The sequence below is a fragment of the Paenibacillus sp. L3-i20 genome (assembly GCF_022180385.2).
Taxonomy (GTDB): Bacteria; Bacillota; Bacilli; order Paenibacillales; family Paenibacillaceae; genus Pristimantibacillus.
Genome location: NZ_BQME02000002.1, coordinates 692,058 through 807,400, shown reverse-complemented (window position 1 = coordinate 807,400; position 115,343 = coordinate 692,058). Strand labels below are relative to the sequence as shown.

At 40.3% G+C, this 115,343-nt stretch carries 102 protein-coding genes and 2 pseudogenes (2 of these 104 cut by a window edge); 25 read left to right on the top strand and 79 right to left on the bottom strand.

All coding sequences use genetic code 11. The features are described 5' to 3' along the window. Window positions 1-170, top strand: partial view of a serine hydrolase domain-containing protein gene (locus tag MFF31_RS17010; RefSeq protein ID WP_248565509.1) — the 3' end only. 778 nt of this gene lie to the left of the window's left edge; the window shows 170 of its 948 coding nt (coding positions 779-948); its start codon lies off the left edge, out of view; it ends in the stop codon at window positions 168-170. A 1,032-nt stretch (window positions 171-1,202) separates the two neighbouring features. On the opposite strand, the gene MFF31_RS17005 is transcribed toward MFF31_RS17010, so the two are convergent. From MFF31_RS17005 to MFF31_RS16960, 11 genes are all read right to left on the bottom strand, one after another. Continuing rightward, window positions 1,203-1,397, bottom strand: a complete 195-nt coding sequence (locus MFF31_RS17005; RefSeq protein ID WP_238189471.1) for a hypothetical protein — start codon at window positions 1,395-1,397, stop codon at window positions 1,203-1,205. A gap of 62 nt (window positions 1,398-1,459) precedes the next feature. After that, window positions 1,460-2,005, bottom strand: a complete 546-nt coding sequence (locus MFF31_RS17000; protein WP_238189469.1) for a GrpB family protein — start codon at window positions 2,003-2,005, stop codon at window positions 1,460-1,462. A gap of 181 nt (window positions 2,006-2,186) precedes the next feature. Continuing rightward, complete coding sequence (locus MFF31_RS16995) at window positions 2,187-2,324, bottom strand: VOC family protein (protein ID WP_238189467.1); 138 nt, start codon at window positions 2,322-2,324, stop codon at window positions 2,187-2,189. Between the two features lie 284 nt (window positions 2,325-2,608). Further along, the gene (locus MFF31_RS25455; protein ID WP_375541363.1) at window positions 2,609-2,767 is read right to left on the bottom strand and encodes a hypothetical protein; all 159 of its coding nucleotides are present in this window, start codon (window positions 2,765-2,767) and stop codon (window positions 2,609-2,611) included. A gap of 40 nt (window positions 2,768-2,807) precedes the next feature. Next, window positions 2,808-3,077 carry a cytochrome P450 gene (locus tag MFF31_RS16990; RefSeq protein ID WP_238189465.1) on the bottom strand — a complete coding sequence of 90 codons (270 nt, stop codon included), beginning with the start codon at window positions 3,075-3,077 and terminating at the stop codon, window positions 2,808-2,810. Between the two features lie 37 nt (window positions 3,078-3,114). Next, a complete protein-coding gene (locus tag MFF31_RS16985; RefSeq protein WP_238189464.1) occupies window positions 3,115-3,882 on the bottom strand; it encodes an ABC transporter permease in 768 nt (255 codons plus the stop codon). Continuing rightward, window positions 3,883-4,653: an ABC transporter ATP-binding protein gene (locus MFF31_RS16980; protein WP_282570504.1), complete on the bottom strand. Its 771-nt coding sequence runs from the start codon at window positions 4,651-4,653 to the stop codon at window positions 3,883-3,885. A gap of 13 nt (window positions 4,654-4,666) precedes the next feature. Then, a complete protein-coding gene (locus tag MFF31_RS16975; RefSeq protein WP_238189462.1) occupies window positions 4,667-5,533 on the bottom strand; it encodes a pentapeptide repeat-containing protein in 867 nt (288 codons plus the stop codon). Between the two features lie 14 nt (window positions 5,534-5,547). After that, window positions 5,548-5,877, bottom strand: coding sequence for a PadR family transcriptional regulator (locus MFF31_RS16970; protein WP_238189460.1), 330 nt, complete (start codon window positions 5,875-5,877; stop codon window positions 5,548-5,550). A gap of 210 nt (window positions 5,878-6,087) precedes the next feature. Beyond that, window positions 6,088-6,795: an FAD-dependent oxidoreductase gene (locus tag MFF31_RS16965; protein WP_238189458.1), complete on the bottom strand. Its 708-nt coding sequence runs from the start codon at window positions 6,793-6,795 to the stop codon at window positions 6,088-6,090. A 443-nt stretch (window positions 6,796-7,238) separates the two neighbouring features. Continuing rightward, window positions 7,239-7,868: a class I SAM-dependent methyltransferase gene (locus tag MFF31_RS16960; RefSeq protein WP_238189456.1), complete on the bottom strand. Its 630-nt coding sequence runs from the start codon at window positions 7,866-7,868 to the stop codon at window positions 7,239-7,241. Between the two features lie 409 nt (window positions 7,869-8,277). Between MFF31_RS16960 and MFF31_RS16955 the strand changes: the two genes are divergently transcribed. Beyond that, on the top strand, window positions 8,278-8,973 hold the full coding sequence (locus MFF31_RS16955; protein WP_238189455.1) for a metal-dependent hydrolase: 696 nt from the start codon (window positions 8,278-8,280) through the stop codon (window positions 8,971-8,973). A gap of 225 nt (window positions 8,974-9,198) precedes the next feature. Further along, entirely contained in the window at window positions 9,199-9,609 is a 411-nt protein-coding gene (locus MFF31_RS16950) for a hypothetical protein (RefSeq protein WP_238189453.1), read from the top strand. A gap of 179 nt (window positions 9,610-9,788) precedes the next feature. On the opposite strand, the gene MFF31_RS16945 is transcribed toward MFF31_RS16950, so the two are convergent. From MFF31_RS16945 to MFF31_RS16930, 4 genes are all read right to left on the bottom strand, one after another. Further along, entirely contained in the window at window positions 9,789-10,823 is a 1,035-nt protein-coding gene (locus MFF31_RS16945) for a phosphotransferase enzyme family protein (protein ID WP_238189451.1), read from the bottom strand. Window positions 10,824-11,175: 352 nt separating this feature from the next. Then, the gene (locus MFF31_RS16940) at window positions 11,176-11,658 is read right to left on the bottom strand and encodes a class I SAM-dependent methyltransferase (RefSeq protein ID WP_238189449.1); all 483 of its coding nucleotides are present in this window, start codon (window positions 11,656-11,658) and stop codon (window positions 11,176-11,178) included. Between the two features lie 179 nt (window positions 11,659-11,837). After that, the gene (locus MFF31_RS16935; RefSeq protein WP_238189447.1) at window positions 11,838-12,107 is read right to left on the bottom strand and encodes a hypothetical protein; all 270 of its coding nucleotides are present in this window, start codon (window positions 12,105-12,107) and stop codon (window positions 11,838-11,840) included. Between the two features lie 14 nt (window positions 12,108-12,121). Beyond that, a complete protein-coding gene (locus MFF31_RS16930) occupies window positions 12,122-12,304 on the bottom strand; it encodes a hypothetical protein (protein ID WP_238189446.1) in 183 nt (60 codons plus the stop codon). Window positions 12,305-12,554: 250 nt separating this feature from the next. On the opposite strand from MFF31_RS16930, the gene MFF31_RS16925 reads away from it, so the two are divergent. Further along, window positions 12,555-14,594 carry an acyltransferase family protein gene (locus MFF31_RS16925; RefSeq protein WP_238189444.1) on the top strand — a complete coding sequence of 680 codons (2,040 nt, stop codon included), beginning with the start codon at window positions 12,555-12,557 and terminating at the stop codon, window positions 14,592-14,594. Window positions 14,595-14,684: 90 nt separating this feature from the next. Here MFF31_RS16925 and MFF31_RS16920 read toward each other — a convergent pair whose 3' ends face one another. Then, window positions 14,685-15,209, bottom strand: a complete 525-nt coding sequence (locus tag MFF31_RS16920; RefSeq protein ID WP_238189442.1) for a GNAT family N-acetyltransferase — start codon at window positions 15,207-15,209, stop codon at window positions 14,685-14,687. Window positions 15,210-15,730: 521 nt separating this feature from the next. On the opposite strand from MFF31_RS16920, the gene MFF31_RS16915 reads away from it, so the two are divergent. Then, the gene (locus MFF31_RS16915; protein WP_248565508.1) at window positions 15,731-16,054 is read left to right on the top strand and encodes a hypothetical protein; all 324 of its coding nucleotides are present in this window, start codon (window positions 15,731-15,733) and stop codon (window positions 16,052-16,054) included. Window positions 16,055-16,228: 174 nt separating this feature from the next. On the opposite strand, the gene MFF31_RS16910 is transcribed toward MFF31_RS16915, so the two are convergent. Continuing rightward, window positions 16,229-17,641, bottom strand: coding sequence for a carboxypeptidase-like regulatory domain-containing protein (locus tag MFF31_RS16910; protein WP_238189440.1), 1,413 nt, complete (start codon window positions 17,639-17,641; stop codon window positions 16,229-16,231). 699 nt (window positions 17,642-18,340) lie between these two features. Between MFF31_RS16910 and MFF31_RS16905 the strand changes: the two genes are divergently transcribed. Next, a complete protein-coding gene (locus MFF31_RS16905) occupies window positions 18,341-18,715 on the top strand; it encodes a DUF3862 domain-containing protein (protein ID WP_238189438.1) in 375 nt (124 codons plus the stop codon). A gap of 338 nt (window positions 18,716-19,053) precedes the next feature. On the opposite strand, the gene helD is transcribed toward MFF31_RS16905, so the two are convergent. Continuing rightward, window positions 19,054-21,471, bottom strand: a complete 2,418-nt coding sequence (helD, locus tag MFF31_RS16900) for an RNA polymerase recycling motor HelD (RefSeq protein ID WP_238189437.1) — start codon at window positions 21,469-21,471, stop codon at window positions 19,054-19,056. Between the two features lie 292 nt (window positions 21,472-21,763). Between helD and MFF31_RS16895 the strand changes: the two genes are divergently transcribed. Further along, complete coding sequence (locus tag MFF31_RS16895; protein ID WP_238189435.1) at window positions 21,764-21,925, top strand: hypothetical protein; 162 nt, start codon at window positions 21,764-21,766, stop codon at window positions 21,923-21,925. 22 nt (window positions 21,926-21,947) lie between these two features. On the opposite strand, the gene MFF31_RS16890 is transcribed toward MFF31_RS16895, so the two are convergent. The 3 genes from MFF31_RS16890 to MFF31_RS16880 form a co-directional block, all read right to left on the bottom strand. Further along, entirely contained in the window at window positions 21,948-23,507 is a 1,560-nt protein-coding gene (locus MFF31_RS16890) for an IS1182 family transposase (RefSeq protein WP_238187063.1), read from the bottom strand. A 135-nt stretch (window positions 23,508-23,642) separates the two neighbouring features. Continuing rightward, entirely contained in the window at window positions 23,643-24,452 is an 810-nt protein-coding gene (locus MFF31_RS16885) for a hypothetical protein (protein ID WP_238189433.1), read from the bottom strand. After that, on the bottom strand, window positions 24,439-24,987 hold the full coding sequence (locus MFF31_RS16880) for an RNA polymerase sigma factor (protein ID WP_238189431.1): 549 nt from the start codon (window positions 24,985-24,987) through the stop codon (window positions 24,439-24,441). The genes MFF31_RS16885 and MFF31_RS16880 overlap by 14 nt, the downstream gene beginning before the upstream one ends. A 221-nt stretch (window positions 24,988-25,208) precedes the next feature. On the opposite strand from MFF31_RS16880, the gene MFF31_RS16875 reads away from it, so the two are divergent. Next, entirely contained in the window at window positions 25,209-26,396 is a 1,188-nt protein-coding gene (locus MFF31_RS16875) for an erythromycin esterase family protein (protein ID WP_238189429.1), read from the top strand. Window positions 26,397-26,456: 60 nt separating this feature from the next. Here the strand turns inward: MFF31_RS16875 and MFF31_RS16870 are convergent, their stop codons facing one another. The 11 genes from MFF31_RS16870 to MFF31_RS16820 form a co-directional block, all read right to left on the bottom strand. Next, on the bottom strand, window positions 26,457-27,641 hold the full coding sequence (locus MFF31_RS16870; RefSeq protein ID WP_238189428.1) for an aminotransferase class I/II-fold pyridoxal phosphate-dependent enzyme: 1,185 nt from the start codon (window positions 27,639-27,641) through the stop codon (window positions 26,457-26,459). Further along, window positions 27,634-28,572: a D-alanine--D-alanine ligase gene (locus MFF31_RS16865; RefSeq protein WP_238189426.1), complete on the bottom strand. Its 939-nt coding sequence runs from the start codon at window positions 28,570-28,572 to the stop codon at window positions 27,634-27,636. Before MFF31_RS16865 ends, MFF31_RS16870 begins: the two co-directional genes overlap by 8 nt. Window positions 28,573-28,606: 34 nt before the next feature. Then, window positions 28,607-30,091 (bottom strand): aminotransferase-like domain-containing protein, encoded by a 1,485-nt coding sequence (locus MFF31_RS16860; RefSeq protein WP_238192100.1) that lies wholly within the window; start codon window positions 30,089-30,091, stop codon window positions 28,607-28,609. A gap of 198 nt (window positions 30,092-30,289) precedes the next feature. Further along, window positions 30,290-30,604: an ArsR/SmtB family transcription factor gene (locus MFF31_RS16855; protein ID WP_248565507.1), complete on the bottom strand. Its 315-nt coding sequence runs from the start codon at window positions 30,602-30,604 to the stop codon at window positions 30,290-30,292. A 109-nt stretch (window positions 30,605-30,713) separates the two neighbouring features. Then, window positions 30,714-31,193, bottom strand: coding sequence for an SRPBCC family protein (locus tag MFF31_RS16850; RefSeq protein WP_238189422.1), 480 nt, complete (start codon window positions 31,191-31,193; stop codon window positions 30,714-30,716). 104 nt (window positions 31,194-31,297) lie between these two features. After that, the gene (locus MFF31_RS16845) at window positions 31,298-34,129 is read right to left on the bottom strand and encodes a hypothetical protein (RefSeq protein WP_238189420.1); all 2,832 of its coding nucleotides are present in this window, start codon (window positions 34,127-34,129) and stop codon (window positions 31,298-31,300) included. A 3-nt stretch (window positions 34,130-34,132) separates the two neighbouring features. Further along, window positions 34,133-35,752, bottom strand: a complete 1,620-nt coding sequence (locus MFF31_RS16840) for a hypothetical protein (protein WP_238189419.1) — start codon at window positions 35,750-35,752, stop codon at window positions 34,133-34,135. Next, window positions 35,745-37,256, bottom strand: a complete 1,512-nt coding sequence (locus tag MFF31_RS16835) for a hypothetical protein (protein ID WP_238189417.1) — start codon at window positions 37,254-37,256, stop codon at window positions 35,745-35,747. Before MFF31_RS16835 ends, MFF31_RS16840 begins: the two co-directional genes overlap by 8 nt. 177 nt (window positions 37,257-37,433) lie before the next feature. After that, a complete protein-coding gene (locus MFF31_RS16830; RefSeq protein WP_238189416.1) occupies window positions 37,434-39,983 on the bottom strand; it encodes a winged helix-turn-helix domain-containing protein in 2,550 nt (849 codons plus the stop codon). Window positions 39,984-40,026: 43 nt separating this feature from the next. Next, a complete protein-coding gene (locus MFF31_RS16825; RefSeq protein ID WP_375541325.1) occupies window positions 40,027-41,190 on the bottom strand; it encodes an NAD(P)/FAD-dependent oxidoreductase in 1,164 nt (387 codons plus the stop codon). Between the two features lie 613 nt (window positions 41,191-41,803). Then, window positions 41,804-43,831, bottom strand: a complete 2,028-nt coding sequence (locus MFF31_RS16820) for a M4 family metallopeptidase (protein ID WP_238189415.1) — start codon at window positions 43,829-43,831, stop codon at window positions 41,804-41,806. A gap of 527 nt (window positions 43,832-44,358) precedes the next feature. On the opposite strand from MFF31_RS16820, the gene MFF31_RS16815 reads away from it, so the two are divergent. From MFF31_RS16815 to MFF31_RS16795, 5 genes are all read left to right on the top strand, one after another. Next, on the top strand, window positions 44,359-45,501 hold the full coding sequence (locus MFF31_RS16815; protein WP_238189413.1) for a sensor histidine kinase: 1,143 nt from the start codon (window positions 44,359-44,361) through the stop codon (window positions 45,499-45,501). Further along, window positions 45,498-46,130 carry a response regulator gene (locus MFF31_RS16810; RefSeq protein WP_238189411.1) on the top strand — a complete coding sequence of 211 codons (633 nt, stop codon included), beginning with the start codon at window positions 45,498-45,500 and terminating at the stop codon, window positions 46,128-46,130. Before MFF31_RS16815 ends, MFF31_RS16810 begins: the two co-directional genes overlap by 4 nt. 138 nt (window positions 46,131-46,268) lie before the next feature. Beyond that, complete coding sequence (locus MFF31_RS16805; RefSeq protein ID WP_238192096.1) at window positions 46,269-47,201, top strand: ABC transporter ATP-binding protein; 933 nt, start codon at window positions 46,269-46,271, stop codon at window positions 47,199-47,201. 12 nt (window positions 47,202-47,213) lie between these two features. Beyond that, complete coding sequence (locus MFF31_RS16800; protein ID WP_238189409.1) at window positions 47,214-48,482, top strand: ABC transporter permease; 1,269 nt, start codon at window positions 47,214-47,216, stop codon at window positions 48,480-48,482. Next, complete coding sequence (locus tag MFF31_RS16795) at window positions 48,483-49,589, top strand: ABC transporter permease (RefSeq protein ID WP_238189408.1); 1,107 nt, start codon at window positions 48,483-48,485, stop codon at window positions 49,587-49,589. Window positions 49,590-49,850: 261 nt separating this feature from the next. On the opposite strand, the gene MFF31_RS16790 is transcribed toward MFF31_RS16795, so the two are convergent. The 10 genes from MFF31_RS16790 to nikA all read right to left on the bottom strand — a co-directional run bounded on the left by MFF31_RS16790 (window position 49,851) and on the right by nikA (window position 60,756). After that, window positions 49,851-50,096 (bottom strand): phosphotransferase, encoded by a 246-nt coding sequence (locus MFF31_RS16790; protein ID WP_238189406.1) that lies wholly within the window; start codon window positions 50,094-50,096, stop codon window positions 49,851-49,853. A gap of 544 nt (window positions 50,097-50,640) precedes the next feature. Continuing rightward, window positions 50,641-52,896, bottom strand: coding sequence for an ATP-binding cassette domain-containing protein (locus MFF31_RS16785; protein WP_238189405.1), 2,256 nt, complete (start codon window positions 52,894-52,896; stop codon window positions 50,641-50,643). Window positions 52,897-53,208: 312 nt separating this feature from the next. Beyond that, window positions 53,209-53,601 (bottom strand): SRPBCC family protein, encoded by a 393-nt coding sequence (locus MFF31_RS16780; RefSeq protein ID WP_238189403.1) that lies wholly within the window; start codon window positions 53,599-53,601, stop codon window positions 53,209-53,211. Beyond that, window positions 53,598-53,927, bottom strand: coding sequence for an ArsR/SmtB family transcription factor (locus tag MFF31_RS16775; RefSeq protein ID WP_238189401.1), 330 nt, complete (start codon window positions 53,925-53,927; stop codon window positions 53,598-53,600). Before MFF31_RS16775 ends, MFF31_RS16780 begins: the two co-directional genes overlap by 4 nt. 448 nt (window positions 53,928-54,375) lie before the next feature. Beyond that, window positions 54,376-55,626 carry a staphylopine family metallophore export MFS transporter CntE gene (gene cntE, locus MFF31_RS16770; protein WP_238189399.1) on the bottom strand — a complete coding sequence of 417 codons (1,251 nt, stop codon included), beginning with the start codon at window positions 55,624-55,626 and terminating at the stop codon, window positions 54,376-54,378. Continuing rightward, complete coding sequence (nikE, locus tag MFF31_RS16765; RefSeq protein WP_238192094.1) at window positions 55,623-56,456, bottom strand: nickel import ATP-binding protein NikE; 834 nt, start codon at window positions 56,454-56,456, stop codon at window positions 55,623-55,625. The genes cntE and nikE overlap by 4 nt, the downstream gene beginning before the upstream one ends. A gap of 15 nt (window positions 56,457-56,471) precedes the next feature. After that, window positions 56,472-57,320, bottom strand: coding sequence for an ABC transporter ATP-binding protein (locus tag MFF31_RS16760; protein WP_238192092.1), 849 nt, complete (start codon window positions 57,318-57,320; stop codon window positions 56,472-56,474). Between the two features lie 20 nt (window positions 57,321-57,340). Further along, window positions 57,341-58,165: a nickel ABC transporter permease subunit NikC gene (gene nikC, locus MFF31_RS16755; RefSeq protein WP_238192090.1), complete on the bottom strand. Its 825-nt coding sequence runs from the start codon at window positions 58,163-58,165 to the stop codon at window positions 57,341-57,343. Further along, window positions 58,165-59,109, bottom strand: a complete 945-nt coding sequence (gene nikB, locus MFF31_RS16750) for a nickel ABC transporter permease (protein ID WP_238189397.1) — start codon at window positions 59,107-59,109, stop codon at window positions 58,165-58,167. The genes nikC and nikB overlap by 1 nt, the downstream gene beginning before the upstream one ends. Before the next feature lie 24 nt (window positions 59,110-59,133). Then, window positions 59,134-60,756, bottom strand: a complete 1,623-nt coding sequence (nikA, locus tag MFF31_RS16745; RefSeq protein ID WP_238189395.1) for a nickel ABC transporter substrate-binding protein — start codon at window positions 60,754-60,756, stop codon at window positions 59,134-59,136. A 135-nt stretch (window positions 60,757-60,891) separates the two neighbouring features. On the opposite strand from nikA, the gene MFF31_RS16740 reads away from it, so the two are divergent. Then, window positions 60,892-62,550: a helix-turn-helix domain-containing protein gene (locus tag MFF31_RS16740; protein ID WP_238189393.1), complete on the top strand. Its 1,659-nt coding sequence runs from the start codon at window positions 60,892-60,894 to the stop codon at window positions 62,548-62,550. Between the two features lie 312 nt (window positions 62,551-62,862). Here MFF31_RS16740 and MFF31_RS16735 read toward each other — a convergent pair whose 3' ends face one another. The 4 genes from MFF31_RS16735 to MFF31_RS16720 form a co-directional block, all read right to left on the bottom strand. Further along, on the bottom strand, window positions 62,863-63,576 hold the full coding sequence (locus MFF31_RS16735) for a hypothetical protein (RefSeq protein WP_238189391.1): 714 nt from the start codon (window positions 63,574-63,576) through the stop codon (window positions 62,863-62,865). After that, complete coding sequence (locus MFF31_RS16730) at window positions 63,573-64,445, bottom strand: ABC transporter ATP-binding protein (RefSeq protein ID WP_238189389.1); 873 nt, start codon at window positions 64,443-64,445, stop codon at window positions 63,573-63,575. The genes MFF31_RS16735 and MFF31_RS16730 overlap by 4 nt, the downstream gene beginning before the upstream one ends. Then, a complete protein-coding gene (locus tag MFF31_RS16725) occupies window positions 64,442-64,810 on the bottom strand; it encodes a GntR family transcriptional regulator (RefSeq protein ID WP_238192088.1) in 369 nt (122 codons plus the stop codon). Before MFF31_RS16725 ends, MFF31_RS16730 begins: the two co-directional genes overlap by 4 nt. Before the next feature lie 468 nt (window positions 64,811-65,278). Then, window positions 65,279-68,761, bottom strand: a complete 3,483-nt coding sequence (locus tag MFF31_RS16720; protein ID WP_238189387.1) for an Ig-like domain-containing protein — start codon at window positions 68,759-68,761, stop codon at window positions 65,279-65,281. 242 nt (window positions 68,762-69,003) lie between these two features. Here MFF31_RS16720 and MFF31_RS16715 point away from each other — a divergent pair, with 242 nt between their 5' ends. Continuing rightward, window positions 69,004-69,864: an AraC family transcriptional regulator gene (locus MFF31_RS16715; protein ID WP_238189386.1), complete on the top strand. Its 861-nt coding sequence runs from the start codon at window positions 69,004-69,006 to the stop codon at window positions 69,862-69,864. 81 nt (window positions 69,865-69,945) lie between these two features. Here the strand turns inward: MFF31_RS16715 and MFF31_RS16710 are convergent, their stop codons facing one another. From MFF31_RS16710 to MFF31_RS16700, 3 genes are all read right to left on the bottom strand, one after another. Then, entirely contained in the window at window positions 69,946-71,487 is a 1,542-nt protein-coding gene (locus tag MFF31_RS16710) for a DUF5050 domain-containing protein (RefSeq protein WP_238189384.1), read from the bottom strand. Between the two features lie 223 nt (window positions 71,488-71,710). Then, on the bottom strand, window positions 71,711-72,676 hold the full coding sequence (locus MFF31_RS16705; RefSeq protein ID WP_238189382.1) for a hypothetical protein: 966 nt from the start codon (window positions 72,674-72,676) through the stop codon (window positions 71,711-71,713). 441 nt (window positions 72,677-73,117) lie between these two features. Further along, window positions 73,118-74,116, bottom strand: coding sequence for an LLM class flavin-dependent oxidoreductase (locus tag MFF31_RS16700; RefSeq protein ID WP_238189380.1), 999 nt, complete (start codon window positions 74,114-74,116; stop codon window positions 73,118-73,120). 252 nt (window positions 74,117-74,368) lie between these two features. On the opposite strand from MFF31_RS16700, the gene MFF31_RS16695 reads away from it, so the two are divergent. Beyond that, the gene (locus MFF31_RS16695; RefSeq protein WP_375541324.1) at window positions 74,369-74,866 is read left to right on the top strand and encodes a MarR family winged helix-turn-helix transcriptional regulator; all 498 of its coding nucleotides are present in this window, start codon (window positions 74,369-74,371) and stop codon (window positions 74,864-74,866) included. Between the two features lie 227 nt (window positions 74,867-75,093). Here MFF31_RS16695 and MFF31_RS16690 read toward each other — a convergent pair whose 3' ends face one another. The 4 genes from MFF31_RS16690 to MFF31_RS16675 form a co-directional block, all read right to left on the bottom strand. After that, a complete protein-coding gene (locus tag MFF31_RS16690) occupies window positions 75,094-75,822 on the bottom strand; it encodes a DUF3221 domain-containing protein (protein ID WP_238189378.1) in 729 nt (242 codons plus the stop codon). Between the two features lie 271 nt (window positions 75,823-76,093). After that, window positions 76,094-77,647, bottom strand: a complete 1,554-nt coding sequence (locus MFF31_RS16685; RefSeq protein ID WP_282570597.1) for a malate:quinone oxidoreductase — start codon at window positions 77,645-77,647, stop codon at window positions 76,094-76,096. A 276-nt stretch (window positions 77,648-77,923) separates the two neighbouring features. After that, window positions 77,924-78,946 carry a serine hydrolase domain-containing protein gene (locus MFF31_RS16680; protein ID WP_238192084.1) on the bottom strand — a complete coding sequence of 341 codons (1,023 nt, stop codon included), beginning with the start codon at window positions 78,944-78,946 and terminating at the stop codon, window positions 77,924-77,926. A gap of 70 nt (window positions 78,947-79,016) precedes the next feature. Continuing rightward, the gene (locus tag MFF31_RS16675; RefSeq protein WP_238189375.1) at window positions 79,017-79,841 is read right to left on the bottom strand and encodes a MerR family transcriptional regulator; all 825 of its coding nucleotides are present in this window, start codon (window positions 79,839-79,841) and stop codon (window positions 79,017-79,019) included. 248 nt (window positions 79,842-80,089) lie between these two features. On the opposite strand from MFF31_RS16675, the gene MFF31_RS16670 reads away from it, so the two are divergent. After that, window positions 80,090-80,503 (top strand): hypothetical protein, encoded by a 414-nt coding sequence (locus MFF31_RS16670; RefSeq protein ID WP_238189373.1) that lies wholly within the window; start codon window positions 80,090-80,092, stop codon window positions 80,501-80,503. A 236-nt stretch (window positions 80,504-80,739) separates the two neighbouring features. Here the strand turns inward: MFF31_RS16670 and MFF31_RS25545 are convergent, their stop codons facing one another. The 5 genes and pseudogenes from MFF31_RS25545 to MFF31_RS16655 form a co-directional block, all read right to left on the bottom strand. Beyond that, the gene (locus MFF31_RS25545; protein ID WP_483874650.1) at window positions 80,740-80,913 is read right to left on the bottom strand and encodes an alpha-helical endospore appendage domain-containing protein; all 174 of its coding nucleotides are present in this window, start codon (window positions 80,911-80,913) and stop codon (window positions 80,740-80,742) included. Next, window positions 80,910-80,984 (bottom strand): annotated as a pseudogene (locus MFF31_RS25450) (hypothetical protein); the annotation flags it as partial. The gene MFF31_RS25545 and the pseudogene MFF31_RS25450, both read right to left, overlap by 4 nt. 208 nt (window positions 80,985-81,192) lie before the next feature. After that, on the bottom strand, window positions 81,193-81,570 hold the full coding sequence (locus MFF31_RS16665; protein ID WP_238189371.1) for a VOC family protein: 378 nt from the start codon (window positions 81,568-81,570) through the stop codon (window positions 81,193-81,195). 79 nt (window positions 81,571-81,649) lie between these two features. Beyond that, window positions 81,650-82,171 carry an SRPBCC family protein gene (locus tag MFF31_RS16660; RefSeq protein ID WP_238189369.1) on the bottom strand — a complete coding sequence of 174 codons (522 nt, stop codon included), beginning with the start codon at window positions 82,169-82,171 and terminating at the stop codon, window positions 81,650-81,652. Window positions 82,172-82,224: 53 nt separating this feature from the next. Beyond that, a complete protein-coding gene (locus MFF31_RS16655; protein WP_238192082.1) occupies window positions 82,225-82,551 on the bottom strand; it encodes an ArsR/SmtB family transcription factor in 327 nt (108 codons plus the stop codon). Between the two features lie 238 nt (window positions 82,552-82,789). Between MFF31_RS16655 and MFF31_RS16650 the strand changes: the two genes are divergently transcribed. Next, window positions 82,790-84,001, top strand: coding sequence for an MFS transporter (locus MFF31_RS16650; protein WP_238189368.1), 1,212 nt, complete (start codon window positions 82,790-82,792; stop codon window positions 83,999-84,001). A gap of 158 nt (window positions 84,002-84,159) precedes the next feature. Here MFF31_RS16650 and MFF31_RS16645 read toward each other — a convergent pair whose 3' ends face one another. The 3 genes from MFF31_RS16645 to MFF31_RS16635 all read right to left on the bottom strand — a co-directional run bounded on the left by MFF31_RS16645 (window position 84,160) and on the right by MFF31_RS16635 (window position 85,549). Beyond that, the gene (locus tag MFF31_RS16645; RefSeq protein WP_238189366.1) at window positions 84,160-84,429 is read right to left on the bottom strand and encodes a hypothetical protein; all 270 of its coding nucleotides are present in this window, start codon (window positions 84,427-84,429) and stop codon (window positions 84,160-84,162) included. Between the two features lie 4 nt (window positions 84,430-84,433). Then, a complete protein-coding gene (locus MFF31_RS16640) occupies window positions 84,434-84,844 on the bottom strand; it encodes a MerR family transcriptional regulator (RefSeq protein ID WP_238189364.1) in 411 nt (136 codons plus the stop codon). A gap of 285 nt (window positions 84,845-85,129) precedes the next feature. Further along, the gene (locus MFF31_RS16635) at window positions 85,130-85,549 is read right to left on the bottom strand and encodes a hypothetical protein (protein WP_238189362.1); all 420 of its coding nucleotides are present in this window, start codon (window positions 85,547-85,549) and stop codon (window positions 85,130-85,132) included. A 219-nt stretch (window positions 85,550-85,768) separates the two neighbouring features. On the opposite strand from MFF31_RS16635, the gene MFF31_RS16625 reads away from it, so the two are divergent. After that, entirely contained in the window at window positions 85,769-86,458 is a 690-nt protein-coding gene (locus MFF31_RS16625) for a Crp/Fnr family transcriptional regulator (protein ID WP_238189361.1), read from the top strand. A gap of 130 nt (window positions 86,459-86,588) precedes the next feature. Here MFF31_RS16625 and MFF31_RS16620 read toward each other — a convergent pair whose 3' ends face one another. Continuing rightward, the gene (locus MFF31_RS16620) at window positions 86,589-87,143 is read right to left on the bottom strand and encodes an alpha/beta fold hydrolase (protein ID WP_238189358.1); all 555 of its coding nucleotides are present in this window, start codon (window positions 87,141-87,143) and stop codon (window positions 86,589-86,591) included. 18 nt (window positions 87,144-87,161) lie between these two features. Next, window positions 87,162-87,575, bottom strand: coding sequence for an Lrp/AsnC family transcriptional regulator (locus tag MFF31_RS16615; RefSeq protein WP_238189357.1), 414 nt, complete (start codon window positions 87,573-87,575; stop codon window positions 87,162-87,164). 136 nt (window positions 87,576-87,711) lie between these two features. Here MFF31_RS16615 and MFF31_RS16610 point away from each other — a divergent pair, with 136 nt between their 5' ends. Beyond that, a complete protein-coding gene (locus MFF31_RS16610; RefSeq protein WP_238189355.1) occupies window positions 87,712-88,161 on the top strand; it encodes a hypothetical protein in 450 nt (149 codons plus the stop codon). Between the two features lie 100 nt (window positions 88,162-88,261). On the opposite strand, the gene MFF31_RS16605 is transcribed toward MFF31_RS16610, so the two are convergent. Continuing rightward, window positions 88,262-89,020 carry a (S)-benzoin forming benzil reductase gene (locus MFF31_RS16605; RefSeq protein WP_238189353.1) on the bottom strand — a complete coding sequence of 253 codons (759 nt, stop codon included), beginning with the start codon at window positions 89,018-89,020 and terminating at the stop codon, window positions 88,262-88,264. Window positions 89,021-89,211: 191 nt separating this feature from the next. Between MFF31_RS16605 and MFF31_RS16600 the strand changes: the two genes are divergently transcribed. Beyond that, entirely contained in the window at window positions 89,212-90,285 is a 1,074-nt protein-coding gene (locus tag MFF31_RS16600; protein WP_238189351.1) for a copper resistance D family protein, read from the top strand. Window positions 90,286-90,320: 35 nt separating this feature from the next. Here MFF31_RS16600 and MFF31_RS16595 read toward each other — a convergent pair whose 3' ends face one another. The 3 genes from MFF31_RS16595 to MFF31_RS16585 form a co-directional block, all read right to left on the bottom strand. Beyond that, window positions 90,321-90,575 (bottom strand): hypothetical protein, encoded by a 255-nt coding sequence (locus MFF31_RS16595; protein WP_238189349.1) that lies wholly within the window; start codon window positions 90,573-90,575, stop codon window positions 90,321-90,323. A 179-nt stretch (window positions 90,576-90,754) separates the two neighbouring features. Then, window positions 90,755-91,498 (bottom strand): YheC/YheD family protein, encoded by a 744-nt coding sequence (locus tag MFF31_RS16590; protein ID WP_238189347.1) that lies wholly within the window; start codon window positions 91,496-91,498, stop codon window positions 90,755-90,757. A 129-nt stretch (window positions 91,499-91,627) separates the two neighbouring features. Further along, window positions 91,628-92,980, bottom strand: coding sequence for a lytic polysaccharide monooxygenase (locus tag MFF31_RS16585; RefSeq protein WP_238189345.1), 1,353 nt, complete (start codon window positions 92,978-92,980; stop codon window positions 91,628-91,630). Between the two features lie 712 nt (window positions 92,981-93,692). Here MFF31_RS16585 and MFF31_RS16580 point away from each other — a divergent pair. Next, complete coding sequence (locus tag MFF31_RS16580; RefSeq protein WP_238189343.1) at window positions 93,693-94,109, top strand: fibronectin type III domain-containing protein; 417 nt, start codon at window positions 93,693-93,695, stop codon at window positions 94,107-94,109. Between the two features lie 63 nt (window positions 94,110-94,172). Here the strand turns inward: MFF31_RS16580 and MFF31_RS16575 are convergent, their stop codons facing one another. The 4 genes from MFF31_RS16575 to MFF31_RS16555 form a co-directional block, all read right to left on the bottom strand. Further along, window positions 94,173-94,613 carry a CBS domain-containing protein gene (locus MFF31_RS16575; protein WP_238189342.1) on the bottom strand — a complete coding sequence of 147 codons (441 nt, stop codon included), beginning with the start codon at window positions 94,611-94,613 and terminating at the stop codon, window positions 94,173-94,175. Between the two features lie 118 nt (window positions 94,614-94,731). Beyond that, a complete protein-coding gene (locus tag MFF31_RS16570) occupies window positions 94,732-97,116 on the bottom strand; it encodes a polyprenyl synthetase family protein (protein ID WP_238189340.1) in 2,385 nt (794 codons plus the stop codon). A gap of 782 nt (window positions 97,117-97,898) precedes the next feature. Beyond that, window positions 97,899-102,047: a beta strand repeat-containing protein gene (locus MFF31_RS16560; RefSeq protein ID WP_238192080.1), complete on the bottom strand. Its 4,149-nt coding sequence runs from the start codon at window positions 102,045-102,047 to the stop codon at window positions 97,899-97,901. A gap of 166 nt (window positions 102,048-102,213) precedes the next feature. Further along, entirely contained in the window at window positions 102,214-103,038 is an 825-nt protein-coding gene (locus MFF31_RS16555; protein ID WP_238192277.1) for an alpha-helical endospore appendage domain-containing protein, read from the bottom strand. A 455-nt stretch (window positions 103,039-103,493) separates the two neighbouring features. On the opposite strand from MFF31_RS16555, the gene MFF31_RS16550 reads away from it, so the two are divergent. Beyond that, the gene (locus MFF31_RS16550; protein ID WP_238189338.1) at window positions 103,494-105,104 is read left to right on the top strand and encodes a discoidin domain-containing protein; all 1,611 of its coding nucleotides are present in this window, start codon (window positions 103,494-103,496) and stop codon (window positions 105,102-105,104) included. Window positions 105,105-105,461: 357 nt separating this feature from the next. Here the strand turns inward: MFF31_RS16550 and MFF31_RS16545 are convergent, their stop codons facing one another. The 3 genes from MFF31_RS16545 to MFF31_RS16535 form a co-directional block, all read right to left on the bottom strand. Next, complete coding sequence (locus MFF31_RS16545; RefSeq protein WP_238189337.1) at window positions 105,462-106,382, bottom strand: ABC transporter permease; 921 nt, start codon at window positions 106,380-106,382, stop codon at window positions 105,462-105,464. After that, entirely contained in the window at window positions 106,379-107,266 is an 888-nt protein-coding gene (locus MFF31_RS16540) for an ABC transporter permease subunit (RefSeq protein ID WP_238189335.1), read from the bottom strand. The genes MFF31_RS16545 and MFF31_RS16540 overlap by 4 nt, the downstream gene beginning before the upstream one ends. Window positions 107,267-107,408: 142 nt before the next feature. After that, the gene (locus MFF31_RS16535) at window positions 107,409-108,404 is read right to left on the bottom strand and encodes an aldo/keto reductase (RefSeq protein WP_238189334.1); all 996 of its coding nucleotides are present in this window, start codon (window positions 108,402-108,404) and stop codon (window positions 107,409-107,411) included. 152 nt (window positions 108,405-108,556) lie between these two features. Here MFF31_RS16535 and pdxR point away from each other — a divergent pair, with 152 nt between their 5' ends. Continuing rightward, window positions 108,557-109,945, top strand: a complete 1,389-nt coding sequence (gene pdxR / locus MFF31_RS16530; protein WP_248565506.1) for a MocR-like pyridoxine biosynthesis transcription factor PdxR — start codon at window positions 108,557-108,559, stop codon at window positions 109,943-109,945. A 53-nt stretch (window positions 109,946-109,998) separates the two neighbouring features. On the opposite strand, the gene MFF31_RS16525 is transcribed toward pdxR, so the two are convergent. Genes MFF31_RS16525 through MFF31_RS16510 form a run of 4 tightly spaced genes read right to left on the bottom strand, consistent with a single transcriptional unit; the run spans window position 109,999 to window position 114,412 of the window. Then, window positions 109,999-111,411: an ABC transporter substrate-binding protein gene (locus tag MFF31_RS16525; protein ID WP_238189330.1), complete on the bottom strand. Its 1,413-nt coding sequence runs from the start codon at window positions 111,409-111,411 to the stop codon at window positions 109,999-110,001. A gap of 37 nt (window positions 111,412-111,448) precedes the next feature. Then, the gene (locus tag MFF31_RS16520) at window positions 111,449-112,612 is read right to left on the bottom strand and encodes an efflux RND transporter periplasmic adaptor subunit (RefSeq protein ID WP_238189329.1); all 1,164 of its coding nucleotides are present in this window, start codon (window positions 112,610-112,612) and stop codon (window positions 111,449-111,451) included. Window positions 112,613-112,647: 35 nt separating this feature from the next. Then, complete coding sequence (locus tag MFF31_RS16515) at window positions 112,648-113,526, bottom strand: carbohydrate ABC transporter permease (protein WP_238189328.1); 879 nt, start codon at window positions 113,524-113,526, stop codon at window positions 112,648-112,650. A gap of 13 nt (window positions 113,527-113,539) precedes the next feature. Further along, on the bottom strand, window positions 113,540-114,412 hold the full coding sequence (locus MFF31_RS16510) for a carbohydrate ABC transporter permease (protein WP_238192078.1): 873 nt from the start codon (window positions 114,410-114,412) through the stop codon (window positions 113,540-113,542). A 168-nt stretch (window positions 114,413-114,580) separates the two neighbouring features. Between MFF31_RS16510 and MFF31_RS25445 the strand changes: the two are divergent. Beyond that, window positions 114,581-114,792 (top strand): annotated as a pseudogene (locus MFF31_RS25445) (IS3 family transposase); the annotation flags it as partial. On the opposite strand, the gene MFF31_RS16505 reads toward MFF31_RS25445, so the two are convergent. Then, window positions 114,789-115,343, bottom strand: partial view of a LysE family translocator gene (locus tag MFF31_RS16505; protein WP_238189327.1) — the 3' portion only. It continues 78 nt past the right edge of the window; the window shows 555 of its 633 coding nt (coding positions 79-633); its start codon lies off the right edge, out of view; the stop codon is at window positions 114,789-114,791. The pseudogene MFF31_RS25445 and the gene MFF31_RS16505 overlap by 4 nt on opposite strands.

Sequence of the window (115,343 nt, the reverse complement as noted above, 5' to 3'; positions counted from 1 at the left end):
CAATCTGGGGACATGGTGGCAACACTCCAGGTTTTGCAACGTTCACTGGTGGTACTCTTGGTGGTGATTATGTACAAACGGTTAATATAAATGTAATGCCCTCAGACATCAATACGTTAACGCTATCGAAAAGCATCGCTGAGCAACTAATTAAATCTTCATCTAAATAAATCACATAAATAGGTTGCTAATTTATTAAGAAGCTCTCCATAGAGGCGTTTTTATAGCAATTCCTTAGGCGTGATATGCTGATTTGGACGACAACCTCCGTTATCATATCGTGGCAGGTTTGAGACGTTTCGAGCTCCCTTGATCACTGTGAACGATCCATTCGGGCATTTGTTCAGTTGCTTCTTTTTTCGCCACATCAAATACCCCCAGAAATTGTTTAGATTATCCGGGGGTTTTTTCTAATGTCTATTTTAGAGGTGCGGTTGATTAAGGTAATGGTCATTATTTCACAGGTATTGATAGCTATTAATCAAAGAAAAAGCAATTTCTGCGTATGTATAAAATAAAGATATCTTTCTTTGCAACAAATAACCGTCTTTGGTGTTATATACATAAAAGTATTCTAAGCTACTATGGGGTTTATGATCGTGATCTTCATGTGATTGTGTGGAAACAGAGTCTTTGAGTGAAAAACCAGAAATACTAGGATAGAATTGCATTGGATTAATAGTCTGAGAGTCTGTAGGATACGTAGCATTTACATTGTTAACATCAAAATGCAAGTGATATCCTACGTTTCCTGTGTAGCCTGATGTAGCAATAGTAATATATTGACCAACGTGAGCCTGTATTTCCGAACCCGTCCGTAATTGTTACCAGTACCGTAAATGTATCTCTTAATTCAACTGCACGAGATAGAACTTTATCTTTTGACTTATCTTCTCTCAAAGAGAAATATAAATTATACAAACTAATATCCAAGTTATCATTCTGTTCCTCATAAGAGGTTAAGTCTGAAATAGAGGCGACATTGGAAACACTCGATAAAACGGATCGATATGCATAGTCATTCATCACCACGCTAAAACTATCGCGAACAATGCTTAGCTCATGCTTAAATTTTGTATCAATAGAGTTTTGTAAGTTTCGTGCTTTCGTATTCTCATCAACGTAATTTATTCACAAGATTATGAAGCCAATAACAAAAAACGAGATAACGAAAGCCCATTTTTGCAACCTGCAACACTCCTTTAATTATCGTACTCCATCTTGATCTTTGACTTTAGCTTAATAGATGTCTTCGTCATCCTAATGAGTGATAGATGTATGAAATCAAGACCAAATACTAATTTATCCAATTCATTAAAGCTTTCTTTAAATGATTCAATGTCCTTGTAGTCACTAATTAATTGATAGTTGTTCATATAAACCTCTTTCTTTTCCATTGTTCATTGCTTTCCAACGGTTTCAAAAGTAATCACTTGACCCCCACTAGATGGTTTGCAAATTATGAATTCAGAATGTTTATAATAAAGTTCTTTTTCGCTTCTGAATATGCTTCTCGATCATTTTTATATTGGTGTGACAAGGCCATTTTTAAAGTGGCATATTGCTCTACCAGATTTTTATCTTTTTTTAATTTATCACGAAATAACCGTTGCTGGTTCCAACGTTCTTCACCTTCACACATTAGATGTAAATGGGCTATTCTTTTGTCATTTTTGACCTTAACGAAAAATCTTCTCCACGGCCTAAGATCCAATTCAGGTGCAACATAATGCCAGTCATAGTCAGATAGTACTTCAATTATTTTGTCGATATCATCGAATGTTCTCAAGTTAGCCATTAGATCAATGATTGGTTTAGCAGGTAGACCACTAACAGAAGTACTGCCAATATGCTCTACTTCGATTATACCAAGTGGAGAAAGAAGATTAATTAATTGCTTGGATTCCTGTATTCCTATTTCAATCCATTCAGAGCTTGGAGATATTATTTCAACTTTCTCGTTTGCCCAGACTGGGTAATCTTTAGGATTAGTATGATCAGTCATAATATGCTCCTTTATTTATCCGTTTTTGTTTAATGTATGCCCAGGTTATATTTGTTTACTATGTTTTGCTTGTAATAATTATATAGCAATTTTACTCATTAAGCTAAAATGAGTACACTCATGCGCCTTCGCTTGGGTTATGTACCCCACATTATCATATTTCAAATGATTTCCCGTCTGATTACACACTTCCATTAAAATTAAATTTTTCCAATCTCCTTTCCGCTTGCAACTCAAGGCCAAAATAATGAAAAAACTCTTTAGCAGCAGAGAGATCATTTACGATTACACCCACATGAACTATTCTATTAATCTTCAAATTTCATACCTCCTTTTCTTGCTATCTAATAATTTTATTAAACAAAAAAAGAGGAAATTGGCTCATAAAATGAACTTCCATCCTCTATTTAAGTTACTTTAATTAATCGTGTTTAATACTTTTTTTTCATTAATAGCCCTAGCGGGAAGCATAGCGAGATTAAGAGGCGGGTGTAAACAATTAATGTTCTAAGGGATCCAAGAGAATTAGAAATCGGAGTCCTGCTCATAACAGGCGAATGCGGAATATATGCTCGAGCGTTAATCGATTTGTTAGATGACTACTTATATGAGGCTCATTGGGATACTAGGGATGTAACGTACTACAGCATTACAGTTATAAGCCAATTCATCTGGATCATTCGCCAATATTAATTCTGGAAATCGTCTAAGCAAAGTACTAAAGGCAACTTTTGCTTCCAATCTAGCAAGTGGCGCACCCAAGCAGTGATGAATATCTTTACCAAAGGCAAGATGATTGTTTTCATTTCTCGTATTCCCACTTCTCAAATCGATCTTCTAAATCCGGTTGATCTTGTGTAGGCTGTAGTCTTCGCACATCTCTAATTAACCGAGGATCTTTGAGAATAGCTGTTACATCCTCGTGGTGAATCGCAAGCCAGGCTGGCCCCATACCATAATAATCGTCTAAACGGAAACGCGGCTCTTGTTGTTCCGTAAGTTTTTTATAAAAGCGAGCAACATCCTTCATATTTTCTGACGAACTAAAATCTTCAGTTGTAATCTTTTGCATGTGATTTCCCCTTCCTTGGCTTTTTATTGTTTTAAGTTCACACTCGTTTCTTGTAAACCCTCAGCGCAAAGAAATAAGCTACAAGCAAAATCCCGATGCACCATGATAAAGCAACCCAAATGTCATTGCCCACTGGTTGCCCTGACAGTAGCGCACGAATGGCTTCCACGATAGCGGTTACCGGCTGATTTTCGGCAAAAGCTCGAACGACAGACGGCATAGTTTCGGTCGGCACAAACGCCGAGCTAATAAACGGTAGGAAGATAATCGGGTAGGAAAAGGCACTTGCACCATCCACGGATTTTGCGGACAGTCCGGCAATTACCGCGACCCAAGTTAACGCTAGAGTAAACAGCATGAGTATACCGCCTACTGCAAGCCATGGCAGTAATCCCGCCGATGAACGAAAGCCCATAATCAACGCTACTAAAATAATGACGACAACTGATATAGCATTAGATACGAGTGAAGTCAGTGCATGCCCCCACAATATGGTGGAACGTGAAATCGGCATGGAGTGAAACCGCTCGATTATTCCCCGTTGCACATCAAGGAACAGACGGTAAGACGTATAAGAAATTCCGCTTGCAATTGCAATCAGTAGGATGCCGGGTAATAAATAATTCACATAGTTATCTGTTCCAGTTTCAATAGCACCGCCGAATACATAAACGAACAACAACATAAAGGCGATCGGCATGATAGTGACTGTGACGATGGTGTCCATACTACGGGAAATATGGCGCATAGACCGTCCAAGCATAACGCCCATATCACTGAAAAAGTGTTTCTTTGTCGCTTCCATTTATTTTCTCTCCTTTTTCCCGACGATTGAGAGGAAGATTTCCTCTAATGAAGGCTGTTTTTCAACGTACTCCACCTCAGCGGGCGGGAATAGTTTTTTGAGCTCTGAAAGCGTTCCGTTCGCAATAATTTTGCCCTCGTGCAATATGGCAATTCGGTCGGCAAGTTGCTCAGCTTCCTCTAAATACTGCGTAGTCAGGAATATAGTCGTACCTCCATCGGAAAGCTCCTTGACGATTTTCCAAACTTCGATGCGAGACTCGGGGTCAAGCCCAGTAGTCGGCTCGTCGAGGAAAATGATCCCGGGATTTCCCACAAGGCTCAGAGCGATGTCAAGTCTGCGGCGCATGCCACCCGAATAAGTGGACGCCTTGCGGTTAGCGGCCTCTGTCAGGTCGAAGCGTTTAAGCATGTTATCCGCAACCTCACGCGGGTTATTGAGGTATCGCAATTTGGCAATCATGATCAAATTTTCCCGCCCGGTCAATATTTCGTCTACAGCGGCGAATTGCCCAGTTAGACTGATCGCTTGCCGCACATGATCGGGTTTGGATGCAACATCGAATCCGTTTACAGTGGCAGTTCCACTGTCTTGTTTGAGGAGCGTGGTGAGGATTTTGACAACCGTTGTTTTACCTGCCCCGTTGGAGCCGAGTAGGGCGAAAATACTGCCCTTCTCCACTTCGAAATCTACACCCTTAAGAACTTGAAGTTGCTTGTAAGATTTTTGTAGTCCGATGACTTGAATGGACTTGGTCTTCACAGTTTGCATTTGAATCCCCCTCTTAAATGACTGTAACTTTGGATACATCAGCATCTATCCCTTTGAGCAGAGCAAAGGTAAGTTTATCCATTTTTGCGCCATCAAAACAGATCGTTTTGATCGCGCGATAATACTTCTTCGACCAAGTAAACGGAGGCTGAAAGGATACGCTTCTAAGTGTAGCTCCCCTGAACGAAACATCTTGTATTCCCGCTTTTCCGAATTTAACACCAATAAAAGTTTGCCCGTCGAAACATTGTCCTGTAAGGTCTGAAATTTGGAAGTCAACGCCATCAAATAAACAACCTTCAAAAACGGTTTTTCTAAGATCGGTCATCGTAAACGATACATCGGTCATTTTTGTGCCTGTGAATTTGGCTCCTTCCAGCCCCGACTTGCTGAAATCGGTTCGTAGAAGGATTGTCTTATTGAAACTTGAATTTGCCAGATCAAGCGTTGAAAGGATACAATCCGTCAAATTTGCACCGTCAAAATTGGCTTCACGGACATCGCTGCCCTTAAACGAACTACCTGTCAAATCTGCCCCCGAAAAATCGGAACCGCGCAGCGTACTGCCTTTAAACTGTCCTTTATGAGCAGTAACGCCTGCAAAGTCGCTCATTGCCAGGTTGCTTGCATTAAAGTTTGTAAGCACTTGCCGCTCCAGCGATCGGGAGAGATTGGCCACTTCCAAAATCGTCTGTTCTATGTCGCCAATACTGTCAATGGTCAGCTTGAACGCTGCTTCATCAGTTTTGCCTTCGGCTCTCAGTTCACTATATCGCTCCTGCAAATCGGAGTGTAAGTCGGACTTTAATTCGGTGACGCTCTTCACCTCATCGTATGGCGTAAACACGCTGTTTAGATAATCCGTCAATTTCTGATTCATCTCATCAAATCTCCTTATAATAAATTTTCTAACACGAGTTTTGCATACTCCCAATTGCTTTTGTTGCGGTCGTAAGTCGTCTTACCTTTTTCGGTAATTTTAAAATATTTACGCCGTCCGCCTTGAGTTTCATCGCCCCAATACCACTCGATATCACCATCCACCTCTAGCCGTCGAACGCTGGAGTACATGGTGGCTTCCTTTAATTCATACTGACCACCCGAGCGCTCAGCAATCAACTTGACAATCTCATAGCCGTAGCGGTCAGCTTCAGACAAGAGCCGTAATATCATCGTATCGGTATGTCCTCGCAGCAGGTCAGATGTAATTTTGTTCTCGCTCATATAATCACCTCCGTATTTGTATAATACGACACACTACTGTGACTGTCAAGGTAGTGTTTCAACTATATTACTTTGTCAGAACTTTATGCCTTAGAAAGTTTAGAAAACCTAATTCGTTCGATGGCTAAAAATAAAAATAGGCCAACCAGTAACCTCTGGTTGACCTACCTATTATTACAATTCGTCCTTTTTGACAGCATTCATTCTTAACTAATACCCATAAAAGGCATCTTTTTTAATATTCCGTTTTGAAACATTATTACTCTGTAAATAGCTAGAAACAGAATCTACCAATGACTTTGGTCCTGCAATAAAATATTTTCCGTTGTTTTTATATAATGCGTTAAACTTATCAATTTCCCCTTGTAAATCATCTCTTGAATCTAGATAAGTTACACTTGTTGAAGTGTTTTTAGCTATTACTTCAAGTTCATCTTTGTAGAGATAAGACTTTTTGGCATCCAAATAGAGTAGTTTTATTTGTTTCTGCTCTCCTGCTCCATCTGCCTCTAATTGTTTTAGAATTGACCGAAACGGTGTTATGCCAATTCCACCTGCAATTAGAAGGGAAGGGCTGTTATCTTCCAGATTAAAAGAACCCACAGGCCCACTCATCTTAACTTTCATACCTTGTTTTAATTCTAATAATGCTTTCTTAAAATCACTGGGATCATCACTGATTCGTGTCGTTATTTTTACAATATTTTCTGTAGGAGCAGATGCCACACTGAATGGCTTTGTAGCATTTTTTATAGTCTTATGTGTAATGCTAAACAATCCATATTGCCCTGCTTTCCAGTTTAAATCTTTTTCTTTTTCAAATAGAAAAGAATATACATCTTCTGATTCTTTGTGGCTTTCTAAAAATAACAGCTCTCTCTTTTTGAATATTGAAAACATATCTTGAAAAAAACTCATTTCCCCATCTCCCTGTTTTAAGATTGCAAGCTGTACTCAACTGAAACAGCTCACATTTGCTATTTTCATTTCTTCTAAAGAGCGCAGTTTCTCCCTATAAAAAACTAAAACCATCGGTAATATCTTTAGATGTCGCTTTGCTTGTCATAGATAAAAACTACAGTCCTATCCTCATGCTTTATGTGAAACTTATCCGAGTCTCAATTTCTTAAACACGACCAACCCATGATTGGACACCATTTGGTGACATTTAAATTTTAGGTCACCATTTGGTGTCTTGTCAACAACATTTTTAAAATCCACATAAAATTGTAAACAAAAGGACGATCCAAAAAAAGATCAGGCATATGAACTAGCCCGATCTTTTTTTGTTTGCTCGTTCTAGAATTACTTTTGTTTATACTTGAATTACATAATAGTAGTATTGAAATATTCGAGTATCTCTATGCTTTTTTCTTACATTTTACAATCAGAAAATGTATTGAAGGTTTGTTTTTCATATTTTTATTTTGTTCATCAATTTCCGAAAGCTCAACCAATCCATATTTTTCAAAATCTCGTTTTATGGAATCAGAATCATAAAAATACATTTTTACGCCTTCCATTATCTCGAAATAGTCTGTATCCAATTGTTTGCCCTGTCCAAACATTGGCGCTTTTTTTGAAACAGTTGTAAAAATCATATATCCGTTTGGCTTTAGCTGACGATAACAATCTTTAATAAACTTCTCTCTCTCATCTTCATTCAATAAGTGAATAAGTGCATAACAAAATATCCCGTCATACAGCTTGTTATCAAATGGCATGTCAGTTACTGAACCATGAAAAATAGTCGTATTAAGCCCGTTTTTCCTCGCCAAATCAATCGCTGTTTTTGAAATCTCAATTCCGGTTACATGTATTCCACTGTCAATAAAAACCTTTGCATTTCTGCCATAACCAATACCCGGTACCAAAATGTCCGTAACATCTTTTTCTACGAAAAAATCCTTAGTCATGATTGCTGACTCAGTAGGCTCAAATCCCCACATCGTTTGCTTTTCTATAAAACTTAATTCCCAGAATTCCGTCATATGTTTAACTCCTTTATGCCTTAATAATTTTGAAACAAAGAGATTGAGTTATTTTATCGCTTTCTTACGTTCATTTGTAGTCATGTTTTGACATTACGCTAGTTCCAATAAAAACAATTGCCCCCTATGTCAAATAATATGCCCTTAAAGAGCCGACGAGATGAATAACAACATTCGCTCACATTAACGGGCAACATTAACCTCGCACTCGTGTATTTACGTTTCTGTCATCATTCGTTATAAAACGTCCTTGATTAACTTCTCCTTATAGTTCTACTTTGTGTGGATTTGTACTACTTCATTAGTTTTCTTCAAAATTCATTACTTCATCAATTTGACAACAAGAGAAATGATAAATATACTCACATTGTCTTCAAACGAATAAAAAACAGTATAAGGAGGAGAAAAAATGAATCTTGTTTTTCACGGACACTCTTGCATCCAGATCTCCAATGGCGAACACTCAATGATCATCGATCCATTCTTGAGCGGCAATCCAGTTGTCAAAACTAAGCCAGAGGACATTAAAGTCCAATACATTTTGCTTACACACGGACACGCAGATCACACTGCTGATGCAGAAGCAATTGCTAGAGCTAACGATGCAACTATTGTCGCCAATTTTGAGCTCGCTACCTATTACTCTTGGAAGGGTCTGAAGACGATCGGAATGAACATTGGTGGTGCTGTGGACTTAGGATTTGCGAAAGCAAAGCTTGTTCACGCCTTCCACAGCTCCTCTATCATATCGGACGAATCCCAAAGTATTATTTATGCAGGTATGCCTGGCGGATTTATTATAGATTGGAATGGAATTACGCTTTATCATGCCGGCGACACCTCTTTGTTTGGAGATATGAAAATGTTCGGCGAGCTCCACGATATTGATTATGCTATACTACCGATCGGGGATTTTTACACAATGGGACCTAATGATGCTTTGATTGCAGCAAAGTGGTTGCAAGCTAAAAATGTGATCCCCGTTCATCACAGTACATTCCCGGGTATTATGCAAGATGCTGCAGCCTTTACCGAACAGTTGAAGGAGCAAGATATCGAAGGTTTCGCTCTCCAGCCTGGAGAACAGCTTGTACTTATTAAATAGATTATCCTCACTATTCTTTTTAGATTTAACTTATTAAGATATTAAAATCTCATTTCAAGGTCAATCTCTCATTTTCGACAAAAAAAACCGTCACAAACTACCTATAGAAAAAAGCTGATTCGCGCTCAAATAAAACCTAAAATATATCTTTTTTACCATTTATAGTTTACTATTCTTTATGCTATAGTCTCCTTGCAACTACTTTTCTTTTGGGAGGTTATTAATGTGAGAGCTTCGGAAAAAACGAAAAGAAAGATTAGTACTTTGTTATTGGCCATATCCTTATCCGCAATCGTTGCAGTTCCGTTTTCAACGGCGAGCACGGATGGGTGGCAAAAAGTAGGAGAAGGTACGATGGCGTATCAAGGTGGAGTTACTTACAAAAGTATAACCGTCGAATCCAAAGGTGATGATTTTAGGGTTTGTTCGGATAAAGGAGGAGCTTATACTTTACGGGAATATGATCCTGGTACTAATGCTGATGAAAATGCAGGTCAAAAAACGATACCTTCAGGCGGCGGTTGTAAAACATGGGAGAACATCGGAAGCTTTGTCGATGGTACTAACAACAGAGCAGAATTTTATGTATTAACAGCTAGCAGTAGTGGTCCTCCTTATGTGAAGCTTTATGATTAATTTGTTGTAATCTTCATTGATTAACGTTTACGAACGCCAATGAGTAATCTTTGGTTGACCTAATAATTCAATGGGGGGTGTCCCCATAAAAGTCGAATGTCGACCTAAGGGACACCCCTTTATTATAAAGAAAACTTATGAAACTCTCTTAACAAATTATCTATGGCTGTTATACAAGACTAAATTTTTCGTTCCTCATACTCAAAAGGTTCTTCACAAGAGTAAATGTCATGGAAAAATCCCATATACGGAATATCGTCTTCTAGACATTTTATAACGTATGACAACTGTTCCTCACACTTCAACTCTTCATCATTGTCCCGCATATTCTCAAATGCGCTTAAAATGTATTCCATGAGGTTTACTTTGATAAACAAGGGCAACATATCCAACATCGAATCTTCGATTTCGGTCTCGGATCTATATCCCTCAAGAACTATTTTAAAATAATCATCCATAAACTTTTTGCGTTTACTGACGTCTGGTTCAAATTGTATCCAGCCCTCCCCATTCCACCAAATAGTTGCCAGGTCAAACATATACCATCCGAAACATGAATTATCGAAATCATATACAGTTATTTGCCCGGTATCAAAATCTATCATGTAATTTCCATCGTTGTAATCAAAATGGATCATTCCGAAAGACTCAACGTCTCTGTCCAATTTTTCTAGGCTTTTAAGTAGTTCTACCAACTTCTCCTTAAGCAGTGATAAGGAGTCGGGTATCCGTTTATCGATAAATCCTGCATTGTACATATCAAAAAAACTAAACCTACGCTGTACTGGAGTATATTCTTTTGATAATTGGTGCAGTTTCCCCAGGGTTTTACCGCAGTTATAATAATATTCGGTAATCGGAACACCTTCCCGATACTGAAAGTTATTATCCACCATCTTTTTCCCTTTGGCTTTTTCGAAAAGGCAAACATAATAGGTGAGATTATTATGAGTTATCTCTTCCATCAAATTTCCCTTATTGGAACTGACGACATCAGAGACACTTCCGCCATGCTTGAATAAATATCTGATATACTCTACTTCTCCCAATAAATCGTTTCGACTCCTGCCATTTAAGAAGGCGATTCTGATGATTTTTGCCCCGACGCCTTCTTTCTCACAGTTATAGGCGACATTCCGCCCTCCGACATGTGCCTGAACCAGACTAATTTCATAGCCATCTAACCCATACAACTCCGATACTAATGGAAGCAAATAAGCATCACCGATTTTAACAACATCGTTATAAGTAATAATATCAAGTCTCCTTTAGCTACTAAATTTGTTGAAAGCTCTTGCCTTCTCATCCCGAATAATATCCACCTTGTTTAACATTGACACATCACGCCCTTCCATTTTCTATTTATAATTTTACCGGAAAATGTAAATAGCTTTCTATGTAAACTTTCTATATAACTAAAAAATCCTAGGCAGTGTTTTCGAAGTTTGTAACCATTTGTTTCGGGGTGGTGGCAGTTATTAAAAAAGACCGCCATTGAAGGCGATCCCATAAATGATTATTTTTGCCCGACAACTAGTCCTAATGATAACCAACGACCATTATCATCTAATATAAAGTCCTTTTCACCATCATAATATTGAAATTATCGATTGCCCAATGATAAGCTTCCGGAAAGTAGTACTCCTCAGTAACTGTTAAGCTATTATTCCGAAATAAATTACTATTATAATGAAGTGATTGCAACCATTTATTATATGAGGTAAAGATTTCATGCTTTTCTAATTCAGATGGAATAGGATTCGTAGTACACATAGGCTCAGCAATCCCTATATGCCCCCCTTTACGGGTGACCCTTATCATTTCTTTTAATGCTTTTTCTCTTTCATCAATCATAAAAAAAGAACCAATCGCAAAAACAGAATCGAACGATTCATCTGAAAAAGCCGCTACTTGACTAGAACCAGAGCCTATCTCCAACACTCGCATACCCGATATTAATTTAAGAGGATTTATTAATGGAAACGCCATTTCGTAAGAACCAACACCATATGGCTGTGGATTATTAATAGATAAAAAAGGATTTTTCAAATAAATACCCCTATCAAATAAGGGAAGCCGCAGTTTATTGGGCTAGTTATGTACTTTTCCCCGCAGTTGGTTTGCCCGCAACAATTCTGTAATACTTTTCATGTAAACCGCCTCTTTTCAATATAATTGATCAATTATATCAGTTAGATCTTTTATATGGAAATATGAAGTAGCATCTTCTAATCCCGACCAGCTTCGTAAATTTTCTGCGCCACCATGCCCGGCCTTGTACGAGTATCCGTAAAGTGATCCCCATCGCCGACAATAAGGCGGAATTGCCCGAGCCGTGTAGACATATGTGGGTTCCAGCCGAAGCCCTCTCCTTGTGGCAATGCATTGTCTTGGAGAAAATAGACATAACCTTTAGGTAAAGATAACTTATAGAACTCTTTAAGATCCAGCTTCTCGAATAGCGGTCTAGCTGGTTCCGGAAAGACGCTTTTATACATCCATTTTGCTTCCTCTATAGTGTAGCCTTATTGACAAACAAGTCCCGAAACAGTGGAAACGGAAGCATGATCGTATCATCATTCGAACTGGCTCTGAGTTGCTCGAAACCTGCCCTTGTCGGAGGCGGTAACTCGTCGACAAGCGATTCGCCATCTTTCAGTACGAACGCATCCCAGAAAGATTTCGGTTTATTCAACGAGCCTACTATTTAGCTTAATGTTGCATCAAAAATACTGTTACTAGTTTGATACTTCTTTGTAACTGTACTGTTACGAATTTTCATTACTTCCGCCCTATAATTATTTTTACAACGATTTATCATCCAGAGGGGCTGAATAACATTTTCTCCATCGACATTTGTTTCAAACATCGCATTTCCCGCAGTTTTTTTCACAACACTCAAGCTGGTATTTTTCCCGTACAATTACGTGCAGGGGGATATCGACATGCCTAAACCAATCGGCAACAACGGACGATACATGCCTGGACTCGATGGTTTAAGAGCCATTGCCGTACTTGCTGTAATTGCCTATCATTTAAACGTACAAGTGGTGCCGGGGGGTCTGCTTGGGGTTACTATGTTTTTTGTGCACTCTGGATATCTCATCACAGACATATTACTTAAGCAGCTAAGTCAAAATAAAACGTTGGACCTCAAAACATTTTTCATTCGACGTACTCGAAGGCTCCTGCCAGCCATGTTCCTAATGATCGCAGTCGTTTCATTATGGTTATTCATAACTGATCCAAATCGACTTCTATCTCTGAAAGGTGATATCGGTTCGGCATTGCTCTATATAAACAATTGGTGGCTCATTTTTCATGAGGTTTCTTATTTCGAAAGCTTTGGTCCTGCTTCTCCATTCGGTCATTTGTGGTCGCTTGCAGTGGAAGAACAGTTTTATCTCATTTGGCCGTTCATTCTGTTAATTGCCATCCGCTTCTTACCAAAACGCGGCAGTCTAGCTATATGGATACTTGCGGCAGCATTTATATCCGCGGGAGCAATGGCGCTTCTTTATGAGCCTGGCGCAGATCCAAGCCGTGTTTACTACGGGACAGATACTAGAGCATTCGGCCTACTTATTGGTGCAGCACTTGCTGTCGTCTGGCCGAGCTGGAAGCTAACGAACACGATTACTTTACGCAATCGCCGTCTTTTAGATGGGATGGGCATATTCGGCTTCATCGTTATTTTGCTTATGATTAATAGAACTGGTGAGTATGATTCCTTTCTTTATCGCGGAGGTATGGTAGTTCTTTCTCTTGCTACTGCTACTGTGGTGGCTGCTCTTGCGCACCCTGCCAGTAAACTCGCTCACATTATTGGGAATAAAGCTCTAACTTGGATTGGTGTTCGCTCTTATGGCATTTATTTGTACCATTACCCGATTATCGTGATGACCACTCCAACTGCTGAAGGCGCAGAGTTCAATCTTGCACGTGCGCTTATGCAAATTGTGCTTACTTTTGTCCTTGCTGAGTTATCTTGGCACTTTATAGAGGAACCTGTACGACGTGGTGCTTTGGGCAACATGTATGCCTTCATTAAACAAAAGTCGAAACAGCCATTTACTCTAACAAAAACAACCACTTTAGCAATCATGCTCGTACTTATTTTTACCAGTGTATCCTGCACGAGTAGTGCAAGTTTACAATCCGCAACTAATGATGATAAGAACAGCGGAACAACTGTTGTCGCACCAGACAAAATAAAGGATTCTACAAACCAAACTACTGATGACACACCGAATAAGGTTGAAACAAAAGATAACGTAATTAATGTAAAACCTAACGTACCTGATAAACCGGTGGATAAGCCAGTAGTTAAACCAATAGATAAGCCAATTGATACAACAATAGATACAACAATAGATAAAACAACAGATAAAACAACAGATAAACCAGTAGTTAAACCTACACCTTTACCAAAGGAAACTAAAAAACCAACTGGCAATAATTCCAATAGCAATGGAGCTTCCAAAATTGTTCCTAAAAAGAAACCCGTCACTCCCATTGAAAAAAATAGCATTACCGCTATTGGCGATTCTGTTCTTTTGGATGCAGCCCCCTACTTGGAGAAGCAGCTTTCAGGCATATACATCGATGGGAAAATAGGACGACAGTTTGGAGCGGCAGCCAAAATAGTAAGGGCGTTAAAAGAAAGCAATAAGCTCGGAGATACCGTAGTTATTCAGCTCGGAACTAACGGAGCTTTTACAACTAAGCAGATGAATGAACTGCTAAATGCACTTGGTACAGAGAGAAAAATTGTATTCATCAATTCTCGCGTGCCTCGTAAATGGCAGGATTCCGTTAACAAAATGCTTGCCGCAACAGCAAATAAAACAACAAACGTTACTGTTATAGATTGGCATAGTGCAAGCAAAGGAAAAAATGATATTTTCGCTTCTGATGGCGTGCACTTGAAGAAGCAAGGCGCAGAGCTTTATGCGAAGTTGATCGTAGATGCGCTAACCGAATAAACGCAGTATTTTCTCAAAAAGAGTGTTTCAATGGTGTTAATACCGATTGAGCACTTTCTTTAATTTAAGCATATAGGTAAGTGCATAATATTATTGCCATTCTTCCTTTAGGATAGCGTAATGATATTCGTCCCACCATTCTGTACCTCTCTTAAAATTGGCAGGTATACACTTCTTAAAATGAGCCTCTCTTCTCATCCCAACCTTCTCCATAATGCGATAAGAAGCAATATTTTGTGGCTGACAAGTAGCAATTATGCGGTGGATATCCAATACTTCAAAAGCGTACTTAACTATTGTACGTGTAGCTTCCGTCGCAAAACCTTTATTGTGGTACTCAGGATGAAATACCCAACCAATTTCATAAGCGATCTCACCGTACCACGAATGAAAAACCATATGACCAATTAATATATTTTCTTCATTAAGAATAACTGCGAAATTCTCAGCATTTTCACCACTGTTTTTATTCACAAAATCTTTTGCCATTTCTTCTGTAAATATTCCTTCCGGTAAATATTCCATAACAGTATTGTCAGAAGTATAGTCAAAAACAGCTTGCCAATCTGTTGATTGAATTTTACGGATCGTTAATCTTTCCGATTTTAAGTACATACTAGCCTCCAATTACAACTTTTGATATCAGACTGAGATATTACGGGAGCGTTATCTCCATGGATAACATGAGCTATCATCTAATAGTATCTACTAGTAACATTTTACATTAATTGACCCCATATGTATGGTGTAAAACGATTATAGAAGTCTTTAACCGTTTTTCATTTTGTATTTCTATGTAAATTAATGTAAACTATATTTTCTTGTTAGTTTCTTAACAGTGAGGCGACGAAATGAATAATGCGATAAAAATTTCGGTTATCTCAGTACCTCGTTGATTATTACTACTTTATATTTATGGGTATGTGTATTCTCGATACAAGGTTTATTGGGAGCATATGCATGGTTTTTAATAAATTTCGTTATTCCTTTCGTTGGTATTGCGGTGCTTAGGTATCAATATCCTTCTCGTTGTCATTATGATCATAAAGAAGAAAAACATCACTAAAAGAATAATACAAATAACTGTTTCTATCTTGCTTACATTACATATTCTCTTCATTTTAAAGATTACTCCATTGGCCTATCCTAGTTCCATTTCGAACACTCAACCTTCTGTAACTTTAAAATGGCCTTTAAATGATGCAACAGTTGTTGGCTGGGGAGGTAACTCTACTGAAACTAATCTACCTCACGTCTTATGGCCATCTGAACGATGGGCTTATGATCTGCTTATGGAGCCATATGATTCAGGAAGCCCGAACCTAGAAGATTACGGAATTTGGGATAAAGAAGTTATTGATTTAAGTAGTAGACACTACAATTCTGAAATTGAACTTTTCTACGAAATACCTCCTTCGAGATTAGTCACATTATCTAGCACATTCCTAAGTATGAAATGATCAAAATTGGAATAAAATTATCGTTATTAGGCTTTTGAAACAACAAAATCATCGCTTAAAACAAGCGATGATTTTGTTGTTTGTACTATGCAATAAAAATCTTAACACTTCGATTATACTTTGTTCATGCTACGCATTTAAACACTTCGATTATACTTTATTCATGCTAAGGATTTAGGACCCTCCGTTATATAAGCTGTAGGCAAAGTGATAAACATTATCTGAAGCTGTAACTGGAGTCCCAGCCACTTCAACCAAAACAGATGTGTAATCAAAATAGTGTGTGAAATACATAGGCAACGCTTGTGAAATACTTCCAGTAGAAGGTGGCAAAGTAACCGTAATGCTATAGGCTCCATTTTGATCCGTATATGCAGTCCCTATTCTAGTCCGATATCCTGTACTTGCAATCCAGTTTGGATTTGTCCAAGTCATACTTACAAGTGCATTTGCTACTGGTAAATTATCAGTAGTTCGAACAGTACCTTTCACCGTAAAACTACTATTTTGATCAACCCGATAATGCGTACCTGCATGATTATAATTTGGATAGTCATTCGGTCCATTAGCAGACGAGTTATAGCCAGTGATCGTAATACTACCAGCTCGCAGTACCGGCTTTATTGTGAGGTTATACAAGTGGCTGGTTGAGAACTGGTTTGTTGTGGATACTTTGACATAATAAATACCAGTGCCTAGAGCGACATTATTATTTGAATGCGGAAGCAGCACTAATTTATTTCCGGTGTCAACGCCATATACTTCTGCCTTGTACCCATAACCTGCTGAGGTACTATCAAGTTTAATGTTTAGTGCATCATAATTACGGACTTGAGGGACAGTGATTTTATACCAATCGTTGTCAACGCTTGAATGAATGGAACGTGTATTAAGGGTAGAACCGCCTGTGCTGAAAGCAAAGTTATAAGCTTTAAAAGCATTTTCATCCGGTTCATATGCATCGTAATTGGAAGTAATATCTACCGTTAGATAGAATGGCAAGGTACTGCTGGAACCCGTCTTAGCATACACCTTGAGTGCATAAGCCTTTGGAGTAGTTATAGCGTTTCGTGTACCTACATTCTCGGACAATGTTGCTGCCCCTTGCTCATAATTATTGAAATAAGTTCCGTATATGGAATAGTCTAATTCAGTTGGATTCAGGTTACCTGTGCTCATATTAAATTCGTATAAATATAAGTCATAATCAATCAGTACTGAAGCTGGACCATCTAAACGAGCCTGCAGTAGTTGACCAGGTTGTAAATTAATAGGGTATAAAAATTGTGCAGTCCCTGCCTGCGAAATTGTACCGGAGTATGTAGTTGAGGTATCTGATGCAGTTGTTGGAGTTGCTGTTTGAGTTATCTTCAGCAGCGAATTGGTTTTCTTTTGCAATGAGGAAGGCACAGATTCTTTGAAATTAATTTGCTCTGTAGTTGCATGTATGGAAGTAACTAGACCATCGGGTGAGTCTGAACGTGTTAGCTCATTAATATTGTCTTGACCTGCATTCGTAATCGTTACAAAACTAAACAAAAGCATCATACTAAGCATAACTACAAACGATTTTCTAAATCTCTTCATTCTGAAATCCCCTCTCAATTGGTTTTAGGAATTCCTGCTATTCCCCTAGATAAACTAGGATCTTTTCTAAGGTGCATGACTTTATATTAGAGTATTTTCAATGAGGATATAACTAAATGGATGAAATATATTTTTTTATAAATGGTTCTAAATCACTTCCTTCATTAATCCAATCAAATGATTCAAACGGTCACAGAATGGATAATTAAATATAAATTAGTCAACAAAAAAATACCTCCATTCTCCTCTCCCTAAGGAAAAGAACGGAGGTATAAACTTCGTAACAGTTTAATAAATTTGTTGTAGTTGAGTAGGACCTATGGCCCCATATTTTCCTTGAAATTCGAATTTTTAAAACATAGTTAGTATGAGAGAGGTAACTTACGTGAAAATCGTATATCCCCTATTTCCAAATAGTTTAGAATACTATTTGCCCAAAAATAGACCTATGTTTGTCTGTCTATCGAAACATGAGCTAGTTGACTTGCTACGCATCAATAATTCTTATTTTGACCTGAAAATCCTCCCAATTTCCACTGTACTCCCCAAAAACTTCATACTTTAGTAACTTTACGGATCAAATAGTTTTTAACTAAAATATATAAGACAGATTTAATTACCGTATCATAAGTAGAATTTTGGCGTTGTTTTAAACTAGCAATCGAAACCCACTTACTTCTACACGTATTAGGAGGCAAAATGAAAACGACACGTATCGCATTTGCAATTATTCTAATGATCTCTATGGTAGCATGTAACAACCCTAGTAAACCCGTGCCATCAACAAACTCCGCTGCACCATCACCAGTAGCACCTATTGAGAGCTCGGCATCTACAAGTGAGGGGAAAATTACAAAAGAACAATATGACAAAATCAACAATGGCATGAAGTACCAAGAAGTAATTGATATCGTTGGCATTGAAGGTGAAATTATTACCGAAAGTGGCATCAAAGATACCGATTCATATGGCATTGGAGTTATGTATGAAGGAGCAGAAGGCACCGGCACTAGCGCCACTTTCATATTCATTAATGATACGCTTCACACCAAATCACAGTTTGGACTCGAATGATATAAGTTCAGAATTGTTTGCGACTGTGGTCGTGTAATAAGTTTTAAATAAAGGAGTATGTAACCGAGGATTAGGCTCGCTAGATATGTACTGTACATTCATATAACCAGCAAAAAATAGCCTTGGCCGACTATCGACCAAGGCTATTTGATTATGAGCAACTTGAAACCGATTCGTGATTAGTGATAATGCATCGTAGGTTTCGGATTATCCCTGCCAACGATTCCGTCTTCTTCCTGCTGCTTCAGATTATGCAGAAGGAGTGAAGGTGCGATACAGCTGTCACGAGGCATGTGGTCAAAAACCGCCACCCCAGCTTGATTGATGTTGTAATTTCATCAATATGATGCCTTCTCGTACAAATACTCAGGCAACGCCTGCACAAATGGAGACCACTCGGCCGTTGTGTAAAGATGTAGTCGGTGCATGGCTCGCGTGCACGCTGTATAAAGAAGCTTACGTTCGTTGTCCCGACCATACGCTTCAGACGAAGCATCATAGATTAAGACTGCATCGAACTCTACTCCCTTGGCGAGATAAACGGGAATAACCATCACACCTTTTTTAAAGTCCAACGTCTCCTTTGTAATGAGCTGCAAAGCTTCTCCAGCTTGAATTTGTAGCGACTTATGAGCTTCACGGCTTGCAGCTGCACTCTTCGTAATGACGGCGATGGAATCGAAGCCTTCTGCCCTGAGCGCTGCAATGTCAGCTACCATTTGCACATCACGTTTCTCCCCACTATCCAGTCTCATAAGTAGGGGCTTCAGACCTCCCCTTTCAAACGGTGTAATTTCTTCCCCGCCTGGTAGCATCGATTTCGTAAATTCAACAATCTCCCTCGTTGAACGATAACTGCGAATCAAGCGTATAAGACTTGTTTCGGCTTCACCATAAAGACGGATCAATGGCGAATCGTTTGCGTCCAAACTTGTGGACTGCATATAGATCGCTTGCCCAAAATCGCCAAGCACAGTCATCCGGGCACGAGGAAATAGCTTCTTTAGATACTCATACTGAAACGCCGAATAATCTTGACCCTCATCAACAAATACATAACGGACTTCCTTGTTCGTCCGGACACCTTCGATCAGTTCTTTTACATACAAATACGGAGTTGCATCCTCATAAAACAATTCGTTCCGACGCAAAGTTTCCTTAGTTTGCGTGCAAATTTCATGCCACAATGATGGGATGAAAGCCCCATTCGTTTTTTCTCGATAAGCAGCTTCCCCCTCAAACAATTGCCCATATATGCCTTTGATGTCTACAAACGAGAACTTTTTAACACTTTTCCTAAGTGGTTTAAAACTTTCTTTGACAATTCTATGGAGGAGCATATCTTCCTCCCTCTGGGCGAAGTCATAATCCCCTTCATCCCCACGACGCTTATTGTTCTTTTTCTCACGAACGACAGCGTATTGTTCCGCAATATCGAATACTTCCCTATCTTTATGCAGCATTCCGAATATTTCCGCATACTCCTCGTTGTCGAGATAATTCAATTCTTCCTCTGCCCAAGACGACTGCCGTTCTTTACGCTCCAGCGAAGATAGTTCCTTCAGCAACCATTCCTGCAAAAGAGCGACGCGATTAAACAATGGCAAAGAATACTCAAAGCCGTAAAACTTCGCTCTCATTTGCTCAGCTGTAACCAATTCGCGATCCCGAAACCAAATACCGTTGAATCGCATACCTTCCCTTCCGAGCCACATTCCATAGTATTGTAGGGCTTGCAGGAAAACCTCGGAAGCTTTATACTCGATCCCCTGAAGCCGAGCTTCATAGTCCGGCGTCCCTTGCGCAGTTAGTACATATTCGATCTGATCAAAAGGATCTTCCGGCTGCAACGAAGAACCCAGCCAGTAATCAATATATTCTTGAAAGGTCGTCTGCTGCATATTCTCTTCGCCAAGCTCCGGAAGGACAGTGGAGATGTAACTGGCAAACATCGGATTCGGAGAGAATAGAACGATCTGATCAGCTTTGATTTTCTGCCGATATTTGTACAGCAAGTACGCCACCCGCTGCAATGCTGCGGAAGTTTTGCCACTTCCAGCCGCCCCCTGGACGATTAGCATCCGACTTGTATCATTACGGATTATAGTGTTTTGTTCCCTTTGGATGGTTGCCACAATACTCTTCATTTGCGAGTTAGCGCCTTTACCGAGCACTTGTTGTAAAATTTCGTCTCCGATCGTTTCACTCGCATCAAACATATTAAGGATTTGCCCGTTCTGAATTTGGTATTGCCGCTTGAGCTCCATCGTCCCTTCGATGCATCCACCCGGTGTATCATAAGACGCTTTGCCAGGAGAATGGTCGTAGTACAAACTTGCGATCGGCGTACGCCAGTCATAGATCATAAAGTTCAATCCGTCTTCGTCGACAAAGGAAGATACTCCGATGTAGATCTGCTCTCTAATTTCCAAGCCATCCTCTTGATAGTCGATGCGTCCGAAATAAGGTGATGGAAGTAGACGATTCATATTATTCCATTGTTGCGTCAAAAGCTTGTGACCCCGTTCACGTTCAGCCAATACCGCGGACTGCTGGTTAATCGTGTAGAAGGTCTCTTCGAAATCTTCATCCGTACTCGTATTTATCGTAACTTCTTCCCAAAACCGCTTGCGGATGTCCGTAGCCTGATCGCTTAGCCCAGCAACCTCAGGTTCTAGATCAGTGATTCTCGCCTGTAGTTTGTTCCTGACCCATTCCAATCGTTTCTGTTCCTGTCGCAAATCATTTGTATTCATATTTCTCTGAACACACTCCTTCATCCATTTTTTTGGAGCAAAAAAAGCGCATTGACAAATCAAAATTCCAGATGTATAATTAAAATAGGGATAAAACTGAATACACATTCAAATTGAAATGTCAATAACGCTATCGATTATATCATAGCGTTATTTTTCGTTCAATCTATTTTATTGACTTATTTCTGGTAACATTGAAAACTGACCCGGATTGTGGATAGTTTAAAACAAACCACCACGGAGTTTGCTCCCATAAGATGGCCCTTGAATTGATTAAGGAGCCATCTTATTCATGTCCACTAGCTCTGAAATGAACACACTATTCTCTGGCTGCAAAGTAAAACAAAAAAACTTCACCGACGATGGCGTTCGCTTTTTAAAAAAGGAGCTGTCTCAAAAGTATAAATACTTACTTCATGAAACAGCTCGCATGATGAAAAATGGGAGAAAATAAGGAAATGGCGGTGCTAGGGAGGTTATCCCTGCACCGCCATTTCTGGCTTTTGGTCTATTGCCGCCTTCTTGAGCAGATTGTGGGCGAGCGAAAGCCACCCGACCTCAAGGCTTACTTTCGGCAGGCCTCGAAGCAGAAAACGCCGGAATCCCCGGTTGTTTTTCAGTTGTCCAAATACGCTTTCCGGTTCGATCATTCTTCGAACCGACAGCGCATACCCTTCCTCGCTCTTGAGTTTCTCGCGTATTTGTTTCTTGTAACGCAGATACTTCAGGCTCACGCTGATTTCTCGGTTTCCTTTGGCTTTTGTACAAGCCTCTTTGAGCGGACAGCCTTCGCAGTTTTCGCTTCGGTAGTGGCGCTTCCGTAACTCATATCCGCTTTCTGTCGTTTCCTTACTTTCATAGCGAAATAGTAGGTTACGCCCAGCAGCGCACGTCCATATGTCTTCGGCTTCGTCATACTGCCAGTTATCCAACTTACTGATATCTTGCTTCCACTTCTTCGATTTTTCCTTGTGGTATGTGCTGTACTTCACCACTGTTTCTAGTTGTTCGTTTTCCAAGTAAGCGTAATTTTCTTCCCCGCCGTATCCTGCGTCCGCGATAACTGTTTTCGGTATATTTCCCAGAGTTGCTTTTACCTTCTCTAAGTGGGGCTTGAGGCAACGTGTGTCTGTCGGGCGCTGGTGCAAACTGTAGCCGATAATGAACTGGTTTTCCGTTCCGATCTGTACATTGTAGCCAGGTTTGAGCTGGCCATTACGCATGTGATCTTCTTTCATTCGCATGAAAGTAGCGTCGGTATCGGTCTTGCTGAAGCTATTACGATCTCCGAGAATCTCCTGCTGTACTTCGTATTTTTGCAAGCGGGGGAGGAGGTCTTTGCGGATTGCCCGAACTGTTTTTTTCAATGGCTTGTCCTTAGGTTTCTCTTGTAGTTGCTCCTCTAGCTGCTTTACAGCCTCTTCCAGCTTTTCGCTGGTGATCTGTGTGGACTCGCCGAGTTCAGGAAGATCCCATCCGTGATGTTCTTGCTCTTCCTGACGCTCAGATTCTTCAATGGTAGCGAACAAAGTCTGGACTTTCTCCTGCAGCCTCGCCTTCTGTTTCACCACCGCTTTGCCCCAGACAAACGTATAGCGATTGGCGTTAGCTTCAATCTTGGTTCCGTCGACAAAGTAATGTTCAAGCCGCACGTATTTCTCCTCAGCCAGAAATTGTAGAACGGCGGTGAAGACGGTCTCGAGCACCGTCTTCATACGTTCAGAACGGAAACGGTTGATGGTGCGAAAGTCCGGCTGTTGTCTGCCTGCAATCCACATAAACATGACGTTTTCACGGACCGCTTTAGCGATTTGTCGAGACGAGTAGATCCGCTGGGTGTAGGCATAAACAATAACTTTGGTGAGCATTTTGGGGTGGTAGCTATCTCGGCCGCCACCAGGGTATGCGGAGGCAAAGATCCTGTCGCTAAGTCGGTTCACAGCGGCATTTACAATACGCACGAGGTGATTTTGAGGAATGTCATCCTCCAAATCCATTGGCAGGGTAAGTTGGTCCATGGTATATTGAATGTACAAAGAAATCGCTCCTTTTGGAATGGTTGGGTGGTACCTCCATTTTACCAAAAAGCGATTTCTTTTTGTTTATTCAGAACAAAAAAAGCTGTCCCTCAGGTCACTTTATGACCTTTTGGGACAGCCCCTTCGGATCATTTATTTTATATCAAACTCATCTAAAACCAATCCATCTCTATTTAGCGCTTCTACATTGATGTTCCCCTCTGTCTTAGGAATGAAGGTATACCAAAGCTTTAAGGAACCACTTATATCGTGTATTACTATTGCGTTATATGGGACATTGTTATGATCCGTTATTCTCACTGAGGATACGCGTGATTCACTAACTAGACCAAAGAGTAAGTCAGAGGAAGGGTCCGTTGGACTAGTCATTTTTTCACCACTAAAGCGCAAAACCTCACCTTCTTCGAGTGCTTTTTCATATTCAGTAGCGGTTACATAGTCAATTGGAAGTTCTCCTTTCTTCTCAATAGTCCATGCCTGTTCATTGGAATTCCAATTTGCGTAACTAACTTCCCAAATTCTTTTAGACTTTCCTGAAACAATTCTATTTGTAAATAACAACATGCTAGTCTCATCAATGATATCTTTAAAAATAATTTGGCGATTTAAGTTATCATACTCTCGTTTGATCAACTCCAATAACTGTGCATCCGTTGGTATTACCGGTATTACCATGAAATTCTCTTTAGATGGGACAGGCACGCCAGCAACTGTTATTAAACGATCAGATATGTGAGTTTCACGAGAGAACAATATTAGTCCGAGCCCGATTGCCAATAATATTGCACCTCCAGCCCAGTATATTTGTCGAAGTCTTGGAGGAGCTTGAACAGTTGAAATAGTCCGTGATCTAATTTTGTCAGCCAACTCATTTGTAAAGGTCTTTTGTTTTAATGGATTACCTTGCAAATCATCGTACCAATCAGGTCTAGATGGATTCATGAAGCAACTCCTCCTTGGTCAACAATTGTTTCATCTTCTTCCGTGCATCAGATAATCGCGATTTAACTGTTCCTTGTGGGATCTTAAGGATGTCAGATATTTCAGCAATGGATAGCTGATATTTAGCTTGAAGCACAAGCACTTCACGATATTTGGTCGGAAGCTTAAATATCTTCTTCCAAATTTCATTCGCAGCTTCTTCCTCGATATACATTTCTTCTGCTGAACGGCTACTACCGATAGATTTTACAATGTCGACAAGTAAGACTTTACGAATAAACGCAGTTTGAAGAAAATTACGACTCATATTGCGTGTGATTGTGAGTAACCAGGTTTTTATCGAAGCTTCTCCTCGAAAAGAATCTACATGATTATAAACTTGAATAAATACGTCTTGTGTAATATCGTCAGCTGCATTACGATTTTTCGTCAGAAAAAAAGCGTAATTCCATACATCCTGACCATATTGATCCATAAGATGATTCAATGAAACTGAATCCATCTCTGTAATAAACTTTAGATACTGCTCGCTCAATATCTATCACCTCAATTAATAGACAAATCATAAGGCATTATGGTTCGGTAAATATTGTTTTTTGCTTACCATTTATAAAGAATGAGCTTGGAGGAAGTTTTTTAAGATAATCATAATTTATGGAATATGTTTGTTAGTATTGTCCCTTTATAATTATGGTGTAGTCAATACTTCATAAGAAAACTAGTAATAGAAGGATTAAAGAATAAGGAGGGTCTCTTATGGGTAATGTTCAAAACAACACTATTCTATTTGAAGAAGAAACAGTTATTCAGTGGATTAAAGATCATGCACAACCTCTCTCTACCATTGATCCGGAAGCCCCATTTACTGATCTATCTACATTCATACATAGGTTACAAGATACTAAAGTTGTCGGCTTTGGAGAGTCAACCCGTGGCGCCCGTAGCGCACATCAAATGTATGTTATGAAACATCGATTTCTGAGATTTATGGTTGAGAAATTAGAATTTCGTTCCCTCGCTTTGGAGTTACATTGGTTGATAGGTGTCGAGCTTAATGAGTACCTCCGTAAAGGAATTGGAAACCCGAGAACCATACTTTTTAATGCATGGGGTCCTTTGCAAACGGAAGAAATTCTTGCTGCCATTCAATGGATGCGCTTATATAACGAACAAAATCCCAACGATGCCATTCAAGTTTTTGGAGGGTATTCAAGCGATTTGCACGCAAAAGTTTTTGATGTTGTGTCCAACTATGTTCGATTGTGTGCATTAGAACGCATAGTCGAAATTGATATTCATTATTCCGTGCTTCGATCTGCGGACATTAAGAATAAGGAGATACAACAAGTACTTATTCATCACGCCAAACTGGCCTATGAGCTAGTATCAAGCCTCCCAATTCAAGAGGGCTACGATCTGGTGCTCCAATATGCTCGTTTCATCTTGTGTTTCTACGAGCAACAAACTTGTGACAAGCTTAATTTAGATCAAAAGTTTTATAAAAGTATGATTCTTTGGCATGAGCATACTGGTAATCAGATTGTTTATTGGGGTGGCATTGGGCATACAGCTGCAAACAATATACTTGCGAATGGAGAAAGTGTAGGGAGCCATTTGCGGAAGCATCTTGGGGTAGGCTATATCTCTATTGGTCTAACTTTTCACCACGGCTCAGGAGTAGATCTAATTCCATCCCCTTCTCCAGACTTCGCCGAAGCAATTCTGGGCGCGGTTGATTTGAAAAACTATTTTCTAGATATACGTAGTCAACAACCGAAATCTGTTTATGCATGGCTCAACTCTCCAACAAAGACGCGTGTAATCGGTCCGTATTATGACAAAGAGAAGGACGCTGATTTCCATATGACCGGAGTACTTGCTGACTGGTTCGACATCATTATTCATACACAAGAAATCACACCTGCCGAAATATTGACGAAATAATGCTATCAAGCAATAAGAGATCCAAACCACTTAAAGAAGTTTGAATCTCTTTTTAGTGCATTAAACCGACTGCGTTAACTGCATAAACCTACCCATTCGCTCAAGTACCTTTTCTAAATCGATCAGCGAGGTTGCGTATGAGCAGCGAATAAAACCTTCCCCGCCCGAACCGAATACATGTCCAGGAACGACTGCTACCTTTGCTTCATTCAGTAGACGGAATGCGAACTGTTCAGAAGTCATACCAGTTGAAGCTATCGAGGGAAAAGCGTAGAAAGCACCTTCAGGATCATGACAAGATAATCCGATTGTATTCAAACCGCTAACAAAAAGCTTGCGTCGTTCATTATAGCTTGCCATCATCTCATCCTTCGCTAACAGACCATGACGCAATGATTCGAGTGCTGCGATCTGTGCAATCGTAGGTGCGCACATCGTCGTGTATTGGTGGATTTTCAACATGCCGGCTATCAATTCATGCGGACCGCAAGCATAACCTACCCGCCAGCCTGTCATCGCAAATGCTTTCGAAAAGCCACTAATGACAATAGTACGCTCCTTCATGCCTGGTAAAGAGGCGATACTAACATGTTTTCTCCCATAAGTTAACTCTGCATAAACTTCATCTGAAATAACAACCAAATTATGTTTGATAATGAACTCTGCAATGGGTAGCCAATCCTGCTCTGTCATAATTGCTCCGGTCGGATTACACGGATAATTGAGCATCAAAATCTTTGATTGTGGCGTAATCGCAGCTTCCAATGCTTGTTGGGTCAGCTTGAATTGTTCCTCTGCGCTAGTGGTTACCTCCACGATTTTACCACCATGAAGATGAGTAATTGGTTCATAAGCAATATAATTGGGTGCTGGTAGTAGCACCTCATCACCCGGATTCATTATTGCCCGCAGTGCTAGGTCTACAGCTTCACTGCTCCCGACCGTCACTATAATTTCCTGCTCGGGATCGTAGGAAAGTGTGAAACTATTAGAGAAATAGGCTGAGATCTCTTCACGAAGTTCCATCAAACCGGCATTTGACGTATATTTTGTGTTACCTTCTCGTAATGCATGAATACAAGCATCACGTACCTTTTCTGGTGTAATAAAATCTGGTTCCCCGATTCCGAGGGAAATTGTATCTCTGCTTACTGCATTCAGATCAAAATAAGCGCGAATGCCCGATGGGCGTATTTCTCGAACACGCGAAGATAAAAACCGTTCTGCAACGTCTTCTCTATACATATTGTACCATCTCCCATTCTTGTTTCCGTACAGAAAGCGAACTAACAATAATTCGATCGAGCAACTGTGGAAAAGTCATACCTGCTGCTGCCGCGCTCTTCGGTAGCAGACTGTTTGCTGTCATTCCTGGCAAGGTGTTAACTTCCAGCACGTAAGGTACATCTTGATACAACATCATATCGACTCTTGCATAGACTTTGCACTGCAACGTATTGTAGCTGGCTAGAGCCGCATCGCGCACACGCTGCTCAATAATGGGAGGAAGCTGGATGACTTTCTCCTCTGCACCGTCGATTTCATATTTTGCTTTATAGTCGAACCACTCCGAGTGTACGGAACGAATGCCGATAATTGGCAGTATCTCGCCATCGACAATTGAGCAGGTAAGCTCCATGCCCTCTATATAAGATTCAATTAGAATAGATTGGTCAATGCTGTATGCCTCCTGAACAGCAGGCAAAAGTTCCTTCTCATTATGCACAAGCTGAACCCCAATACTGGACCCTCCCATATTCGGTTTCACAATAACGGGGTAGCCTAACTGTTCCACTGCTTGCGGAGCATAATCGTCCATCCCATGCCAACAAAGACCTGCAGGCGTTTGTACATCTACTGCCTTCAGCAGCATTTTGGTCAGTTGCTTGTTCATACATAAGCTGCTTGCTAAGACACCGCTTCCCGTATATGGAATGCCTAATGTCTCAAGTGCTCCCTGCACCGTTCCATCTTCACCGTATTGGCCATGCAGAGCTAATAACGCGAGATCGATGTCAGCCTGCTGTACTTGTTCTATTAAGTCTGCTCGATGGTTGAGTATGATTGGAAACACCTCATAGCTGTTGCGATCCAAATAATTGATTATCTCTTGACCAGTCTGTAATGAAACCTCTCGCTCAGAGGAAACGCCCCCCATAATGACGCCAACTTTCATCCTGCCACCTCTTTTTCTTAGAAAAGGATTATAGTTAAATAAAGTGATGTGCCTGTTTACCGATTATCTGAATGCCCCGCACAATATTTTCATCTGATACACGTGAAAAACCAAGTCGCAATGTATTCTTCCCTTCGCCTTCATGAACAAAAAATTTGTCTCCCGGTGTGAAAATTACTCCCTCTTCTATACATGCATCTAGCAACTGACATGTATTTACGTTTGGCGGGAAGCTCAGAAACAAATGTAATCCCCCGTCTCCAGACAGGTCAACCATTGGTAGATATTTTTCACAGCATGTTTTTGTTAGCTCATATTTGCGCTTATATTCCATTCTTGCTTTTTTTACATATTTATCGAAATTTCCATTAAGCAAATATTGATATAATATCGATTGATCGATTGTTGATGTATGGATGGAACGTGCGCGCTTGATACTCTCCAAATTGTCAATCAACGCCTTGTCTCCAAGCACCCACCCTACTCGCAAGCCGGGGAATAGCACCTTAGAGAGACTCCCAATATAAATAACTCCGTTCCCTTGCCCTGCTGTCGCTATTAGAGGTGCAATATGTGCTCCTGAGTAGCGCAGCTCTTCATTGAATCCATCCTCGATTACTGGAACCTGGTACTTCATCATTAAATTCATTACGGCGCTGCGCTTTGCCGGCGACATGACGATGCCCGTTGGATTATGATAGGAGGGTGTTAAATAAGCCAGATCGAAACGGATTGTCTGCTGTTGCAAAACGGCCTCGAGCTGCTCCACATGTATACCGTCATGCTCCATCGGAATTCCGGTAATATCAAATCCTTGCAGTTTCAAATTTTTGATTGCTGTATGATGAGTCGGATTTTCGCAAATTGCCGCTCCACGACGTGCAGATGGGCGCAGTGCTGACAGCACAATATCGAAGCCTTCTGTGAACCCATTTGTAATCAAAATATCTTTTCCGTTTGTATTAACGCCCTTATTTTCCATATAACGCATTAAGTATTCAATTAGCGGTTTGTAGCCTTTGGCATAGCCGTAGTTGAGCAGAACTTGCCCTTCAATTGCCATCCGATCCAGAAAGGCTCGCTTAACATCCCCCAGATCAAACAAATGTTCATCAGGAGCGATACTTGTAAATGATATCGTTCCTTTTGGGGCGCTTATGCCTTGCTTCATCATGTCCATCTCGACAGCCGATACGGCATAGTCGTTCATTCGTGCCTTCCAGTCCATTTGCCAGAAAGATGATCCGTCAGTTTCTCCGTTATAGGCAGTCGAATGGTTCACCATAGCAGCTACATAGCTGCCTTGGCTCGGAATTGCATACGTAAATCCGTCATCCCCTAGTCCTTCATAAGCTGCAATGACCGAATTGCGACTCACCTTTAGCAATCCGCTCATTTCTCGTGACGAGGGCAGCTTCTGATCCGGACGGAACACCCCTTTTATAATTAAACGTTTAACGTATTCTTTCACTTGTATTGCGACCGGACGGTCACGAACGAGCTTGAAATCTTGATACATCATCATCGCCCCCGTCTATAATGATGGCATAATAGTCTTGAGAAAAAAAGAACCATCCTATTAAATATTTCAACCTATTGTGGTTCCCAGTCTGCCATAATCACAAAAAAAATGGGCATCTATTTCTAAGAAATAGATGCCCAAATGACGATAGAATCAACTATTATTTAACGGTGTAAATGAATATTAATTCAGTATTTAATCTTCCTCTTGATCAAGGAATGACTCAAGATCGTCAAGTTTATTTGACCAAAATTGCCGATATGACGCAAGCCACCTATCGACTTCTTGAAGCGGCTCTGGACGTAAGGAATAGATGTTTTTTTGCGATACGGAGCGTACCTTTACTAGACCTGCTTCTCGCAATATTTTAAGATGTTTGGAAACGCCCGGTTGACTCAACTGACACTGTTCTACAAGTTCGCCTACTGACCGTTCGCGAATGCGCAACAAATCTAATATGGACCGTCTATGCGGTTCCGACAAAACTTCAAATATATTCGTATTCATCATATACACCTTCGATTCACTTCTCTATGTTTGTAATGTTACCAGTACGTTTTGAATATTGCTCGGCCATCAGCCCTTCCTCGAGATGTTGAGGATCCCAAAGCAATTCCTATTAATCGATTATAGAAGCATATTTATTACGCATTTCTTTAAATTGCTCCCAAGGGAAGTCAGCAGACTTTTCTTGAAGAATTAAATCCAACACATCCAGATGAACATGCCAGCCCGATAGAAAATTGATAACTACAGCAGACTCGAAGAACGTATGTGTCAGCTTAAGTAGGCATCCCTCATCTTTGACTTGCAACTCCCATCGAACCAACGAATTTCCCGAATCTTTCTCCACCCATGTGTACTCCAACTCGTTTGGCGGACTAATCTTAGTGAACTTCCCGTCCACCAGATCACCATTGTCCCACCGGAATGTAATCTGTCCATCATCAATTAGATCGAATTGCGCTTGGGCATTTAACCAATGGGCGATACGATCGGGACTCGTAATCGTGCGCCATACTTTTTCTACAGGATGATTAAGATTTCGCTCGAAATAAATAACACGTTTTCCTTCAGATTGTAGAATTTTGCCGTCCATGATATCCCCTCCAAAAAATAATTTACATATTATATAATATATATTACCTTATGGTTATATAATTGTAAAGAAATAAAGCAACCGCTGTTGCAGTTGCTTTTTGTTTAAGATGTTTTTTTGCCATTGTCAAAATCATAATTGGTACCATGAAATTCTAATCGTATCCCAGTAACTTCAGTTAAATCAAGCTCATCATTATCATCTTCATTAATGGTAATTGTCCAATCTGTAAAAGGACCTAACGCTGCGTAATTTGATGTTCCTTCTTCCACACCGAAATTCGCTTCCTCAACAACTTGATTAGTATCTAAATGGTAAATAAAAGGCTTATTGACCGGCTCGTGTGAGAAGCTGAACACATCACCTATTTGGTTAGTAATCTTCTCTTCACCTTTATGTGTAATATGAACTCGCAGTTGATTATTGGCCGTTTTTGCTCCGTCAATCCATACTCTAACATAACGCACTCTCACATTAGCCATTTTTGCAAAGATATGATTGTTTTCATCCTTCTTAAACGTAATATCTGGCGTAACTACAGCAATTGGAACAATAATTTCTTTCACAAGTTGCAACATCTCCACCTGATAGGATGGAAGCTCCAAAATTAATCCTTGATCATCAGGATGTCGTGGAAATTCAGAGCAGTTTGTTCCAAATCTTTCGACTGCTTGTTGATAATCGTTAATGATTTCATTTTTGATCGATAATAAGATTGCGTAATTAATTTGCGGGAGCTTATTACTTTTATACACTTTGGTCAAAGGATTACGGTCGGTCAAAGACCAGAAACGATAAGCTCGAGCTGTTAAATCCAGTACTTCCATAAGTTGATTTCTAGCAGAATAGATGATGCTGGACATAAATGTGACGAGATCAGGCAAGTTTGGTGATAGCTTATCAAGAGCTTCATCATTTAGTTCCTTCGTTTGTTCATCTGCCGATTTAATCATCTCGTGGTTTCGCAACATGATCAGAACACTTGCGTTGTAAGTGAGAATCGTATTGTTTCGAGCGATTACTTGAGAAATATATTGTTTAAACACTTTTTTCAATTCATCAAGCTGTTTAGGGAATTTCCCGTAAAAATCATTTAAAAAGGTAAATAGTTCTTTTTCTGTGGCGATCAGTCTTCCTGCAGCAGGATCATCTGCTGACAATAAACCGTTATCCAAGGATTGATACCCTTCTACTAAACTATCGATGTCTGTTTTTACTGTCTTAACTTGTCTGACCAAATAATCTTTGTTGACGGGTATATCTTTGTCATTCGTAATTTTTGTCGTTGCTTTGTAATAAAATTCGCTAGCCAAAGTCGAGATCATAAATACATCATCCGGTACAAAGGCTAAAGTAGTTAACGATTGAAATAAATTGTCGAAGTTAAAATCAAAGTAGCTTTGTATGTCATTTTCAAGATCTTTGATAGCATCAGTCACTTTTTTCTTAAGAGTCGGTAAAATGTTTTGATAGCTGTCGATGACAGTCGCAGTTTTCAAAACCGTATGTTTTAATGCATTAAGATCATTTTGTGCTGTTGCTTTTATGTCAGTTAATGATTCTCTTGCACGTTTTACTTGCTCACTATCAGCTTTATTCTTATTCAGTTGTTCAAAATAGGTATTGTATTCAATTTGCAGTTTGCCGAAATTATCGATGAGCGTCTCTAACGTATCCTTATAGAAAGCAAAGGATGCCATTGGCACATGATTACTATCATAACCAAACAAATCTTTGCCACTACCAAGTTGTTTAATATATTGGGTTGCTTGAGCATTAACATATTTTAATTGTGCAACGGCTCCGATAGCCCCTATTTCCGCTTCATGCTTTTTGTAATACTGTACAAGCTCGGAAGTTTCTGTTGCGTTTACAAATACTTCTGTACGAGCTTGCAAACGAAGCAATAAGGTGAATAAATCTTTAACGCCTTGTGGTTTTAATACGGGGTCGATGGTCAGATACATTAATTTAATTTTCTCTAATAACCGGGTACACTGGCTCGGATGAATCATTAAAAAGGGTGCAAATGGTTTATTAATGACATCTTTGGACTGGTCAAATAATACATGTTGCAGCGTTCCTGGTTTCCCCTTCTCTCCATTGACCCCATTCATTTTCCCTTCACCGTATACGCCATAATTTCCACCAGATACATCAATAGTCGATAATAAAGAACTGTTCCACTCTGCGATCAAACCTTGCAATTCGAATGATGCATTTTCTAATGCTAATAAGCAATCTTTAATGGTTGTAGCCTTAGTTGCTTCTACTAACGTTTCTTTAAATGTAGTTAATAGGACTACATCAGGGCTTGATTTCAGCTGCTCGGCTAATGCTGATTGGATGCCAGTTAGCGATTTGAGCTGAGCTATTTGTTTAAGTTTAGTAAACCACGCAAAGTAAGGTAAACTGTTAAGAATGACAACATGACCACCATTCCCTCCGTTACCACCATCCCCGCCAAGCGTCGATAAAGTGCCTTGTTGACCTTCACCACCTGCACCGCCGCCAGCAGAAATATGAATAAGGGGAGACTGAACATCTACTGATTCTATATAGAGTGATAGTTGTCCGCCAACAGCGCCATCGCCGCCCTTAACCCCTTTTTTGCTAGTACTTTGATTAGGTGTATCTTGACTTCCTCCCGGTTTTCCAGAAAGATCTAGCGCACCTTTGCCAGCAATAGAAATGGAATGAGTGGAGATAACCCCCTTTTTAAATCGAAAAGTAGATGATAACAATAAACCTTCTGTATAAATATATATATTGTCTTTACTCGAATAATCGTCGCCAAACGCAGCTTGTGAACCGATTTGCAATAAATCTCTTGCATTGATAACGATCAAATTATTACCGATCTCCACAATTTGCATATCTTCAAGTGGCTGAGAAAGAGGTATGTTAGGTACATCATTTTTCGCTAGTGTCCCCATCTGCTATCTCCTTTCTAATTCATGGCGTCGTTCTTCTCTCTGTTCTCTCAATCGATCACTTTCCTCGGCAATATCATGTTTTTTCCCATCGTTATCTGTTATCTCATTTTCAGTTTGGTCTCTCCTCGTTTCAGCATCTTTTAACTCATTGGCTAGATGCTCCACTTCAATACGAAGTGCATCCACTTGCTCACGCAAATTATTGTCTTCTGGTTTTTTTAGTAACTCCTCATTAAGCTGTGTTAGCGTATCTTGTTTCGTATTAAGCTCTGTACTTGTTTCGGTTACGGTTGAATTTGCTTCCAAAAACTTAGCTTGAATTTCAAACGCATGCTCCTCTAGCCAATGAGACAATCGATCATTAATTTGGCTAGCAATCGTTAAGCTTAAGTAATTATGTGCACCATCCAGTTTAACTAATTTCTCAAACTGGGGTTCTACAATTTCTTTATTCAGTACACTAGTAACGCCTTCAAGTCCGATATCTCTGTACATGGGGATGAAGATTTCCGATTTAACCGAAGAAGTGACAACGAATTCACTTAACGTTTGCTCGATAGATTTCGTTAGATCATTCGTTAAAATTTGCTTAACTAATGCATCTCTATCTTGTGAGCCTAGATCATTAATATTTTTTAAAACGCCTATTACATCATTGTGAATCCGCTCATCAATTTTTTTGGTAGCTGCTTCCCAGCTCAATTCACCATCAATTTTTTTGGCGAAATCTTCAAAGTGACTCCAGCTTTTCTCCAACTCTTCTTTGGTCAAAGGAGTTTCAAGACCTCTTTCATCAAATATATCGTTATAAATGAGGTCGTCCACCGTATAAACAGATTTAGTCGATTTTGTTATACCATCAATAAGAAAGGTAATTCTTCCTTGTGGTTTTAATAAGTCAATCGGTTTACCCTGTTCTGCTCCCAATATAAGATTCGTACTTGTTCGATCTCGAACGGAAGTAGCAGTAAAGTAGTCTATACCGATTTGCTCAAGTGCTGCGTTGCCGATTGCTCGATTAAAGCTAGCGTCATCTGGATGGAAATAAAGTTTTTCAACTGTATCATCTGGTTGGAAAGCAGCTGGAGTCTCATTACGCGCTAATTCAAAAACTTGATTAATAATACTGTCTGGATCTTGATCATAAGCAAGATTAAATCCATTAATCTCCTTCTCCGATTCAAATAGAAACATCGTTCGTAGCTCGCTCACTTTAGATTTCTGCCATTTTGGTTCAGGATTTCCAGCTTCATATTCGAAATAACTAACCTCTTGTTGAGCTGGCACAGTAGAATCTTGATAATGTTCTATTTCTGGGAAACTTGTATGTAGCGGCCCGTCTTCTTCAAGAGACAGATACAATCCTTGTTTACCAATTTGCTCGTTGCCGTCGACACCCGTCCATCGGTTCGTTTTATCTTCACCAGGATGTGTCCAAATCGTTCTTCCTGCTTGTTCTTGTTGAGGCAGAAAATTACGATATTCGACATAGCGAAGTAGTGCAGATCCTGCATTCAATTTGTTCCGATAAGGCTCTAATTGCTCTGGAGTGGCATTAGCAAAGTAGCGCTTTGCTGCATTATAAATAGCTTTATACAATTCTGGAGTTAGTAGTTTAGGCATGATTAGTTTCCCCTTTCACAATTTGTCCTACAAGTAAAAAGTCATGTGGTGTTTTAATCCCTACTGTTCTATCCAATTGAATGATATGTTGACCTGGCGCAAGTAAGTTTGTTGTATTGAAAAAATTTAATCCTTGGAAGGCAAAATGAATGGAAGGTGCACGAAGTGACATCTCTTTGGTATAGAACCTTGGAACTCCACCATTACCAACACCTTCCGTTATTACATGGTAGTCACTTGGCGAAACGGATAAATCTGAACTTATTACGTCGTACTCATCCAAAGTGAGGGGGATTTCTTCTTTTTCTAAGTTGATTGTAATTTTCACTTGTCCTCTATAAATTTGGGGCATTCCACGAACGCCTGGAGGGTTCCCTACCGTTTCTTCCCACGAAGAAGTTGTATCCCCTTCCCATGTAAGCTTTAATTGTCCTTTTGCTAACTCTAAATGTAAGGGGAAGTCTACAAAATTGATATTGAGTCCTTCGTATTTCCAATTGCTTGTGTAAAAATAACCGGATTGCCCATTTGCGATAATGGATAACGGAATGGTCAACGTTAACGCTATACCTTCAGCAGCTGAATTAAAGGAAACGCTGTATCCTAGTTGCGTTAATTGAGGCAGTAGAAAAACTTTAGAAATAAGGGAGTTCGATAAGATCAGAGATGCAGTATAGTCTTTGGCTATAGGAAACATAGATATATCTAAAGGCTGGAATGTTGGAGATAAATTTCCGGGTGGATTGCCGCTTTCCTTAGTTTGAATATATAAACTTAATACACCGTCTTCTTGTTCACCCATCGATGCAAATGCGAATGATAGTGGTGTTAAAATCGTTTGTCCACTACTCGGAACTTTATTATTTAATGTGGTCAAAGCGTAATCGACTTCTTTAATATTAGTTTGGAAGTATTCGCTTAGTGCCGGTAAAAAGTATGTCACAAGCGGATCTTTATCTTTAGGATCTGGTTTAGGCTGAATCGTATAAGCCGTTCCTTTTTCAGTTTTGAAATGTATGATGACGTGGGTGTCATGTTCTTTGCCGTCATTAAATTCGATTATACTGCCTTGTTCAACCACTTTTCCTGTATCACCACAGATCGCTGCTAGCGGGACGATAGCAGCAATACTATATTTGCCGGCAGGAATCTCTACAGTACTACTAGGTTTATCCGACCCTTTTGGAGGAATTACAGTAAACGAACTCCCTTCAATGATTGGCATCAATAAACTCGCATATCCAGATCTACCACTTACAAAGGATAGTTTAGGCGATGCAAATTGAATCGTATAACGAATCGAATATTCTGTGCCTGAAAATGGATCTACTATGTCTGTAGATAACTGAACTTCTTTTGCCAATTTACCCGCATTGTATTGATTAAGTAGAAAACTGTTAAGTTGCTTAACTTGATAAGAACAAACAATGTCCCATTGATTGGTTGTAGGCACTCCTTTCATAGCATGTGCAAGTTCTTCGATTGTTGGATAAGTATCAGACACACAACCACTCCTTTTGTTCGATTTCCAGATTCACTACTAGAGATTTATATTACTTGGACCGAGCATCTATACGCTCCATTCACATATATCTCTCTAGCTTCTATTTTAAAATGAACAAAAACAAAAAAAAGCTACCCAAAAGGGTAGGCTATATTAAAAATGAAGCTGTAATTTTGATTACATGAGATGGAAGTAATGTTTAGACTGTTTGACTGCTTGTGTACGGTTGTTAACGCCGAGTTTACGATAAATATTTTTTACATGAAATTTAACGGTGTCGAGCGAAATATGCATACGAGGCGCTATCTCCTTATTATGTAAACCTTCAGAGATTAAAAAGAGCACCTTTACTTCCTGATCTGTTAATCTTGCTTTTGACAACAATTCATAGGTTGGCCAAACTTGAGCTTCTTTTAGAAGCTTTTCGACATAATTGTGGGGTGCCGCTTTGTCCCTTTGACTGCGCTGTTCTTCGAGAAGTTCGGTCAACATTTCAATCATCGTCGCCCCTTCATCAATGAAGCTGCGAATATAGCCTGTTGGCTTAGAGAGTTTCAGCGCATCTTTCAACACAGTAAGAGCAGCCTCAGTCTGATGTGAAAGCTTTAGCACCGTGCTCTTTACAATTAATAGCTTTATGTGAAGCCGTAAATAATTTTCCTTCTTAACCAGGCACTCCAGCTTATCAATCAAAAGAAGAGCTTCTGTTTTTCGCTCATTGGTCGCTAAAATTTTTGCCAGCACCAAATATTCGTCCATGCGATGAATGGACACTTCATCAGAAGGAGACAAACCTGCTTGTCCAGACCAATCGATTGCTTGCTGAATCTGACCTTGGCGAAAAAATAAATGAGCCTGCTGCTCCTTAATCTTTCGCATAATTAATACATAGTCCGGCGAATCAATCGTTGAACTGAGCCTAGTAAGAGATTCTATGGCTTCATAATCTTTACCTAAAGCCTGCTGAAACCATGACAATAATAGATTAAGTTGGATCCGCATCCATATGTTCTTATGTAAGTCTTCTCGTTTCATTGCGGTTACAAGGTATAATTCTAAATCCTCAAAATTGTTCCATTCGTAGAGTAACATACAATAAGAAATATAAAGATAGCCGACAAAGGGATATTGTTTTCGCTTCCCCCAGATCTGAATCCACTTTAGAAGAAACTTCTCTACATCTTTAAGATCATTGTTAAGAGAAAGTAGATCAGTAAATAAATAGTAGTCTTGATAACGATTGCTCCCATAATTTTGAAAGCTGCTGCCTTCAGGCAAATAATGATCAAGCAGCTCGAAATAATAGGATGTTCGGTTCAAATTTCGCTGCAAGTAACAGATGATTCCGCAGAAGTAATAGAGATTGCCCATCAACTGCTTCCATTCCGTCTCTGGTAAACCATCTTTGAGAGCTTCGAAACGTTTCTCCGCTTGTTCGGCTCGATACAAAGCTTTATTCCAAGCACCGTCTTCTAACAATTTAGAAATATAGAACATTTCGAACATCGGTTTTTGTTCGTAGCTGCTCTCGGGGAGTAATGTGATCCACCTAGTCAATACGTTTACTTTAGATTGCATAAGCTCTGGAAGAAGTTGTTCAATCAAACGAACAGCATCCTCAACATGTTTGCCTTTAATGTAATGTTCCACTGCATCTTCATATAATCTTTGATTTTCGAACCAATAAGCAGCATAGACATGGAATCGCCTCCACTGCTCAGGATTCTCTCTAGCACCGATCTGCTGTAGGAAATCGGATAGCAGAGGATGGTACCTATACCACTCCCGGTGGTCATCAAGAGGAATGAGGAATAAATTTAATTGCTCTAGTCGCTCTAGTTGCTCTTGGCTATTCGACTGACCAGTGACCGCTTGGCATAAGTCTCGATTCATTCTTCCTAGAATGGATGTCGCTAGTAAAAATTGCCGCATCGATTCGGGCAGATTCCCATAGACCTCTTCCATTAAGTAACTAAAGATGTGACGCTGCTTTCCGTTAAATTGTCGAATAGAAGCAGCAATATCGCTGCTTCGTTTAAGTGTAATTGCTGCGAGTTGAAGTCCACTTACCCATCCTTCCGTCTGACGGAACAACTGGAATATTTGCTCTTTTGTTAGAGAGACTTTCATCATATCCTGGAAAAAAGCAGTACCTTCGTCCAAATTAAACTGCAAATCCTTCATATTGATATGCACCATTTCTCCCTTAGCCATTAGTTTAGCAGTAGGGAAGGCTAACTCGACGCGGCTGGCGATATAGAGATGGATATGGCTTGGCAAATACTCAAGAAAATAACTCATAGCATGATGAACCATTGGAAAGTCAATGACATGATAGTCATCCAATACGAGAACAAGTGATTCATCCAACTGGTTTAACTCATTCAGAAGAGCCGTGACCCCGGACTCAAATGAAACAGCAGGTTCCATCTTCAGAAAGAGTTCAAGCTTTTCACCGAAACCGGTAACTCTTTCACGAATGGCGGACAATACACAGTTCCAAAAAGGAGCCCAGTCGTTGTCCAGTTTATCTAACGAAACCCACGCCACCATCGTTTCACATTGTTTGGCCCAAGTACTGAGCATTGTCGTTTTGCCATAGCCAGCATGAGCGGACACTAGCGTCAATTTGGACTCCAAACCCTCATTTAACTTATCGTTAAGTCTCGGCCTGGCTACCACGGATTTGCGGGTTTGAGGAATTTCGAGTTTGATCTGGACGAACAAATATATCCCTCCAATGGATCGTATTATCGTCTGTGATCTAGGTTCACAATTTACTAATGGCTTTACGAATATCGTAATCGCTTAGATCGATATCTAATTCCATACCTAGTGCTAATTTAGCCAACTGGTCTCCGATATACGGGGCCATTGTCAATCCGGAGGCACCAAGACCATTTACTGCAAGAACTCCTTCCCAATCCGGAATGGATCCTATGACGGGAAGAAAATCGGCTGTAAAAGGACGAAACCCTACTCTTACTTCTTGGAATGTACAATTTTCCAGTTTATCTGCAACTGTTAAACCTTTGCTTAAAATTTCGTGCATTCCTCCGGGTGTAATCCTCGTATCATAGCCTTCAATATTATTTTCATGAGTCGCCCCTATTACGATTTTCTGTCCTTTAAATGCGAGCAGATATTGATCTGAAGGCGGCATAATAACCGGCCATTGACCAGTTTCTAGTTTCGTATTTGGAACCTGTACATGCATAATTTGTGCTTTCTGATAACTTACCATAAAATCAATACCTAAAGGTTGTAGCAATGGCCTCGCCCAAGCTCCTGCACAAACAATAACCATGTCTGCGGGATAACTATTTGCCCCGACTGTTACGCCAGTTACACGATTGGATTGATATTCAAGCTTAGCATCCCCATAGATAAGTTCAGCTCCATTTCTTTGTAGTGATCGCAACAAAGCATCACGCAAAGCCCGGCCATCGACACGGGCAGCCCCGCTAATATGGATAGATGAATATCCTTCCATGAGGAGTGGAAAACGCTCTCGGGTGCTATATTCATCTAGCCGACTAATCTCACCAATTTCTGGCGCATCTTCAATACGCTTGTTGGCTCTCTCTTCCATTTTGCTGATTTTCTCCGGCTCCGTATGTATGCTTAAAGCTCCGACCCTCGCATAACCTGTTTCCGTCTCCCCTTCGCTTTCAAGCTCCTTAATTAGTTCAGGGTAATAACGCGCTCCAGCTTTTGCAAGTTGATACCATGCCTTATTCCTCCGCTGCGACAGCCATGGACAAATAATTCCAGCAGCCGCATCCGTAGCCTGCCCTTCATCTTTCCGATCGATGATGAGTACATCTGCTCCATGCTTAGCCAAGTGATATGCGGTTGATGCCCCGGCAATTCCTGCACCAATGACAATTACTTTCATGATGATTTCATTCCTTTCTGTTATCACTCTTATCATTATAACGAGATCTCTTTCAAATAGAAAAAGAGGGTGTCTCAAAAGTCATTAACTTATGGAATAGCTGTCGCATGACAACAATCCTTCATTAATAAAAACTTTTTTATAAAGTTTAATGCTCTCTTAAAAAAACGGCTAAAGGAAACTATTTGGTTAACGCTGGTGTAGGTTAATTGTCCTTGAAATAAGAGTTAAAACATTTCTCCGCGTCCATACCGTTTCCATTCATCATCTTAATTAGAAACTCAACTGCCCACAATATCTCTTTATCTTCTTGTGTAGACATCTGCAAAACTCCTATCGAAAAAATAAGAATTGCTGCTTAAAAAATATTTGTTTTTTGTTCCTTAATTTTTTTAACTGATTTCATGTAAATCTCACCTCTCATATATGGATTATATTTATTAAGTCCAACCCCAGTAAGCTCATTGCCTAAGCTCTTCTTTACAGTGTTCAACTTATGAATACGTCAATTATCGATCAGAAGTTTTCTGGGTATATGACTACCTAAATAAACAAAGAAAGCACCGCCCCTAGTCTTGACAGACCTGAGGAACGGCACTTTCATCGATTATATAGCCTTGAAAAAGCTACTTTCATCACGAATTGATGCTTAGTTGACTAAGCTCCACAATGCAGGAACGTTTGACGGTTCCCAGCCTGGCAACGAAGAATGTGCTTGAAGAGCTTTATACGTATTTCCATTGTACGTAACTTGATCGTTCACATTATAGGTTACATTCGCTACCCATGGCTGAACGGTTGAAGGAGATTCTGTCGTGACCGATAAAGTACTGCTTGCTGCTGACACATTGCTCGCCGCATCCTTTGCCTTTACCGTGAAGCTGTAAGTTGTTCCTGCAGTCAGGCTGTTAATTGTAGCAGTTGTTCCTGTAACGGTTGCGACCAAAGTGGAGCCACTGTATACCTCGTATCCAGTTACACCAACGTTATCCGTAGACGCATTCCATGCTAGTGAAACACTCGTGCCCGTTACCGCTGTCGATGCAAGTCCTGTCGGAACAGTAGGTGCTTGCGTATCTGTAGTTGGAACACTGCCTACCCCAACAGCAGCGTAAGAATTTTTGACAGAATTGACCTGCGTGGATGTAGCTCCGAACAGATCAGTTGCCGCTTGAATAGAAGCAGCACGAATTGCTGTGAAATTTGATGATGGCGTTAAGTAAAGCGTAAGAGTTCTGTATAAAATTTTGGCTGCGTCCGTGCGGCCAATACCTGTAACTGTTATCCCGTAATGCGTGCCTCCTTGTGCTAGAAGGTAGAACGCTTTATTGTTAATCCCGCTGTTGATATGCACCCCGCCATTGTCGGCAGTGCCTGTGTATCTGTTGCTGTAATGATCCGGTTGATTGTATGCAGCAGGATCTTCTAGCGAGCGTAGCGCATCTCCCGGAATGTTTGGTGTGTAAATATCGTCACCAAGCAGCCAGTTCGTGCCTTGAATCGCATTGCCGAATATATCCGATACTGATTCATTAAGCGCACCCGATTCACCTTGATAAATCAGATTCGCCGAATACTCAGTAACAGCATGCGTCAGCTCATGTCCGATGACGTCAAGATCGGCCGAGAAGGCCCGGAACAAAGTGCCGTCCCCGTCCCCATAAGCGATTTGCACTCCATTCCAAAACGCATTATTATAATTTAAGCCATAATGAACGGTAGATTTAATAGCAGATCCATTGCCATCCAAGCTGTTTCTTCCAAACGTATTTTTAAAATAATCAAACACCGTTCCAGCATAAGCATGTGCATCAACAGCCGCTGGATCGTTCCACACATTGTCAGCATCCGCTACTACACTACCCGGGAGAAAGCGTCCGTTGTTGGCTGTATACGTCGTAATCCCATTTCCGCGTGTTGTATCTTGAAGCAAATATTGTGAACCGCTAGCTGATGTTGTGAATGTTTTCGTATCCCCAAGAGAGCCAACACCCGTACCTGTCACATGATGTAGCAAGCTAAGCTTGCCTACGATTACACCGTTATCAGCGTTAATGAAGTAACGTATCCGTTCTGGTGAAGGTTCAAGTACGTTAACCTCTGTGACAAAGACAAGCAGATTTTCCCCAGAAATCGGATAAATGTTCAACTCAGCCGTTTGTTCCCGTTGCTGGCTACCTAGCTTGCCAATCAGCTTCTCAGTATCTTGATTAGCAATCGAAATGGCTTTTTCTGCACTGATCTTAGGCGTAACAGCTATAGCCGATTGCAATCCACCATCATCAATTGTTGTTCCGATATAGGAACTGACATTACCTTCATTGTCAAAATGCAACGTTTGATCCGCACCAAATACAGGTATTCCTTGCACATACTGCTTCAACCTGACGTGCCTGGTCCCTGTTTCTGCATCAATAACATCTTGAGTAATTCTGATGTCCTCGTTAACTGCACCAGTTAAACCAAGAACATCTTTTTTGGACTCCAAATATCCCCACACCTTATCTTCATTTGTCAGGCTTTGAGGTGCAACCCATTTCTCCACAATAATTTGAGGTGCTTTTGTTTCTACAAGAATATCTTTAGATTGAACGGATTCATTCGATGTTGCCCATGCAGGAACAGCTACGCTTGTCACCAATGCACCTATAACGACGAGCGTAAATAATTTTTTCATTATTATTCATCTCCTATCCAAATGTTCTTGCAAGAAACTCTCTCTCATTCTCTCTCTCATTCTCTCTCACAAACTTTCACTACCGAATTTTCTAGGCATCCACTCTCCTTTCAGAAATCTAAAACTTTTCTTCTATGTGAGTGAATCAGGATGTCCATAGCTGGTGAAAAGCGAAATTAATTCATTATGAGGTCACATTTAACCGAATGCATGTGGATTGGAACGTAGAGTAGAAAGTTTTGTCTGAACTAGAGAAGAATTTGAATTCGGGAATGATCGTGAACAATCTTATATAACTTAACCAATGCGTTTAGTTGGTTTTAATGTAATTAGAGTATACAACAAAATTTTGGAAAATCTAGTATTTTCAACTATAGGTTTTCTTTATAACCTTATAGCCTTTTTCTAAGAGTTATTACTGGGTACCAGATTATCGACCCATAATCCAAAAAAAAAATTGCAGAAATGATAACGATTACACTATAATTTACCTTATTAATTATGGATAGTATTGAAGGAGTGGAGAAATGCGCTCGTATTGGCTATGGCTTTTGTTACTAATGGCGACTTGGCTATTCGCGTGGCTCAGCTTACCCACCGAGACGGCTATGAAGCCATGGCGACTAGTCGCTATCTCGTTATTTTTGGCGCTATACTTTTTCGCTTCACTGCTGCGTAAGCGTCCCTATCAACTAACCGTATTATTAATAACTGCATCTGTAATAGCTACAATTGCGTTATTACCTAACCGAGTTGGCGAACCTGTTCCCTATTTAATGCTCCTTTATTCACTAATTGCAGGCAAGGCAATTTATCGATTGCCTCCCCTGCTAGCGGGTATCGTCGGAATATCAATCCTTAGTATTCTTGTTGCACCTGCCTTGCTTGGCTACCCGCACTTCTCGCCAATGTTTTCTATCTTATTTGTTGCCATACATGCTGCCGGTATGACTGTTTATAGTATGACAAGGACCCGACTGGAAGAGGTTGAATTACGAAATGATGCGCTTCTAAGTGAATATCGCAACTTGAAAAGGCGGATCGTTTCCGAAGAAGAAGTAGCTCGTCAGGAAGAACGTACACAAATTGCGAGAGATATTCACGATTCAGTGGGTCATAAGTTGACGGCGCTGCTCATGCAGCTCGAAGTGTTCCGAATGCAGGCGGACGAGCAGCTCGCCCCCCGCGTTCAGGAATTGAAGATGTTAGCTAGAGACAGTCTCGAAGAAACCAGGAGCGCCGTCAAGTCACTAAAGCAGCAAGAAACTGGCGGACTAACAGCGATCTTGGGCATGATCCGCAGGCTGGAAGCCGAGCAGTTTATGCAGGTACAATTTACTGTGAAGCATGGAGCGTTATCTATGCCACTCGATACAATACAATCATTTGCAGTGTATCGGGCAGTTCAGGAAGCGATGACTAATATAATGCGGCACAGCAAGGCACATGAAGTTGCTGTCACATTCGAAGCACTCGGAGACGACTTATTCCAATTTGAAATAATTAACCGGATGCCCTACACAGTGGACGTACGCGAAGGCTTCGGCCTTCAATCGATGCGGGAGCGAATTAATGAATCCGGCGGGACGCTACAGGTGATCGCTAATTCTGATTCCTTTGTTGTCCGAGGTGTTTTGCCCATTCTACGAAAGAAAGGTGAAGTCAAATGATCCGAATTTTATTAGCCGAAGACCAAGCGATGGTTAGGCAAGGTTTGAAAATGATGATCGAAACCGACGAAAATATGCGTGTGACTGGCGAAGCTGCAAACGGTATTGAGGCCGTGAAGTTATGCGAATCGCATTCGTTTGATGTCGTCTTAATGGACATTCGTATGCCGGAGATGGATGGTTTAGAGGCAACGCGAATAATCCGTTCCCGCTGGCCGAACTACAAAGTTCTGATGCTAACTACGTTTAATGATGACGATTACGCAATGAAAGCTTTGAAGAGTGGTGCGAGCGGCTACATGCTTAAAGATGCGGATTCGTCCATGTTAATACGCTCCATTCGCAGTTGTATGTCTGGAGGAATGGTACTACAGGACAATGTTGCTGCTAAAGTCATCCCTCGTCTTCTTAAATCCGAACGCTTAAGCACGGTCCATAACTCCATCTCTCCACGCGAGCTAACGATTCTACGTCACATCGGCGAAGGTCGCAGTAATCGGGAAATTGCAGAGCAACTTGGCTTGTCCATCGGCACGGTAAAAAATCATGTTAGTCAGATCATGGAAAAGCTAGAACTTAGGGACAGGACGCAGCTTGCCATCTATGCCATTAAGCATAATGTAGTTTGATCGAACATGACTTTAGTCATGTTTTAGCATAAATCGAATGACTGAAGACAGTGTGCGCACTGTCTTTTTGTATATACACTTAAACCATGATCATAACTGATCATCTGATAGCGGATATCCGATAAGGAGGCATAAATGATGCTGGAAACAGTTGAACTTAGCAAAAGTTTTAGAGGTAAAGCGGTTGTAGACGGCGTAAGTCTGTATCTTGAACAAGGTGAATCAGTTGGATTGATTGGTCCGAACGGAGCAGGGAAATCGACGATAATAAAAATGATCTCGTCACTGCTGCCTCCATCTTACGGGGATGTACGATTAAATGGAAAAAGTGTCATTAAACAACCGCAACATATCCGCAAAGTACTCGGTGTAGTACCACAGGAAGTCGCTTTGTACGGAGAGCTAAGTGCTTACGAAAATCTTATGTTTTTCGGACATATCTACAAGATGAGAAAAAAGGAGCTCGAAATTAAAATTCAGGAGGTTCTTGAGATGGTTGGACTTCGGGAGCGTCAAAAAGAGATAATCAAGACGTTTTCTGGAGGTATGAAACGACGTATTAATATTGCCGCCTCCCTCCTTCACGACCCGCAGATCGTTATTATGGATGAGCCAACAGTCGGGATCGATCCCCAGTCTCGAAATCATATTTTGGATACTGTTAGACTTCTTAATCATGAAAAGAATATTACCATTCTCTACACGAGTCATTACATGGAGGAAGTCGAGCAATTATGCAATCGAATGTACATTATGGATCACGGCAAGTTGATCGCATCTGGCACGAAAGAAGAACTTGGGCGGATTCTATCTAATGAAGATACGATATTGCTACAGTTGGACGCTTACAATGAGGCGCTTATCGAGGAATTTCTTGCAATGAAACCAGTCCTACAGGTTGAGAAAACCCATCAGGGACTTAAACTAATCGTTGTCAAGCAAAGTAGAATGCTCGGCAGTATTGTACAAAGTGCGGAACGACATGGCGTTCAATTAATCAACATGAATGTAAAAACTCCTAGCCTGGAGGACGTTTTTCTCCATTTGACAGGCCGGACCTTACGTGACTAAAGGAGGATACAAATGGGTGCTTTTCTAAAAAAGGATTTGCTTATATACTGGCGGGATCGCAAAGAAAACATAATTTCGCTCATCATTACAATTATTCTCATTGTCGTCCTTGGACTTATACTTCCTGGATGGGTCGAGAATCCGGCTTCAACCCTTCAGCTTAAAGCTGCATATGTTGTGAACGATAACGAGACTGAAGGACTGAATCAATTCCAAGTTGCTCTCGCAGGCGGAGAAATAAAAGAAGAAGCCGCCGCTTCGCTGTCAATGCTAGCAGAACAAAAACAACCAGCCAAGCTGCTCAGGGAACTTCTGACCAGTGACGAGGTCACGGAAATGATTAATTGGACAGAGCTAAAAGAAGATGAAGCGCTAAGACAACTTGAAGATGGCGATATTGAAGCTATCGTAACTATCCCCGAAGGCTTCACCCGCCTCGCCTTAAACAAGATAATACTAGATGAAGGCGATGGTGCTGCAATAAGTCTCGTGGCGGACAATCCATCCATCGAGGTAAATGTCCTGCATGGCATTATTGATAGTTTCACTCAGCAATTTAATGTAAGTACAGCCATCTCGTATACTTTGACCAAAACAGGTGGGATCGATAAGGAGATAACTATACCAGAGGTTGGCGGACTGGAACAGATTGATGGTGTACGCGCTATCACGTCTTTCCAATACTTCACCCTCGCTATTGCCGTATTGTTCGCCATGTATCAAGCTGCCAATACAGCTAGCAAAGCTGTCACCGAAAAAAGGGAGCAAGTTTTTCAGCGAATACTGCTTTCAGGAAGTAGTCCTCTCTCCTATTTGTCGGGCAAGTTAGGAGTGACATTAATTACGGCATTGTTGACGTTTACGATTGTAATTGTAATTTCCAACTATACCCTTAACTTATTCCCAAATTATTCTCTAAAATTTTGGCTCGGATTCCTATTGCTAACCGCAATGATGGGCCTGTTCGTCGCTGCAATGTCCGGTTTATTCACAGCTATCATGTTCCGTATCAATCCAGATATCACTATTGCTATTATACAGATGCTTATATTAGTAATTGGATTGATCGGCGGCAATTTCGTTCCTATATATATTTTGCCAGACGTTTTAAAAGAATTGTGGGAATGGACGCCTAACGGACTTTGGCTGTCAACTATGATTCAATGGATTCATCAGGAATCGTGGGTAACTATGGCGGAAGGCATATTCGGCTTGTTGATCTTTACGGTTGTAGCAATTGCGCTGAGTGTTTGGTTATTTCCAAAAAGGGGGGTAATCTAGATGGTACCCGTATTTTGGGCTCAATGGCTGAAAGAGAAACGTTCCCCCTTTTTGATCCTTATCTTTTGTATTGTTACGATTGCAGCAACTCTTCTGTTCGGCTCGAACGGCGATACAAAGCTGAAGATCGATGCATTCCTCGGGGAAGGCGTTACAAAAGGGGATGTAGAGGAGCGATGGCTCGAGCGACTAAATGAAAGCGGTGCGTTTCACTTTAAGCTGCGTGGTGAAAAAGAGGCTTTGTCTGACGTTCAACAAGGAAGATCCAGCGTGGCTGTTAAGCTTTTAAGGGATGATTATCGTATTATTGCAGTGTCTGAAAATATATATGTTGAGATGGTTCAGAAGTATCTGCAAGCAGTTTATATGGAAGAACTCAAACTAATCGCTGCAGCCTCGCTTGCCAAGGATAAAGCGAAATTCCACGATTCCATGTCGGCGTATTTGGAGAAGCCACCATTAACGATACAAACTGCCTCGTCAACAGGCAGCGAGCTAAGAAGTTATGATATGGGACTTCAGCTTATGTTCGGTTTCGCCTTATTTCTAGTCATGTTTACAGTTGGTTTCAAAATTAATGCAATATCTACGGAAAAAGTAACCGGAATCTGGAATCGGGTCATTTTGTCGCCGGTGACAAAAACACAAATGTATTTAGGACATTTGTGTTATAGTTCGCTGATCGGTATGCTCCAGCTAACAATTATATTCCTCATTTTTAATTACATGTTTAATTATGATTTAAGCAGAAACATTTGGATGGTTGCTGTCATATGTGCACTTTTTATCGTAACGATTGTCGCCATGTGTATACTGTTTACAGGTCTTTTTAAATCCCCTGAGAAATACATGATGATCTTCACCTCAATTATACCGATCTTGCCGTTGATCAGCGGAGTTTACATGCCCCCCGGCACAATTACAAACGATCTACTGCTGTTCATCGCTCAGTTTTCCCCGATTCAGCATGCCATGGATGCTCTTCTCGGAACAGCGTTCTATCAGTACGATTGGTCAGACATCTATTTGCCGCTAGCAAAGTTGCTGCTCATGGCCGTTATTTTCTTCGGAGTGGGCATCAATCTGGTTGAACGAAATAGTACATAGTAATTGTGGGTTTGGTGTGGTCGATTTGCTTAATAAGAAGTAGTTATTGAATTAAAGGTCGCCGACATATTACTGTCGGCGACCTTTTGAATTTTTGGACGATAGATTCAGTTAGCTGTATACTTATCCAAAATGATTTCGTAAAATCCGACAACTGAACTGCAAATTCACTAAGGTTATCGACACTGTTGATCGACACATTCTCACCATCAATCCATCGATAAATAGACCAGTGCCAAGGGTAATCGTTAGAAGGTGCTCTCATTGCAAGAGGGTAGGAATAGAAGTCGGGAGATGGTTAGCAAGTCGTGGCAGCCAATGTTGTTCTTTTTCCACTTGTGCAGCATATCCTTCTGCACTTGGCAGTCGTACACTCATATCATGACCGAGATGAAACGTTCTATTATCCCAACCACTTATCTCTACTGAATTGATCGGGAGATGACCCCACGCAGGAAATTGATCTTTAATTAACCGACGTACTAAAGCTGCGTTGATGTCCACCATACTTCCCCCTCCGCCTAGCAAATATGATTAAAACGATTTCAACAGACACATCCAACGGACTCATTTAATCATTTGGAATAGGCTTGGTTATTGATACCAGAACAATACCGATGAGACTTAGGACGATTCCCAGTATTTGCAGTCCAGTATTGTGGAACTTCTTTATTTTCATCTCTCCTTGCTGCATTAATAAACATGTGGTGGTTTCTTTAATGTCTCCTTCGAGATCATTACTTCTACTTGCCCGGATTGAAAAATCTCGATTGGTCGTTTATATATAAAGTTTCCTTTATTAGTATGACGCAGTAAAACGTCTTTATCTATATGATTATCATTCATTTTAACATTCAGAACGACTAGATTCTGTTTGCGGGGTAGGACTCTATACGTACTATTGGAGGACCAGCTTAGCACAAAAAAAGGTGACCGACTATAGCTGTCAGTCACCTTGATTAATGGTTAGCTTAGACTTGCTGCATAACTTTGCCTTTTACAGTTTAGTTAAGTTTATTAGATTCTGATCAATAAATTATATTTTAATATATTACTTTAAATATTTTCCTGTTATCGACTGTTCCGCATTGATGATCTGCGAAGGTGTACCTTCGAACACCACCTGACCACCCTTGCTGCCTCCGTCCGGACCCATATCAATGATCCAATCCGCTTGGCTAATCACATCGAGGTTGTGCTCGATGACGATTACCGTATTGCCGGCATCTACGAAACGGTTCATGATCTCAAGAAGATGACCGATATCTGACATGTGTAAGCCTGTTGTTGGCTCGTCCATTACATAGATGCTGCCTTTTTTATGCAATTCACTTGCCAGTTTAATCCGCTGACATTCTCCGCCTGATAGCGTGCTGAGCGGCTGGCCGAGTGTAATATAGTTCAATCCCACATCACTCATTGCCTGTAACTTGCGAACAACCTCTTTGAGCTGGAAAAATTCCAATGCCTGCTCCACCGTCATCTCAAGCACTTCAGCAATCGATTTGCCGTTCAGCTTGTACTCAAGCACCTCTTCTTTGAATCTTTTGCCTCCACATACTTCGCAAGGCAGCTTTACGCTGTCGAGGAATGCAAGGTCTGTATACACAACGCCAAGTCCTTGACAGTTTTCGCAAGCTCCCTTGGAGTTGAAGCTGAACAAACCTTGGTTCACCTTGTTTGCGGAAGCAAACGCCTTGCGGACATCATCCATAATTCCCGTATAGGTTGCGGGATTCGAACGTGTTGAGACGCCTATCGCTGATTGGTCAATGACGATTGCATCAGGATGTCGACTAAGAAATACGTCATTAATTAGCGTACTCTTGCCTGATCCGGCCACACCAGTAACTACTGTAAGCACACCAGTTGGAATATCTACACTCACATTTTGCAAGTTATGTAGTGTAGCATCCTTAATCGTAAGTTTTCCAGATGGTTTCCTGCAATCGTGCTTCAACTCAAGCGGCCGTTTCATATAGTTGCCTGTAAGCGTACCTGATGTAAGTAAGCCTTTGTAACTTCCTTCATATACAATGTTACCGCCGCGGCTACCAGCATGAGGACCAACATCGACGATATGATCAGCTACCTTAATTACATCGGGATCATGCTCGACGACAATTACGGTATTACCCTTGTCACGCAGCTTCTGAAGCAACCCATTTAACTGATGTACATCACGCGGATGCAAGCCAACACTGGGCTCATCGAAGATATAAGTTACATCTACCAGACTGCCGCTTAAATGTTTCACCATCTTCACACGTTGCGATTCGCCACCGGACAATGTATCGGTCTCACGGTCTAGCGTCAAGTAATCAAGTCCGATATCGACTAGATGCTGCAAACGCTCTGTCAAAGACTTAACGATTGGAGCAGCGACTGGATTGTCAATTTCCCGAATGATGCGGATGAGTCCTCCAACTTCCATCGAGGACATCTCTGCAATGTTTAGACCATTAATTCTGCAGTTAAGAGCGGCTTGACTTAGTCTGGCACCGTGGCAACTGGAGCATGGACCTTCTGAGATGAACGGCGCAATAGCTAGTTGTGTACGCTCAGATTTCGTCTTCAAATCCTGCTTGATATATTTGTTGGTGAACTTCTCAAGAATACCTTCTACAGTTATATTTATTGCCTTTCCGGCGAATTGCATCTCAACTTTTCTAGCCTTGCCGTACAACAGTTGCTCCATATCTTCATCTGAATAATCGTTTAGTTTTTTATCGGGATCGAATGATCCCGATTCCACGATCATCGACCAATCCATGCTGCTTACTGTGTAGCCTGGCAACATTATTGCCCCTTCATTCAACGACTTTGACATGTCTAGCGCTTTAATCATGTCAACGCCTAATTTGCGACCGATTCCGTTACATTCAGGACACATACCCTGTGGATCATTAAAGGAGAACATGTTGGCTTGACCAACATGAGGCTGGCCAACTCGGGAGAAAAGAAGTCGGAAAATGGGAGAAATATCAGTAATCGTTCCCATTGTGGAATGCGATCCTCCGCCTAGTCTCTTCTGATCTACAATTACAGCCATACTCAAATTTTCAATTCCGTCTGTATCTGGCTGCGGAACACGTGGTAGGAAATTGCGTACGAACATGCTGAAGTTCTCATTCAATAATCGTGTTGATTCTGCAGCAATCGTATCAAAAACAATTGATGACTTGCCGGATCCGGATACCCCTGTGAAGATTGATATCTTTTTCTTCGGAATGCGCAAGGATACGTTCTTGAGATTATTTTCTCTCGCACCCGATATTACGATATGCTCATGATTAGATTCGCTCATGCTTAACATCCTTCCGATAGTTATTATTTCTTTTTATTTCAATCTGGTAAATAATAAGAAGAACTGATATCCGGACTTTGTATAGAATACCTCTTTACTTAACCCACCTCTTCGACTTAAGTAAGAGATAGATATTAGGACAAACAATTAATTGCTTTGTTCATACGCACTTAGTACAAGCTAGAGCTAATAGATAGGGATAGGGACTAGAAAGAGTCTCCGAAGTAGACATAAACCGGCTGCAAATTACTTGCAGCCGGTTTATGTTTATTCAAGCCATACATTACATTCTATCTGTACCCATTAATTTTGTTACAATACCGATTCAAACCCACCGAACCAATTACTCCAGCCATATCTAGCACCCTCAAGTCCTTGAACATTTGAGAATCCCGTTTGATCGAGATGAAGGTTAACTTTTCCGTCCCCTATATCCTGCAACGTCCAAGTAACCGTATGGCGCTCGTCTCCAGTTGCCCAAGAATAGGACAAGCGGTTTGGTGCTTCTACAGTAAGAACTTCGCCGTCAACGATTCCATCCCAATATTCGGACGGCTGATGGCGAAACTGAAAACGATGTCCCACCTCGGGCTTAAAATCATTTTCTGCAATCCACTTTGCTAACTTGCTTGAATCCGTTAAGGCAGACCATGCCTTTTCGATCGAAGCCGTGTACTGAAAATCTAAGGATAATGCTAAACTCATTCTTCTTCCTCCTCTAATAGTTGGTTCAAACGTAACATATTTGTACTCCAATACTTGCTGTAGAAAGCTGTCCAATCTTGAACTTCTCTGAGTGGATAAGCGTTTAGCCTAAATCGTGTCTCTCTGCCGACTTTTCTGTCAATTACCAGTCCAGCTTCTTTAAGGATAGTCAAATGTTTGGATACCGCAGTACGGCCCATTTGAAACTGTGCCGTTAATTCATGAAGCGGAATCTCCTCCGCCTCTGCTAACAAGCCAATCAGTCGGCGCCTAGTTGGATCTGCAATCGCGTCAAACACATCCCGTAACTGGTTATTCTCGATCACAGCACCCTCTCCTAAGTATTATTACCAAGGCACAGCCGTTAATTTCAAAACCTGCTTTAAGAATGCAGCTCTTAAGAAGTAGCGCCCACATGGCGAAAATAACTTTAAGACACCATTTAGTGTCACTTTAATAATAGGTCACCATTTGGTGTCGTGTCAACAAAAAAATTAAATCCGAATGTACACTGTCTGTCAGTTATGTAATTGTTCCTTTGGAGCGGATTCGTTTTATCTCTTATATTAAACAATCCATATTACGGAAAAGCTGATTTTGTGATAGTATTCTCGAATTTGATTATGAATAGTCCTACAAAAAATCCTCTCTCATCACTACCTGCAAGTTACGTACAGATAGTATGAAAAAGGATTTCACCAAAAGTTAATTACTCATATTTTCATTTATTCTATTGACAGCCGAAACATTATGTTTAGCTAACCATAGAAATCTTTAGATCGACTTCGTTTCAGCATCTTTATGCATAATAACTCCAGTGACCAGCACAAAAACCCCTGTTATTAAAGCTAACACTGCGCAAAGCATAAACATAAATGAATAGGATGTTTTATCTGCGACAGACCCCATAATAATATTACCTAGCACGACACCAAGATCTGACATAGCGATAAAAAGCCCTACTAACACGTTACGAGTTGCATCCGACAACACAAAGGTCAAATAGGTGATTAGGAGCGGGTAGATGATCGCCATCCCTAGACCAATCAGCAGAGATGCAATATACATTAGGAATGTCGGGCCTAACGCAGCCAGCGACAAGAACTGAATACCGGCAGCCAAACAAAACAGGAGACTACTTGTCAGCACCGGATGCCATTTCCCATCGGAAGGGATTCTGGATCGTAGCACAAAACGAGCTGCGACCATCATTCCCGCTTGTAACATAAAAAACAAGCCTGGATTGCCGTTCCCGATTTGTTTCACATACAACACCACAAAAGTTGTGACCGTGCCAAAGCCAATGGATGCAACGAGCATAACTATACTACATACTAAAAAAAAGCGGTTTCCGACTACCGCAATTAATGATTTTCGCATAGTTTTACGCGAAGCCGACTCGGCAGTTGAAACCTTCTCTCTCTTCAAGGGTCTCCCGGGTACTGATGCTTTATAGCCGAGTGCTATTGTAGTTACGGCAATAATTAATATACTAATCGTAAATGCCTGCATCCCTCCAATATCCCATAACGACCATGCTATCAACGGGCCGATAACAGTAGGCAACATCCCTGCGAGAAGATACAAAGAGATTCCTTGGGCACGCTCTTTTTCAGGCAATGAATCTACGATTCCCATCTGTAAAGAAAGTGAAAAAAATGCGGTTAGCAACCCCTGAAGTCCACGCACAACAACGAACCATTCCAGTCCGACTACTGCATACATTCCCAAGACGATGACATTGCCAATTAGCAATATTCGCAGCACTTTTAGTGCGCCATAACGGCTGACGACAGCACCAGCCCATGGTCGAAACAGCATGCTCACCATAAGATAAGCACCCATCATAACACCAATTTCTGCATTTCCTGCTCCTGCCGCTTCACTATATATTGGCAGAACGATATTAATGATTGGATTCGCACTAAAGAACAGAAACGTAACCAAATATAGCTTTAGAAAAGGGGGGGATGCGGCGATCGAGCTATTGCTTCCACTTTTCATCCAACGCTTCCAAAGTATCATAAAGACCGCTCCGTCTCATGCTTAGCTGCTCTAATTTTCCTTTCCCTCGGATGACTTGCTAGGGCGGATTGAAGCAATTGCTGAACATGCGAGTTCGTTGAGGCCATTAAGCTCTCTTGCGAATCGAAACACCCGACCAACACTCCCTTATCCAGCACGGCCAGTTGATCCGACAGTGCAAACGCCGCTTTAATGTCGTGTGTAATAAACAGATAGGAAGTGCCATACTGCTCTTTCAACTCTCGCAACAGCCGTATAATATGTACCTGATTCACTGTGTCGAGACTGCTGACTGATTCGTCAAGTACAATTAGCTTTGGCCTCAGTACAATGGCTCTAGCAATATTAATCCTTTGCAGCTGGCCGCCACTAAATTGCCGCGGATATTTCCCTTGATCTTCCGCAGACAAACCCACCATTTCCAGCGCTTCAGCAATCGATCGAGATCGTTCATTCGATGTCATCGATTCGAAGTTATCGAGCGGCTCGCCAATAATTTGAGCCGCTGTCATACGAGGATTAACAGCTGAGTAACAATCCTGGAAGACAACCTGAATCTCCCTTCTTAATCGTTTTCGATCTTCGTTTTTTAAGTTAAACAAATCCATGCCTTCGAACAAAACTTGCCCTTGCTGTGGCTTAGCGAGCCCTAGAATAATCTTTCCTAGTGTGCTCTTCCCTGCTCCGCTTCCGCCGAGCAGTCCAAGACAGCTACCAGCCTCCAATTGCAATGAAATATTCGATAGTACCGGCGTTTGGCGGCGTGCCATGCCAAATAAACGTTCTTTCCCGAAGCTGTACGTTACATCCTTTATTTGCAACAGACTCATCATCTACTACCCCGCTTATAGGTTAACGATCACATCTTCAACATAATCTTGATGTCTAGAATTATCTAATCTCGTACCTAGCAATTTCCTAGTATACGTATGTCGTGGCTGATCAAAAAGCTGATATACGCTGGCTTTCTCCACAATATTACCCTTACAGATCACCATTACCTCATCAGCTAGTTCGGCTATTACACTCAAATCATGGGTAATTAATAAAATGGCTGTACCATAATTGGCACGTAATTGCTCCAATTGCTTCAGTACTTGCAGTTGATTAATCATATCCAAAGCAGTGGTCGGTTCATCAGCAATAACAACAGATGGTTTCAAAGATATCGCCATCGCGATCATGACTCGCTGAAGCATGCCGCCGCTTAGTTGAAATGGATATTTCCCCATCAGTTTTTGAGGATCAGGCAGATTCACACTTGCTAACGAATCTACAGCCAGATCGAAGGCTTGCCGCTTAGTAAGGTTGCTATGCGTGCGAATAGTCTGTACAAACTGACTTCCAATCGTATATACAGGCGTGAGCGCATTCATCGGATTTTGCATAATAAACCCGAGATCCTTTCCACGAATGCTCTGCATCGCTTTCTCCTTCAAACCATTCAGCTCACGACCATTCAGCTTGATGCTTCCCGAGACTACGACAGACGGATCCTGGAGCTGTAGCAAAGTACTGCAAGTAACCGTTTTACCGCTGCCGCTTTCCCCGACAAGACCAAGGATTTGTCCCGCTTTTAATTCAAAATTAATGTCATTAACCAAATTCAACATATTACTCCCTTTCCCCGTAGGGAGCTTTACACTTAAGTCACTTACTTGCAGTACGCTAGTGCTGGTTATTGCTTCTGCCATTTCATTCACCCTTGTCCATCCTATTTTTTGATGCCGAATCGCTGTGAAAGAGCTTCTCCGAGCAAATTAAAAGTCATAACAACGAGTAGAATCATAAGACCAGGATATAGCATGAGCTCCGGATGGCTGCGGATATAAGCCCTTCCTTCCAAAATCATTGCTCCCCACTCGGCTGTAGGCGGTTGAATCCCTAATCCCAAAAAGGATAGTGCAGAAATGTCCATAATCGCAAAGCCAATATCCAGAGTACCAATAACGATAATTTGAGGAAGCATGTTGGGCAGAATATGTTTCATAATGATTTTAAAAGGTGAGGAACCACTGATTCGGGCAGCCGCAACAAAATTCGATCCTCTTAAACTAACAACATATCCACGGGACATGCGAGCATAGTAGACCCAATGTACCATGAGCAGTGCAAGCACGACTTGCCATGTCCCTGTGCCCATAATGCCTACTATTCCTAACACGAGCACTAGATTTGGGAAAGCCAACATTCCATCGCATATCCGCATAATAAAACTGTCCAACCAGCCGCCTCTATATCCCGCAATGACTCCGATCAACATTCCGATTACTACAGATGCGATGAAGATGACTATAACGAGACCAACTGATACTCTAGCTCCATAGATAAGTCTAGATAAAATATCTCTGCCGAGATGGTCTGTTCCCAGCCAGTGCTCCGTAGAAGAAGGTTGCAGCTTCATGGCCAAATCTACTTTAACCGGATCATGTGGAGAAACCCATGGCGCCAACAATACGACAATGAAACAGATGATTAAAATAACCGTACAAACAAAGATCGTCTTGCTCTTTTTGCTAGAAGTCTGTAGCTGCATCATCACGAGCCGGTTCTTCCTTTCAGCGATATTCGAGGGTCAAGCGCCATTTGTACCAAATCAACGATAAGACTGCTCGCAAGATACAAACATGCCGCAAAAAAAACGTAACCCTGAATAACAGGAAGGTCACGATTAAATATTGATTCTACAAAAAACCGTCCAAGACCTGGCCAGGAGAATACCCTTTCGACTATGATTGTTCCTGTCAGTAATCTACCAATATTCATACCAAGCCCTGTAATTACAGGTGTTATAGCAATTTTCGCTACATGTCTCAGCATAATACTCCTATGTTTGATACCACGCGTTTTCGCATACAGCACGTAAGCTTCGTTCATCTGCTCCAACATACTTTCTCTGAACAAGCGTGTATACATAGCAATTAGCGCCAGCGATAATGTAGCCGAAGGGAGAATCAAATGCTGCCAAGTGCCTTTTCCCTCCACGGGCAGCCAGTCCAATTGAATAGCAAAGACAAATACAAGTAAATAGCCCAGCCAAAACTGCGGCAAAGATGACCCGACGTATGCGAGCCCCCTGCTCAAATAATCGATCCAGCTATTTTTGTAAACGGCAGAAAAATAGCCAAGCAGAATGACAACTAAAACCGTAATGATCGAGCTGCTCAATGCTAGCTGTAGAGTAGCCGGCAGACGCTGCGCAATCTCTTGCCAGACTGGCTCTCCCGATAAATAAGAAATGCCGAAGTCAAACTGTACCATTTTCACAACCGTATGGAAGTATTGAACAAGAAGGGGCTTATCCAGCCCCATCTCTAGTCTTTTCTCTGCTAACAGCTCGTCCGTAACTTTAAGATGAGAAGCCGAGAAATAGGCTTCAGCTGGATCTACAGGTGACATACGCATTAACAGAAAGGTTGCGAGTACAGCAAACAGCACGAGGGGGACAACAGCTAACATTCGTTTACCGATATAACTAATCATGAGATCAATAACCCCGCTCTGCTTTTACTTGGTCACATCTATGCTGTTAAAGGGATGGTCCCAGCGGCTTGTCGGGAATTGAACATCTTTCAAATGTTTATGATAAACTACAGTTTGTTTAATATAGGACAATGGTATAATGACAGATTGCTCCTGAACAGTTTGCAAAATCGTATCATACAATTGTTGACGTTCCTTCTCGTCTGTTACTGATAATACCGACTTAATCTGCTTATCCAATTGCGCCTTCATAGAAATATTTGTATGAGCCTCCGAAATACCAAAACCCGGCTCCCCTATTGCGTTAACTAGCGTATGCGGATCGTAAGGTACGCCCGAATTAAACCAGAAATTGAGATCAAACTCGCCTTGACTGAAACGTTTGTATTGTTCCTTCAATTCTAGACCAACAAAGTTTAACTTTACGCCAATCGCCGCCCATTCCGCTTGCAGAGCTTCTCCCATCACTTTTTGAATACGGTCAGTCGTGTCGTACATTAGATTAAGTTCAAGCATCTGTCCGTCCTTTTCACGCACAGTTTTGCCTGTTGGCAGCTTCCATCCAGCTTCTTCTAAATAAGCATTTGCTTTATCCACGTTGTAATTGTGTGCTTCGAAGTTGGTTTTGACGTAAGGGTAGTCTTTAGATAGGACCTGATCAGCCTTACTCTCAACACCACTTGTAATACCATCCACTAGCGCTTGTTTATTGAAACCCAGATGAAGCGCCTGACGTACCCGGTTATCGGCAAGTTTGTCATTCATCGTATTCAGGACGAGATTTCTCGTGCCGACTGGTTTAGACAGATCTGTTGTATACTTGCCCGAATCTCTTAAGCCGGTAAAAGCATCCAAATTGATGGCTCCTTCGCCGAAGATCATATCCAGATCGCCTTTCTCAAACGCAAGTACGCGCGTCTCTGCATCCGGGATGATTTTTACAGTCACTTTATCCAGTTTCGGCTTCTCACCCCAGTAGTTCGGATTTTTTACAAACACTGCAAATTCATCTTGTTTGTACTCCTTAAGTATCCATGGTCCAGTTCCAATCGGCGCTTTTATACTTTTCAGCGTGTCACCGTCGTCTGGGAATCCGGCATCTGCAAGAAAGCGATATGGTCGAACAGTAGACAAATCCTGAAGTGTCGGATAATAAGGTTGCGATAACGTAATTTTGACCGAGTATTCGTCTATAACATCTGTTTGTTCCAGTACCTTAGCAATGCCAATCCAGCTATGTGTCTTTTTGTTCAGCAAGATCGCATCGAAGTTTTTCTTCACACTCGCAGCGTTGAAAGTTGAGCCATCGGAATACTTCACATCTTTGCGAAGCTTAAATGTATATTGTTTGCCGTCCTCCGAGATCTCCCATGACTCGGCCAAAAACGGCTTTATTTCTCCGCCTTCGCCATAGGTCACTAGCGGTTCGAACAGCATTGATTGTGAAAATAATTGAGATGGATAATAGGCATGCGGGTTAGATGTCCCTAAATCTCTCATCCAGGAAACGGTAATCGCTTTCTCTTTATTCGATTGCGCATTTCCTGATTGTGCATTATCCTGTTTTGAGCACCCCAAAATAACGACGGTTAGAGCAATAATGAGCAAAATTAGCTGCATCGTCTTTTTCTTTTGATTGTGAAACATGTTGTAACCCCTTTTCAATTAATAATGATTATCATAGTCAACTAAGTATAGGAAGTCTTATGCCACTATTCAATAAACATACGTCTGATTTTTTATTGAACAAAATACACTGGCAAATTGAAAAAGGAGATCGCTATGCATCTAAGCAGCAACATCATTACAAAACGTATCTCTAATGATGATATTACAACTTACGTATATCTCCCTTCAGAGATTTGCGTATTACACTCCTTAACTTTTAAGTTGGTCTTGCCAATCAATCCAGATTCGCATCGCATTGTGATCTTCGTGCAGAGTGCTGGAAGCATCCATTTGAACGGGCACATGATCCGTGCTGATAAAGGCTCAGCTTTTGTACTTGCACCCGGAGCTAAAGCTCAATTAGAGTTCAACGATACAACAAATGTTGAAAATGCTGTCTATTTGATAGACTTTAATGCCTATTGTCTTGGTAAACATCATTCCGTTCCAGAACTAGGCCCGTATTTACCGTACGAAACTAAAATAACTATCATACAGACATCACGATTGATCGATCTTCTCACCCAATACCAAACATTTGCTCGGGATAATTTGAAGAATCAAGAAATAATTTATTTCAAGCAGCAAACTTGTTTGCATGAACTACTTATTCTACTTATTGACAGTATTCAACGATCCGATGGCGATTTCGATAATAAATCTGCCGTTGAACAAACCATTGGCTATATTGATCAGTACTACTACGAGGACATTACTGTGGAGCAATTATATAAAATGTCTGGAGTTGGACGCTGGCAGTATAGTTCTCTATTTCAAACACTTACTGGTAAGAAACCTCTCGATTATTTGATGAACATCCGGCTCAAGCGAGCCAAAGAACTGCTTATGGAAACGGAGGATACGTTGCGGCAGATTGCTCATCAAGTAGGCTTTAGAGAAGAAAGCTACTTTGCACGCAAGTTTCGCCAAACGATTGGCATTACACCCAGACAGTATGCTGAATCTATGCGAACAATTAAATCCCCATCTTCAGCCGTAAAAAATCGCTATGAGCGAGTGGTGACAGTTGGTTATGCGCTAGGCGACATTATGTCGCTCGGGATAAAGCCAATCGGAGCAGATATAAATATCATAGGAAAACGAGTGATCTACCGAGATGAACTAAAGGATATCGAAGATATCGGCTTATTGGGTGAGCCGGGGAAGGTAAGATCACTAAACCCTGATATCATCATTTACAGCGGATTTAGGCAGGAATGGGTCGAACAATTGTCTCAAATAGCGCCTACTATACTGATAGATCGTTATGAACCGACCTACTCCAGACTGCTTAAAGTTGCTGATATTTTTGATAAACAGGAGCAAGCACAAGTGTGGATTGATCAGCACAAACAAAAAGCGGAAGACATGTGGACACTAATTTCAGCTAATACGGTCGGGCGACAAACAGCTACTATATTTGCTCTTGCCGAAGGTTCTCTTTATGTGATGGGCATGAAGGGATTTGGCTTAACCATATATCATCCATTAGCCTATCAGCCTTCAATAAAGGTTAAGGAAATGATAGATATCAAGTTGCCTTTTCGGGGAATTGATATCGAGCACATTAGTGAATACATGGCAGATGCCCATTTTCTGCTCGTAGATGAATTTCCTCGCTCAAAGCAGGAAGCTGCCCGAATCATCAACAGCCCATTTTGGAAATCGCTTGGAAGAGGCCAAGCTTATGTCACTGAAGCAAAATGGAATTTTGATGATCCGATGACGATGGATCAGCTTCTTGCCGTATTGCCCCGTATTTTGCAAGCTTAGTTAATGGTAGTCATAACAAGTCTGCACCTTCGTTAACTAACAGTGCAATAATTATTGAAACTTTAAGCAGATTCAGCTCGCGCAACAACTTCCAGACGGTATCATTTTGAAAAGGGCATTTACTATCATCCTTTCGTAAGGGAATACAAAGAGCAGCAAGAAAGGTTCCTTCTTGCTGCTCCAGTTCTTACAAGCAAATATATCTCCATTCTAGGGGGATGAAATTTTTCATACAGACCTTTTATCACAATCATGAATTAGCAACATCCTGTCCTAGCCCATTTAGGCATGAAACCAGCAGAGCTACGCTATTTACCTCTTCGGCTTGGGATGCAATGGTGCATTACGCAGCATCGGATATGTGGCAAATAATGCACCTAGACTCAATAGTCCTAATATAGTAGCATTCGCCAATGCATTCATTTCTATGTTCCACAACCAATTAAAGATAGTTGTCAGAATATTTCCGTAATAGAGGAATAATCCTGCAATAGTAACAATCATTAGCGTTATCAAGCTGCGTGTGAATCCCACCCGATAGAAGATTGCATAGAAGAGAAAAGTAAATCCGAATAAAGCAATGCCTACCATCAAGTCTACCCACAAATACGGGAAGAATTGATACTCATTTAGAAGCAAGCTCGCAGGATGCAAAATTTTTGCTTCGACATTATTCCATTTATAAATCATCACGAGCGCAAATTGACAGACATTCAAGCATAATATACTGAGAGTGACTGCAGCCACACTAACGCTGAGATACTTTTTCAGAAATTGTATTCGTGTACTTCCCATTGCAATCGAAAGTGCAAAAAGCGGTTTGAATCCAAACAACCCAAATCCGGCGACAAAAAAATAGGCCGGTCCCGATATCGCAGCTATCGTCTTGTGATCGAGTTCAAATAAAAAACCGAGAATAATCCATACAAATGTCAAAGGGATGGTAATAAACAACAGCATCTGTTTTCCAAAATACCAACTTGCATCTTCGTACACCAACCGAAATACACCATTCGTTGAAATCATGCTATTACCTCCTTCTTCTCAGTAAGGTTCAGTAAATAGTCTTGAACATCCGCTTTTTCAATAGACAAACCATGAGTATGTGCATGATCTTTCCACTGCTTCGAATAAGGAGCATCAATCATTACTCTCATCTTAAAGCCCATAGTAGTTTGCTCAAGTATGTTATGACCTTTAATAATGTCTACGATCGTATTTTTTTCTCCAGCCAGCCATATTCCATTTTCTCGGACCTCATCCATAGGTTGATGAAGCAACAACTTTCCTTCGTGCATCACTATCAATGATTCACAGAGAGGCTGCACTTCCTCAATATGATGTGTAGAAATTAGAATGAGACGTGGCATCTCCTCATGGCTTTCTCGTAAAGATTTATACATCTGTTTCCTCATTGCTGCATCCAAACCATTTGTTGGCTCATCAAATATAGTCACACTTGCTCGACTAGAGAGTCCCACAATAAATTGGAGTGCGGATTTCATCCCTTTCGAGAGCCTGGTTATTTTCTTTTTGCCATCCAAATTGAACGTACTAACGAGACTGTCTGCCGTATTTTGATCCCAATTGACATTAAAATATCGACCAAAACGCAGCGCATCATTAACTGTCCATATCGAGCTGAAAGGATGATCCTCCTGCATATAACAGATGTGCTTCATAGCTTCAGAGTTTCCATAAGGTACCATACCTGAAATATGAATAGTTCCGTGATCTGGCTGCTGATGACCAGCAAGCAGCCTCATCAGCGTTGTTTTGCCCGCACCATTTCTCCCCCAAAGTCCCGCGATGACCGGCTCATTTTCCTCGAATGAGATTTTTTGAAGAACAGAAACGTTTTCATACGAGTAAGTTGCTTCGTTCACACTAATCATACTTTTTCCTCCTCTTGAATGAGCAGTATAACGTCTTGCTTGCTTAATCCGATTCTCTTCGCTTCTACTAATAGAGGCAGAATAAATGCTTCGCGATAGCTCTTCTGTCGTTCCTTTAACAATTGATGCATTGCTCCTTTCATGACAAACATGCCAATTCCGCGTTGTTTATAAATTATGCCGTTATCCAACAAATCTTGGAGACCTTTGCGGACAGTTGCCCGGTTAATGTTGTAGAAGCGTGATAATTCATTTTCGGAAGGGACTTGTTCCTCCTCCTTTAATTGGCCTTCTACAATTTCGTCCATGATCATTTGGGCAATCTGCTGAAAAATCGGCTGAGATTCATCCAATGTCGTTTTCATCATTGACCGCCTTTTCTTCTTATGTCCTTTTTGTTGATTGGTTGGTTACTCATGTATACAACTATACACGAGTTAGTAAGTTTTGTAAATCTATTTTATTACGTAGTTCACTTGTGAAAATCTTGATGGATCAATATTTGTTAATGTTTTTACAGTTAAACTTACGGAAAATTCGCCCGGTTTCATAGTTACTTCAATAAAAAATTATTTGGTTTGTTACATTATCGTATTACGTTGGCATGCCTATAGAACGTTATCTATTATCCATTTTAAGCAGATAAATTTCACAAATAAATGTGCTTTCGTTAGAAAGTGTAATCGCTCGCATCCATTATTACAGGGATTAATTTTGTCTATACGAAACAGAAAAAAAATCCTCCCTCAGCACTACCTGTAATTTATATACAGATAGTGTGAAAGAGGATTTCACAGATTAACTTCTACTTACTAAATTGGCAATTGGGATTACTAGCTCCCTACTATGCTGACCTCCACAGGATTGGAATTGAGTCTCGTACCTACGGCTTTGATAATGAAATTGTAATTCGTAGTCGAATTAATATTGTTTACCGTAAAGCTGTACTGCGTTCTTCCTGCCACAACCTGAATATATTCACTCCAGTGTGTGGATACCTTATCGTTTTTCTCATATATTCTAAAACCTCTAACAGGTTCTGGACTCCCTGCAGGGGGGCTCCAAGTAATAAAGGCTTTGTTGCCACTTCTTACAACACTAGCATTTGTTACGACCGATGGCTTAACGTCAGTTCTTTTTATCCCATATTGATCATAAGCCCTTACCCCGTTGTTACCCGATCCTTCATCTGCTATTGCTGCTGTATAAGCTGTAAATTTCAGCACTTGATCTGACACATAAACATCCGTGAACATTTTTTTGTGAGGCTGCAAATTTTTAGCTGCAAAATAATCGTTATAACCAGGGTACTTTGTGTAAAATTTATTGCCAAATGCATTGGACATCAGATAAATGGTGCCCTTAGGATTAACTGCATTACCTTCACTATCGATCGTAATTTGTGAGGCTGGAACAACTAGATCATTATACATTTGGAACGATCTCATATACATATGATCATGAGCTTCAAACACCATATCTATTCCCATCTCATCAAAAGCAGGGACAAGATGTTTCTTATAAAATTGCACACGTTCATCTTCATATTTTCCTGAGTTATCTCCCGCTCCATAAGGTCCTTTATGGACCGCAACAAATTTCCACTTCTTATCGCTCTTGGCAACGACATTTCTCATCCATTTCACTTGGTCCAAATATTGCGGATCTACCCACCGCACAGTTCCGTCACTGGCAAGACCACCTTCGTATTGAGAGTTAAATACGATGTAAAGTGCATCACCATATTCAAAAGAGTAAGCAGAACCTTCGTCAGTGCCGGCTACAACCTGTTTAGGCAAGTTAAAATGATTATAGAAGTTATTGTTAGGTGTTGTTTCGTCACCTGTATAATCTTCAACTTCATGACCACCGAGCACTGGAACGATAGGAACAGTTGTAAGTTCATTTTGCGCTAAACCGAGCATCCACTGCCATTGCTCCTCTAAATCCCCATTGTCTACTAGGTCACCAGCATTAATGATAAATTTAGGATCGCCTATTTGTGTTTTCGCTTTTCTGAATGTATCCGCCCATGGTTCAAATCCAGAACGACTTGAGGCTTGAGAATCTGAGCCGGCAATGAAGTGATACGGTTGATTTACTGCCGTATCTGTAGTGAAGGAACCGATCTGACTCCAGCTGTTAGACGATCCGTTACCTACCCGGTATTTATAAGCTGTTCCTGGGGTCAAATTGTTTGCGATAGCTTTATGTGCGTAATAATTCGTTTTTCTTTGGGTAGCTCTGTCTCCTTTGATCACGTAAGTTCCAATTTTCTCAGAGCTGCCTTGAAATGTAGTCGCTCCAACCTCTGGAAATACACCGCCTTGTACAGCAGAAGCTAGCACCACTTGAACGACCGTATCCGTCATTACATCGGTATACCAAGCAAGGGCTAAGCTTGTTTTTGGGTCTCCGTTAAATGTCATATTAATTAATTTAGGAATAACAGGTGTAGTAGAAGTACTTTGAACGGTAAAACTCCAAGCTACATTTCGAATTAGCGGCAACTGATCTTGCCCTTTAATTAGCTCCTTCGGTACCGATACCGTATACGTCTTTCCATTTACAAAGTTAGGGTGATTAATTTTTAATGTGTTGTTATTAATAATTTCAGTCGTAATGTTGCTTAGTGGATTGTTATTACTGTCCTTAATCGTCGGAGAATATCCTTGAACAATACTAACAGGCTTATTGAATTTCACAGTAACTGGGCTACTGGCTGATACATTTACAGAACCGTTCGCAGGATGAAGAGCTTCATCTATCGTTGGAGTTCCCGGATGTGTGCCTGAAATTAGGCTTCCCATTATGCGAATATCTTTTATTCTACTGGAACCATAGCTGCCTATAGCTCCTACTTCACCTTTCGTATTTACATTTGAATTGACTAACCAGCGAACATACAACATATTTTGATTAGCCCCATTCGGGATCGGTACGTTTGTTAGTTTGCACGTATTTCCTGCACAATCGAAGTTGGATATTGCCATCTTTAAATTTGTATTCGGTACATCCTGCCATGTTTGATTGTTTGTACTTACCTGAACTTTAAAATCACGTGGTCCCGTTCCTGAAGAATTTTGTATGGATGATAATGTGATATTCTCGTAACCCGCTGTAGGAACAGTTGCGACCCAATATTTACTTCCACTGCCATTCCAGCCTTGATAGCTAATCGCTTTATTAACACTATCATAAGCTTCGAATACACCACCCACGTTAGTAAATGTGGACGCTAATTTGTTTAGACCATTTGTAGCCGGAAAGCTGCCGTTACTTCCTCCATTTGCAAATATCCATTCTGCTAAAACAATTGGTTCCGCTGTACCATTCCTTATTGTAAAATTCCAAGTAATGTCGTTTGTAAGATTGACTCCATCAACGCCGCTTACAAGCTCCTTAGGAACTGTTACGGTATAGCTCTTTCCATTCATAAAATTAGGATGATTAATAATTAAAGTATCATTGCTGACTGTCGTAGTAATACCTGGTAGCGTACCTCCGGTATTGTCAATAATAGTTGGGTTATATCCGGTATTGAGGCTAATGCCTTTGTTAAATTTCACAGAAACGAGTGCATCTTCTGATTGCCCGACTGCATTCGCTATAGGTGTTTTTGTTACTTCGTTTGTTGGTATTTGAGTACCGCCATCGATCCGAGTGCCTTTAACAGTAACATCTTTAAGTAAACTCGAACCGAAGGGTCCAACCGCAGCATTGCTAGAGTTCGTTGCTTGAGTAGAAGTTACTAGCCAACGAATATACAACATATTCTGATTGTTAGCCTGAAGTACAGTATCCTGAAGCTTACATGTCGTACAGTTAAAATTGCTCGTAATTAAAGTAAGCCCACCACCAGGTACATCCGACCATGATTGGTTATCCGTACTAATTTGAACCTTAAAGTCCCGAGGTCCTGATCCTGTTGAGGTTTGCTGAGAGGATAAAGTAATGTTCTCATAATCTTTTGTTGATAGGGTAGCTAGCCAATACTTCGTGTTAGCTCCATTATCCCAGCCTTGATATTTGATACTATTATCGGTTGATACAAGTGCTTCGAAGTATGGGCCACCCACAGCACGAATGGTTGAACTTTGTTGATTCACCCCAGATGAAGCTGGAATAACTCCTTGTGTTCCCGCACTGCTAAAGTTCCATCCGGCAATAACTTCAGGAACCGATGTTATTCCTATCTCAGCAGGTTGTTCATTTGCGCTTGCTCCTCCTATTACATTGAATGGTAGCAAAATGAGAACAAGTAAAACGGATAAAGCGTAACTAAATCTCCTTTTTACATTTTTTTTAATGTTCATCGTTGTTACCTCTCTTCCATTTTTATTTGAAAGTCTCACCAGCAATATATCGCATTATCGAACATTTAATCTCTTCCTATATTCCGCAAAACGTAAATTTTCTACGTATACTGCTATTATCTTTTAACACCCTCCCTCCGAAATGGAAAGATGATATAATAGGAACAATAAGTTTACAAGTAACCTGCTCTAAGCTTTTTTCCACAACTAATACACTCATCTAAAAATGGGGGTGGATGTCTATGGAAATAAATTTTTATGAATCGCTTCCTTTTTACATTAGCCGTGAGAAGAAAACCCGCTCCAGCATAGCCTCCGCACATTATCACGATGCATACGAAATTCTGTATTTAATCTCAGGTCAAATTTATTATTATATTGAAGACAGAACTTATCAAATTGTCAGCGGCGTCTTACTGTTTATCAACATGAATGACTTACATAAGCTGGTCAATGTAAATGGAGCTACTTTCGAAAGAGTTACTTTAGTTTTTAAAAAAGACTTCCTTAGCACCCTTCTCATTGAGGAAGCAGGATGTAATCTATTCTCCTATTTTCACTCCCATTCAAATGCAATCAAACTAGGAGGTAATGATCAAACGTTTATTGAGTATCATTTTAATAAAATGATTCAGGAAGAAACGAATAAATTACCTGGCTATGATTACTATCAAAAAGTCCTTTTGACGGAACTGTTGTTATTTCTCAAACGCAAGGTTGACATGGGCCCAAGTTACAATCTGATCGAGTCGAATCGAGCAAATCAGAAGGTTTCTCGGATTCTAGAATTTATAAATCTGAACTATGATAAACGTGTAACATTAGATGACTTATCTCAGAGATTTTCCATAAGTCCCTCTCATTTAAGTCGTACATTTAAAGAAGTTACTGGATTTACGTGCATCGAGTATTTAAATAACATTCGGATAAAAGAAGCTCGCTCGTTACTCAACAATTCCAAATTATCCGTTTCGGACATTGCCCTGTGTGTAGGATTTGAGAACTTAACCCATTTTGGAAGAATATTTAAAAGTACTGTTGGAACTTCCCCTCTTCAATATCGTAAAATGAGCCGAACGAGCGAATATTGCCCAGTAACATAAGCATAAATAGCAGATAGATACAAAAATCACCCCGTCAGCCAAAGCTGTCGAGGTGATTCATAAAAAACTAGTCATCTTCTTTTAAGGAGTAATTGTCAAATAAGATTTATTTGATTTTTGGAGTAATAACCCTTTATCGGATGTAACAATTTTTGCAATTGGTTCCACTATTTTTACGATCAAGTTGCCTGAACTGTCCAGTATTACGATACCATTGCTGCCACCAAGTTGGCCTATAAGTTGTTTATTTAATACTTGAACACCTGCAACTGGCGATGTCCATACAAGCTGATCTTTCCCGTTTGATTTAAACTTGTACAGATCATATTGGTTTGATTTCTTCTTAGTTGTGTAAAACAGATTTCCGTCGACACTATCAAACCAAGATACAGCATGTTCGGACAGCTTCGTTTCACCAGTTCCGTCTAACGAAGACGAGTATAAAGTATCTTTCTCATCTTTGTTGATATAGTATAGTTTGTCTTTAACAATTTGGAAGTCGCGAACGTTCGCATTCACGATCTGTTCCGTCTTATTTGTTTTTAGATTGATTCTGTAGATGAAACTCGGAGTTTTATTCAAATAATCCATTTTACATAACACGTAAACATTATCACCTACGACAGTAGTAGCGTTATTAATATGATCAGCGAACATCATGCTAGAGTCTCCAACACTTCTAGACTTGTTGTCCTCTTTAATATAAAGACTTCCATATTGTTCATTAAGCATTCCATTAGTGATGAATAATGTTCCGTATGGAGTATCCCGGAAAGAGCCTAAACCTTGATAAATCACGTCAGTCTTCCCGTCAGCACTTATATTAACGTGAAAAGTAGTACCTGTTATAAGTCCAACACTAGGGCTATAGGAAAACCACAACCTATTTTCGAGGATTTGAAAATAGACTTGGTTTGAAAAGGTTTCTGGGCTGAAATTATAAGAATAAACTTCCTTATTATCAGCCGGTTTATTTACTGGTGCACGATAAACGTGGTTGGTTGTAGCCTTTGTTTCAACGAAGTAATAATACCCCTTAAAAAATGCTACATCATTTTTGATAGCATATGAAGGAAGATTAATTACTTTCAATTGCGGGTTATCGGACGTAATGCTAAGACCGCTGGCAGCGTTAAATTTATAATCCCATCCAAATTCGTCATGAGCGAAACGCCAGGTTAGTGGTACATATGTAACATTCCTGAAGTTTAACAACGGATATTTTTCAGTTGAATTGTTGATTACCTTGCCATTAACTATAATAGTAGAAGCGGTTTTCGTCGCAGTGTACGAATTCGAATTTGGACGTTTAGACTTGGTAGGCATATAGGAGTTAGTCACCTTGCTTTTCGTTATAGTTAAACCAGTTGCTTGCGATACAGTTGTCTCCAAACCAAGCAATCTAGAGTCGTTCGAGGTCATCGGAATATAAGTTATATCACGATAAACCAGTAACGGGTATTCCCGATTAAGATTATCTATTTTATGACCATTTAGCTTCACTTCAAATACTGGTAGTGAAACCTTTACGCTTGAATCTGCCGCTTTAACTTGTACCGTAGGTATGAACAAGCCTATACATAATGAAATTGCGATCACATACCCAACCCATTTTTTTCTCATTGTTTAGTAATCCCCTCTATGTGTTTCCTTACATCTTTCGACGTTTTCCATTAATATCCTTTAACAATAACGATATTCTACCCGAGATTTCAATTGAGATGTTTACACATAAAAAAAACTACACCTCCAATTGTTAGTTGAGTCTAACATTTGGGGTATAGTTTAGTTTCAGCTATGCATTCACAGAGCCGCTCAAACTAACTATTCAAAATAATTTGGTTCCTTAGGAGGCGCTGAAAAGTTTGAAATAGTGTACTCCGTCGTGAGCGGTATCACCAGGGGCTGTTCTTCGATTGGTGTTGAACCACAGTTTATCCCCATGCGCAATTGCAACACTTTCTATCTCGAATAGATCGGGGTATGCAGCGGATGTAATACGGAACGATAGATTATTATCTGCGGTTATTGTACCCGAGGCAGTAGAAATATTACGATAAACAAGAACGATGCTGACGTTTTTATATGTCATCGGGACATAAACGGAATTGTTATGATAGCCGTATCCTTGAAATACATACGAGGTGATGTTGGGTATAGTGCTACCGTTAACAAGAGCGTCTTCAATATTTATGTTAAAGCTGTTGGCTACATTAATTGTACCGCTGTTTGCAGTAAGTGGGAGTGATCCTGTGTAAAAGGTTCGTCCGGCTTTGAAAAGAAAGTTAATGTTGTTAGCGTCTTTGCTAGTAATTTTAACCCCTGACATTGCCTTGTTTACACCATTGTATTTTATTGTATAGTTACCAACTTTGTAGTATGTTGCTCCAACATACTTCAGCTTCACAAGACTTAAACTGCCTTCTTTCATAGTAATAACAAACATATATAGTTCTCCATTTATTGTGCTGAGAACTATATCATTCGCATGTCCGAGACTGGTAGTGTAGGTTGTCCCATTATCACCGTTTGTCATGATCCCAGTTGCCCCAGTAGTCATATGAGTACGATATATGACTTGAGACGCATCGTTGTCGCTAATTTTTACGGAGTAGGCGTATGTTGATCCTACAGTAAACCCCTGTGCGGAGTAGGCTCCATGTGTATTCGGGAGCGTTGCGACATCAGCATAGGTGTTATAATATGCTGCGCTGGCTATGTTCGGCATCAACAACACTGTACTAAGGAGAAAAACTACAAATAAGGTGAAACGTTTATTAAGCCTGACGTTTTTTTCACTATTACTCTTCATAATTAATCCCTCCAAAATAGTTTTTTAAAACTAGCGAATTTCGCGTCTTGTTCCACCTCCTTTTTTTGTTCGATATCACTTTCTACAGTTGTAGCCGAATTTCTTCCTAATAAAAGAGCAAATTATTTCAACATCAGCCAAGTAGGTTATTTGTTTTCGTCGATGCAGAACTATTGCTCTCTTTTTTTGGAAATAGAAATTCACTACCTATTTTCGCCAACTTAGTTGCAATTCCCTCCCAAAAGATTGAAAAAAAGCATGTTATGTGGATTGTGAAATTGCCTCAGTTACGATGCGAGAAGATAAGGTCTGGATAACGCTCCTGATTATTCTGCAGTGGCACTTCAGGATAGGAATGCGTTCGTACCAAACTTAAAATGTACAATCTTATTCCATAACACAAAAAAACCGCGATTTACGCGGTCATTAATTAGAACTGTATTAGTCAAGATCGAAGGCATCAGCAATGAGCCTATACGACTGGAGGCGTTTGTCAAAATCGTGGATTTGCGAGATGATCATCAATTCGTCAAGTTGCAAACGTTCTGCATATCGCTGAAGATTGTCTTTAACTTGTTCCGGTGTACCAACAAATCGGTGCGAGCGTATTTGCTCGATCGCTTGTTCTTCCGCAGCCGAGTATGGATAACCATTAGCAGTCTTCACTGATGGAAGATGTCCGAGTTCTTGGCCCGTTAATAACTTAGAAAAAAACAGCTCGTTACTTTTGGCTAGATCTTGCGCTAATTCCTCACTGTCAGCACATATGACCATTACTGCAGCAAGCGCCCTAGGTTTGCTCTCATAAGCGGACGGATGAAAATGTGCGAAGTAATGTTGCAACGGCTCGTTGGCCTTCGCTCCGAAAAATTGCGCAAAAGCGAAAGCCAACCCTTGCTCTGCGGCAATTCTCGCGCTTCCTTCGCCGGAACCTAACATCCATAGCTCGGGTGCTGCAACCGTTCGGGGGAAAGCGTATAACCCTGCAAAACGATGATCAACCGACGTACGATCATGAAGATAGTCTGCTAAGTCGACCGCCTGCTGCACATATAAATCGACATCACTCTGCTTATGCTCCTGCAATGCCTGAGTAGCAAGAGGAATACCTCCGGGGGAGCGGCCTATTCCTGCATCGATGCGGCCCGGATGAAGCGCCTCCAGCAACTTGAAATTTTCAGCTACCTTGTATGCGCTATAGTTGGGTAGCATAATGCCTCCAGATCCGATTCTTATGGAATGGGTATGAGCAGCGATGTGTGCGATCAGCACTTCCGGACTAGACGAAGCCAACGCCTCTGATGCGTGATGTTCGGAAACCCAGAAACGATAATAGCCCATCTTCTCCGTCTCCTGTGCGAGAGCAACCGTCTCGTCTAGCGTTTCCTTTACCGTTCTTCCTTCACTGATATGCGAATGTTCAAGTACGCTTAATCTCATAGGCTATCGATGACCTCCATGCCTCATTGGCGGATTTTAGTTAGAGTGGCTCAAATCCCGACGATCGTACCCATTGCTACTAAGATTGCGATGTCCATTGATGTTATACAATTGGCTCAAACTGTATTTCTCTTTGCAAATGATTAATGTTTCGAATAAAATGAACTTATGTATCACACAGATTTCTAGTTTCTCGTATTTCTAATATCTTGATTATCGAGATATATTAATTATAAAAGGAGGTTTGTTTTTTTGTCAAGTAAACGAGATGAACCAAAAACGGAATTATACGAAAATTTCACATTACAAATGCGTGGATTAGGAAACAGGACGGTTTTGTACCAGCACAATGTGGCTTCCTCGCTAGGGATTAACAACATTGATTTTGTTTCCGTCGATTTCATGCGTGAAAAAGGTCCAATTACGGCTGGTGAACTGTCAAAACTAACGGGGCTTGCTACGGGCAGCGTTACTTCATTAATTGACCGTCTTGAAGGAAAAAGTTTCGTGCGCAGGCAAAATGATCCAAATGACCGTCGTAAAGTGGTTATTGTCCCTCTGTATGAAAATAAAGAAGAGGTCAACATCGCCTATATGCCTCTTCACAAAGAACTGGTAGAGCTTGCTGCCACTTATACGGACGAAGAGCTTACACTCATTACGCAATTTTTAGGTAAAGCAAGCATAGTAATGGAGGAACAGATCTATCTTCTTAGTTCTAAATCCCGCAACAAATCTTCATCTTCTTAAATCAAAAGCGACGCTAGGTAGACTCTTACAAAAGAAGACCGCTGTCCTATATTAGGACAAGCGGTCTAATTGTTTTTAACTCTATTAAGTCATCGAATACAATAAGAGCTTGTGAATATTTCAGTAACTCAATTGTCCAATGAATACTGACTGACGATAGCTTCTAAATATGACTTCAAACCGTTAATTGCAAATAGATTTAAGTGTACATATAATCTTTTCGTTCCTCATTGTTCATCTTCAATAGGGATCGATATCACTTGGTCCGTACTTTTATTGGTGAAGTTTACAGTCCACATCGAAGTCTTTTCGTTATATGTTGCTCCTTTAATAACGGGCAACCATTCATCTGTAGCAGCGATGGAGTGTTGATATTCGTTCGATGCCATTGCTTTCCGAATAGCTTCCTCCTCCAATAATATAGCATTGCCTGCATTTATATGGGGGATTATGATTACTTTCTCTGCTGTGCTATCACCAGGGTATTGCGTAGTTATTGGACCTTCAATTACCTTAACTTCAACTTTCTGACCAACTTTTACTTCATCAGGAGCATTCGAATACCAAGAAGCGTTATAGAAAAACTTTTCGCCGCCTTGTGCACCATAATCTTGAACATTCGGGTCTACTACGAGAATTTTCCCGTTCTCTACCCTAACAACATAACCAACCAGGCCGCTCACTATCTCACTAATGTTAACTTCAATCAAGTCATCACCATATTTATCAATTAATTGAGATTTTTGCTCTTCCGTTATATAGGCATCCACTACTACTTTTTGATTCTGAGCATTAAATCCAACTGTCATAGGACCGCGGACATCCATAGCTTTTAAACTGCTGACAATTTTATTTTGGATATTATTTTTTGTATCTTCATGGAGTTGTTCCTTCTTTACGTCACAAGCCGTCAACATACTGACAACGACTGCACAGCAAATTATGAGCTTGAACATTGCGTCCCTCCTATTTATCATTCTTGTCGGTATAGACGTCATATCGATTAATAAAGTTACGGTGATATGTCCATTAACTGGATACTATAGTGTTTAGTACTTACTACAAGTAAACCAACATTAAATAAGCAGAGCACCGAAGTGTCTGCTTATTTTTGTCTAAATACTTGTTTACTTGCATAATAAATCATACTGTTCATTTCGCATTAAACATTTCAATTGTATTCTATCATTACGGAAAATTAGTTACACCAATTAGAAGGATTAAATACTATACACTTCTCCGTGTTTTCTGTGAAGACATCTCTTCACTTAGACTAAGTGTCCGACCCGTTGATGTGTGAATGTCATTAATAAGCTCTGGGTTATCCATTAATGACACGCCATATAATGGTATCATTTCTTTTATTTTCGGTTCCCACGCTTCCATATGTTGCGGGAAACATTTTTCAATTAACTCAAGCATAACGGAAACTGCAGTTGAAGCTCCCGGAGATGCACCAAGTAAGGCAGCTATTGAACCATCAGCTGCACTTATAACTTCCGTGCCAAACTGTAGTGTTCCTTTGCCAGCTGCCGTATCTTTAATAATCTGTACACGCTGACCTGCTACGACCAATTCCCAATCTTCGCTTTTTGCATTTGGTACAAATTCACGTAATTCTTCCATACGCTGTTCTTTTGATAACATAACTTGATTGATCAAATATTTAGTTAATGAAAGATTTTTCACTCCTGCAGCCAGCATCGTAACAAGATTATTTGGTTTTACAGAAGTGATCAAATCAAACATTGAACCGGATTTTAAAAACTTTGGCGAGAAGCCGGCAAATGGTCCAAAAAACAACGATTCCTTCTTCTCGATAAATCTTGTGTCAAGATGCGGAACTGACATCGGAGGTGCACCAACTGGCGCTTTCCCGTATACCTTGGCATAATGCTGCGATACAATTTCAGGATTGTGACAGACCATAAATAATCCACTTACTGGAAATCCGCCAATCCCTTTTCCTTCAGGGATACCGGATTTTTGCAACAAGTGAAGGCTTCCTCCACCACCGCCGATAAAAACGAATTTTGCGGCATGGCGTTCAACAGAACCGTTGTCGACATTCCGTACTTTCAACTCCCATGAGCCGTCGCTAGTACGAGAAATATCATCTACACTATGCTTAAATTTCATATTAACGTTTTGGCTCTTTAAATGGGTAAACAACATACGCGTTAAAGCGCCAAAGTTAACATCCGTACCTGATTCAATTCTTGTTGCAGCAATTGGTTCTTTTAATACACGGTCCTTCATCATCAGCGGAATCCATTCCATTAGCTTTTCTGGATCATCAGAAAATTCCATGCCTTGAAAGAGAGGATTGTTGGTTAACGCTTCAAACCGTTTTTTTAGAAAAGTAACATTCTGTGCTCCTTGTACGATACTCATATGAGGCAATGGCATAATAAAATCCTCTGGATTACGGATTAAATTACTATCTACAAGATACGACCAAAATTGCTTTGAGAGCTGATACTCTTCATTTGTTTTTATTGCCTTGCTAATATCTATCGAACCGTCGGGTTTTTCAACGGTGTAGTTAAGCTCACATAGTGAAGCGTGCCCTGTTCCTGCATTATTCCATTCGTTAGAGCTTTCCTCACCAGCGTTTGCTAATTTCTCAATCACTGTAATTTTCCAGTCCGGCACCAATTCTTTCAGCAGAGACCCTAAAGTAGCACTCATGATTCCGGCACCAATCAAGATAACGTCTGTTTTTATTTGTCTGTTGCTCATTTTTACCGTCCTTATACTCTTCGATTTGCAGAAAAAAATGCAGGTTCTCCTGCTTAGGTGCCATAGCAAGCCTGAGCCCGACCTTGTCACATTTCATTTCTGGTTCAAAATTACCTGATCATAGTCTATCATTAATATTTATAGATGAAAATCTTTATTTGCTTTTTTCTGATAGCATTAAGCTATCACAACAATAGCTTAATGCTATCAGAAAAAAGATGTACGTAACACTCCGGGATTACACAACCATAAAGGCGCTTACAATCAAATGAAACAGATTGTGAGCGCCCTAGTTTACAATTAAATCTATTCATTTCAGTCCATTAGTGCTGGGATAATACTTTCCTTTATTAATGCCCACCTATCACGAGCATTAACGATGAACTGTGAAGCAATTGCGATGACCAGACCCTTTTTTGGAATACAACAAATGACATTGCCGCCATCGCCTATTGCTGAGTATGCATAAATTCCATCCTCTTCACGTAACCACCATAAATAGCCGTAATTATTGGGAGTTAACGTTGTTGATTCATCTATCCACGACTCCGAAATAATTTGGTTGTTGTCCCACATGCCACGATTCAAATATAGACAACCAAAACGTGCCATATCACGAGGATTTAGCGTAAGTCCAAAACCGCCAGTTGAGTTTCGACTTGGATCTTCCACCCAACCTCGCACGTCTTTACCAAATAAATCATCAAACCCAAATGAATTCATGTTATAGGAAGGGATTTCTTTCATACCGATCGGATTAAATAAGTATTCATTTGCAAACTGACGTGCACTCTTTCCGGTAGTCCGAGTAATGATGGCTGAAAGTAGATGTGTCCCCGCAGTGGAATACTTAAATGCGCCAATAGATCCCTGCTCACCCAATATGTCTAATATATACTTTACCCAATCAGATTGCATGCACATCACGTCCAGCGGCTCACGCCAGTCCTCAAATGGGTAAGGAGCGGTCATTGTGAGTAAATGGCGTACTGTAATTTCTTGTTTCTGTGAATTAGTAGATTCGGGAACATACTCGGGGAAAAAATCCAGCACCTTCTGGTGTACATGATTAATGTATCCTTGATCGATCGCAATACCAATCAGGGCAGATAAAATACTTTTTGTAACAGATGTCACATGATGCGTACCTTTAACACCAAATCCGTTGTAGTACTCCTCATAAGCAATACATCCATTTCTTACAACAACAATGCCGTTAATGTTGCTGTATTGGGTTGTAATAATTGATTCAAGATCTGATAGCCTCTCCGTATCTATGCCTGAAGTCGCCTGTTCTAATGTTTGCGAATCTGCAGTTGGCCAGTAATTTTTTTTAATAATACTCACCTCTCTAAGGGACATTTTGGTTCTGTTTAGTGTGTGTTAAGGAAAGCGTCTGGTCTTGCTACTATCTTTTCTTTACTGGAAAATACACCTCAGTAACCATTTCTTCAGGAGCATTCGCCTGATTGGGAGCTGTTATATATATTTCGTATGGTGATTTCACCAATTCATATCCTTCATTTTCTATCCATTCACTCAGCTTGGCGTATACCGATCTCAATTCTGAATAGAAACCTTTTAATACTGATTTCGCACAAAGACTGCCCTGTAATACTCTTGTACCCCTTACATTCTCCGCTATCGGAATGGCAAATTCGGTATCATTACCAGACGGATTGTATTCAGGACTATGATAGATAGTGATGGGAGTACCAAGTAAGGTGAGCTTTTCTGACGCAATCTTTTCGTATAACATGCCAAAGTACTTCCCATAACCTGCAACGTAGTCATCACTACTTAACAATTCACGTGTAAAAAGGATATTCACTGGCTCAGTTTCAACAAGTTGTACTTCAATATCATCAATGTAAGACATAATTGGAATACCTTTCTCTACATTCAAAATATCGCTGCTCATTTGTTTCAGAGTATAGTCCAGTGTAAACAGCTTTTCCTGCATTTCGCTTCTTTTGCGACAGAGTGTAGCACGAAGATTGTCCTCGAATTGATCTGCTCCTATTTCCAGAATAATTTTGATTTCTTCTAGAGAGAAGTGATAAGATTTCAAACGATTAATAAAAAGCATCTTTTTGAGTTGGTTGATGGAATAATAGCGATAACCGTTTTCTGGATTAATCTCATCTGGTTTAATTAGTCCATGTTCATCATAGTAGCGAAGCGTTTTTGTTGAAACTCCACATATCTTTGAGAACTCTCCAATCGATAGCATATGGCACCTCCATTCTGCATATGATTCGCAAGTCAATAATGCTTACAATTCTTTTGCTTATTCTCACAATACACCTTGCCCTAAGGGGAAAGTCAATCGTAATAAGTTATCATCAATACTACATCATCAGTAGTAATTTGTTGTAAATTGTATGATTCTGACTACTATTCTGTAAGCGTTTACAATATGTGAGCAAAGGTATATAGTGATGATAGATTTATTAATTAATAATGAAAAGGGGGTCAATTATGAAAAAAGCGTACACTTTTATTATTGCGATCGCTCTTCTATCTTTAAGTATTATTACTCCAAGCGGCAAAGTTTCAGCTTATTGGTATGATACAGAACATACTATGAGTAATGTAAACCAAAGTGTTTTTTATACGGGTACTTTAACTCCTAATTCACCCGGTACTAGAATCCATAAGTTTACAACTCATAGGGCTGGAACTGCATTATTTACAATAGTCCATACTAATTTCGGAGGTCCTCTTCAAACTCAGTTATTGGACTCTAATTTTAACGTTATTCCGAATGGTTCTGGTAACGGTGGAATCAATGTCCAAGCAAATCAAGTTTATTATCTGAAAGTGACTTATTTGAATGGTCCAACTCATCCTAATGGAGCTTCTTACGTCTACATGGGACATTACGTGGTTTAATGGAATAATTATGATAAATTAAGAGGCTCGTTCCCGTCAATTGTTATGGGACTTGCCTCTTGTTTTGTCTAATGATTTGAAGGTAGCGACGTTGGATGCCAACTTCATTTTATCATTAACGTTTCAGAATTTACTAAAGAAAGTGCCCCTAAAGCCTGTGGCTTTTTGAGGCGCTCTCCCCCTCCATTCCCTGAAAAAAATTCCTTCTTCTTCTTGTTTTGTATCAGCATCAGCATCTATTTTAGCGTACTTTCTAACTTCGAAGCTAAGAGGAATTCAAGATTGGATACTGCCTTAATTGTCTTTCTGACACTAGTGTTAATAGCAAAAATGTCATTTATCGAGCTTAACAAAGTTATACCCGGCAGTGTACCGAGAGCAAATTGTATTTTTTCGGCCTCGACATTCATAATATGTGTCCATTATTCGAAACGACTAACGTGTAAGTTAGTAATTGTCCTGGAGTAGCCGGATTATTTTCTGCTAACTTTACCTAGTAGACTACTATTGTCAATAATTCCTCCTAGATCGTTTAATCAGTTCGGCTAGTGTTTGTTTCTAATAAATTGCCAATAACAAAATAAACCAAAGATCAGTAATGTGCTTTACTGCTCCTTGGTTTATTAAACATGTCACGATAGCTAAAAAAGCGGCTGACTATTCCAGTCAACCACCTCTATATTCATTAATTATTTTCCATATACAGCAAAGTAGTTTTCTTCATTATCTGGGAAGTTAAATACTTTGCCGAAAGGCATCTCCATAATTTCTCCTACTTTAATATCTTTACTTGATAGATCGCTATGAAGTTCAGCGATGCTTTCAGAATAAAACATTAATGAAGGAGTACCAAGATTTACACCTGGAGACATCTTTGCTACCGCTTCCTTACTGTGTAGAACAAGACTTGTTTCATTTGAGTTTAATGGAGCAATTTCAATCCATTTCATACCTTGTCCGTTATTTTGTTCAGAAATAACACTAAATCCTAATTTTTCTGTCCAAAATTTCACTGCCTCATCTTGGTTATTTACATATAACATTAGCTGACCGACTTTTGTAATCATTATTTCTTCCACTCCCTATTAGTAGTTATTACCTAAAACGGATTGTTTAAGTTGTGACTATGGGTTAAGTTCTATGCTACTATTTCACGCTCTTCTGAATCAACTCTAAGTGCTCGTCCAGCCTGTTCCAAGTTTCTGTAATTCCTTGCATCATGCCCATCGCTAGCACTTGCTCAACTGACTCTGCAGTTACATACTCCGCATGATTAACAACTTTTGTGCCTCTATCCGTTTTAATGAAGGAGAGCGTTACGATCGTCGATGGCATATCTTTCGATATGTTGCCCTCCGCATCAGAGAATGAGTCCACATACACAATTTTCTCTGGAGCAACGATTTCCTGATATACACTCTTGCCCCACGATTCCATACCATAGAAATCACCTTGGTTTTTATCCTCACACTTCATGCAGTAATGCCAAGCACCACCAACACGGAAGTCCAAGTTGCATACAGGAATAGTCCAACCATTAGGTCCCCACCATTGTTTTAGATGTTCTGCCTGCGTGAATGCTTGAAATACTAACTCAGGAGATGCATTGAATTCACGCTCTAGAATAATCACTTTTCCCTCGATCTTAGATATCATTTGGTTTGCCATTGTAATTTCCTCCTCGATTTTTTTACTTTGATTTAATCGTTTAACCCATGCATTCACTTCGGGTCTTCGTTGTCTTGCAACTTCTGCAAATAGTCATCCAGTCGGTCAAATCGCTTCTCCCACATAATACGGTAACTTGCGAGCCAATTATCGAGCTCTCGGAATGGATCCGCTCGCAGCTTGTAAATTCGGCGATTAGCGTCCACCTCTACCTCCACGATGCCAGCTTCACTTAGAACACGCAGATGCTTGGATGTTTGAGGTTGGCGCATTTGCAGCCGTTCGGCAATTTCCCCTACGGTGAGTGAGCATTCGCGTAACAGCTCAACGATCTGCATACGATTAGGCTCAGCCAAAGCACTCATAACGTCAGTATTCATGATCATCATCCGTTCTGTTGCTCTACTTGTTAGCATCTTTCGTATCTTTATTATTATGTGTTTTCTTTGCTAAACTCAATATACCACAATAGGAATATTCCCGTAAAGGAATATTGTGAATGGATTGTTAGAAACTTTTTTGAATATTAACGATCAATCGGAACAAATTAAGGAGGTCGTAAATGTGGATGATTCTCAATGATTAAGAAGTTAACTATACGGAATGGGGATTAACATTGTGAAACAGAAAAAATTGGATTTGATGGCGTTAGCCTCTATTCCACTGATTATGACGTTAGCCAATTCAATGCTTATTCCCGTTCTTCCCTTAATGCAAAAGAAACTTCATATTTCTCCGCTACAATCTAGCTTGATCATAACGATATATGCAGCGGTTTCGATTTTTTTTATACCTATAGCGGGTTATCTCTCTGATCGATTTGGACGGAAGCTCATCATTATTATCGGTCTTTCAATAGCAGCAATTGGTGGTTTAGTATCTGGCTTAGGTGCTTGGTTATTACACAACAATGTTTACATGGTCATATTAATTGGCAGGTTAATTCAAGGAATCGGGGCTGCAGGAGCGTTCCCTATCGTTATTCCTTTAGTTGGGGATATGTTTGACAGTAAAGAAGAAGTTAGCAGCAGCCTTGGTATGATTGAAACCTCGAATACATTCGGTAAAGTAGTTAGTCCAATTGTTGGTTCTGCATTAGCTTTAGTCACATGGTTTCTACCTTTGATTGTTATACCTGTTATCTCAGTCATTTCTTTGATTGCCGTAATCTTTTTAGTCAAAGTTCCTAAACCAAAAAATAAAGCAACTCAAACAGTTAAACAATTTATTACATCATTAAAAGGAGTACTCAAAGAAAAGGGTAGTTGGCTGTATACCATTTTTATCGTTGGTGGAATTGTAATGTTTATATTGTTCGGTTTTCTCTATTACTTATCTTCGATACTTGAAGATCACTACAATATAAAAGGAATTTGGAAAGGTTTATTAATTGCGATTCCTTTAAGTGCAATATGTTTAGCTTCGTTTATTACGGGTAAAATAGTTGGTGAAAATAAAGCACGTATGAAGTGGTTTACTGTTTGTGGAATTGCACTTCTGGCAACATCCATGTTAGTGTGCGGTCTTGTAAATACAAAAAGTTTAGTTTTTCTTATATCCTTCATGTTCCTGGGCGGTACTGGAATTGGATTGGCATTACCGAGTCTTGACGCCCTCATAACCGAAGGTACAGATAAAAAACAAAGAGGAACAATTACTTCACTTTACAGCAGCATGCGATTTATTGGCGTAGCAGCAGGTCCATTAATCGCTTCAGCCCTGTTATCGAAAGAGACACTGCTGTTTTATATTTTTGCAGGCGGTTCTATCCTCTGCTTTTTTCTATCTATATTTATGATTAAGCCCGATAAACAGCAAGCTACTGGTTGATTGATTTTAGCCTGCTAATGTTTGTTATCTTATATGTAAAAAGAGTAAAGGGTTGCAGTTCTGCAACCCAACTTGGCATTTCTATATTCTATCAGGCCAATAAAAATAATGTGCTGTACGTGTTAATTATTTTGTATAATTTCGTGGTGCAGTTGTATCTATGATCTTCCGATAAGATGTTGAAAGATGTTCCTTATATGACCGCCTTTCAACATTTCAATATTAACAACCTTTCCGTCAAATGTAACTGCAGGTAACTTATTAATGCCATACGCGTTTGTTTTTATGTGCATCTCGTTTGTATCATCCGCATTGTTTATGTCATAGACAGTTATTACACACTTAGAACAAGCATATTCCGAAACTTTGTTAATAATTTCATCCCCGAATTTCAACCTATCTGTAAATATCTCAATATTTTTGCTCATATGATCACCCTTTTATTAATTTTTTTAAAACGGGACATTGATCCTTAGGCAGCGGTTGTGAAAAATTAGCAGGTTTCGTGACCATTTCTAGCATCGATTTAAAGCTCTGGAGTTGACTGATCTTATTTTCAATCTCATGTACCTTTAGTGTTGCGAAGTTATACATTTCTTCAGTCGGATAAAAGGTTTCTTGTTTGACAATAGTTAAAAATTGTTGAATTTCCTTTAGAGTAAATCCGATTGCTTGTGCTCTTTTTATCATTACAATATCTTCGACTGTATCTGCGGGAAACATTCTGTACCCTGACTCGGTTCTGGGAGGCTTAGATATTAAACCCTTTCGCTCGTAGTACTTCACTGTTTCAATATTCACATTAGACGCCTTAGCTACTTGGCTTATCGTAAGTCCACTCATAGCGTCTCTCCTCTCTTGAACTAATGATAATCTCCGTACTATGGTACGGGGTCAAGTATATTTTTCAGCATACTTCGAATATCTATTGTATTAAATAATATAGGAAAATACTGTATATTAATAGTAGTAAAAGTATGCGCCTTACATAATAAGTTGAGACTTGATTCAATTATTTTAGAAGAGGAGTGACTCAATAAAACTATAGAACAATGGCGATCATCTCTCGGTTCTAAACCGTAAAATGATCGCCATTATTGTATTGAATATATTTAATTGAGTTATTCATCAGTTTAGATCCACCATTATCTCGTTCATTTTATTTATAACCTGTTCTTCTTCAGCTCCGTGTAAGTAGAGTACAACCGGTAACCTCTGTAGTTCCTCTAGCATTTTCTCAGCATTCAGACTTCTCAAAATAACCATCTTCAATATCTCTTGTAGCTCATCTAATTGTATATTTTTTGCTCTTTGTTCTGGATCTATGTTTCTGCGTATTGGATGCTCATCGCTACCCGAATAAGCATAATCCCAACGACTATCTATTAAATATTCGGCCTCATATGTCCTAATTAACTTGAGTAATAAGTCTGCTATTGGTTTATCAAAATGAATAGTTGAGATAATATTGCCACCAATCGCAATAAATCCGCCATTCCCACCTATCATCGGAAATCGATGCATATGAGGTGGCAATGGTTCAGGCATTAGACGCTCTTGTGGAAAAAGGACATGAAATTGTCTTTGCCTCAGCAAGACCTATTCGTGATCTTATCCCCATATTGATGTACTTAACGGTTTTCCTTTAAAACAAATTGTCCCATCCAAATCAAAAATAAACTGCATGATATGTCTCCCCTCACTTTTTCACATCATACCAGTTTTTTGTATAATAGAAAGGACAGATGACCGAAAAGGGAGCAGCCGATGAAAATCATTTTAGAACAACATTCGATACAAAAATACATCACACAGTTCAACCTAGATCAAATATTCGTTCTGTCTGATTCTTTACCTATCCATCTTCGTATCTATGAGCGTAATGAACTAGTTTTGGAGGAAGGAAATGAATTAGATGGTCTTTATTTTCAGGTAGCAGGTCGAACTAAAGTATCAACTAGTGTGGGTACAGGAAAATCATTATTATTGCGCTTTTGCTATCCACTAACTGTCTTCGGGGATGTAGAACTACTGCAGAAGGCTGTCATTCAATCTCAAGTAAAAGCGATTGAACAAACAACATTTATATTTATTAACAAACATACGATTGAAACCGAACTCATGCAGAATCATTACTTTTTGCAACAACTCTTAAAATATCTTTCATATAGACTCCAGACGTGTACAACTGCTTCAAGAATTAATTTGTTGGCTTCGGTCGAGGAACGTTTTGCGAGTTATTTATTAACGATACGTCTTCAAAATGAATTCGGAAAAGAGATGCAAACACCTAACATTGGAGAGATCGCATCTTTGATAGGCACAACTCCCCGCCATCTAAATCGTGTCATTCAAAAGTTATCTGAACTAAAAATAATAAGCAAAACATTAAAGTCCATAGTCGTTTTAAATTGGGAGCGTTTGGATGAACTCTCAAATGGTTTACGTTATGATTAATAAAAAGGAATACAAGCTACTGGACGATTACATATAACATATTCAAAAAATTCCAGTCCAGACTCATCCTCGGTACGAAAAATATTAAAGCCCTTGAGAAGTACAATCCTTTAGGGCTTTAACAATCATCTCAATTTACAATAAGGTTCTTAATATCTCTAGCAACCTCCGTCATATCGTTGTTAAGCTGATGATTTCGCCCATCCAATTTATAAATGACTGCGTGGGGAAGTTTTCCTGCGTAAATGGATAGATGTGCAAATGGGACCCATTCATCTTCACTACTATGATAGAAGTACATAGGCCGAGTGTTGGATAGCTTAGTTGGAAACTCCTCAGAAAGTGCATACTCTTCTACTTCCCAATCTTCTGCACCCCAATATGGAGGTGCGATTAGAAACAAACCTGCAATATATGTTGTAAGTTGCTCTTCTGAAAGATATTTAATCAACAATGAAGCACCCAAGGAGTGACCGACAATGGTTACATCTCCATCAATGGAAATGAGCTCTTTAGAAATCTGTTCCCTCCATGCTTCATATTTAGGATTTCCCTCATCTGGCATCTTCGGAAATATAACATTATACTCCGCACCTAATGTCTCTTGCAGATGTAAAGCCATTTTTTTATCTTCTTCATAAGCACCGTCTCCGCCGCCATGAATGAATAACAAGCTTTTTGACACAGTCATCGCCTCCTATCATTATTTGAATTTCCCCATTGAGATGTTAATTCTATAGTGCCCGTATATCAAAATCTCATCGAGTAGGTTGCTGAGCTGAAGCTGCTCTGATACTTCAACCTTGAGAATAAAGCAAGGATCTCCGCTAACACGGTGCGCTTCCTTTATTTCGTCACGTCCCTTTATAAATTCCTGAAATTTTGTATGCTGATAATCTTTTATCATAACGATGACGAAAGCGGAATAAATGTTTCCCATCTTTTTCTCATTGATCTTCACCGTATAACCTTCAATGACTCCAAGATCCTCTAGACGTTGAATGCGATTAGCGACCGCAGCGCCAGACATATGAACATTTTCTCCAATTTGTTTCCATTGCAATCGAGCATTTTCCCTTAGCAGCTTAATAATTTCTAGATCAATATGATCAATCATAATTAACCTCACTTTCATGGCTAAAGTAAAATGCTCAAAACGCTTTAACGAGCTTATGTAAGTAGAATAAAAAATATCATATGCTTGTAATCAAGGGCCCTTACCTAATTATTATTATTTCTGGGAGGTATATCAAATGAAAAAACGCTTCTCCATCTTCTTGACTGCGGTAATTATCATTTCTACTTTTCTAAGCATACAAGTGAATGCTGCTTCAATCGTCACCACTTTACCTACAAATCTGTCAGAGCAATTAGCATGCCATCCCGGTGGTACAAGTGAACATAAGAAAAAAGGTTACTTTTTAAAGGCTCGTGTTCTAACTATTAAGGGCGAGAAGTATCTCAAATTGACGACTAACCTAAAACTGACTGATAAAAATTATGGAGGTGCACCTGTTGCTGGGGCAGGACATGTTCATTATTATTTGGACGATCAAATCACTGGACCAATAACGAATAAAAATCTGTTTAAACTGACTAACCTTCATGAAGGTACAAACAAGATTCGTCTTGTTCTTGCGCAAAATAATCATATGGAGGATTTCGGAGCAAAAGCGATTGTGGAGTTAACTGTTGTAAAGTAATTCATAGAAGAATATAGCTATTCCACAGTTAAAAGCCGTGATATCACGGCTTTTAACTGATCAACAAGCTTATATCAATATAATTATGAATGTAAACCTATCATTGCTGTACAAGTTTTGAATAATCAAATATATCAACTACAGAACCATGTTCAAACTCAATTTTGAACAAAAAATCAATAATCAGATGTGCAGTCTCTTCTGGTGTGGTAAGCATACCGGTATCTTTAGCCATACCAAATAATTCGGCTGATGGAAAAGTTGATTGATCTTGGCTTCGTGCTTCATGTTGTAGATTTGTATCAATCATTCCTGGCCAGATTGATACAATCCCAACAGGAGTATTAGAGTGATTTTGTTCTAGCCCCACACATTGTGAAAATACGTCTAGTCCTGCTTTAGCTGCCGAATATAAACTCATTCCCGGATGGTGGTGTTTGGCAGAAGACGATGAAATATTTAGTATTCTTTTGTTACTTTCTACGTATTTCGTATGTTGAATAAAAAGTGATGTTAGTATAATTGGTGCAAGTAGATTCACTTTAAGATTGCCCGTTAAATCATTCACGTTGACTTTATCAATAAATGCTACGGGAGCAATCATTGAAGCATTATTGATTAAGTAAATTCCTTCCGTTCTAGGTAAGTCAATCGAATTGAATATTCGATTCATTAAAGCTTCAATTTGATCAATTTGATTTAAATCAAATTCGTAATACGTTATGTTGTTGCTTTTGCTCTCTAGTCTCGCATTTTTCACTCGCGAAATACAGTGTAGATAATGATCTGGAGAAATGAGTTGTTCTGCAATAGATTCTCCTATTCCTCTTGAAGTTCCCGTAATAATAAAATGTTTCACTAGCGATTTCCTCCTAAATTACATAATTGGATATTTCATCACTCTTACAATTATGCAATTTTTTCTATATCAAATCAAATAAACCAATTTTTCAATTAGACTAGTTGGGTGATACATGAACATATATTCAAGTATTTTGTGATATGGTATGATACTTTTTGATGTTTAACACCGATATTGGAGCTGATGTAATGTATTTCTATTTATTTGAAACACTATTATATTTATCGCTTGCCTTTACTGGCGGGTATATTTTTTTATTATTCATTCCAGAACGCTCTAAACCGCAAATCAAAGTTCCTATAGATGTATTTCAATATGCACTATTAGGTATTCCACTATTTTCTTTTGCGACTATTTTACGTACCGTTTTTAGTTTAACTGATTTTGCTGAAAACTTAACTTTTTTGGAACTATTATTAATCGTATTAAAAGACTATGATTTTGGAAATGCATGGGTTTGGAATTTAATCATTTGTACAGCAATGTTCATCGTTACTATGGTAAGTTCTGCACGGGCTAATTGGTTTAAATGGGCACTGGCACTCACATGGTGCCTTAGCATTATTGCACATGGGTGGGCAAGTCACCCTGCCAGTTTCTCAAATATTGGCTTGTTATCACAATCCGTACATGTCGCTGCCATATCAATTTGGCTTGGTATATTAATTATTGTGGCTTGGTTTACAAAAGGTGAATGGAATTGGAAAGCGTTTGTTCGCTGGTTTACGCCAGTGTCTATTGGAAGTATGATCTTGATTACTTTGGCTGGAATATCCATGATGTTCATTATTGTGGATAATTATATAAATTCATGGGGAATCAATTATGGACAAGCGCTGCTATTAAAACATCTCGTATTTCTGCCAATGCTCCTATTGGCTTTTATGAATGGATTTATGACGAAGCTTACTAATGATGGTCGTAATGAGCCTAGACTGCAATGGTGGCTCCGAGCAGAGACAGTCATCGCACTTATCATACTGATCATTACTGCATTTATGGGCGTTCAAGAACCACCACATGAAGGAGAATTTGAAGACCCTTCCCCGTCTGCCCTGTTCCTTTTTCTGAATGGCTCCGTTTCAGATTTGTCACTTCAGTGGCATTGGAACTTACCTTCAGTTGCCTGTATATTACTAGGAATAATTTCAGTAGGACTATTAATGATGAGCTACAAACAAGAAAATAGAAAACTGTTTATATTGCTTACATGTATCATTATTGTATTCCTTTTCTTCGGATTACTATTAGCAGTGCAATAATAATTGTTTAGCTTTTGCCCTTTCAGTTTCCTTTTTCAAGATGCTCTCACTATTAAAATTTCTAACGTTTCTTCATCAGGAACTTTAATAACTTTATCGACTTTGTAGAACATTTGAAAACTTAGTCTCGGGAATTCTTTTGTAACTTTTTCTTGGAGAGACTCTTCCAAACACAAACTATCACCAGTTGTCACTTTCCATTCTGTTTCAATAGTTCCAAGCTCCATCCAATCCCTTTTTTGACCAATTCGCTCTCTATCTTCGTCTAATAAATACACTTCATATTTCATCCTAGTTCCTCCAAAAAAAGAAAGCACCTCTAAAAGAACGCTAATGCGCTCTTCTAGAGGTGCTTCCTCTTGTATCGATTAAGTTAAATTTATTATATTCGCTGAATCCATTTACCTCAAGTATAAAATGAAAGAAAATGGCAACCTTTTTTAGTTATGATAAATCGCCATTTTATTTATTACCTATCTGCCTCAATTTGCCGTTTAGCATTTAGATATCTTCGATATTGGACGGGGTCTACTTTCCGTAATCCAGAAAAGCTCGGTTTTGAATTCGCTTCAATAAACCATACTTTCCCTTCCTTATCGACGCCCAAATCAAGCCCAATGATTCGAAATGGGAATCGTGAGCCTAATTTATTTGCGATTTTGTAGGAGACAGATGTTAGTTTCTTCAATACGGCGGGTACGTTTATTGCTTGATCAGCGCCATTTAGCGTTTTCTCTACGTTTGCATCACGAGCACCTTGTGCTACATTGGTAACGATCGAGCTAGATCGAGGTGCTACTTTGGCACTTTTCCAAGTAAGCACCCATTTTTTTGAAGGTTTTTGAAGGACGTATCGGAAATCAAAGGGCTTATTTCGATTTGTTGCAAGCGAAACCCCCTGTTGAACAATATACCTTTTACCGCCCCGCATTCTTTTTTTAACTTCAGTTACAACCTGTGTGTTGTTGTATTTTTGATTCGTGGCTTTAAATGAGATCAAGCTTTCCGATGTGTTTAATTTTTTGACTCTTATTATTCCGTTGCCCGATGACCCTTTATCAGGTTTAATATACAGGACGGAGTGTCTCTCGAGCATGTTATTAAAAGTGGAGTCATAATACCATTTGGTTTCTGGAACGTGTTTGGACAATACTCGATCATTGATTAAGTAGTTCCCTTTTTTCATTTTGCTGCTGATGAATTTATGTTTCATTCACCCACCTCCATCCCTATACTATTCGGGAGTTGTTATCTGGACAACGGCGAATACCCGTAATGTAAAAAGAAACAGCCCTCGAAATGTTCTTGTTGAACGTCGAGGGCTGTTTGTTTGAATCAAGCGTTATGGTTGTAGTTGCCACAAAGCAGGAACGTTGCTTGGCTCCCAGCCTGCAAGTGAAGTATGTGGCTGAGTACATTTATATATTGCACCGTTGTATGAAACTAAAGTATTTACTGCATAAGCAGTGTTGGCAGCCCAAGGTGCAGCACTTGGACCTTGAGCTGTCGTGACTGTAATTACATTACTGTTACCCGATTCATTTAGAGATGGATCGAAGGCTCTCACTGTGAACGTATACTGAGTATTTGGACTCAGACCTGTTAGCAGCTTTTCAGTAGCCGTTCCAGTTACAGTAGCGATAACACTGTTGCCAGAATAAATGCGATAACCTGCGATGCCCACATTATCTGTTGATGCATTCCACATTAAAGTCAATGAATAGGAACCAGCTGTTCCCATCACATGGAGACCTGATGGATTTGTTGGAGGTGTAGTATCGACAGGAACCTGAACGGTCGTAATTTGTACGCTATTGCTCGCAGGAGATCGATTCCCTGATGAGTCAAATGCCTTTACTGTCAAGTTATAGGTCGTTCCCCCTGTTAAATTTGTTAAGTTAACGTTTAACTGATTGGATGGTACTGTTGCAATTGGTGTTGTATTCGAACCAGAATAAATTTCATAACCTGCGACGGCATTATTATCAGTTGAAGCACCCCATGACAATGCAGCAGTCGTTGTACCTACCGTACCTGCTGTCAAGTTGGACGGAGTCGATGGTGCGCTGTTATCAGATGGGCCGAATTGAGCGTCGATCGCAATATACCATGCATTTGGTGTGTCAGCGATGTCCCAGACAGCAAGAATGATATGGTATCCTGTTCTTGCTGGCACATTACAGCTATGAGAAAGTGTCGCTGGCGGCTGCTGTCCATTGCCTTGAACAGTACAGAATGGAGTAAGATCTAGTTGTGCACGAGTTAACGGTGCATTTGGATTCCAATCTGCTTTGGTGATGAAATAGCGATAGCTCGTCGTAGCATGACGGGCAGTAAACTTCCAGGTGAAAGTATTTGTGCCGCTGCTCATACTGGCTTTATTCCAACGAGTTGCGGATTGTTGATCAAGATTCGCAAATGCTGCTAAACCCGCACTAGCGATTTTACCATCAGCAGGACCAGCAGCTGGGAATCCTTTCAAACCTTCTAAACTTTGCGGTTCATAGATGATAGAACCGCAATTTGTATTTAATCCGTTTTTGCATTGTATCGCCCGGCTTGCTGGAGAATCAACATAACCATGTGCTGAGACTGACTTAGAAAACATAAACAGACAAACGAATAAGAGTAATAGACCACCGCAGATAACTAACAAATGCATCCTAAAGCTCGATTTCGTATAGACTTTGAACATCACATTACCTCCTACATATTAGGTTGGTATTGAAATCTCTTAATCTCCTTTAATCACGCAGATTGATGCAGTCAGCTACCTCCTTTCATACAAATGGCCGAGCCAAAGAAAACAGTTTGAATAGTATGCATCAACTCCTAATCAATAAATTTATATAAACTCCGAAGAGAGTATACAAACAAATAATACTGAAAGGTAAAATGGCTAGGGATTAGTTTGTTTTTGAAAGGTAAATAACGAGTGGGAGTTTTATTACATGTACTGGAATGAACCAACTTTGAGCTGGGACGAAAGGCACTCAAGTGATTATAGGTGGAGGGTGTTGGATTACTTCTATCATACTGCAAGCGCTATCATTTGTGCACTGCTATTTTAGAACTAAAAATATAGGGTGCGATATGGGACCATTGATTAATCTCAACGACCTAAATTTATGACGGCATATTGTTTAATATGACTTTTTCTTAAGAGTAAAGTCCCCGTTGTTCATGACGAGCAATGGGGAACGACTGCGAAAACAGTCGAAATTTTGCGGCAGATTGCCAGTATTCATTTACTCGTCAATTTTGAACATTGTGATACGATTGCCAAATGGAATATTTAATAAAAACGATATATATGATGAGTAGATGGGTTTGTGAATGCTCATTTTACATTAAACGGTTTGTAATAACGTAATGAAAATTTCAACAGTGACACGGAGGGATTCTTTTTGAAAAGTTATATTAATGCTCAAATGTCTACAAAAAAGAAAATAATTTCGATTTTGCTGGCAGGGGCCCTGCTCATTAGTTTGGTACCACCGATTGTATCTGCAACTGGAACCTCCAGTATTGGCGATACTTTAGCACCAACAGCACCAAGTAATCTAACATTCACATCGGGCAATTCAACAAGCCTATCGATGAAATGGAACGCTTCGTCGGATAATTATGGTGTTGTGGCCTATGAAATCTATCGAACGAATTATGGAATACTTGCAGGTGTTGTGTCAGGTACAACCTATACGTTTACGGATACGGGTTTAACCCCAGGAACACCTTACTCCTACTCCGTTAAAGCGGTAGATGCGGCTGGAAATAAATCTAACTATAGTAACCCAATTGGAATAACTTTACCAACTCAATAATCGTACAAAATCAAAGAACTCATGTGCGAAGTTGGCGCATGAGTTCTTTGATTTTGTAATATGTTAATGCAAAGTGTGATGATGATCTTCTGAAATTTCGGATAGCGCAACCCCTGCATCATGGCCAGTTGTGCTTCCTAACGATAAATCGCCTAGTGTGATGATGCCTACTAATTTACCATCCTCGACTACGGGGAGACGACGAATTTGATGGTTAGCCATAATTTCTGCAGCTTCTTCAGCATCCTGCTTTGGTGACACCGTCACAAGTACTTCGCTCATTACATCCTTGACCGGACAAGAGCCAGGCTGTTTTTGAGCATAACCTCGTACTACTAGGTCGCGATCGGTAACTACTCCAATAAGCTTGTTACGATCATTTACATCAACAACTGGTACAAATCCGATATCATTCTGCGCCATTATGACCGCAATTTCATAGACATTGTCTAGTAAGGTCACCGTTTCACAACTCGAAGACATTAATTCCTTAACTTGCTTCATACAGATTAGACACACCTTTCGAGAACAATTACCTAGAATGTTTAAGATCAAACATACTAAGTAGATTGCCCGTCGAAATTGGAATTATCCTGAGATCCTTAACCATTTAACAACTATTCTAACTGTCCCGATTTACAATATAGTTCAATAGATGCTTCAGAAAAGCTGTATTGCGAGGCATACCCTTCAGCTCTTCCATAGCTATACAATAATGTTCCCACATCTCTTTTCTAGCGCCATCCTGACCAAGAATAGTTACAAATGTCGAGTTGTTATTTTCAACATCCTGACCAACAGGTTTACCAAGTATAAGTTGATCACCTTCCGAATCAAGCAAATCATCCATAATCTGAAAAGCAATACCTGCATGATAAGAATACTTTTTCAAAATAGCGATTTCTTTTTCTTTAACCCCAGCGAGAATTGCTGGCATCATTAGTGCAGCCTCAAACGCAATACCCGTTTTGTAAAAGCAAATCGTATTCAGTTGTTCCAGTGACAGAGCAGTTCCTTTGGATTGTAAATCCATCGCTTGCCCCATACACATCTCGCCAGCCTTCTGCGATGAATATTGAATCAAAGCGAGGACTGATTTGGGATCAAAATCGGTAAGCGTTGATTGCTCCTCAATCGCTTTTTGAATGAGATACAGTCCTGTTAATTCCGCAGTGGCGCTATTATGCATCTTATGAAGGGTTGGGCGACCTCTGCGAGTTGACGCATTGTCTTGCGATGGCAGGTCATCAAAGATCAAAGATGCCGTATGCATATACTCCAATGATCTTATTAGCGGTGCAATTGCTGCTGGATTCAGTCCGTATTCGTTCACACCCATAACCCAAGCCATTACTGGCCGTAATCGTTTCCCGTCTCCTTCAAGACTGTAATTTGCAATATCAATCAGCGAATCTTTCATCGGTGGAATATCTTTGTGACTTGGAATGTGCAACAAATTGTTTATTTGTGTGCGGATAGATTTGACCGTGTCGAAAAAATAATCCTTTTCCCTCTGTTCATTGCTCAGATAGGTCACCATATGATCACGAAGCAGCTTATCAAAGAAATCTACATCATCAGCCCGTTTAACCATACGTTGGATAAGTCCATTAAATTCAGCATTACCAGAAGCAAATATATCCATAAGTTCTTTATATTTTTCATTACCTAATCTTTTCTTGCTGCGTTTTAATCCGTTAATGGCTCTGTCCAAAATAACTTCACGGGTTTTGGCATCAGAATGATATACGTTTCGAATCAAGTTCGAAATTACTGCCCAATATAATTCAAAGGGATTTATAAGATCAGGACGCTGTTTATAATACTTTAAATAATAGGTATATGGTGTGACCGCACCATCTCTCATATCATCAAATAAATCAGCAAAGTCATCCGCCAGTTGGTTATAGATCCCGTAATAAAATGTTCGATTATCAAATCCTTCATCTACCGGGGCACTAATAACAGTACGGACTATTAAACGGGAAGATGAAGATTTTAAGATAATTGGAAGGTAAAGCTCTTCGTTCGTATAATTCGTCTTCGAAAGATCTTTTACACGGTCAATATGCTGCGATTCGAAAAACACATAGGACTGTTCGAAAAAGGTTTGCTTCGTTTCTGGTTGTTGATGATTATTAATGTATTCAAACGCTTCCCGGAGCTCTGAGTGTACATAATGGATCAAATCCCCGTTAATGCCGCCCCACTCTCCTATTTCAGGAACAGATCCATTAAGTAATGTAGTGCGTATCATTCGGGAATATCGTTCTTTCTCCTCATCATTCAATACGGCAGAATCGAGTAGATCGTCGATAAAAGGATAGGTTAGACCATAGTAATATCCAAGTCTTATGGCTTTATCAAGTCTTCGTGCACGTTCCGCTGGAAGGGTGTCCGCATCCATTTCTTCAAACACATGCAGTATTACCCCGATAATAATTTTGATCAGTTTACGCTGTGCTTGAGCTCCATCCATTTCTTTTGGAATACGGCTGGACACTGTTTTGAGCTTATTAATGACCCAGATTGTAGCGTTTTCTACGCTCTCTTTCTGAGCCCATCGGTACCAACCAGCCACGCTCATAAATTCTGGATGATCTCCACTATTATTATCGGTTGTATTGATCAAGTTATTTTTTATAAATGAAATGACTCGTTCAATTCTATTGTCAATGTCAGGTGAATTCATAGCTTTGCCAAGGTCTCTCATGAACATATATGAAACGCTTCGATTCAAATAATCGTCCAATTTCCCTCTGAATTCCAACCATCTTATATAACGATTATAATCTTTAGAATCAGGTCGTCTGTTTCTTGGAGAAAATAAGGAAAGAAGCAAATTAGAGTGAATATGTTTCTTTTTCCACAGATGTATATCTTCTGTCAGGTTTGACACATAAGACTTATCCATAACCTGCAGTTTAAGTGTTGCAAAATACTGAGCTGCCTTCTGCTCAGCCAACTGATACCATGAATCAGCATGACTTGTATATTCCTCATTCATATGATGGATTACCTCGGCTTCTAGTTTGGTTTAACATGTATCCATGTGCTGAGAATAAAGTTACTCCATGGACGATGACAGATTGGAATGCAAACCCCATCATTTTCGCCGGATCATGTTCACCTATGTATACGTGAAAGTATCTATAGGGTTACGAATAGGTTAACGGAAATGGGCGGAAAGTACATCTTGTTTCGATTTGGGTATTATTTCCCACCTTTTTTGAAAAATAAATCATTCTTGATGGATTGTGTCACTATTATGCCTTACGATAGACTCTTGAAGCAACATTTAAGGAATTGGAGTGATCGACCATGGAAAATATAGCATATTATTTTCCACATCAGATCATGATTGGTACCGTAGAACTGTTTTGCTCTTCGGATTGCTCGGATTCTCTACCTCAACGATATTATGCGGTTTTGCGGACAGCTACTGGACAATGTGCTTATTCAGACTTTTCCTGGCGTATCTAATGCTTCACTTAGGTAGCGGTACGGCTTTCGCTTTCTTTATTAAGTGGATGGCTGACCACTCTTAACTTCCAATTGGATAGATTGGCAGTCTGATGCTGTTTCTCAGGATCGGCACTTTATTTGGAAGTAGGAATGCAATAACTTTTTTGGGTTTAATAAATACTATAATGCAGGGCTCGAATAGTTACATTTACCCATCTCCATCCCTAAATAATTCGGGATCATTAATATTTCTCATTTCTTTTGTAATCGTCAATTCGCAGTATGTATAAAGCGGTCAATTTGGAAGCAATTGACCGCTTTTTCCTATGGTTGGATTAAAGCCCCTGTTAAAGTGATTCCTCCGATTGCGATCCCTGTACCGAACAACATGAGAGCGGCTAATGAATACGTCACATTACCAGTTCCTGGAGTTAGATCTACATGGTTAACGCTGGTAGTTACAAATGTGTTATTTCCAGCTGCGTGATGATTAGTGCTAAAAATAACTGTTGTTCCTCTCAAAAGTTGTAATTGGACTGCTGTAGTACCCGACGTAGATTCCCAACCTACAAGCCCAGTTAGCCAAATACGACTCCCAGTAGGAACACCGGTTATTGTAATTGTTTTTAATGTAGTTACGACAGCACTTAGTGAGATTGCTGAACTTCCCGAAGTATTTGGCGTATTCTTAGATACTTGAAATTCTAGGAAAACCCCGCCTGACGAGCCAGTGGCACCAGTTGCTCCAGTAACTCCGCTTGCTCCTGTGTTACCTGTAGCCCCTGAACTGCCCGTTACACCAGTAGACCCGGTTACTCCTGCAGTACCTGTAGCCCCTGAACTGCCAGTAGCTCCCGTTACACCAGTGGACCCGGTTACTCCTGCAGTACCTGTAGCCCCTGAACTACCGGTAGCTCCCGTTACACCAGTAGACCCGGTTACTCCTGCAGTACCTGTAGCCCCTGAACTGCCTGTAGCTCCCGTTACACCAGTAGACCCGGTTACTCCTGCAGTACCTGTAGCCCCTGAACTGCCTGTAGCTCCCGTTACACCAGTAGACCCGGTTACTCCTGCAGTACCTGTAGCCCCTGAACTGCCTGTAGCTCCCGTTACACCAGTAGACCCGGTTACTCCTGCAGTACCTGTAGCCCCTGAACTGCCAGTAGCTCCGGTTGCTCCTGTCATTCCGGTAGTTCCAGTACTTCCAGTTGCTCCTGTATTACCAGTAGCCCCCATATCACCTGTCACTCCAGTTGCGCCAGTTACTCCTGTAGTTCCTGTGTCGCCCCTCACGCCGGTAACACCTGTTTCGCCAGTTGCACCTGTGTCACCCGTCAATCCAGTTACTCCAGTTTCGCCAGTAGCACCTGTTTTGCCGGCAACTCCCGTGTTACCTGTCATTCCAGTTACTCCCGTTGGACCAGTAACCCCTGTAAGTCCGGTATCCCCCGTTTCACCGGTAGCTCCTGTTGCTCCTGCTTCACCAGTAGCTCCTGTAATTCCGGTATCTCCCATTTGACCAGTAGCTCCCGTTGAGCCGGTGTCGCCAGTAACTCCCGTGTCACCTGTAAGTCCAGTAACTCCTGTTACGCCAGTTGTACCTGTTTCACCTGTAAGTCCAGTATCTCCCGTTGGACCAGTAGCTCCTGTTTCGCCTGTAGTGCCTGTCACTCCAGTTACTCCGGTTTCGCCAGTTGCACCTGTAAGTCCGGTATCTCCCGTTGAACCAGTAGCTCCTGTTTCACCTGTAATTCCGATATCTCCCGTTGAGCCAGTAGCTCCAGTTACACCTGTATCGCCGGCAACTCCCGTTTCACCTGTCATTCCAGTTACGCCAGATGCTCCTGTATTACCCGTCACGCCCGTTACTCCGGTTACGCCAGTTGCACCTGTTTCACCCGTCACGCCAGTTGCTCCTGTTTCGCCTGTAGCCCCCGTTTCACCGGTGGCGCCAGTAACTCCCGTTTCACCAGTCACTCCAATTGCTCCAGTTGCACCAGTAGCTCCAGTTACACCTGTCATTCCAGTTACGCCAGATGCTCCTGTTTCTCCCGTTGGACCAGTAGCTCCGGTTTCACCTGTAGCTCCTGTATTACCCGTTACTCCAGTTACTCCGGTTGCGCCAGCTGTACCTGTTTCACCTGTAGCCCCTGTTAGTCCGGTATCCCCCGTTGGACCAGTAGCTCCCGTGTCACCTTTCATTCCAGTAACTCCTGTTACGCCAGTTGCTCCTGTTTCACCTGTAGCTCCTGTATTACCCGTTACTCCAGTTGCGCCAGCTGTACCTGTTTCACCGGTAACTCCTGTTTCTCCCGTATCACCTGTCACTCCAGTTACTCCGGTTTCGCCAGTTGCACCTGTAATTCCGGAATCTCCCGTTGAACCAGTAGCTCCAATTTCACCAGTTGCTCCCGTTTCACCGGTGGCGCCGGCAACTCCCGTTTCACCTGTCATTCCAGTTACGCCAGATGCTCCTGTTTCCCCCGTCACGCCAGTTGCTCCTGTGTCACCCGTCAATCCAGTTATTCCAGTTTCTCCTGCTTCACCAGTAGCTCCTGTAATTCCCGTATCTCCCGTTGGTCCAGTAGCTCCAATTTCACCGGTGTCGCCAGTAACTCCCGTGTCACCTGTCACTCCAATTACTCCAGCTGCACCAGTAGCTCCGGTTTCACCTGCAGCTCCTGTATTACCCGTTACTCCAGTTACTCCGGTTGCGCCAGCTGTACCTGTTTCACCTGTAGCCCCTGTTAGTCCGGTATCCCCCGTTGGACCAGTAGCGCCTCTTGCACCAGTTGCTCCCGTATCACCTGTCACTCCAGTTGCGCCAGTTGCTCCGGTTGCACCTGTATCGCCGGCAACTCCCGTGCCACCTGTCATTCCAGTCACTCCAGTTACTCCGGTTACGCCAGTTGTACCTGTTTCACCTGTAGCCCCCGTGGTACCTGTCCCGCCGGTAGCGCCTGTTGCTCCCGTTTCACCTGTCACTCCAGTTACTCCGGTTTCGCCAGTTGCTCCTGTAATTCCGGTATCTCCCATTGGACCAGTAACTCCCGTTTCACCTGTCACTCCAGTTACTCCAGTTGCGCCAGTTGCGCCTGTAATTCCGAAATCTCCCGTTGAACCAGTAGCTCCTGTGGTACCCGTCCCGCCGGTAGAGCCTGTTGCTCCAGTTACTCCGGTTGCACCAGTTGATCCTGTTTCACCTGTAAGTCCAGTATCTCCCATTGGACCAGTAATTCCAATTGCTCCTGCTTCACCAGTTGCTCCAGTTGCACCTGTATCGCCGGCAACTCCCGTGTCACCTCTCACTCCAGTTGCGCCAGTTGCTCCCGTTTCACCTGTTGCTCCCGTTTCACCTGTCACTCCAGTTACTCCTGGTTCGCCAGTTGCACCTGTAATTCCGATATCTCCCGTTTGGCCAGTAGCACCAATTTTACCTGTTGCCCCCGTATCACCTGTTACTCCAGTTGCTCCTGTAAATCCGGTATCTCCCGTTGGACCAGTAGCTCCTGTGGCACCCGTCAATCCAGCTACTCCGATTTCGCCAGTTGCTCCAGTTGCTCCGGTTGCACCTGTTTTACCTGTAGCCCCCGCGGTACCCGTCCCGCCGATAGCACCTGTTGCTCCCGTATCACCAGTCATTCCAGTTACTCCGGTTGCGCCAGCTGTACCTGTTTCACCTGTAGCCCCTGTAAGTCCAGTAGCTCCAATTGCACCAGCTTCTCCTGTATTACCAGTAGCTCCTGTGGCACCAGTGTCGCCAGTAACTCCCGTGGCACCTGTCACTCCAATTACTCCGGTTGCACCTGTTTCGCCCGTATTTCCGGTATCTCCTGTTGGACCAGTAGCTCCAATTGCACCATTTATTCCTGTTTCACCTGTAGCCCCAATAAGTCCAGTAGCTCCAGTTGGACCAGTAACTCCTTTTATGCCAGTTGTACCTGTTTCGCCTGTAGCCCCCGTTTCACCGGTAGCGCCGGTAGCGCCGGTAGCACCGGTAGCGCCTGTTGCTCCAGTATTACCCGTCACTCCGGTTGTGCCAGTTGCTCCCGTCACACTATTTACGACAGAATATTCTGACAATTCTCCTAGTACTAAATTTGCTTTATCTGAAATCAAATTCGAATACGTTACTATACTTGGTGTTGTATTCTTTAAACTTAATGTGACAGGAGCAGTGTCAATTTGAATAAGTGCGAAGCCCACGACCTCACCTGTTCTTAGTGGTAAATTACCGACCACGTTATCTCCTTGTGATGTAATTATTGAAAAAGATGTGACATGATTTCCTACGGAAGCCTGGACTGCAACCCACCAATTAATGAAATATCTCCCTGTTTTATTTAAGGTGATTTCCCCGTTTAATGGGTTATAGCTTATGGCCCCAGAGCTGTTAATTATGTCATCAAATAGTACATTCTGATTGGCAGCAACTGCAATACCTAAATGTTTTACAAGCTGTAGAGATAGCATTTCCAATTCGAATCCCCCCTTACATTGTAATCAATTTATTGTCAAGATAATTACTTTAGAGGGTAGGTGTTAACGAGGAACCATCCTTCTAGATGAGGTGCGCTATGTCATATAAAAGAATCAAATAGATTGGAACTTATACGCTCTTAAAAATATAAAATTATTGTTAAAATGCCACATTAATCATCGTTAAATCTGCTATTATTGGAGTTATACCGTAGCCTATGATTCCATCAGTTACATTTATTAGTTGTAGAGTGACTGGAAAACCGGGGCTTGCCGTTATATTAAGCAATGCGTTTCCACTCATTTGATTAGTTATTAATGGACTCGACGCACGAACATCATCTCCAGCAGAAGTACGGATACTGAATGTTATTACGACGTCCGTTCCACCACCAATCCCATCCGTTGAAACCCACCAATTAATGTAGTAAACCCCGGTTTCTGTAATCGTGAATACACCTGTTACCGTATTATATGAAAGTAATAATGATTGATCATTTACGATGGTGTTAAAAATGACAGGTTCACCAGGGCCAACAATCAATAAATCTGAATCTTGTAATTGAACTTGAATTCCTCTTAATTGGGTTGTAGCTCCGGTAACTCCAGTTGCCCCGGTAACTCCTGTAATACCAGTTGCCCCAGTAGCTCCAGTAGCTCCTGTAGACCCAATAGTATTTTCACTCGAACCTATCACCGATAAAATCCCATCCAATTTGCTCTGTAATACAACTTCCACTCTCGTTACATCGTGAATCGTATCACGTACACTCTTGTTAATTAATAAAATATCGTTAATAGTAGCAGGTGGCGAGCTTACTCCTGACAACGTCCCTAGCGTATACTGAATTTTTTCTCCCTCAGCATTGAGAATGTGACTTAACCCCAGTTCTTCCATAGCAATAGATGACAGAAGTAAATTTATCGCATCATCTCTAGTAACTGTGATTTGTGGCGTAATATCAGGAATGTTTGCTTGTGTCAAATTGAATCATCCTCCAATACAGTAGGATACTAATCTATGAGATAGCGTCAACATTGCAAGTCGGACCAATTGATCATCGCAACTTAGTCATGCAAACAGTATATTTAAATATATTCTATGTGGTTTGTCCGATAGAGTGTGGACTACTTGTTTTTTTAAAAATCATTAGCAAACCTCGTTCATTAGGGGGAATCCAGAATCTTTTGTAAGGCAATTCCCCCAATTCCTTACTACATCTGGTCACATGCAAATAAAGCAGTCTTAACCTAAGTGTCACCGATCATGAACTTTTTCAGTAGTTTGGGTTGTCTATTTATGACTAGTAAGACATTAGTCTAGTACTATATATTGATATATGATATCATTTTACAAATTAGGAAGGAGGTTCATTTTTTAGTAGGTTTAAACAATGAATTGATGGAAACATTACGATTAAGAAAAGAGGAGGAAGAAACATGAAAAAATTAGGTGCACTCATTTTATCAATGACATTAGCACTCAGTATTATCAGTAGTGCAAAAGTTTCAACTGCTCATGCAGCAGAGTCGACGACTACGATACTACCAATCAATTTGGCTGTAGGTGGAACTGTAACAGCAAGTGGAGAAAATGGTTTCGATCAAGGGAAAACGAAAGCTTTCGACCAGTTTATATTTTCAAAATGGCTAACATTTAATTCCCCTGCTTGGCTGCAATATGAATTCCCGATCGCTAAGGTTGTTAACTCGTATTCAATCTCGTCTGCAGAGGATGCACCTGAAAGAGATCCAAGGAGCTGGGTGTTAAAAGGCTCTAATGACGGAATCAATTGGACGAATCTGGATACTCGTGAAAACCAAAGCTTCTCAGCTAGAAATCAAACACTTACGTATTCATTTACAAATTCAACTGCTTATAAATATGTGAAGTTTGATCAATTCACTAATCAGAACAATGACGGATACCTATTGCAGCTATCCGAAATTAAACTTTTTAATGATAGTGATGTAGAAGTATATAAAATGATCAAACCTACCGTTACGGTGAGCGGATCAAATACACCTACTGATCATGCGAACTTAGTAGATGGGTCCAGCTTGACGAAATGGATCACTTATAATAATACAGCTTGGTTGCATTTTGACTTTGGTGAAGCAGTGACGATCGATGGTTATTCCCTTACATCGGCAAAATCGTACCAAAACAACACTGATGCAGATCCAAAGGGCTGGGTGCTACAAGGCTCTAATGATAATACAAACTGGACAAATCTCGATACAAAAACCGATGAATACTTCAAATTTAAACATCAGCGCAAGCACTTCCTGCTATCTAACAACACGACCCCATATCGATACTATAAACTAAACAATATTAAAAATCGTGCTGGCTACGCTATTCAATTAAGCGAAGTAGAATTTTCACGTACCAATGATCATTGGCGTTCTGAGAATCCGATCATTATAATTGACAATATGGCAGGTAACCATTTATTTGACCAAGCCCTACCTAATGCTGAAAAAGAAATTGCAGAAATTATTCGTAAGGTAAATGATTATTTATATGCTAGCCCAACAGATATGCCGCTTAAAGTGAAGAAGTTTGAAATTCAAATTATGCACACCGATATGTACCCTGGTGCCGCTGCATGGATTTACGGCGATAGTGAAAAAAAGGTACTTGTATTCCGTTCGCAGCATATTACAAATATGGCATCCCATCCAGATATCTCACTTACGGATGAGATTATTGGCATGTTGTACCATGAAATCGCTCATGCATACCAATACAGCAACTTTGATACAGAGGCGATAGCAGATAGTTTGCGTTTTGCTGCAGGTTATCATAATCGTTACCCAGCTCCTGCTAGTGGATCTTGGTATAACACCCATACGCCTAACTTCATTCGGTGGATCGACGATGTGAAGCATCGTGGTTTCCTGCGCAAGCTGAATGCAACGAGCCATATCCCTTACGGATTAGATGATAATCAAATTATTGCGTGGAAAGAAAGTCAAATTCAAACCATTACAGGAATTAATGTGAATACGCTTTGGACGCAATACCAACAATCACTTACAAATTAATCAAATAAGATTACCGTAATTTAATAAAAAGATGCTGTCTCAAAAGTAGAGTAATCTACTTCGGGCAGCATCTTTTTGTTGTTGCAGGGGTGCTTCTCGCACGGAGCGGGGCGGATAACCTTTGTTACGAATCCTATTATGCCTATTGCGGCAATAATCACTCGTTTTTCATTCTTACGAATCCCAGTAGCGTTATATACTATTTTATACTAGAAACGTAGCTACCTTTATCAAAATAGCGATTCTGGCGTTCGTTAGAACACGAAGTAGCCTTATGTTGATCAAATAAGAGTCACTGGGTTCGTTAGCTATGCGAGTTCGGCTGTATCAACCTCTTTCAATGTTACATTTCTCCAATTATAAATGAGAAAATTTAGAAAACATCTTTTTATATCTACTCTCCAATCCTTTAGAAACCAAATGAAGTCCGATGAGTAATGAAATGTAGGCAGCTAGCGGCACATAAAACATCCATTGGTCTGAATAAAACTTCATTCTAGCTTGCCCAATTAATCCAGCCCATTCGTTTGATCGACTATGAAATTCAACTGGGCTTGGATACATCGTTGTACCGCCAATAAAAATATTAAAGATTGCTAATTGCCCGAATAAAGTTAAAATTAATAGGATTTCTTGTACGAATAAAATAAGAAAGCTTTCCTTTAGATGTGGAATCATATGTTTTCGTATAATGGTCCATCCACCAGCTCCGAGTGATTGAGAGGCTGTCACAAATTGTTTTTCTCTAATGATTATTGTTTTAGCTTTTACCGAAGCAGCGACAGATGGAATTCCAATTATTAATAACACTACAGCTATGATGACAGACATCATGAAGGGTGACGCTTTCGGATTGACCGATATACCAATCATAATGAGCCATACAATTAGAAAGATCGGTATACCGTTAAGCATACTCCAGAAGGATTCATTGCTCTTCTTCTCTACCTGTTGCTTTGAGAAATAACCTAATAGCATACCAATTAACCCACCAATGAATACTCTAGCAATTGCAACTCCAATAGCGAGAAAAATCGTATACTTTGCGCCATACAAGAGTTTTGTCATAAGATCATAACCATTATCATCTGTTCCAAGTGGATATATTTCACCTGGTGCAACAGGTGGTGCGAGAACGTAACCGCCACCCTTGCCGTCTACGATATATTCGATTTTCGTTTGATGTTCCGGGCTATACGGAGCAAATAGTGGACCAAATAAAGCGATGATTATGAAAAAAATTGTAATTAATAAGCCTGTAAGTAATGTTTTGTTCATCGTAGGAACACCTTCCCTAGTAGGTATATGAACGCTCTTAATATGAAGTAACCGATACCATACAGTACTAGGAAAGCCAATAGACCATTCACGACAATATCAAATTGATAGGCTTCATAGACGAAAGCATTCGCAAATATGAGCATTGAAATCCCTTTATTGTTAAACAAATATTCAACAATAAACAAGTTACCCATAATAATACCCATCAACTTATGTAGATCGCCTTTTATATATGGCAGTACATTAGGCAGTGCATGATAAAAAATAATATAAGTTTTACTTAGTCCTCGTGCCTTAGCAGTGCCGATATAATCCTCTGTTAGAGTAAGCTTCATCTGCATTGCAACAGAACGAATCAAATAATTAGCCGGAATAATGATCATAGCAATAAGTGGCAACATAACCGACGGTTCATCTGATGTCAGGGTTGCAACTTCAAATAGAAGTATTCCAGTTGACTTAAGAAAGAGTACAACTCCGAACTGAAGCAACATAACAATAACAAAGTCGGGTAGAGAGCCTACAAAATCTACAATACTTTTAGCTACTCTTGCTTTTGATACAGCAAAATAGATACCTACAAAAATACCTATTGCCGAGCCTACTACTGCTGATAATGCAACATAATAAAATGAGGTGATAAAATATTTGCCTATTTCTTCCCAAAATGACCGTTCATTACTACCCATATCAAACTTGAACGATTCTCCAGTCTCTATTCCTGATATATAATATTTCAGGTAATGGAAGCCCTCCTCCAAAGATATTTGGATTTTTGTTCCATCCGGATCAAATTGCACTACGACTGGCATCAATGCAAATAAAAACACGAATAAGAAGATACCCAAAATCATGCTAGTCTTTTGTGCGACCTTCAACATATTGAACTTCCTTTCCCTACTATTTTATAAAATGGTTAAATTTATTATAGCTTTAACCTATCATACATAAAAAGTCCAAAAATTTACAATAAAAAAAGAACTGCCTAAGTTTTTTACTTAAGACAGTCCATCCTATTACTAATTATTTATATGCTTCAATTGCTGAAGTCAATATTTGTTCTATTTCTGCGATTTGAGCATTTGACAGAGGTCCAAACGCCATCGCTCCCGTTAGCTCTTCAACTTGTATTGGCGTCTTGAAGCCTGGAATTGGAATAGTAGCATCACTTCTCCCCCATATCCAAGCAAGTGCACCTTGAACTAATGAGCGATTATCGCTCGTTAAAATTTCTCTAATCGCATCTAATTTAGTTAAGTATGATGGAACCGGCTTACCATCTTTAAAGTAAGCGACCCATTCATGTCCGCTTCCTCTTACATCATTACTTGCTAATGTTGAGTTGTTATTAAACTTGCCGCTTAAAAGTCCCATAGCCAGAGGAGAATTATTGATACTAGTTAAGCCATAACGCTCACATACGGAAATCATTCCCGGATCATCACGAAGTACATTTAACGTATGTTGGATAGCAACTGCTCTCGACTTTTGAGCAAAAACCTCTACGTTAGCGGCATCGTAAGTACTCCAACCATAAGATCGGATAAGCCCCCTATCCTGCAAACGGTTTAAAGTATCGATCGCAGACTCTATCTCCTCATAGCCTAAAGATCCTACGTGGATTTGGTAGAGATCAATATAATCAGTTCCGAGTCGTTTAAGCGACTGTTCACATGCTTTGCGAATATAGGCAGGAGAGACATCGTAGCGACCAAATACTTCTTTTGTTGACTCATTATTCGTATATCCAAATTTGGTTGCAATCACAATTTCGTTTCGTCGTCCCTTCACTGCTTGCCCAAGTATCCTCTCACTATGACCTGCTCCATAAGCATCTGCTGTATCAAAAAAGGTAACACCCATCTCAATCGCCGTTTGGATAGCCGCTATCGATTGTTGATCATTTACTTCTCCCCAGCCATCAGGAATACCATCCAGTGTGAAGTTGCCACCTATTGCCCAACACCCCAAACCGAGTGGGCTTACCGAAATATTCGTTTTACCTAGTTTCTTATTCATTGTAATTTCCTCCCTATTCGTAATGGTCTGAAATCATTATAATTACTATAATGGATTGTCATAAGATCCAATCCTATTCAAAATTGAGGAACCAATGTTGGAGGGTGAACAGCATTTACGGCATTTATATAAATAAAGATTCCACTTTATCAGTGACAAGACAAATATGTCATCAGTTACGACATATAATAGAATCGGGTCAGCTAACAGCGGGCACTCGCTTGTTTCCTACACGGGTAGTTGCGAAGGAATGGGGAATTGCTCGTAACATTGTCGTTGAAGTGTACGAGCAATTAACTGCAGAGGGATATTTGGATTGCCGCGTTGGATCGGGTACTTATGTAGCGGAAGGTATTATTGTGAATGCTAGTATTAGTAGGGCATCTACTTCAATGGAACTACAAGAGGAACCACTCTCAGATAACTATCGACAAGATATAATCGATTTTGCAACGGGTTTACCCGATCTTAAATTGTTCCCAAGAACGATATGGGCGAAGTGTTTGAGAGATGCAGCAGAAACGGTGATTGGTGAGGAATCTGGATATGGAGACATTTACGGAGATCGGAACCTAAGAACAGAAATTAGTCATTTTTTGTATCGCGCAAAAGGTATTCAGTGCTCCCCTGAAGAGATAATGATTGTATCAGGCGCATCGGAAGGTATATTTCTAATTGCGATGTCCCTATCGGCTCAGTTTCAATCCGTGTATATTGAAAATCCAACAATCGGCTTTACTCGTGATATTTTTCAAAAATTGAACTATGAGCTAGTGCCTGTAGGGGTCGATGAGAATGGGATGAACTTTGACCATTTGAGTCGGTTTGCTCCTGGCAATCTTGTTTTGTTAACGCCCTCACATCAGTTCCCTACTGGCAGTCTGCTCTCGATTCGGCGAAGACACAAAGCAATTGGCATGATTGAAGAAGCTAATTCCTACATTATTGAAGATGATTATGACAGCGAATTCAGGTTAAAGGGGATTCCCGTCCCTCCGCTTCAGACGCTTTCCCCTTCTCGCGTTATCTATTTAGGTACATTTAGCAAAACGTTGTCGCCAAGTTTACGGATTGGCTTTTTGATCATCCCACCAAGCTTACTTGATACTATCGCCTCAATGAAATGCAAACTTAATGTATATACGCCACTCGTTATTCAAAAAGCATTGGGTCTGTTCATTAGCGATGGTCAGCTTGATCGTCATATCCATGCAATGAAAAAGGTATATAAGAAGCGAAGACAAGTACTAAAAAAAAGTCTCAATCGTGCTTTCGGAAAAGGTATTTCATTCTTAGGCGACGAAGCGGGAATGCATCTTCATGTTTACTTTCACACCGAAGCGTATAATCGTCTCCCTTGGCATGATACGAATACCTGTGGATTTCGAGTAGAACATGCTAACGACTATAAGCTTGCTGATCATCCACAACATGCTGGCATTGTGCTTGGATATGGGAATTTGTCCATTGAGGAAATTGAGGAAGGGGTCAGCAGAATCCATCAGTTTGTTTCCAAGCTACATGAGAAGACCAACCTATAATGGAAGGTTGGTCTTCTTTGCATTACTTATTCCTATTAGATGAATATTTACATTTACTCATTCAGATAAGTTGTTACCCGGTTCTGAATCAGTTTCGCTACTGCATCTTCCGATTTTTGTCCTGAAAAATATGCTTTTGCTTCTTCTGCTACAATTAATTGAACCTTGTTCATAGGTGTAATTGGAAGACTTGCTTCTGCGAGCATTGTTTTAAGAATTTGGATATCTTTTTCTGAAGCTTTTAAATTGCTGACTTTCGCATCAATCACTTCTCCATTAGCTATTTGATTAGCTAATTCCGAAATCGTCGCCTCATTAACTGATTTTAGAAGCGAGAAACCATTCTCTGGGGATAAAGTTTGCATCTCTTCCGACAATAGGAACTTCATGAAATCCCAAGCTGTCCCTTTTAATTTTGAATTAGCATTCATAGCGATGCTGCTCATGCCTCCGAATGCAATCCCTGACTGCTGTTCAACAGTATGAGGCTTTTGATAAATAGAACCGTCCTTGTAATATAATATTAATCGAGAAAAGTAATCTTTTGGGGTATAAAACTCCGAAAGGTTAAAATAGCTATCTTCATATGTCACAGGTTTATCCGAAATTAATTTCTCACTGTACAAACTTTTTACACGCTTAAGTAGATCTGTAAATAGTACAGAATCAAAATTAGCCTTGTGCTTAGATCCATCTACTAATTGTGCATAATTATCCGATACGAGTAAATTAAGCATACGTTCGGGCTCCATGCTTCCACCTAGAACAAATGATTTGTCCCCTTTATTTGCTAGTTGCTTACCTACGTCTACGAAATGACTCCATGTCCAGTTTTTATCATCAATTGTGACGCCAGTTTTCTCTAGGTTAACCGTATCACCAAACAATGTTTGTAAATAAAAGCTAGTCGGCAGAAGGTAAAGTCCACCATCCATTTTGGAATTATCTAATATATTCATATAATAAAGATTAGAATCAAATGATTTATCATTGTGTAAAACGTCGTATACATCTACAAATGCTTTCTTGCTGACATACTTATCAATCGGTAAGTCTACCGAACTTAATACAAACAAGTCCGCTCCTTGACCGGATAAAACTTCTGTCGTTGTCTGTTTAATATATTTTTCTACAGCAGCGGCATTTAATGCTCCGCCTTCATTCGTTTCAGAGCCAAACTCTTTAAATTGAATGGTTACGTTTGGATGTGCACTTTCATATCTTTGTTTCGCCTGTTCGAAAAACTCTGTTACGCCAAGGGTGGAAATGACAATCGTTTTTTTGTCTTCTTTATTTTCATCCTCTAGGACACCTTTATTTTCTACAACATTTGGGCTAGGACTGCTTATGTTAGTCGAAGTATCCTTTGTACTTTCCGGTTTGTTAGTCGCCGGTGTGTTGTTATTACAAGCTGACAAACTTAAGATGACTATTAAACTAATCACTATATTAATCCACTTTTTCATTGTTTCTACTCGCTCCTTTATATTGGATATGCATAATCTATCTTTTTCTAACTCGATCATTATCCTGAATTGGCTCACTGCTTTCCACAATGATAAATTGGCCGGGATAAGCACCCTTTACTATAATTGCTTCCTCTTCGTTAGCTTCACCAACTTCTACGGATACTTTGTTAGCATGATAGGTATTGCCAAGTGGACCGCTTTTTTGTTCAATGACGAAAATATATTTGTTCTGACCTTTACCATAAATAGATTTAATAGGTACAAGCAAACCTTCTTCATTTGCCGTTGATGTATTTAACGTTACACTTGCCAGCTCACCACCTTGTATATCTGGACTTTGCAAAGTAATAGAAACTCGTTTCTGAGATGTTAATTTAATTGTATCGTTATCGTTTTCAGTTGCTGTGGAAGGAATTACGCTATCCGTTATTGCTTGATCCATTTCTATTATAGTCCCTTCCATTTTGCGAATAGCCCTTTTAACTTTTACATTAACCTCTAGTTTGCTTCCAAGTTCTAGTTGATCAGCGATCGAAGAAGGTACTAGTACACTAAAATGAAAACCAGAGCTCGAATTCGTTAAGACTACATCACTCCCCTCACTACCGGATGGTAAACCTTCTATAGCATTTAACTCAGCAATAATTCCATCAAATGGGGCAACTATTCCCTTATAATTACTCAGGTCCTCCTGCAAATCAGTAATTTTTTGTTCCTGTACCGTCATATCTAGCTGAGCTATTGCAATTTCCCGTTTCGTATTTCGAATGGTAACCTCTTCTCCATTTTGCCTCGCTAACATATGTTGTTCCTGCAAGCCTTGTATCGTTAATTGTTGACGTTCAAGCGCGGCCTTTTCATTTTGTATCGTTCTCTCAGCGGCACGACTATCGTAAATAATAAGGGTTTGTCCCTTTTTGACGCGATCCCCTGCTTTTACGTATACATCCTTTACATTCCATCCCGCACTGTTTGTCAATTTGACCTCGCTTATTGGCTTGAGTAACCCACTGCCGTTGTATTGCTGTACAAGTGGAGCAGATCGTCCTTCTTGAGCCCAAACACTTGGTAAGTTCATCGTAAGGATGGTATTACTATATAGAGTAAGAATGAGTAAAGCAGCAATAAATACGATAATCCCCATCTTTATGGCACGTTTCTGCCCGTGATCAGAATGTTTTCCTGCAAGTTCATTCATGTAAATAATGACCTCCCCTCTAGCTGCGTGGCATTTTATCCTTTAATACCAGATAACTGAACACCTTCAATAAAATACGATTCTGCATATAGAAACAAAAGCAGCATTGGAGCCATATAAAAAACGGATGCAGCAAAGGCGATACCGCGCGCTTCAGCTTGGATCTGGGACAAAAACAGCGATAACGGTTGTTTAAATTCATCATCCAAAAAGATAAGCGGCTGCTCCACCATGTTCCAATAGTCTACAAACAGTAGAATAACAAGTGCTGCTAATCCAGGTTTGATTAATGGAACAATAATTCGGTAAAAGACGATGAAATGTCCAGCGCCATCCATAATAGCGGCTTCCACATAGGCATAAGGAATGGATAACATGAACTGTCTAAGCATGAATACTCCGAATACTGCAAATACACCCGGAAAAATGATCGCACCAGCATGGTTCAACAGTCCAAGCTTCTCTGCAATAATATAGTTCGGAACTAATGTAACTTGAAATGGCATGAGCATGACCACTATGTATACATAAAACATCATGTCTCTTCCTCGAAACTGTAGTTTCGCAAATGCATATGCAGCGAGAGAACCAATAATACTTTGTCCAAGAATGATAGGAACGACCATAAATACAGAATTCCAAAACATATTTAAATAAGTCGGTGTGTCTAGCAGCACTTTTCCGTATTGTTCAAATGAAACCCAGTCAGGTATTAGCTTTAAAGTAACAAATGAATGTTGTTGTTCGGATGAATCATTCAGCATTATCCCAATTAGATTGTAATTAGCTCCTATTTCTTGTTCAGTCATAAGTGAATTGGTTATTGTGAAAACGATTGGGAATATCATAATTGCTGCAAGTACTAGTAGCGTAATTGTTAAGATACATCTCAATAGAAAAGCTTTTGTTCTCATAATCATTCCTCTTTCACTCCATGAATTGCCTAAATCGACGTTCTAATGTGAGCATACCCATAACAATAATTAGAATGCAGCCTACCATTAGCGTTGCTGCTGCAGTCAACTTTTGCACATCCAGTGAAAAGAACATATTGTTCATGTAGTGCTGTATCATATAAATACTGTCATGCGGGTAGTCTCCGGCAATTAGATAAGTTTCCCGGAATATTTTGAATGAATTAATAATCGACATTAGAACGACAAAACACATGGTTGGTGTTAAATAAACAAGCGTTATTGTCGATAATTTACGGAATGGTCCTGCTCCTTCCAAGTCAGCGGTTTCATAATAATCCTTAGGAATACTCTGAAGTCCTGCTAGAAATAAAATGATGTTATAGCCGACATTTTTCCACAGATAGGCAACAGAGAGAACTCCTCTTGCCCATTCTGATTTCATCCAGTCAATCCGCTCTAGGCCTATACCCTGTATCCAACTGTTAACCGCCCCGTTCCAATCAAATAAAACTTGCCAAATCATAATGATAGAAGCAACGGGCACTACAAGTGGCAGAACGTAAGCCGTTCTAAGCCATTTGCGAAAAAATACATTCTGATTGAGAAGCAACGCGAGCAGCAATGAGACACCGATTATTAGAGGTACGCTCACACCTGTAAACAGCATTGTGTTTACAGAAGCTTTTCTAAATGAATCACTCGCGAGCAGCTCCTCATAATTGTTTAATCCGACGAAAGAGCCGTCAGTTGTGCTGTCCATAAATGAATAGCCGACTCCTTGAATGAATGGAAATAAATAAAATAGCGCAAAGCCAAGTAAACTTGGTGCAAGAAAAGCTATAGCTATTACATGTTGTTTCCGTAATAATTGCTGAATCTTCATCATTGTCCTCTCTCTACTTGAATCAAATTTAATGTTAGTTTATCGATCTCACATTAAGAGAAAGTGTAGATGAAATAAAGATAAAGTGAAGATTAATAAATTCATTCTTCATGACGTTTACAAGCACGGGACTGAGTCACTAACATGTGATAACGACGAGTGAGTATGATGTTTCAGAGTGATCAAGGCATTACATACAAATCTCAGGGCAATTAGAGTGCCGTAAAACGAAAAGGCATTATCATGAGAATGTTCCCGCAATGGAACACCCGCTGATAATGCCTCCATGGAATCGTTTCATTCCAATACATGAGAAACTAAACAACCAGTCGCCGATTGATTATCGACGACTGGCTGCATTAAAACTTCTATTGACTTAGATGACCGTTTTTACGCCAAAACCGATCAGCATAACTCCAGTTGATTTTTGAAAGATATTTTGAAATTTCGGTTTACGCAGCCACTTCTTCACATGACCCAATAAATATACTAACGTCAAAAACCAGCTAACTGCTATTAATGTAAGGATTAATCCTAATATAATAAGCTGTTGAGTGACATTTCCATTGAGATCAATAAATTGAGGCATAAACGTAATGTAGATCAGAACTGTTTTTGGATTCAAAATATTGCTGACTGCTCCTTGCAGGTAAGCGTCTTTAAAATAATTTTTTGATGATTTTTGAGAATCAGGGTTGCCCTCTGCTTGAACACTCTCAATGGAAAATGAGCTTTTTGAGAAAAATGAACGTATCCCAAGGTAAAGCAAGTAAGCTGCTCCGACATACTTGATCGTATTGAATAAAAATACGGACTGAGAAATAACAACAGACAAGCCGAGAACAGCAATGAAAGTCCAGAAAGTTAAACCTGTCGCCATTCCGAGTATCGTAAACCGCCCAGCTTTTGGTCCATGGGCAATTGTATTTTT

Bases quoted from the DNA above. Each gene is read 5' to 3' on its own strand.
- MFF31_RS16660 (WP_238189369.1), bottom strand. From the start codon at position 82,171: ATGGCAAACCAAATGATATCTAAGATCGAGGGAAAAGTGATTATTCTA.
- MFF31_RS16540 (WP_238189335.1), bottom strand. From the start codon at position 107,266: ATGTTGAAGGTCGCACAAAAGACTAGCATGATTTTGGGTATCTTCTTA.
- MFF31_RS16850 (WP_238189422.1), bottom strand. From the start codon at position 31,193: ATGGACGGCAAAATTCTACAATCTGAAGGAAAACGTGTTATTTATTTC.
- MFF31_RS16590 (WP_238189347.1), bottom strand. From the start codon at position 91,498: ATGAAACATAAATTCATCAGCAGCAAAATGAAAAAAGGGAACTACTTA.
- MFF31_RS16865 (WP_238189426.1), bottom strand. From the start codon at position 28,572: ATGAAAGTTGGCGTCATTATGGGGGGCGTTTCCTCTGAGCGAGAGGTT.
- MFF31_RS16615 (WP_238189357.1), bottom strand. From the start codon at position 87,575: ATGATTGATCATATTGATCTAGAAATTATTAAGCTGCTAAGGGAAAAT.
- MFF31_RS16925 (WP_238189444.1), top strand. From the start codon at position 12,555: ATGCCTAAACCAATCGGCAACAACGGACGATACATGCCTGGACTCGAT.
- MFF31_RS16980 (WP_282570504.1), bottom strand. From the start codon at position 4,653: ATGCAAACTGTGAAGACCAAGTCCATTCAAGTCATCGGACTACAAAAA.
- MFF31_RS16895 (WP_238189435.1), top strand. From the start codon at position 21,764: ATGTCCACTAGCTCTGAAATGAACACACTATTCTCTGGCTGCAAAGTA.
- MFF31_RS16710 (WP_238189384.1), bottom strand. From the start codon at position 71,487: ATGAGAAAAAAATGGGTTGGGTATGTGATCGCAATTTCATTATGTATA.
- MFF31_RS16800 (WP_238189409.1), top strand. From the start codon at position 47,214: ATGGGTGCTTTTCTAAAAAAGGATTTGCTTATATACTGGCGGGATCGC.
- nikC (WP_238192090.1), bottom strand. From the start codon at position 58,165: ATGATGCAGCTACAGACTTCTAGCAAAAAGAGCAAGACGATCTTTGTT.
- MFF31_RS16970 (WP_238189460.1), bottom strand. From the start codon at position 5,877: ATGAGCGAGAACAAAATTACATCTGACCTGCTGCGAGGACATACCGAT.
- MFF31_RS16520 (WP_238189329.1), bottom strand. From the start codon at position 112,612: ATGAATGAACTTGCAGGAAAACATTCTGATCACGGGCAGAAACGTGCC.
- MFF31_RS16655 (WP_238192082.1), bottom strand. From the start codon at position 82,551: ATGAATACTGACGTTATGAGTGCTTTGGCTGAGCCTAATCGTATGCAG.
- MFF31_RS16885 (WP_238189433.1), bottom strand. From the start codon at position 24,452: ATGAATCCATCTAGACCTGATTGGTACGATGATTTGCAAGGTAATCCA.
- MFF31_RS16670 (WP_238189373.1), top strand. From the start codon at position 80,090: ATGAAAAAAGCGTACACTTTTATTATTGCGATCGCTCTTCTATCTTTA.
- MFF31_RS16810 (WP_238189411.1), top strand. From the start codon at position 45,498: ATGATCCGAATTTTATTAGCCGAAGACCAAGCGATGGTTAGGCAAGGT.
- MFF31_RS16715 (WP_238189386.1), top strand. From the start codon at position 69,004: ATGGAAATAAATTTTTATGAATCGCTTCCTTTTTACATTAGCCGTGAG.
- MFF31_RS16570 (WP_238189340.1), bottom strand. From the start codon at position 97,116: ATGAATGAGGAATATACAAGTCATGCTGATTCATGGTATCAGTTGGCT.
- nikE (WP_238192094.1), bottom strand. From the start codon at position 56,456: ATGAGTCTGTTGCAAATAAAGGATGTAACGTACAGCTTCGGGAAAGAA.
- MFF31_RS16525 (WP_238189330.1), bottom strand. From the start codon at position 111,411: ATGAAAAAGTGGATTAATATAGTGATTAGTTTAATAGTCATCTTAAGT.
- MFF31_RS16515 (WP_238189328.1), bottom strand. From the start codon at position 113,526: ATGAGAACAAAAGCTTTTCTATTGAGATGTATCTTAACAATTACGCTA.
- MFF31_RS16960 (WP_238189456.1), bottom strand. From the start codon at position 7,868: ATGACGGAATTCTGGGAATTAAGTTTTATAGAAAAGCAAACGATGTGG.
- MFF31_RS16805 (WP_238192096.1), top strand. From the start codon at position 46,269: ATGCTGGAAACAGTTGAACTTAGCAAAAGTTTTAGAGGTAAAGCGGTT.
- MFF31_RS16665 (WP_238189371.1), bottom strand. From the start codon at position 81,570: ATGATTACAAAAGTCGGTCAGCTAATGTTATATGTAAATAACCAAGAT.
- MFF31_RS25545 (WP_483874650.1), bottom strand. From the start codon at position 80,913: ATGAATGTCGAGGCCGAAAAAATACAATTTGCTCTCGGTACACTGCCG.
- MFF31_RS16740 (WP_238189393.1), top strand. From the start codon at position 60,892: ATGCATCTAAGCAGCAACATCATTACAAAACGTATCTCTAATGATGAT.
- MFF31_RS16780 (WP_238189403.1), bottom strand. From the start codon at position 53,601: ATGAGTTTAGCATTATCCTTAGATTTTCAGTACACGGCTTCGATCGAA.
- MFF31_RS16705 (WP_238189382.1), bottom strand. From the start codon at position 72,676: ATGAAGAGTAATAGTGAAAAAAACGTCAGGCTTAATAAACGTTTCACC.
- MFF31_RS16720 (WP_238189387.1), bottom strand. From the start codon at position 68,761: ATGAACATTAAAAAAAATGTAAAAAGGAGATTTAGTTACGCTTTATCC.
- MFF31_RS16640 (WP_238189364.1), bottom strand. From the start codon at position 84,844: ATGAGTGGACTTACGATAAGCCAAGTAGCTAAGGCGTCTAATGTGAAT.
- MFF31_RS16855 (WP_248565507.1), bottom strand. From the start codon at position 30,604: ATGATGAATACGAATATATTTGAAGTTTTGTCGGAACCGCATAGACGG.
- MFF31_RS16815 (WP_238189413.1), top strand. From the start codon at position 44,359: ATGCGCTCGTATTGGCTATGGCTTTTGTTACTAATGGCGACTTGGCTA.
- MFF31_RS16575 (WP_238189342.1), bottom strand. From the start codon at position 94,613: ATGAAGCAAGTTAAGGAATTAATGTCTTCGAGTTGTGAAACGGTGACC.
- nikA (WP_238189395.1), bottom strand. From the start codon at position 60,756: ATGTTTCACAATCAAAAGAAAAAGACGATGCAGCTAATTTTGCTCATT.
- MFF31_RS16840 (WP_238189419.1), bottom strand. From the start codon at position 35,752: ATGCCTAAACTACTAACTCCAGAATTGTATAAAGCTATTTATAATGCA.
- MFF31_RS16990 (WP_238189465.1), bottom strand. From the start codon at position 3,077: ATGCAAAAGATTACAACTGAAGATTTTAGTTCGTCAGAAAATATGAAG.
- MFF31_RS16690 (WP_238189378.1), bottom strand. From the start codon at position 75,822: ATGTTCAAGCTCATAATTTGCTGTGCAGTCGTTGTCAGTATGTTGACG.
- MFF31_RS16910 (WP_238189440.1), bottom strand. From the start codon at position 17,641: ATGAAGAGATTTAGAAAATCGTTTGTAGTTATGCTTAGTATGATGCTT.
- MFF31_RS16725 (WP_238192088.1), bottom strand. From the start codon at position 64,810: ATGAAAACGACATTGGATGAATCTCAGCCGATTTTTCAGCAGATTGCC.
- MFF31_RS16955 (WP_238189455.1), top strand. From the start codon at position 8,278: ATGAATCTTGTTTTTCACGGACACTCTTGCATCCAGATCTCCAATGGC.
- MFF31_RS16610 (WP_238189355.1), top strand. From the start codon at position 87,712: ATGAAAAAACGCTTCTCCATCTTCTTGACTGCGGTAATTATCATTTCT.
- MFF31_RS16760 (WP_238192092.1), bottom strand. From the start codon at position 57,320: ATGGCAGAAGCAATAACCAGCACTAGCGTACTGCAAGTAAGTGACTTA.
- MFF31_RS16535 (WP_238189334.1), bottom strand. From the start codon at position 108,404: ATGAATAAGAAACTAGGTAAAACGAATATTTCGGTAAGCCCACTCGGT.
- MFF31_RS16645 (WP_238189366.1), bottom strand. From the start codon at position 84,429: ATGAGCAAAAATATTGAGATATTTACAGATAGGTTGAAATTCGGGGAT.
- MFF31_RS16795 (WP_238189408.1), top strand. From the start codon at position 48,483: ATGGTACCCGTATTTTGGGCTCAATGGCTGAAAGAGAAACGTTCCCCC.
- MFF31_RS16975 (WP_238189462.1), bottom strand. From the start codon at position 5,533: ATGAATCAGAAATTGACGGATTATCTAAACAGCGTGTTTACGCCATAC.
- MFF31_RS16985 (WP_238189464.1), bottom strand. From the start codon at position 3,882: ATGGAAGCGACAAAGAAACACTTTTTCAGTGATATGGGCGTTATGCTT.
- MFF31_RS16790 (WP_238189406.1), bottom strand. From the start codon at position 50,096: ATGGTGGACATCAACGCAGCTTTAGTACGTCGGTTAATTAAAGATCAA.
- MFF31_RS16845 (WP_238189420.1), bottom strand. From the start codon at position 34,129: ATGGGGACACTAGCGAAAAATGATGTACCTAACATACCTCTTTCTCAG.
- MFF31_RS16675 (WP_238189375.1), bottom strand. From the start codon at position 79,841: ATGCTATCGATTGGAGAGTTCTCAAAGATATGTGGAGTTTCAACAAAA.
- MFF31_RS16545 (WP_238189337.1), bottom strand. From the start codon at position 106,382: ATGAACAAAACATTACTTACAGGCTTATTAATTACAATTTTTTTCATA.
- MFF31_RS16560 (WP_238192080.1), bottom strand. From the start codon at position 102,047: ATGCTATCTCTACAGCTTGTAAAACATTTAGGTATTGCAGTTGCTGCC.
- MFF31_RS16735 (WP_238189391.1), bottom strand. From the start codon at position 63,576: ATGATTTCAACGAATGGTGTATTTCGGTTGGTGTACGAAGATGCAAGT.
- helD (WP_238189437.1), bottom strand. From the start codon at position 21,471: ATGAATACAAATGATTTGCGACAGGAACAGAAACGATTGGAATGGGTC.
- MFF31_RS16550 (WP_238189338.1), top strand. From the start codon at position 103,494: ATGAAAAAATTAGGTGCACTCATTTTATCAATGACATTAGCACTCAGT.
- MFF31_RS16600 (WP_238189351.1), top strand. From the start codon at position 89,212: ATGTATTTCTATTTATTTGAAACACTATTATATTTATCGCTTGCCTTT.
- MFF31_RS16935 (WP_238189447.1), bottom strand. From the start codon at position 12,107: ATGTATAAAAGCGTCTTTCCGGAACCAGCTAGACCGCTATTCGAGAAG.
- MFF31_RS16595 (WP_238189349.1), bottom strand. From the start codon at position 90,575: ATGAAATATGAAGTGTATTTATTAGACGAAGATAGAGAGCGAATTGGT.
- MFF31_RS17005 (WP_238189471.1), bottom strand. From the start codon at position 1,397: ATGGAAAAGAAAGAGGTTTATATGAACAACTATCAATTAATTAGTGAC.
- MFF31_RS16905 (WP_238189438.1), top strand. From the start codon at position 18,341: ATGAAAACGACACGTATCGCATTTGCAATTATTCTAATGATCTCTATG.
- MFF31_RS16635 (WP_238189362.1), bottom strand. From the start codon at position 85,549: ATGCCTGAACCATTGCCACCTCATATGCATCGATTTCCGATGATAGGT.
- MFF31_RS16785 (WP_238189405.1), bottom strand. From the start codon at position 52,896: ATGAGCGAATCTAATCATGAGCATATCGTAATATCGGGTGCGAGAGAA.
- MFF31_RS16875 (WP_238189429.1), top strand. From the start codon at position 25,209: ATGGGTAATGTTCAAAACAACACTATTCTATTTGAAGAAGAAACAGTT.
- MFF31_RS16585 (WP_238189345.1), bottom strand. From the start codon at position 92,980: ATGTTCAAAGTCTATACGAAATCGAGCTTTAGGATGCATTTGTTAGTT.
- MFF31_RS16700 (WP_238189380.1), bottom strand. From the start codon at position 74,116: ATGAGATTAAGCGTACTTGAACATTCGCATATCAGTGAAGGAAGAACG.
- MFF31_RS16625 (WP_238189361.1), top strand. From the start codon at position 85,769: ATGAAAATCATTTTAGAACAACATTCGATACAAAAATACATCACACAG.
- MFF31_RS16965 (WP_238189458.1), bottom strand. From the start codon at position 6,795: ATGAGTTTTTTTCAAGATATGTTTTCAATATTCAAAAAGAGAGAGCTG.
- MFF31_RS16920 (WP_238189442.1), bottom strand. From the start codon at position 15,209: ATGTACTTAAAATCGGAAAGATTAACGATCCGTAAAATTCAATCAACA.
- MFF31_RS16730 (WP_238189389.1), bottom strand. From the start codon at position 64,445: ATGATTAGTGTGAACGAAGCAACTTACTCGTATGAAAACGTTTCTGTT.
- nikB (WP_238189397.1), bottom strand. From the start codon at position 59,109: ATGATTAGTTATATCGGTAAACGAATGTTAGCTGTTGTCCCCCTCGTG.
- MFF31_RS16510 (WP_238192078.1), bottom strand. From the start codon at position 114,412: ATGAAGATTCAGCAATTATTACGGAAACAACATGTAATAGCTATAGCT.
- cntE (WP_238189399.1), bottom strand. From the start codon at position 55,626: ATGATACTTTGGAAGCGTTGGATGAAAAGTGGAAGCAATAGCTCGATC.
- MFF31_RS16870 (WP_238189428.1), bottom strand. From the start codon at position 27,641: ATGTATAGAGAAGACGTTGCAGAACGGTTTTTATCTTCGCGTGTTCGA.
- MFF31_RS17000 (WP_238189469.1), bottom strand. From the start codon at position 2,005: ATGACTGATCATACTAATCCTAAAGATTACCCAGTCTGGGCAAACGAG.
- MFF31_RS16825 (WP_375541325.1), bottom strand. From the start codon at position 41,190: ATGATAAGAGTGATAACAGAAAGGAATGAAATCATCATGAAAGTAATT.
- MFF31_RS16820 (WP_238189415.1), bottom strand. From the start codon at position 43,831: ATGAAAAAATTATTTACGCTCGTCGTTATAGGTGCATTGGTGACAAGC.
- MFF31_RS16860 (WP_238192100.1), bottom strand. From the start codon at position 30,091: ATGTATCAAGATTTCAAGCTCGTTCGTGACCGTCCGGTCGCAATACAA.